We start from the raw sequence: 113058 nt of genomic DNA, 5'->3' as shown, positions 1-113058 counted from the left end.
ATCTCACGGGCCGAGAGGCTGCTGGTGGGTTCGTCGAAGGCAATCACATGGGCGTTGCGCGACATGGCCTTGGCGATTTCCACCAGTTGCCGCTGGCCGAGGGACAGGCTGCCCAGGCGCATGTTCGGATCGATTTCATCCGCCAGGCCCTTGAGCAGTTCCCGCGCCTTGCGCACCATCGCGCCGCGATTGACCACGCCGAAGCGCGACGGCATATGGCCCAGCAGCAGGTTCTCGGCGACGGTCATTTCCGGCACCAGTTGCAGCTCCTGGTGAATCACCGCGATGCCGCTGGCGATGCTGTCGGCCGCCGACTTGAAACTGACGCTGCGTTCGCCCAACTGCAGACTGCCGCTGTTGGGCGGATAAAAACCGCCGAGGATTTTCAGCAAGGTCGACTTGCCCGCGCCGTTCTCGCCCATCAGCGCATGCACCGAATGGGGCCGCGCTTCAAAGCTGATCTGCGCCAGGGCTTTCACCCCGGGAAACTCCTTGCCGATGCCGTTGAAACGCAGGCTCTCTGCGGCGGCGCTGTTCATTTCCACAGACCGATCTTGCTCAACTCTTCCTTGAAGTTGGCGCGGGTGATCAGGGTCACGTTATCCAGCGCGGTGAACTTGGCTGGCTCCGTGCCTTTGGTGACCCACTCGAACATCGAGGTAGCGGTTTTATAACCGGAGGCATCCGGGCTGAGCAGCATCGAGCCGTAGAAACCGGTGTCGGATTTTTTCAGCTCTTCGATAGCGTCGGTGCCGTTGATGCCCACGCCGATCACATTCGACGCCTTGAAGCCGGCACTTTCGGTGGCGCGCACGCCGCCCAGTACGGTGCTGTCGTTCATGCCGCCGATCAGCAGGTTTTTCGCGCCGCTGGGCAGTTTCACCAGGGCCGAGTTGGTGGAGTCCATGGCGCCCGGCACGTCGAGGGTTTTCTGCGCGGTGAACAGGATATGGTCGACCGGCAGGCCGGCGGCCTTGAGGCCCTCTACCGAACCGTCGGTGCGTTTCTTGCCGGTTTCCAGCTCGTCGAAGGTGTTGATGACGGCGTAGGTGTCCTTCCAGTCCCACTTGCGATTTTTAGCCTCGGTGGCCATGGCTTCGCCTTGTTTCTGGCCGATCTTGTAGGCGTCCAGGCCGACATAAGGCACGTCTTCCATGGGCTTGCCCTTGGCGTCGACGAAGCGGTCGTCCACCGCCAGCACTTTCAGATTATTGAGCTTGGCCTTGGCCATGATTGCAGGGCCGAGGGACACGTCCGGCGGGCAGATCACGAAGCCCTTGGCGCCGTTGGCGGCCAGGGTGTCGATGGCAGAAAGGGTTTTCTCACCGTCAGGCACGGCGATCTTGATCACGGTGAAACCATGATCCTTGCCGGCTTTTTCGGCGAACGCCCATTCGGTCTGGAACCAGGGCTCTTCAGCTTGCTTGACCAGGAAGCCGATCTTTACTTCTTCAGCGAATGCGAGGGTGCTGAGACTGCTGAGAGCAACGGCGACCGCAAGGGTGCGCACTGTCTTCTTGAACATAAACCACCTCTTGTTGTTATTGGAGAGTTGTTCGGCTTAATCGTGGTACATCACCGACCGCCCGCCATCGATCATCAGGCAGGTGGCATTGATAAAGGGCGCCTCATCGGTCGCCAGAAACAGTGCGGTCATCGCCACTTCAATCGGCTGGCCGATGCGCTTGGGCGGGTGCAGGTCGAAGGCGCGCTGACGCTCGGCGTGGGGGTCGGCAAAGCCGTTCCAGTAATCGACGTTGAGTTGGGTTTCGATATAGCCCGGCGCAATGGCATTCACGCGGATGCCCTTGGGCGCGTATTCAATGCCCAGGGCACGGGTCAGCCCGAGTAGCCCGTGCTTGGCCACCGGATACGGAAAGCAACCGGGAATGATGTGGCTGGAGTGGGTAGAGGCGATGTTGATGATGTTGCCGATGCCCTGCTCGATCATGTGCGGCAACACAGTGCGGCAGCCGTACCAGGCGCCGTCGAGGTCGATGGCGAAGCAGCGGCGCCAGTCTTCGTCGGTCATTTCCAGTGGGTCACGGAATACGTTGACGCCGGCGCAGTTGACCAGCACGTCCACGCGACCAAAGCGTTCGATGGCCACGTCCACCAGGGCGCGCCATTGGTCCTTGGAGGTGATATCGACGGGTTGCGCGTAGATCTCGGCGCCGCGTTCGCGCCAGTGGGCGGCGACTTGCTCGACCTTCTCGCCCTGGATATCACCGATTACCAGCCGCGCCTGCTGGGCCTGGAAGCAAGCCACGATGGCCTCGCCAATGCCCTGGGCAGCGCCGGTGATGACCACGACTTTGTGCTTCAGTCGCTCGCCGTAAGTCGGCTCGGGCACCGGAGGTAACGACAACGGTTGTGCCTGCATCGCTTCACCTGTTTTGTTTTTGGTAGTGAGTGCTGATGCGCAAGACTATAAACCCAGAAACCGGAACATCTCAATATATAAATTATCATCCCATATAGTGAGCAAAACCATAAAAAAACCGGCTGTGATCGCCGGTCCTTTATGCGCGTTTAACCCTGGGCAAAATCCCTCAGGGCGTCGCCTTCCATGCGGTAGCGCACCCATTCTTCCTGGGGCTGGGCGCCGATGGATTTATAGAACGCGATGGCCGGTTCGTTCCAGTCCAGCACGCTCCACTCGAAACGCCCGCAACCGTTGTCACAGGCGATTTTCGCCAGGTGGCGCAGCAGTTTCTTGCCCGCCCCGCCGCCGCGCTGCTCCGGGTTGATGTACAGGTCTTCAAGGTACAGGCAGTTGCTGCCGAGCCAGGTGGAATAGCTGAAGAAGAACACCGCAAAACCGATCGGCAACCCGTCCCGCAGGCAGATCAGGCCGTGGGCCGTGGCGCCTTCGCTGAACAGGCTGCGCTCGATGTCCACCACGCTGGCGATCACCTCGTGGCGAGCTTTTTCGTAGTCGGCAAGCTCGGTGATAAAGGCCAGGATTTGCGCAGCATCGCTGGGCACGGCGGGGCGAATCTCGATGGTCATGGACTGGCCTTGTCAGGAAAAGAAAGCACACATACTAAGGCGGTTTAATGACCGATTGCAGTGCAATTTCATTCGCGGCTAACCTGCAGGCTATCGACCGTTGAGAATCCCCATGCCCTTCACGCCACTGACCGACCTTGCCGCGACTTTATTGCCCTGTGCCCTTGAGCCTTCGGAAGATGGCGCCCACGACCTGTCCCACTTGCAACGCGTGTGGCACAACGTGCGGTCGATCCAGGCCGAGGAAGGCGGCGAACTTGAAGTGCTGCTGGCGGCGGTGCTGCTGCATGACTGCGTGGCGGTGGAGAAGAATTCGCCGTTGCGGTCCAAGGCATCGAAACTGGCGGCGGACAAGGCCGGGGAGATTTTGCAGGGATTGAAGTGGCGGCCCGAGACGATTGCAGCGGTGACCCACGCCATCGAGACTCACAGCTTTTCGGCGGGCCTGACGCCGCTGACGCTTGAGGCGAAGATTGTGCAGGACGCTGACCGTTTGGATTCCCTCGGCATGATCGGCGTGGCCCGCACGTTTTATATCGCCGGGCGCATGGGCAGCGGGCTGTATGACCCGGCAGACCCAACGGCACGGCACCGCGAGTACGACGACAAGCGCTTTTGCCTCGACCATTTCCAGACCAAGCTTCTGCACCTGGCGGACGGGTTTCAGACCCCAACCGGGCAACGCCTGGCGCGGGCTCGGCATGAGCGTCTGAAGGGATTCATGGACCTGTTTATCGAAGAAATCGGCACACCCTAAAAGCGCCGTTACTCCGCTGCGGGCTAACGCAAAAACCGCTAACCACAGAACAAACCCGCAAGCGGTGCATGGTAAAAAGTTGGGCATAAATCCAACAAACTCCAGGCACCTTCATGCACTCCTCACCTGCGGTCGGCGGAAAACTGTTCGGCCTTTTCTGCCTCGCCAGCTACTTGCTTTCCCTGTCCTACGGCTCGACGTTTTTGTTGTCGCTGCTGATCCATTCCCGCGGCGGCAACGAACACGACGCCGGCAGCGTGATCTCCATGGCGATGCTCAGCACCTTTGTGGCGGTGTTGGTTTCCGGGCATCTGGCTGACCTGTTGGGGGCGGCCAGGTCGATCGCCCTGCTCGGTGTGCTGCTGGTGGTGGCGTGCCTGGGCTTTGCGCTGGCGCCGGGGTTTGGCGAAGGGCTGATGTTCTTTGGCTTGTCGCTGGGGTTGGGCTGGGGCGTGTTCTACACACTCGGGCCGATCATCGTGGCGATGCTGGTGGAGCCGGCGCAGCGTGCCAAATATTTCGCCCTGCTCTCGGGCAGCATGATGACCGGGATCGGCTCCGGGCCGCTGCTGGGTCGGGCGGCCAGTGCCCTGGATTTTTCCCTGACGGCAGCGTTCCACATCGCAGCACTGGCGAGCCTGATCGGTGTGGTGATTTTCTGGCGGCTGGGTGCCGCACTCAGTCAGCACACCGCGCCGGTGTCGAAGATTTCCTGGTCGGCCACGCGCAAGGTGCTGTCGTCGAGGGCGGTGTTCGCGATCATCATGGTGGGCCTCGGCGGGTGCGTGTTTGGCGGGCTGTCGAGTTTCCAGACGAGCTACGCGGCGGTGCACGGGCTGGACTATTCGCTGTTCTTTCTGGGCTTTATGAGCGCGGCGATTACCAGCCGCCTGTTGATCGCCAGCTTCGTGGTCAAGCGTGACCCGTATTGGGCGGCCTGTGTGTTGTCCGGGTTGATGCTGGTGTCGATTTTCCTGTTCGGGTTCAAGGTCAGTAGCAGCTTCAGCTACCTGCTGGCGGCGGTCACCCTGGGCGTGGGTTATGGCCTCACATATTCGGTGATCAATGGCCTGGCCGCCAACGAAGCACCGGCGGGCACCACGTCCCAGGCGTTGCTGCTGTTCAGCCTGGCGTACTTTATCGGGGTGTTCGGCTTCCCGCTGCTGGCGGGCAAGGTCATCGTCGAGTACGGCATGCCGACCCTGTTGATGAGCGTGCTGGCCGTGGCGTTGCTCAACTGGCTGATCACGGTGGCGCGATTGATCTGGCGGCGAATCGCGTCACACAAAATCTTACAAGCGACGTAACACCGTTCGTCGGTATCGAGGCACGAATCGCAAACAGGGGCGGACCAATATCAGGTAAGGACATTAATCATATGGAGACACCATCATGACGACTTCCAAATTTGCCGCCCTCGCCCTCACCGGTTTGCTGTCTGCCGTTTCGCTGAGCAGCTTTGCCGCCACCACAGGCTCCAGCACCGGCCCCACCGACCCTGTCGGCAGCCCGCCCAACCCGGCGACCCAGGAGTCGAAAGACTCGATGGGCACCGGCATGGACACCAACGGCGGCGCCATCATCGACAACAGCAAAGACCCGCGCACCCAGGGCGACGATACCAACCGCAACAGCGGTGCGGTGCCAAACGGCAAAATGGGCCCGGGTGCCACTTCGCCCTCGATCAACAAGGGTGACGACTCCAACATCCCCGGCGCGCCAAAACAGCCAGCGCCTTAACGCGCGGCACAGACGAACACCCAACCATTTCCCAGTGAAGAGGTATGCATGAACGTCGATCACAACCTTGAAAAAGAAGTCCTGACCCGCCTGCTCCATGCCCACCCGAGTGGGCTGGGCAAGGAAGTGCTGGACAACTACCGGGGTGAAAAAGTGGTGGCCAGCGCCCTGGCCACCTTGCAGGACCGCGGCTGGATCAAGGAAGGCCATGTGACCTGCAACGAAGCCGGTGAACACGCGCTGAACCTGCCGATCAAGCTCACCGCGTCCGGCGTGGAAGCGGCTCGCAAGCTGGAAAGCGAAGCGGGCCAATAGCGGTGTCAGCGGTGAGCGGCGACCAATAGCATCATCGGCCGTTCCAGCTCTTCGGCCAGTGCCGGGCGGGCCTTCAGGTCCGCCTCGCTCGGGCCCCACTCGTTCACATGGCTCAAGGTAAAACCCGCCTCGATCAACAGCGTCAGCAACGTGCCCAACGTGCGGTGCTGCTTGATCACGCCCTCCGCCAACCAGTTGGTGACCCGCGGCCCTTCCAGTTGATAGCTGTCCACCGGCCAGCTTTTGCGCCCTTGCTCATCAATCAGCCAGCCCGGTTGCCGGGGCGCCATGAAGATCGGGTGCTCGATGGAAAACACTAACCGCCCGCCCGGCACCAACGCCTGATGGATGCGCGCGAACAGGCCTTTCAGATCGACGATGTAATGGAAAGCCAGCGAGCTGTAGGCCAGGTCGAAGGTAGCGGCAGGAAGGTCGAGGTGTTCAAGGTCGGCGATGGCGTAGGTGATGGCCGACGAGGACGTCATCTCCTCCGCCCGCGTCAGCATCTTGTGCGAGACATCCAGCCCCAGCACCTGCTCGGCGCCCTGCTCCTGCGCCCAGCGGCTGAACCAGCCGTAGCCGCAACCCAGGTCCACCACTTTCAACCCCGACATGAGCGGCAGCATCGCCTGCAACGCGGGCCACTCCGGGGCGCCGGCGAGACCTTCCACCGAGCGGCCCATTTTGCTGTAGCCCTCGAAGAAAACGTCGGTGTCGTAGATGTTCTGGGTCATGACGCTGCTCCGTGCTGAATGGCGACCATTCTGCCGAATCAGCCCGCGCTCAACAACGCATCCACTTCTGCCGTACCCGGTGAGGTCGCCGGGCCCCAGCGCGTGACGGCGAGTGCCGCCGCCGCATTCGCGCGACGCGCGGCCACCGCCGGCGCCAGGCCATTCGCCAAGCCTGCGACAAACACCCCGGCGTGGGCGTCGCCGGCGCCGTTGCTGTCCACCGCCTTGACCTTGAACCCCGGCACATGCTCGGCCTCGCCGTTACGGCTGACCCAGCAGCCATTCGGCCCGTCGCGTACCACCAGCAAGGTGTTGGCGGGCAGGTGCTCGTTGAGCTTGAGCAATGCGCCTGCAAGATCGCTGGCGCCGGTGAATGCCAGGGCTTCCGGGCCATTGCTGGTCCAGATGTCGATGCGCGGCAACAAAGCGACCATCAAAGCCGAGTCCGGCGCCTTGACCAGCGGGCCCGGGTCGAACACCACGGTGATCTGGCGCGGCAATGCCAACAACCAATCGAGCAACGCCTGGGCCTTGCCCTCCAGCAGCAGGCTGTAGCCGCTGACATACACATAGTCGTCGGCGTGGGGCACGGCATTCACCAGGTCTTGCGCCAGCAAGTCACCTTCGGCGCCGATATGGGAAATGAAGGTGCGCTCGGTGGTGGCTTCGGTCAGGGACACACACAGGCCGGTGTCCTTGTCGTCGCTGGCGGCCAGGGCCATTTCAATGCCCTCGGCCTGCATCGCCGCGCGCGCCAGGTCGCCGAAGCGACCGGTGCCATGGCGGCCCAGGTAGACCACCGGCAAGCCGTTGCGCCGGGCGGCGGCCATCACGTTGAAGCCGCCGCCGGCTTCGAAGCTGGCGGAGTTGGCCAATACATCGCCGCCAGTGGCGGGCAACGTGTCGAGGGACATGACCAGGTCAACGATGACCTGGCCGCTGTGCAGCAATCTAGACATTAGCGCTCTCTACCAAAGCCGGGCGACGATCAGCCGCGCCACCCAGTACCGCATAAATCCCGCCGGCCACCAGGAAGGTGACGATCCAGCCCAGGCCGTTGTGGCCCAGCCAGGAATCGGACAGCGGCCCGGCGAACCAGATGTTCTCGGCCGTGGTGCCGATGGTGGTGAAGCTGAAGCCCAGCACAATCGCAATCGCCCAGGCACCAAATGCGCGCCACTCAACCCCGCCGCGGTACCAGTAGGCACTGCTTGGCGTCACGTCGAGCAGGTCTTTGGGGCTGTAGTAGTGGCGATGAATCAGGTCGACCACAAAGATCCCGACCCAGGCGGTGATCGGTACGGCCAGCAACGAGATGAACGTGATGAACGGGCCGTAGAAGCTGTCGGCGATCAGCATGAAGTAGATCGAGCCGGCGAAGATCGCGACGATGTCGACGATCACCGCGTGCACACGCTTGACCTTCAAACCGAGGGTCAAGGTGGTGAGACCGGCCGAGTACACCGACAGGTTATTCGACAACAGCAGCCCGCCAAACGCGGTGATCAGGTACGGCACCGCCATCCAGGTCGGCAGCATGTCGCGGATCGCGATGATAGGGTCGGTGGCCGACGCCAGGTCGTTGTTGCCCACCGACAGCAGGCCGCCGAGGGTGATCAACAGCACCAGCGGAATCCCCGCACCAAAGGCGGCCGACGCGACCAGGCGCACGGCCTTGACGCTGCGATGCTGGTAGCGCGACATATCCGCGCCAGCGTTGGCCCAGCCGATACCGGTACCGGCCGCCATGGTGCCGATGCCGATGATCATCGCGCTCATCGGTGCAGGCGTGGCGTTGAACACCGCACTCCAGTCGATGGTGGCGCAAAGGAAACCGCCCACCAGGATATTCAGTGCGCCGAACACGTAGGTGGCCCACTTCTGGATCACCAGCAAGGTGGCATGGCCCAGGCCGGAGACGGCCAGGGTCAGCAGCACGAAGAGGCCGATGAACAGCAGGGTCAGTACCGGTGCACTTTTGGCCGCAACCGGCGAGTTGAACAGGATCGAGCACAACGACAGCAACACGAATGCGGCGGTGGTGGTGTTGACGGTTTCCCAGCCCAGGCGCGACATCAGCGACACCAGCGTAGGGCCGATATTACCGCGCACGCCGAAGATCGCCCGGGACAGGGTCAGGCTCGGCGCACGGCCACGACGGCCGGCGATGGAGATGATGCCCACCACCGCAAACGAGCCGGCGGCGCCGAGGATCGCGACGATGATCGCCTGCCAGATCGCCAGGCCGCGAAACGCCACGAGGGTCGCGCCCAGGGGCAAACCGAGAATGCTGATGTTGGCCGCAAACCAGACCCAGAACAGTTGCAGCGGATGGCCGTTGCACTCGCCTTCCGGGACCGGCTCGATGCCGCGTGTTTCCAATTGCCCGGCGCTTTGGCCGGAAGAGGACGTACTCATGGTGGGGTGCTCCTGATGCCTGTTTTTTTGTGGTTGTGGCAGGTTGGCAAGTTGAATCTGTGTTCCGGTCTTCCTGACTCGACTGGATCAATGTGGGAGCTGGCTTGCCTGCGATAGCGTGGTGTCAGTCGATGATTCATCAACTGATCGACCGCTATCGCAGGCAAGCCAGCTCCCACATTTTTCGATCTGCGGTGCTCAGCGCAGCTCGAGCAGGCCTTGGACCAAGGGTTGCAGGTCCAGGCCATTCACCTGTTTGACCTGCTCGATCATCGCCTCAGGCCAGCACTGCATACCCAGGCACGCGCCGAGCATCGCGCCGAGAATCGCGGCGATGGTGTCGGTGTCGCCACCCAGGCTGGCGGCCATGCACAGGGCCTCGAAGGCGTTCACTTCACCCACCGCGACTTGCTGCGCGAGGGCAAACGACACCACCACCGATTCCTGGGACGCGACGGAGGTGCCGATCAATTCGTAGAGCAAATCGGTAAACAGGGCCGTGTCGCCGCTGTCGACGCTCAAGGTGCGGGCCCAACTGATGCGGGTGGCGATGCGCCCGCCGGCAATCCAGTGGCCGTGGTTTTCCGCTTGCTGGGCGATCTGCGTGCCAATGTTCAGCGCTTCGCCCAGATCGACACCGTTGATCCCGGCAGACACCACCGCCGCCACCGCCGCGGCGCTGGAAATGCCCAGGTTGGTGTTGTGGGTGACCTGGCACGCCTGGATCACCGCCTGGATAAACTGCGCCGGGTCGTTGACATCGGCCGCGATGCCCACCGGTGTGATGCGCATCGCGGCGCCGTTGGTGGTGCCGTAGCGCCCGGACTCTTCCGGCGTGTGGCCAGCCAGGATCATGTCGATCGCGCGTTTAGTCGAGGGGCCCAGCAAATCCTGGGAACCCTTGGCGCGCATCACCGCTTCCCAGTCGATCAGGCGCTGAGCGAGTTCGGTGGGTTCAATCTTGCCCTGCCCGTCGACCAGCAACTGGCCGACGAGAATTGCCTGTTCGGTGTCATCGGTGATCGAGCCCTTGGGCATGTTCGGCGCGATCGGCTGATCGGCGTCGGCATCTTCCAGGGCGGTGATCGCGCCGAAACGCGCCTTGACCTGCTCGCGGCTCAGGGACTGGGTGGGCATGCCCAATGCATCGCCCAGGGCCAGGCCGTAGAAGGCGCCGAGGGCACGGGTAGTGGCGGTCATGTCGGTGTTCCAAATTGAAGGTGCAGGCGAAAATGCAGAGGGTCGAGCAGGCTTTCGACAGATTCCATGAACCGGTCCTGCCGGTCGTAGGTGGTGCGCAGGGCCTTGAGAAACACCGTGCCCACCGGGCGGCCCAGCAATTGGGCGTCTTCTTCGTTCAGAGGCTCGGCACCGATCCATTGGCTGCCGGTGGCGCCGACGAAGCCGTAAGCCGCCAGGGTGATGGTCAGGGAGTTATCGATCAGGCCGACGTGCGGCAGGCTTTCCAGGCCACCGGAGGCCGGCATCAGCGAGCGCTCCAGGGACACGAACGTGCCGTCGGCGGCGCGACGGCGGCGGTCGAGGGCGATGAATTGGTCAGTGCCGTGACTGCTGAGCAGGTCCGGCCGGGTGACCGCTTCCAGGCGCAGGATTTCGGAGGTCACCACCGCACCAGTGTCAGCCAGGGCTTGGGCCCAGCCGCTGCGCTGGTCCAGCACCATGCCGTCGAAAGTGACGATGGAGCCGACGCCGCTTTGGGTGGCGATGTAGCTGCGGCGCTTGAGCTCGGCCAGTGCTTCACGCAGGGTGCCGCGGCTGACCGAAAACTCTTCGGCCAACTGGTGCTCACCCGGCAGCAGGACACCGTCGGCCATCACTCCACCCTCAATCCGGCGGATCAGCTCGTCGACGACGCGTTTTTTCTTATCAAATCGGACATGTCTAATCATGTACAAATTGATAACCGAAAGCGCCCGGCTACAGCAAGCGAATTATTTCAGGAGAAGGGAAAATTCAGCCTCAAGGTTCCAGGCCGATGGGGAAAAATACCCCGCCGCTCCAGACGCCAAGCCAGTTCTTACCGTTGATCGGACGGGTCACCGCCAGCTCCACCAACTGATAGAACGCGTTGCGGTGAACCAGGGCTTCGAGGTTGGTGCGCACCCGCACATACGGCGAGGGTTCCTGGGTGTCCGGGTCGATCACCACCCGCAGCGGATGCTCGATACCGGCTTCGACCTGTTCATCCACGTTGGTGGTAAAGCGCAGGACCTGGCTTTCGCCCTGCCCTTCGACTTCCAGGGTGACGGCGACAAAGGGCGCATCATCGACCTTGATCCCGACCTTTTCCACCGGCGTGATCAGGAAATAATCATCGCCATCGCGGCGGATGATATTGGAGAACAGCTTGACCATCGGCTTGCGGCCAATCGGTGTGCCCATGTAGAACCAGGTGCCGTCGCGGGCGATGCGCATATCGATATCGCCGCAAAACGTCGGGTTCCACAGATGCACCGGCGCGGGCCCCTTGCCCTTGGGCAATTGCGCCAACAACTCATTGGCCTTGGCCGAATCGGTCATGGGGTACTCCTTGTGTCTTACTGATCGCTCATGCCCAACAGGCTGCGCGCGTAGTGCGCCAGGGGCTTGCCGATCAGATCTTCAGGCTTGTTGTCGTGGAACGTCAGTAAACCGCCACGACTGCGAATCCGCACAGTATCAATCAAATACTGGGTGCTGGTCTCGATCAACATGACCTGGATGGTCCCGGTGTCGATACCCAGGCGATCCACCGCCTCCTGGTCAGACCATTCATCAGCGTTGCCGATACGGTCATCCGCCTGGGCGAAACGGCAGTACAGCAGGTAATGCGCGCCGGCCGCGCGGGCTTCCGACATCGCCTGTTCCAGGCCTTCGGGCTTGCGGGCGCGGCGGACCATCGGGAAATATTCGACAAATCCGTTGAACGCTTCCTCGGCCACCACGTTAGGCCGCGGATACGCGCTGCCCGGAGGAGTGAATGCGCCTTGGGCGATGAAGACGAAGGAGTCCGGCTGTATGCGGACCGAATTGACGCGGCGGGTATCGCTGTGGTCCAGCAGGCCGGCATCGCTCATCTGATAGCGCGTGCCTTCGGCCATATCACTGACGGTCATGCAGCCACCCAGCGCGAGTGACGCCAGCACCAAAACCAGACTACGCATCCTAATTCTCCAGAAGCCGGTGACGGAAAACCGGCGAATGGGCACGAGATGCAGATTTTGCGCCAGCTTGCGGGACTAGCCGCCGATGATCTTCATGATGGTGGCGCCGCCGGAGAATGCCACTTCCTGCTTGTCGCCCAGGGCTTTGACCAGCAAGCGCTGCAAGGCCGGCAGGGCCTGGTGGCGGGGTTTGTCCAGCAGGTCGCCGACATAGTGACGGTTGCTCGACGACAGGCAGCCATGCAACCAGCCGGTGGACGACAGGCGCAAGCGCGAGCAGGTCCGGCAGAACGGCACGCTTTCATTGGCAATGACGCCAAAGAAACCCTTGCCAGGCACTTCGTAGCGAACCGCAGTGGCGTCCACCGGGGCATTGGCTTGCAGGTATTCATGATGCTCGCCGATCAGGCTGAGCAATTGCTGGAGGCTGACGAACTGCTGCAGGAACGCGTTGGAATCGGTGGCCAGGTGGCCCATGCGCATCAATTCGATAAAGCGCAGCTCGTAACCACGCTCCAGGCAATAGTCGAGCAGCGGCATCACCTGGTCGAGGTTCTGGCCGCGCAACGGCACCATATTGACCTTGATCTTGATGCCGGCGGCGCTGGCCTGGTCCATGCCATCAAGCACGGTGGCCAGGTCGCCACCCCGGGCGATGCTGCGGAAGGCGTCGGCGTCCAGGGTGTCGAGGGACACGTTGATCCGGCGAATCCCGGCGTCCACCAGCAGCGGCAATTTGCGCGCCAGCAGTTGGCCGTTGGTGGTCAGGCTGATGTCACTCAGGCCCATCTGCCCCACCGCGCCCATGAAGGCTTCCAGCTTGGGGCTGACCAGTGGCTCGCCACCAGTAATGCGCAGGCGCTCGATGCCCGCGGCCTCGATCAGGTACTCGACGCCACGCGCCATCGCCTCAGCCGAGAGTTCATCCTGCGCAGCCACCAACCGCTTGCCGTTGGGCACGCAGTAGGTACAGGCGTAATTGCAGGCTGAGGTCAGGCTGATCCGCAAATTGCGGAATCGCCTGCCTTGACGATCAACGATCATGAACCACTCCGGCAGAGGATAATTTGGGGGCGCGCTAAAACCTGACTGAAAAATCAAGTTTTAGCAAGAGTCCTTGCCTGAGTATATTCCTGGGTTACTGCGCAAGGCAGTAAATCATTGGGCAGCTGGGGTTTCGGCGTTCGGCAGATCGGTGCTGTGCTTGCGCTTGTTGCCCATGCGCACGCCGATGTCCATCAGGAACTGGAAGAAACCTTCCTGGTCTTCCAGCACATTGCTCCAGAACGGCGAGTGATACAGCGCCACGGCGCCGTGCACCAACGCCCAGGCGGCGCAGTAGTGGAAATACGGCGGCACGTCTTCGAGCTTGCCTTCGCTGATGCGGCCCTTGATCAGCAGGGTCAGGCGTTCGAAGTTCGAGGCACGGATCTTGTGCAACTCCTCGACCATTTCCGGCACCTGATGGCCCTTGACCACTTTTTCTTCCAGGCGATCAAACAGGCGGTAGCGCTGCGGGTCACGCATGCGGAACTCGAAGTAGGCGCGGGACAGCGCCTCCTTGTCCTTGTCGACATCGGCCGAATGCAGCAGCTCGTTCAGGTCGCGCTCGTAGTCGAGCATCAGGCGCAGGTAGATCTCGGCCTTGGACTTGAAGTGCTTGTAGATGGTGCCTTTGCCGATACCCACGGCATCCGCAATCATCTCGACGGTGACGCTGTCTTCACCCTGATCGAGGAACAGCTTGAGTGCGGTGTCGAGAATTTCCTGCTCGCGGCGGCGAAACTCACGGACCTTGCGGGGTTCTTTGTGCATAAGAAAAAGGTCTGCAGAGGTGGATATTGGGAGGGTGGTGTGCCCCAAGCCGTGCTTGTGGGAACGTTTTACCCGGTGCGCGGGATTATCCCGACTGAACGGTCGTTGGGCAACGCCTATATGAACAACCTTTGCACTTAACTTACAGCGCGCCAACGAATAAGCCGATTTGAGTCAGAAATAAAACAGCCCGCTGCCGCCTGTGCATCGCAATCAATGAGAACTCAACCGAAGCGGGCGTATTCCAAATCTGTTTAAAAAACGATCAGATGTGGCTGGACTGAATCGGATACTGATCAATACTTGAAATGTCGGCGTGGCATCTCCCCCAAGTGACGCGTCGACCTGGGTACCGACGGACTGCGTACCCTTGTTTTACTCCTAATGGTCTTAGCCCGGATTCACCCCCCAGAACCCGGGTTTTTTTTGCCTGCGATTTAGTGGCCGACGTGGGCCAGCGGGAACAGGCGCTTGAAGTTTTCGGTGGTCTGTTCGGCAAAACGCTCGTAAGACTCGCCCCGCAGCATCGCCAGGTAATCCGCCACATCCCGCACGTATTCCGGCAGGTTGGGCTTGCCGCGATGGGGAATCGGCGCCAGGTACGGCGAATCGGTTTCCACCAGCAGGCGGTCTGCCGGCACTTGGCGCGCCACATCGCGCAGGGCGTCGGCATTGCGGAAGGTGACGATGCCCGACAGCGAAATGTAGAAACCCAGGTCGAGCGCGGCCTTGGCCATGTCCCAGTCTTCGGTGAAGCAGTGCAGCACACCGCCCTGGGGCAGCGCGGCTTCGCGCAGCAGGGTCAGGGTGTCGGCACGGGCACCACGGGTGTGGACGATCACCGGCTTGCCGGTTTGCCGGGCCGCTTGCAGGTGCAGGCGGAACGACGCCTGCTGCAACTCGGCGGCTTCCGGTTCGTAGTGGTAATCCAGGCCGGTCTCGCCGATGGCCACCACGCGCGGGTGATTGAGCTCGCCAAGCAGCCAGTCGAGGGCCGGGGCTTCGCCGGGCTTCAGGTCCAGCGGATGAATGCCCACCGAGCAGTCGACGTCGGCATAACGATCGGCCAGGGCTTTGACGTCGGCGGCGTTTTCGGCGCTGACGCCGATGCACAGGAAATGCCCTACGCCGCGCTGGCGCGCTGCTTCGAGGGCGGCATCAAGGGAGCCACCGTGCTGGGCCAGGTCGAGGCGATCAAGGTGGCAATGGGAATCTACGAGCATAGAGGTCTACAACTTGAGTCACGGGAAGTGTCTGGCCAACGATACACCCGTCGGCCACTGAAATTAACGCCGGCCGAGCAAGCCGACCCACTGCACCAGCAAGGCCTCAAGCAACAGCACACGGTTGAGGTTGGCCTTGCCCAGTACTTTCTGGCGTTGGCCGAGGATCCAGTCCTGAATGTTCAGGACCTTGTCCTGGGCACTCTTCTGCGCCAGGTATTGCACCACCTTGCGCATGTCCGGAAGGCCCAGGCCGCTTTCGTCCTGGGTCAGCTGGTAGCGCAGGACCAAGCTCGACCAGTCGCAGAACCAGTCGAACAGCAGCAGCAAGGGAATGTCTTTCCAGGCGGTCTCGGCCAGTTGCGTGGCCGACACTTCCTGCTTGAGCAGTTTCTTCACGCCGTCCACCACCAGCGCACGCTGTTCCCGCACGCCCTGGGCATGGAGCTTGACGGCGGCCAGGGGCGAACCGGCGGCCAGGGTCAACAGCTCGACGCGCTCGGCCTCGCCGCACTCCGGCAACGCCTGAGCCAGCCACTGCAGGCTCATGGCTTCGCTGGGCAACGGGCAAGCCTGTTGCACGCAGCGGCTGCGGATAGTCGGCAGCAGGCGGCTGGACTGGTGGCTGACCAACAGCAGCACGGTATCGCCGGACGGTTCTTCGAGGCTCTTGAGCAAGGCGTTGGCGGCGTTGATGTTCATCGACTCCACCGGCTCGATGAGTACCACCTTGCGCCCACCCATCTGCGCGGTCTGCACCACGAAGCTGACCAGATCACGCACCTGGTCGACCTTGATCGCCTTGTCGGCCTCTTCGGGTTCCAGCAGGTAGTTGTCCGGGTGGCTGCCGGCCTTCAGCAGCATGCAGGATTTACATTCGCCGCAGGCCTCCAGGCCGTTGGGCCGCTGGCACAACAAGCTGGCCATCAACCGCTCCGCCAGGGCGCGCTTGCCGATGCCCGCCGAGCCGTGAAGCAAGTAGGCATGGGCGTGCTGGGCACGGCCCGCCAGTTGCTGCCAGAGACTGTCCTGCCACGGGTAGGCTTCAGCCACGGACACGCTCCACGAGTTTCGGCAACAGGGCGTCAATCGCCTGTTGTACGTGAGTCAGGGGCTGCGCGGCGTCCAGCAGGTAATAACGGGCGGGGTCGGCTTCGGCACGCTTGAGAAACGCACCGCGCACGGCCTCAAAAAACACTCGGGTTTCAAGCTCGAAACGATCCAGGCGACCACGGGCCGTGGCGCGGGCCATGCCGACTTCCACCGGCAGATCGAACACCAGGGTCAGGTCGGGCCGCAGATCGCCCTGGACGAAGGTTTCGAGGGTCGCAATGCGCTCCAGGGATAAGCCACGACCGCCGCCCTGATAGGCGTAGGTGGAATCGGTAAACCGGTCACAGATCACCACGGCGCCACGGGCCAGGGCCGGGCGAATGACTTCGGCCAGGTGCTGGGCGCGGGCGGCAAACACCAGCAGCAGCTCGGTGTCGGGATTCATCTGTTCGTCGCCCGGGGTCAGCAGCACTTCACGGATACGCTCGGCCAGGGGCGTGCCGCCGGGCTCACGGGTCAGCAGCACCTCGATACCTTCGGCGCGCAGGCGCTCGGCCAGGTATTCACGGTTGGTGCTTTTGCCGGCGCCTTCCGGGCCTTCCAGGGTAATAAACAAGCCAGTCACAGGCAGTCCTTAGTCAGAGTCATTGCGGGCTTTGCGGTGCTGCGTCGTCAGTGGCTGGAGTTGGCTCGGCGGGCGTATCCACCGGCGCGTCCCCAGGTTTTGCCGCCGGCGCGGGCGCCGGGCTGGAACGGTAGTCAGCGCGGCGCTTCATCTGGAACTCACGCACCGCAGCGTTATGCGCATCCAGGTTGTCCGAGAAAATATGGCTGCCGTCGCCACGGGCGACAAAATACAGGCTGCTGCCCGCCACCGGGTTCAGCGCGGCATGGATCGCCTCACGCCCGACCATGGCAATCGGCGTCGGCGGCAGGCCGGCGATCACGTAGGTGTTGTAGGGCGTGGCTTCCTTGAGATGGGCACGGGTCAGCTTGCCGGTGTAGCGCTCGCCGAGGCCGTAGATCACGGTCGGGTCGGTTTGCAGCAGCATGCCGATCTGCATGCGCCGTACAAAAACCCCGGCTATCTGGCCGCGCTCTTCGGGCACGCCGGTTTCTTTCTCCACCAGCGAGGCCATGATCAGCGCTTGATAGGGCTCGGTGTACGGCGCGTCGGCCGCACGCTTGCTCCACTCCTGGGCGAGGACATCGTCCAGACGGTTGTAGGATTTTTTCAGTAACTCGACGTCGCTCATGCCGCGCACGAAGCGGTAGGTGTCCGGGAAGAAGCGGCCTTCGGGAAACACACCGGGGTGGCCAAGTTTTTCCATGACTTCGCTGTCAGTCAGGCCCGACAGGGTTTGCTCGATCTTCTCGTGCTTGGCCAGGGCGGCGCGCACCTGACGGAAGTTCCAGCCCTCCACCAGCGTGATGCTGTACTGCACCACTTCGCCACGCTGCCACAGGCCGATCAAGCCTTCGGCGGTGAGGCCCGGAGTCATGCGATATTCGCCGCTGTGCAGCGGCTGGCCGTCGAGATTGAAGCGCCAGTAGAGACGCAACCAGAACGCATCCTTGAGCACGCCGTCATTTTCCAGGCGATTGAAGGTGCCGGTGGGCGTCGCGCCGGCCGGTACGTCCAGCAATTGCTCCTGGGTCAGATTCAAGGGCTGCTCAAGGGCCGAGTTGAGCTTCCAGGCCGAAGCGCCCAGCAGCAAACCCGCCAGGACCAGACCGATCTCCAGCAGCAATACAAATTTACGTCTCAAATCAAATATCCAATAGTGCGCGAACAATGCCCTGCAGTTTACGGGTGAGCGGCCCAACCGGCCAGCTCATCGCAGCACATCCGCGCACCGGCCAAATGCCATATACGCTGTTGCACACAAAGACTTCGTCGGCCTGTTGCAGCTGTTCAACGCTGATGTCGGCCACGCTCGTAGGGATGCCCAGCACCTGCGCCTGGGCCAACACCTCGGCCCGCATGACGCCGGCGACACCGCAGCGATTCAGATCAGCGGTCAGCAACACGCCGTCACGCACCAGAAACAGGTTGCTGAAGACGCCTTCGACGACTCGACCGGACATATCCAGCATCAAACCTTCGGCGTGATCGGCGTCCTGCCACTCGTTGCGGGCGAACACCTGTTCCAGGCGATTGAGGTGCTTGAGGCCGGCGAGCAAGGGCTGCTCGGACAAACGGGTGGTACACGCAAACAGGCGAATGCCTGAAGCTGCATGTTCCGGGGGATAAGTGGCAGGCGGGCTGCCTTGCAGAATGCGCCGCGCGGGAGCGCCAGCGCTGATGCCATAACCGCGCTGGCTGTCGCCACGGGTCAGGATCAACTTGAGTACACCGTCACCGAGGGCGGCGGCATAGGCCAGCAATTCGCTGCGAATCAACGGCTGATCCGCAACAATCGCCAACCGCCTGCAACCCTCGTCAAGGCGCTGCAGGTGGCGGTCGAGCAGCACGGGCTGCCCGGCCTTGACGGCAATGGTCTCGAACAGCCCATCACCGTATGCCAGGCCACGGTCTTTCAGGGGCACTGCGCCCGCCGGCTGACCGTCGACCCAGCTTTCCATCACTCGGCGAACCGGCGGAACACCAGGGAACCGTTGGTGCCACCAAAACCGAACGAGTTGGACAACACCACGTCGATCGGCATCTTCTGCGCTTCGTGAGGCACGAAGTTCAGGTCGCAGCCTGCATCCGGCTCATCGAGGTTGATGGTCGGCGGAGCGACCTGATCCTTGATGGCCAGCACACTGAAGATCGCCTCGACCGCGCCCGCCGCACCCAACAGGTGGCCGGTCATGGACTTGGTGGAGCTGACCGCCAGCTTGTAGGCGTGCTCTCCGAACACCGACTTGATGGCCTCGGCTTCCGCCAGGTCACCCGTCGGCGTAGAAGTGCCGTGGGCGTTGATGTACTGCACCTGGTCGATGTTGACCTTGGCATCACGCAACGCGTTGGTGATGCAGCGTGCAGCACCTGCACCGTCAGACGGTGGCGAGGTCATGTGGTACGCATCACCGCTCATGCCGAAGCCAATCAGCTCGGCGTAGATGGTAGCGCCACGGGCCTTCGCGTGTTCCAGCTCTTCGAGGACCAGCGCACCGGCGCCGTCAGCCAGCACAAAGCCATCACGGCCCTTGTCCCACGGACGACTGGCACGGGTCGGCTCGTCATTGCGAGTCGACAGCGCACGGGACGCGCCGAAGCCGCCCATGCCCAAACCACAGGCGGCCATCTCGGCGCCGCCGGCGATCATCACGTCGGCTTCGTCATAGGCGATATTGCGCGCCGCCATGCCGATGCAGTGAGTGCCCGTGGTGCACGCCGTGGAAATGGCGTAGTTAGGCCCCTGGGCACCCAAGTGGATGGACAGGAAACCGGAAATCATATTGATGATCGAGCCAGGCACGAAGAACGGTGAAATTCGACGAGGGCCGGAATCATGCAACGTGCGGCTGGTTTCTTCGATATTGGTCAGACCGCCAATACCCGAACCCATGGCCACGCCGATGCGCTCACGGTTGGCGTCGGTAACTTCCAGGCCGGCATTACGCACCGCCTGAAAACCGGCTGCCAGGCCGTATTGAATGAACAGGTCGAGTTTGCGGGACTCTTTGACCGAGAGATATTCCTCGACATTGAAGTCCTTTACCGAGCCGCCAAAACGGGTGGAATAGGCAGAAAGGTCCGTGTGTTCGATCAGACCAATACCACTGCGGCCAGCCAGAATGCCCTGCCAACTGCTCGGCACATCCGTACCCAGTGGCGACAACATACCCATACCGGTGACTACGACGCGTCTACGCGACACAGCACTCTCCTTTTTCTAATGACGACACTTTGCATCAGGCTTAAAGGAAAAAACCGCACGCCATAGGGCAGTGCGGTTTTTCCATCACAGCAAGCGACGATTACAAACTATTACGCCTGGTGGCTAGTAACGTAGTCGATAGCAGCTTGAACGGTAGTGATTTTTTCAGCTTCTTCGTCCGGGATTTCGGTCTCGAATTCCTCTTCCAGAGCCATCACCAGCTCAACGGTGTCAAGGGAGTCGGCACCCAGGTCTTCAACGAAGGAAGCAGTGTTGGTCACTTCTTCTTCTTTAACGCCCAGTTGCTCAGCAACGATTTTCTTGACGCGCTCTTCGATGGTGCTCATACCTTGTTTTCACTCCTAATGGACAAATTCAGGCAGCTGGCCAGTGGGTAAGTGTATAGAAAGGCTTTTCAGCTTTTCAACTGAAAGCTTCACCCTCGTACCCTATCGGCCATCTGCCTATAAATAGATTGCAGCTTTATAACGGATTTTAGACAGCTCGTATGACATTTTTTTGAAGCGATCCGTCACAATTTAACTCATGTACATCCCGCCGTTCACCGGGATTGTAGCCCCAGTCACGTATGCCGCACCGTCGGATGCCAGGAAAGCGACCACATTCGCGATCTCTTGAGCCTGGCCCAGACGGCCCAGCGGAATCTGCGTCAGCAACGCTTCACGCTGCGCTTCAGGCAGTTCGCGGGTCATATCGGTGTCGATGAACCCTGGGGCCACCGAGTTGACCGTAATCGACCGCGAGCCCACTTCACGCGCCAGTGCACGGCTGAAACCTTCCAGACCGGCCTTGGCGGCTGCGTAGTTTACTTGGCCTGCGTTGCCCATGGCACCCACTACGGAGCCAATATTGATAATTCGACCCCAACGGGCCTTGGTCATGCCGCGCAAAACACCCTTGGACAGGCGAAACAGACTGTTCAGGTTGGTATCAACGACGTCATGCCACTCGTCGTCTTTCATGCGCATCATCAGGTTATCGCGGGTAATGCCGGCGTTGTTCACCAGAATAGCCGGTGCACCGAATTGCGCCGTGATTTCAGCCAATACAGCCGCCACGGACTCATCGCTGGTCACGTTAAGCTCAAGACCGGTGCCCTGAACGCCGTTTTCCTTCAAGGTCGCGGCAATACGCTCAGCGCCGGCGGCGGAGGTGGCGGTACCGATGACGACAGCGCCCAGACGGCCCAGCTCCAGGGCGATCGCCTGGCCAATGCCACGGCTTGCGCCGGTAACCAGTGCAACTTTACCTTGCAGACTCATGCAGGCTTCTCCTAGGTTCGGAAATTATCAGGCCAGGGCTGCGCGAGCGGCAGCGAAGGCATCCGGGGTATTGAGGTTGGAAGTCGACACGCCTTCGGCGCAACGCTTGTTCAGGCCGGCCAGGACTTTGCCCGGGCCGCACTCTACCAATTGGGTGGCGCCGTTGGCAGCCAGGGTCTGCACCGACTCAACCCAGCGGACCGGCTTGTACAGTTGCTCCAGCAGGTCGCGCTTGAGGGTTTCCAGGTCGGGAGCCACTGCGGCACTCACGTTCTGCACCAACGGAATCTGTGGCGCCTGCCAGTTGATGGCGGCGACGGACTCGGCGAAACGCTCGGCAGCCGGGCGCATCAGCTCGCAGTGGGACGGCACGCTGACCGGCAGCGGCAATGCACGCTTGGCACCACGGGCCTTGCAGCCTTCGATGGCGCGCTCTACGGCGGCCTTGGCACCGGCGATCACCACCTGGCCAGGGGAGTTGAAGTTGACGGCGCTGACCACTTCGCCCTGGGCCGCTTCGGCACAGGCGGCGATCACGTCAGCATCTTCCAGGCCGAGAATGGCAGCCATGCCGCCCTGCCCGGCTGGAACCGCTTCCTGCATCAACTGGCCACGACGCTCCACCAGCTTGACCGCTTCACCGAGGGTCAGGCTGCCAGCGGCCACCAGGGCGCTGTATTCGCCCAGGCTATGACCGGCGACGTAGGCCGGACGCGCACCGACTTCAGCCAGCCACAGGCGCCACAGGGCGATGGAGGCGGTCAGGATGGCCGGCTGGGTTTTGTCGGTTTGGTTGAGCAGCTCTTCCGGCCCTTGCTGGGTCAGTGCCCACAGGTCGTAACCCAAGGCATCGGAAGCTTCCTTGAAAGTTTCCAGGACCAGCGGATGTTCCGCGCCCAGCTCGGCCAACATGCCGAGGGACTGCGAACCCTGCCCTGGAAAGACGAATGCGAGGGATGTAGACATGTAACAAGCCCCTAATGATCTGGTCGTCGGAAATTGGCGCCCCACATGTGGGAGCGCGAGAAACTGACAGATTGGATGGTCAATTGAACTGGCCGGTCACATTTAAGCATTTCCGGCCCGATTCGCCTAAGGCAACAGATCCTCAAGGCGGCCATGCAAGCGTTGCGGCAGGTTTTCCTGGATCTCGATCAAGGCCCGCTGGATGGCACTTTGAAAACCCTGCACCCCCGCCGAACCGTGGCTTTTGACCACGATGCCCTGCAAGCCCAGGAAACTTGCGCCATTATGCCGCGCCGGTGCCAGGTCAGCCTGCAACCGCCGCATCAAGGGCAGCGCCAGGGCGCCCACCAGGCGTGAAGCAAGGTTGCGTTTGAACAACGCCTCGATGCGCCCGGCGATCATCGTCGCCAGCCCCTCGCTGGACTTGAGCAGGATATTGCCGACAAAACCGTCGCACACCACCACATCCGCTTCGCCGCGATACAAACCGTCACCCTCGACAAAGCCGATGTAGTTCAAGCCTCGCGCGCCTTGCAGCAGCGTCGCCGCCAGCTTGACCTGCTGATTGCCCTTGATGTCTTCAGTGCCGATATTCAGCAACGCCACTCGAGGCCGGGCCACGCCCAGCGCTTCGGCCGCCACCGAGCCCATCAGCGCAAAGTGCAACAGATGCTCGGCACTGCAATCGACGTTCGCCCCCAGGTCCAGCAACTGGCAATAACCTTGCTGGGTCGGGATCGCCGCAACCATCGCCGGCCGGTCAATGCCCGGCAGGGTCTTCAGCACGTGCCGGGACAACGCCATCAACGCCCCGGTATTGCCGGCGCTGACACAGGCCTGGGCCTTGCCGTCGCGCACCAGCTCCAGGGCCACCCGCATCGAAGAATCAGGCTTGCCACGCAAGGCCTGCGCAGGCTTTTCATCCATGGTGATGGTTTCGCTGGCCGGTGTAATAGTCAGGCGCGCGCGATCCACCGCCGGATGGCTGGCAATCAGTTCTTCAAGTAAGGAGGGTTGACCGACGAGGGTCAGGTGCAGCGAGGGCGTGGCAGACAGGCAAGCAATGCAGGCCTGAACAATGCTGCGGGGACCGAAGTCCCCGCCCATTGCGTCAATCGCGATGACTTGAGCAGACAAGTGATTACTCGTCAGCGCCCTTGTCGATCACTTTACGGCCACGGTATACGCCTTCTGGCGATACGTGGTGACGCAGGTGAACTTCACCGGTGGTTTTTTCTACAGACAGAGTGCTTGCCGTCAGGGCGTCGTGCGAACGACGCATGTCACGGGCAGAGCGGGATTTTTTGTTCTGCTGAACAGCCATAATTGATTAACTCCTAAACGTTTGGGTCACGCTTTAACTGCGCCAATACACTGAACGGGTTGGACCGCGTTACCTCGTCCTCGCTCGGTTCGGGCTCATCGAGACCCGCCGGCTGCTGGCATTCTTCCGGATGATGAGCAGGCACAATGGGCAAGGCGAGCAAAAGCTCCTCCTCGATCAGTGACTGCAGATCCAAAGGATCTTCGCCCAGTTCCAGCACGTCATAACCTTTCGGCAACGACTGGGTATTCGCACCCTCTTTCACCACAGCATAACTGCATTCGCTGTGGATCGGCAGGGTGACCAGCTCAAGACAACGCTGGCAAACCATTTTGACTTCGGTGTCGATAAAGCTGTGGATTACCACAGACTTACGTTCATCTCGTTCAAAAATAAATTTAGCCTGCACCGTACCGACAGTGTCGGAAAGCGGGTCGCAGAGTCTCTCCAAATCGGCCAGGAGCAGCTCACCTTGAAGGGTGGTGCCACGATCAGCCAATTTGCGCGGGTCAACGTGAGGTGGAATCGGGTCATTCAACATAGGCGCAGCATTATAGGGATGCACCCGGCCATGTCAAAGGAAATTCAGCCCTGTCCGTCGCTGGGCCTCCCCGCTAGAATCCGCGACTGCCTTGAGGAGACGCCCATGCTGCCTTTATTACTCGCTTCCAGCTCGGTTTATCGCCGGGAATTGTTGAACCGCCTGCACCTGCCGTTCATCTGCAGCTCGCCGGATATCGACGAAAGCCACCGCCCGGACGAGTCCGCCGTGGAACTGGTCAAGCGCCTCGCCGAAGAAAAGGCCCGCGCCCTGGCCAGCAGCCATCCGGGGCACCTGATTATCGGCTCGGACCAGGTCGCCGCGCTCGACGGCCAGATCATCGGCAAGCCCCACACCTTCGAGAAGGCCCGCGAACAACTGCTGGCGGCAAGTGGCAAGCGCGTCAGCTTCCTCACAGGCCTGGCCCTGCTGAACAGTGCCACCGGGCACTGTCAGGTCGACTGCATCCCCTTCACCGTGCACATGCGCACACTGGACGCGGCACGCATCGAGCGCTACCTGCGGATCGAACAGCCCTACGACTGCGCTGGCAGCTTCAAGGCCGAGGGTTTGGGGGTGAGCCTGTTTCAAAGCACCGAAGGGCCGGACGCGACCAGCCTGGTGGGCCTGCCACTGATTCGACTGGTGGACATGCTGCTGGCCGAAGGCGTGCAGATTCCCTGAGAGCCCCCCCAAAAAAAACAAATGTGGGAGCTGTCTTGCCTGCGATGCAGACACCTCGGTACATCAGTCGCACCGATGTGATGCTATCGCAGGCAAGCCAGCCCCCACATTTTGAGTCATGCCGCTTTTGAGGCTTCAGCGCAGGGTCGGGCCCTGGAAGCCCATGTACAGCGCCAGCTTCTCAGCCACGCTGGCACCCAGCTTCTTGGAGAAACGGTCAAACGGCGATTCCTGAACGGTGAAGTCCACCAGCTCTTTCTCGCCAATCACGTCCCGCGCCACCGAACTGGCACTGCCCAGGCCGTCGATCAGACCCAACGGCAGCGCCTGCTCACCAGACCAGACCAGGCCGGAGAACAGCTCCGGATGCTCTTTATCCTTGAGCCGGTCACCACGCCCCTGCTTCACGCTGGCAATGAACTGCCGATGAGTGGTGTCCAGCACACCCTGCCAGAATTGGGTTTCATCCGCCTTTTGTGGCTGGAACGGATCCAGGAACGACTTGTGCTCGCCGGACGTGTACGTACGCCGCTCAACCCCCAGCTTCTCCATGGTGCCGACAAACCCATAACCCGCCGCCGTCACACCAATGGACCCCACCAGGCTGGCCTTGTCGGCGTAGATCTGGTCGGCGGCGCTGGCGATGTAATAGGCGCCCGAGGCGCCCAGGTCGGAGATCACCGCATAGAGCTTGATGTCCGGGTGCAGCGCGCGCAGGCGACGAATCTCGTCATACACATAACCCGACTGCACCGGACTGCCGCCCGGGCTGTTGATGCGCAGGATCACGGCCTTGACCTTGGAATCCTCGAAGGCGGCCCGCAGGCTGCTGACAATATTGTCGGCACTCGCAGACTCCTTGTCGGCAATCACTCCGCGCACTTCGATCAATGCCGTGTAGTTACCGCTACGGGTCGCGCTCTTTTCCATGTCCATCAACGGACTGAACAGCGCCAGCATGCCCAGCAGGTAAATAAAGGTCAGCAGCTTGAAAAAGATCCCCCAACGCCGGGAGCGACGCTGCTCCTGGACACTGGCCAGCAGGGTTTTTTCCAGCAACTTCCAGCTTTTGTCATCGCCATTGTTGTCGGAACCGGCCTTCTCAGGCGCTTTCCACTCATCGGTCATGCCATCTACCCCAGCAGAGACTTAATGGGCCCGGCTGAGCCAGGCCTGCAATTCAGAAAAACGGTCAATCGTCAGTCTCGGCTCGTACGCCTGCAGCGCCTCGGCAGACTGGGCGCCGTAGCTGACCGCCACGGAGTCCATGCCAGCATTGCGCGCCATCATCAGGTCGAACGACGCATCACCCACCATCAACGCCTGCCGAGGCGACACACCGCACTGAGCGAGGATCTGTTCGAGCATCAGAGGATGGGGTTTGCTGGCGGTTTCATCCGCTGCACGGGTTGCGTCGAAATATTCTTCCCAGCCATGGGCCTTGAGCACCCGGTCCAGGCCGCGACGGGCCTTGCCGGTCGCCACCGCGAGGTGATAACCCTCGGCGCGAAATGCCTCCATGGCCTGGGCCACGCCCTCAAACAGCGGCGAAGGCTGGGCGTCGAGCGCCATATAGTGATCGGCGTAGTGCTGACGAAACGCTATCAGCTCCTCGTCGCCAATCTCCGGATACAGGGTGCGGATCGCTTCCGGCAAGCCCAGGCCGATAATGCCCTTGACCGCCAGGTCGTCGCACATCGCGTAACCGGAACGGGTCGACGCAGCGTGCATCGACTCGACAATCCGACCAATGGAATCACACAGCGTGCCATCCCAATCAAAGATCAGCAGCTTGTAGTCAGGGTGCGACACTCAGGCGCTCCACGGTCTTGGCCCACATCTCATCGACAGGCGCTTGCAGCTTCAATTCGCCGCCATCGGGCAGCGGCACGGTGAGCATGTAGGCGTGCAGGAACAGGCGCTTGCCACCCAGGTCGCGAATTTCCTTGGAGAAATCCTCGTCACCGTATTTGGTATCGCCGGCGATGCAGTGGCCTGCATGCAAGGTGTGCACACGAATCTGGTGGGTACGGCCGGTGACCGGCTTGGCCTCGACCATGGTCGCGAAGTCACCGAAACGGCGCAGCACCTTGAACAGGGTCAGCGCCTCCTTGCCCTCCTCGTCTACCTCGACCATGCGTTCGCCGGAACGCAGGTTGCTCTTCTGCAGCGGCGCACGCACGCTCTTGATCGAGGTTGCCCAGTTGCCGCGCACCAGCGCCATGTAGCGCTTGTCCACGCCATCACCGCGCAGGGCGGCATGCAGGTGGCGCAACATGCTGCGCTTCTTGGCAATCATCAGCAGGCCGGAAGTGTCGCGATCCAGACGGTGGACCAGCTCCAGTTCCTTGGCATCCGGGCGCAACTGACGAAAGGCTTCGATCACCCCGTAGTTCAGGCCACTGCCGCCGTGAACGGCGATGCCACAAGGCTTGTTGATCACGATCAGCGCCTTGTCTTCGAAGACAATCGACGCTTCAAGGCGCTGCAACAGGCCCTGGGCCAGAGGGACGGGCTCGTCCCGCTCAGGCACCCGCACTGGCGGCACACGAACGATGTCGCCCGCCTGCAGCTTGTACTCGGGCTTGATCCGGCCCTTGTTCACGCGCACTTCGCCTTTACGCAAAATGCGGTAAATCAAGGTCTTGGGCACGCCTTTGAGCCTGGCCAGAAGAAAGTTGTCGATGCGTTGGCCGGCATATTCCGGCGAGACCTCAAGCAGCTGGACGCTGGGGGTCTGGGGGGCGGTAGTCGTCATGGCGGCGATGATAACAATTTTTTATGGAATTGAAGCACTTAATCATTGCTGCTATAGTCGCGAACGCCGCCAAAAGCGGCCTGGACAGAGGACTAGCGGCAAACTGCCGGCCCTGACCATCGCAATTCATCAGGACGCGAGGCCGTCCTACGGGGCTTTCGCCACCCTGGAAGGCTCGAGATTGTAACAAGCGCAGGTGACATGAGGCCTGAAGCGAGTGCAAAAAGCAGAGTGATTACTCGCCTTTTGCGCCGATATTTACGGCCAGTTCACAAAGTGCAGTCAGTCTTGAGCCAGACCACGGCGAATGCTTCGGAAACAACGCCTGTTACGAGCTGAGTGAGAGCACAGTCGCCCACACCCGGTCTTGTTTAGCCATGAGCGTGTTCTCCCCATTGGAGAACACGGTAAATGCCAACCCGCTGCGGATTCTGCGCGCGGCAGCACCCGAATTATCAGGGATACGTGTAGGGTGGAGATGCACAACCGTCGGACCGTGTAGCACTAGGCTTATATTTAGACGCTTCATCTCGTCCACAGTCGCCGGTTGATTCCTCCTCCTGACTGAGTGCTTAAGTCACCACAGCAAGCAGGAAGCGTACGTCGCGATATCGCCCATTTTGGCGGGTATTGCTGGACACTGGAGTGGCCAACCACTCTTGACGCACCTGACACCGACCGTGAGAAGTCGTGTGTGCCGAACGCCGTTTCCGGCAGCCCGGAAACCGACGGTACAACATGAAAAGAATGCTGATTAACGCAACTCAACCCGAAGAGTTGCGTGTTGCACTGGTAGACGGCCAACGCCTCTACGACCTGGACATCGAGTCCGGTGCACGCGAGCAAAAGAAGGCCAACATCTATAAAGGCCGGATTACTCGCATCGAACCAAGCCTTGAGGCTGCCTTTGTCGATTTCGGCTCCGAGCGCCATGGCTTCCTGCCCCTCAAAGAAATCTCCCGCGAATACTTCAAGAAAGCCCCTGAAGGCCGCGTGAACATCAAGGACGTCCTGAGCGAAGGCCAGGAAGTCATCGTTCAGGTGGAAAAAGAAGAACGTGGCAACAAGGGCGCCGCCCTGACCACCTTCATCAGCCTGGCTGGCCGCTACCTGGTCCTGATGCCGAACAACCCGCGTGCCGGCGGTATCTCCCGTCGCATCGAAGGCGAAGAGCGCAACGAACTGCGTGAAGCGCTGAACGGCTTGATCGCTCCGGCCGACATGGGTCTGATCGTGCGCACTGCCGGCCTGGGCCGCAGCAGCGAAGAAATGCAGTGGGACCTCGACTACCTGCTGCAACTGTGGACAGCCATCAAAGAAGCGTCCCTGGATCGTTCCGCGCCGTTCCTGATCTACCAGGAAAGCAACGTGATCATCCGCGCCATCCGCGATTACCTGCGCCAGGACATCGGCGAAGTACTGATCGACAGCGTTGAAGCCCAGGACGAAGCCCTGACCTTCATCCGCCAGGTGATGCCGCAGTACGCCAGCAAGATCAAGCTGTACGAAGACAGCGTTCCGCTGTTCAACCGTTTCCAGATCGAAAGCCAGATCGAGACCGCTTTCCAGCGCGTGGTCGAACTGCCTTCCGGCGGCTCCATCGTGATCGACCCGACCGAAGCCCTGGTGTCCATCGACATCAACTCGGCGCGCGCCACGAAGGGTAGCGACATCGAAGAAACTGCCCTGCAGACCAACCTGGAAGCAGCTGAAGAAATCGCCCGCCAGTTGCGCCTGCGTGACATCGGCGGCCTGATCGTGATCGACTTCATCGACATGACCCCGGCCAAGAACCAGCGCGCCGTGGAAGAGAAAGTCCGCGAATGCCTGGAAGCTGACCGTGCCCGCGTACAGGTCGGCCGTATCTCGCGCTTCGGCCTGCTGGAAATGTCCCGTCAGCGCCTGCGTCCATCCCTGGGCGAAAGCAGCGGCATCGTCTGCCCGCGTTGCAACGGCACCGGTATCATCCGTGACGTTGAATCGCTGTCGCTGGCGATCCTGCGCCTGATCGAAGAAGAAGCCCTGAAAGACCGCACTGCCGAAGTGCGCGCCCAGGTGCCGATCCCGGTCGCTGCGTTCCTGCTCAACGAAAAACGCAACTCGATCACCAAGATCGAACTGCGCACCCGTGCCCGCATCGTCATCCTGCCGAACGATCATCTCGAAACGCCGCACTTCGAAGTGCAGCGCCTGCGTGATGACAGCCCGGAAGCCCACGTCAATCAGTCCAGCTACGAAATCGCTGCGGCCGCTGCCGAAGTGGAAGAAGTCCAGCCAGCCGCTGCGACCCGCACCCTGGTTCGCCAGGAAGCCGCCGTCAAGACCGCGCCAGCCCGTGCCAACGCACCGGTTCCGGTTGAAGCTGCTGCTCCGGTTGCAGCGCCTGCTGCCCTGCCTGAGCCAAGCCTGTTCAAGGGCCTGGTGAAGTCACTGGTCAGCCTGTTCGCCACCAAGGAAGAGCCGGTTGCTCCGGTTGTGGTCGAGAAGCCTGTGACTGAACGCCCTGCACGCAACGAAGAGCGTCGCAACGGTCGTCAGCAGAGCCGCAATCGCAACGGTCGCCGTGACGAAGAGCGCAAGCCTCGTGAAGAACGTGCACCGCGCGAAGAACGCGCCCCACGTGAAGAGCGCCAGCCGCGCGAAGCCCGTGAAGAAACGCCAGTCGTAGCCCGTGAAGAGCGTGCTCCGCGCGAAGAACGTGCACCGCGCACTCCACGCGCCCCGCGTGAAGACCGCAAGCCACGTGGCGAGCGTGAAGAACGCGTGCGTGAATTGCGTGAGCCGCTGGACGCAGCTCCTGCTGTAGCCGCTGCTGCTGCCACCGTTGCCACTGCTGAAGAACGTCCAGCTCGTCAGCCTCGTGAAGAACGTGCGCCACGCCCTCCTCGTGAAGAGCGTCAACCACGTGCCGAGCAGGCTGCTGTTGCCGGTGAAGAAGAAGAGCTGCTGTCCAACGAAGATCAGCAACAGGAAGACGGCCAGGAGAACGCCGAAGGCGATCGTCCACGCCGCCGCTCCCGTGGTCAGCGTCGTCGCAGCAACCGTCGTGAGCGTCAACGTGACGCCAACGGCAATGAAATCGAAGGCTCGGAAGAGACCGGCGAAGCTACCCCAGCCGCTACCGGCGAACCGACTGGCGCCGAACTGGCTGCCGGCCTGGCCGTCACCGCTGCGGTTGCCAGCTCGGTCATCAGCGCGCCTGCTGAAGCCCAAGCCAACGAGCAAGCTGAAGCCGCTACCGCTGCCATCCAGGAAAACACAGTGGTAGAGACGCCAGTCGTCGAAGCCCCGGTGGTTGAAGCTACGACTCCGGTCGAAGCGCCAGTTGTTCCGGAAGTGGAAGTCGCGCCGGTTCGTCACGTTCGTGAAGTTCGCGAGCCTCAGCCTGTCGCTGAAGTGGTTGCCGAGCCTGAGGTTGTGGTTGAACCACAGCCAGTGGTTGAAGCGGTTGTTGAAGCACCGGTTGCCGAGCCAACCCCGGAAGTGCGTGAAGTTCGCGAAGAACAGACCGCCTTCCAGTGGACCGCCGAGCCAGCTCCAGTGGCTGAAGTAGTCGAAGCTCCAGCACCGGCTCCCGTCGTCGAAGAAGCTCCAGCGCCAGTCGCTGAAGTGGTTGTCGCCGCGGAACCTGTTGCCGTTGTTGCCGAGCCTGCGCCCGTGGTTGAAGCACCCGTGGTTGCCGAAGTCGCCGCTCCGGTGGTTGAAGCCGCTCCGGTCAGCGCCCTGACCGAAAACGGTCGTGCGCCGAACGACCCGCGTGAAGTGCGTCGTCGTCGCAAGGAAGCTGAAGCAGCTGCCGCTGCTGCCAAGGCTGCTGCCGAAGCAGCTCCAGCCGTCGCTGAAGTGGTCGAAGCAGCTCCTGCTCCGGTTACCGAAGCCGTGGTTGAGCACACTGCCCCTGTCGTCGACGAGAACGTGCGTTCCGTTGAAGAAGTGGTAGAGCACCAGCCTAAAGCCCTGGAAGAAGAGCACGAGCCTAAACCCCTCGTCTGATTCCATCGGCCACTAAAAAGCCCCGCCTGAGTGATCAGGCGGGGCTTTTTTATGTCTGCCTATCAGCTAGCGATAGCTCAGCAAAGGAGGCACGTCCACATCCCACAACACACCGGGATCATCTACCGCCACGTCCTTTAGCGACGCATGGGCAAACAGTGGCTTTGCTCCACGATCACCCGTCAGCGCCATTAACGCCGGGCCGAACGAACGGCCAAACCCTACGGGATGCCCGTACTGGCCTGCGTGCACCGGCACACTGATATCGTCTTCTTCAAGGCCTGCCATCACCTGCTCGATACTCGTGGACAGGATGAACGGCATATCTCCCAGCACCACCAGCCAACCGGCAGACGGCCCGCTGGCCGCCACCGCCGCGGCGATGCTGTCGCCCATGCCCGGCGAGCGCAAAAGCAGCACTTCGCAACCGTGCACTTTTGCCAGGCGGATGACCTCCGTGCGATCCGGCGACGTCACCAGCCAACGCCTGCTAACCGTCGGCGGCAAATTCACCAGCACCTGTTCGATCACCGGCCGCGTGATGCCATCCCGGCCCACGCAAGGCGCCAGCAACTTGTCCTGATCCGCGCCCGCCTCGGCCCGAAAACGACTGCCCTGCCCCGCCGCCAGGATGATCGCGGTGACGCCCGTCAACTGACTGCTGCCTGCAGCGGCCTTTTCTGCAACAGATCAATCCCGTTCTTGATGGCGACGATTTCTGCCATCAACGACAAGGCGATCTCCGCCGGTGTGTGGCTGCCGATATGCAGACCGATAGGGCCATGCAACCGCGCAATGGCCTCCGCACTCAACCCCAGCGCCGCGAGGTTCTCCCGGCGTTTCTGGCTGTTGACCCGCGAACCCAGGGCGCCAATATAGAACGCCTTGGAGTTGAGGGCCGTCAGCAGCGCCATGTCATCCAGGCGCGGGTCATGGGTGAGCGCGACGATGGCGGTGCGTTCATCGGTCTGGATATTCAGCACCGCTTCATCCGGCATGCCCGGCACAAAGCGCCCGTGCTGCTCTTCCCAGCCATAGACAAACTCCTGGCGCGGGTCGCAGATCAACACTTCGAAATCCAGCAACCGCGCCATTTCCGCCACATAACGTGACAGCTGGCCTGCACCGATCAGCAGCAGGCGCCAGCGCGGACCATAAATCGCTCGCAATCGGTCACCGTCGAAGGTGACCGTATCGGTCTTGCTCGCACCGCTCAGCACCACCTCACCGGTGGCCAAGTCCAACTCGCGGGCGACTATCTCGTGCGCCTCGCAACGCGCCAGCAGTTCAGCGACCCAACCCGGATCGCCCACCCGCTCCTCCGTCAGGCGCAAGGTGCCGCCACAGGGCAGGCCAAACCTTGCGGCCTCATCGCGGGTTACGCCATAGGTCACGAGCTGTACTGGCGGCCCGTCATCAGGCAACCGGCCATCCTGCAAACGGGCGATCAAGTCGTCCTCAATGCACCCGCCCGACACCGAGCCAATCACCACCCCATCGCCACGCAAAGCCAGCATGGCCCCCGGAGGGCGCGGCGCGCTGCCCCACGTCTGGACCACGCTGTACAGCACCACCCGCTGCCCGGCGCGGCGCCATTCCAGCACGCTGCGCAATACATTCAGATCGACACTGTCCATCAGGCGTTCGCCTCCTGCCAATCTTCCATGAGCTGATAAAAATATTGATAGTCAGCTAAGTTAACTCAGCGGAAATAAAAAAGCCCTGCAATGCAGGGCTTGGTGCGTCAAAAAACAAGCTTAGTTCAATAGCGATTGGGCTCCATTTCCAGCACAACCTGGAAACGCTTTTCGATGTCCTGCTGGATACGTAGCGCCAGGCCGGCAATGTCCTGGCCGGTGGCCGCGCCGTAGTTCACCAGCACCAGTGCCTGCAAGCGATGCACACCGGCGTCTCCCTCGCGAAAGCCCTTCCAGCCAGCCTTGTCGATCAGCCAGCCGGCGGCCAGTTTCATCTGCCCATCGGCCTGAGGGTAAGCCACCAGGTCCGGGTATTGACGCTGCAACTCGGCGGCCAGCGCCTGGGACACCAGCGGGTTCTTGAAGAAGCTGCCAGCATTGCCGAGTACCGCCGGGTCCGGCAGTTTCTCGCTTCGAATACTGCAAATGGCCCGGCTGACGTCGCTGGGGGTGGCCTGCGTAATGCCTTGCTCGGTCAGGCGCTGTTGCACCGGCCCGTACTCAAGCTTCAGGTGCACGGCGCGACTCAAGGCAAAGCGCACCCTAAGGATCAGCCAGCGGCCGGTTTCGTGCTTGAACAGGCTGTCGCGGTAGGCAAAGTTGCACTCGGCCAGGCTGAAATCCCGCAGCTCGCCGGTCTGGCGGTCGAGGGCGGTCAGGCCGGCAAACACGTCCTTGATCTCCACCCCGTAGGCGCCGATGTTCTGCATTGGTGCGGCACCGACCGTGCCCGGAATGAGGCTGAGGTTTTCCAGGCCGGAAAAACCCTGGGCCAACGTCCACAGTACAAAGGGATGCCAGGCCTCGCCGGCTTCGGCTTCGACCACGACGTGCACGCCGTCATCCTGCACTACCCGAATGCCGTGGCTGGCCATGCGCAGCACCAGCGCGTCGATGTCCTGGGTCAACAGCAAATTGCTGCCACCACCAATCACCAGCAATGGCAGCTGTTCCCCGGCGGCGTAGGCCAACGCCTCACGCACGTCCGCGTCGTTGTGGGCCTCGGCAAACAGCCGGGCACGCACGTCGATGCCAAAGCTGTTGAACGGCTTGAGGGAAACCTGTGCCTGCACCTGCAACGTCATAACCGGCCCTTCAATTCAATCACCAACAAGTCACAGGCGCGCTCGATCAGGTCGAGGACAGTTTCGAAGCCCTGGTCGCCTTCGTAGTAAGGGTCCGGCACCTCATCCACCACCGAGTCGTAACGGCGCAGGAACAGGTCCAGGTCCGCCTTGCCCTGGGCCGGCTGCATGGCCTTGAGGTTGCGCAGGTTGCTCTGGTCCATGGCCAGGATCAGGTCGTAGCGGGAAAAGTCCGCACGCGACACCTGCTGTGCACGCTGGGCCGACAAGTCGTAGCCACGCTGCAGCGCCGCTCGCTGGCTGCGCTTGTCCGGCGGGTTGCCGACGTGCCATTCACCGGTGCCGGCCGACGCCACTTCAACCTGATCAGCCAGGCCGGCTTCACGCAGTTTGTGACGCAACACGCCTTCTGCCGTGGGCGAACGGCAGATATTGCCCAGGCAGACGAACAGAACCTGCATCAGGCCCCCAGCAGGCGACGGACGCGCTCGAGGTCTTCAGGGGTGTCGACACCGGCCGGGGGTGCTTCCAGGGCATCGCCCACGTGAATGCGCACGCCGTGCCACAGGGCCCGCAGTTGTTCCAGGGATTCGGTGTTTTCCAGCCAGCACGGCCCCCAGCTGACGAAGTCATGCAGGAAACCGGCGCGGTAGGCGTAAATGCCGATGTGGCGGCGGTAAGGCACGCCAGCCGGCAGCACGTCCGGCTCTTTGGCGAATGCATCCCGCGCCCACGGCAAGGTGGAGCGGCTGAAGGTCAGCGCCAGGCCATTGATGTCGCTGACCACTTTCACCACGTTGGGGTTGAACAGGGTCTCGATGTCTTCAATCGGCTCGGCCAGGGTCGCCATGCGGGCTTCGCCATGGGCTGCCAGGTTGGCTGCGACCTGATCGATCACGCAGGGCGGAATCAACGGCTCGTCGCCTTGCACGTTGACCACGATAGCGTCGGCCGCCAGCCCCAGCTTGGTGGCCACTTCGGCCAGGCGGTCGGTGCCGGAATTGTGGTCTTCACGGGTCAGCACCGCTTCGGCGCCAAAGCGTTTGCAGGCCTCGATGATGCGCGGATCATCGGTGGCCACCACCACCCGCTCGGCGCTGCTTTTGCAGGCCTGTTCCCACACCAGCTGGATCATCGGCTTGTCGCCGATCAGCTGCAGCGGTTTGCCGGGCAGGCGAGTGGAGGCGTAGCGGGACGGGATGACAACGGTGAAGGCGGTGGTCATTTATCCAGGCGCTCGTCGGTGGTCAGGGTGCGGGCTTCGCTTTCGAGCATTACCGGAATGCCATCACGGATCGGGTAAGCCAGGCCGGCGCCCTTGCTGATCAGCTCGGTTTTGTCGGCGCTGAGCTTGAGCGGGCCTTTGCAGATCGGGCAAGCAAGGATATCGAGCAGTTTGGTGTCCATGAGTGTGTCCTGGAGAGCAGCGTTTTAAGGCAAAAGGCGGGCGGGCAGCAAGCGCATCAACTGCGTGTCGAACCAGGCGACAAACGCCGGTGACGGTGCCGCGTCCACCGCAAGGTACCACCAGTCGGGCCTGGCAAAGGCGCGGCACTTCACCGCGTCCTTTTCAGTCATGACCAACGGCAGTGCCGGTGTGAAATTCAAGACCTCGGCGCTGTAGGGCGCGTGGTCGGCAAAAGCATGGGGTATTGGGCGCCAGTGTAGCGTTTCAAGGGTGTTGAAGAAACGTTGCGGGTTACCGATGCCGGCCACCGCATGCACCTGCTGCCCCACCGGGAAGTGATCCACGGGTTTGCGCTCGCCGGTGTGCAGGTTGACCAGCGTGGTGGGCAGCAGACGGAAGGCAAAGCCATCCTCGCGGTCAGCGCCTGCGCCGTTGTAAAGCAGCGCATCGACGCTCTGCAAACGCTCGGCCGGCTCGCGCAACGGGCCTGCCGGCAGGCAACGACGATTGCCGAGCCCACGGGCGGCGTCAATCAACACCAGCTCCAGGTCACGGGCCAGGCGGTAATGTTGCAGGCCGTCGTCGGAAAGAATCAGGTCCAGGGTTTCGCTGGCCAGCAGCGCTTTTACGGCGCGACTGCGGTCGGGGTCGATCATCAGCGGTACGCCGCTGCGTTGTACGATCAACAGCGGTTCATCCCCCGCCACCGCAGCGGTATCACTGGCTTCAACGCGCCATGGAAATTGTGGCGGTTTTGCGCCATAACCCCGGCTGACCACGCCGACGCGCAAGCCGCTGCGCTGGCAATGGTCGATCAGCCAAAGAATCAGGGGGGTCTTGCCGGTGCCACCGACGGTGATATTGCCGACGACCACAACCGGCACCGGCGACTGATAGATCTCGCCCTCGCCCGCCAGGAACCGCGCGCGTTTGCGCTGCACCACACGGCGATAGAGGGATTCCAGCGGCTGCAGCAACGCCAGCGCCGGATGGCCTTCGTACCAGGCCTTGAGCAAACGATCGGTGATGGCCATCAGGGTTGGCTCGCCGCCTCGACGGTGGTCATGCGCAAATGGCTGAAGCCGAGCTTGCCGGCAGCGTCCATCGCAGTGATCACGGCCTGGTGCTTGGTGTTGCCATCGGCACTGATGGAAAGTGGCAGGTTGGTATCGCCACCCGACTCTTTCTGCAGTGCCTCCATCAGGCTGGCCAGGTCGTTTTTCTCCAGCAACTGGTTATTCACCGAGAACACGCCGTCGGCACTGATGGCGATGTCCAGTTGCTTGGCCTGTTGGTCTTCCGCCGGCGAGCCGCTGACGGCTTCCGGCAGGTCGACCCGCAGCTGGGTTTCCCGGGTAAAGGTGGTGGTGACGACAAAAAACAGCAGCAGGATAAACACGACGTCGATCAATGACGCCAGGTTGATATCAACGTTTTCCCGTTGCTTGCGGCGAAATTTCACGCGTTGCCCTCAACCAGGTCCACATCACGGTCGCCCTGCACCACCTCCACCAGCTTGATGGCCTCCTGTTCCATGCCCACCACCAGCTCGTCGATGCGCCGTTGCAGGAACCGGTGGAAGAACACCGAAGGAATACCGACCATCAGGCCCGCCGCCGTGGTGATCAGGGCCTTGGAAATACCACCGGCCAGCACTGCGGCGTTGGTGGTCATGCCCGAGCCCATGAAGGAGCTGAAAATATCGATCATGCCCAGCACCGTGCCGAGCAGGCCGAGCAACGGCGCCATGGCGGCGATGGTGCCCAGGGCATTGATATAGCGCTCCAGCTCATGGATGACCCGGGCGGCGGCCTCTTCAATGCATTCCTTCATGATCTCGCGACCATGCTTGGAGTTGGCAAGGCCGGCGGCGAGGATTTCACCCAGGGGCGAGTTGGCCCGCAGCTCCTTGAGTTTTGCCTTGTCGAGCTGCTTGTTCTTGATCCAGCCCCAGACCTGGCCCAGCAGGTGGTCAGGTGTTACACGGCTGGCACGCAGGGTCCACAGGCGTTCGGCGATGATGCCGAGTGCGGCGATGGAACTCAAAATGATCGGCAACATCATCCAGCCGCCGGATTTGACCAATTCCCACACAGTGAATGTCCCCTTGAAAAAGTGCGCCACTTTACCATAAGGGTCCGGTGGAAGGGCTGGCCTGCCCCAGCGCATCCTGTCGCAGGGGCCGGTCTTTGGTAACGCTGTTTTGCGGCGGGTGCTCACGCCAGAAACGCCGCTGGCTGCGCGCGGCCACGGGCGGCTGGAAGGAGCCCAGTTGCAGGCGAAGCGCGCCTTGTTCGGCACTGTCGTAAATCGCAGCGCCCACCGCCTGGTAACGCTCCAGCACTTGAGGATGGGGGTGGCCAAAGGCATTGCTGCGGCCCCGGGAAATCAAAACGGCCTTGGGCGCAAGCCGCTGTAGAAATGGCCCCGACGACGAACTGCGGCTGCCATGGTGGGGCGCCTGCAACCAATCGACAGGGGCGCCCAAAGGCGTGGCCAGTAACGCCAGCTCGGCTTCACGGTCAATATCCCCGGTCAGCAACAACCGCTCGCCATTGGCCTGCACCCGCAACACACAGGACATCTGGTTACCGTCCGTCGCATCAGGCCATTGCCACAATTCGAACGTCACGCCATCCCATTCCCATTGCTCGCCGCTGACACACGCTTGAGTACCGAGCGCCGCCGGTAGCCGCTCGGTCTCACCGCCCACCACACGCTTGATCGGCAGCCCCTGGGCGACAGCCAACGCACCACCGGCATGATCGGCGTCGGCGTGACTGAGCAGCATCAGGTCCAGCCCGGTGACACCCAACTTGCGCAACGCGGGCAGCACGACACGAGCGCCGAGATCGAACTCGCCGGACCGTGGCCCGGCGTCATACAGCAGCACGTGGTTGCGGGTCCGCAGGATGATCGACAACCCTTGGCCGACATCCAGTTGCACCACCTCGACCCGCCCGTGAGGTACCGACTCCCGAGGTGGAAACACCGCCAGCAGCAACATCGGCCAGCCCAACAGTCGAAACGGGACGCCCTTGGGCAGCAATAACAGCAATGCCCCCAACACGCTGACCAGCCATAACCCCACGGGCACTTGGGCCGGGAGCCAGGCCGGCACGTACTGCGCCAGCAGCGCCAGGGCGTTGAACAGCCAATCCAGCGTGCCGCCCGCCAGCCACAACAAACCCTCACCTATATAAGGCAACGGCAATAACGCCGTCCCCAGCAGCGCCAGGGGCAATACCACCAGGCTGATCCACGGCACCGCCACCAGATTGGCCAGCGGCCCGCTCAGGCTGATGGGCAGGCCGAGCACCAGCAGCAGCGGAAGCAGACCGATGGCAATCAACCATTGGGCACGGGTCCAGGCCTGCCAGGCACTCCAGGGGCCGAGTCGACCGCTGAACGCCAGGATCAGCACCGCGACGGCCGCAAAAGACAGCCAGAACCCCGGTTTCAGGCTCGCCAGCGGTTCGAGGACCAGCACTGCGTTCAGCGCCAAGAGCAGCGGCCACCAGATCCCCAGGTGGCGAAACCTCAGCCGCCACAGCAGGACCAATCCCACCATCACGCAAGCCCTTTGCACCGGCACCTCGAAGCCCGCCAGCAAGCCGTAGCCCAGCGCAGCAGCGAACGCCAGCCCGCAGGCCCAGGGCAGCCACGGCAACGGTTTCGGCCAACACCCGTAGCGCGCCAGACCGGCGACCAGGCCATAGATCAACCCCGCCAGCAGGCCGATATGCTGGCCGGAAATCACCAATAGATGAACGGTGCCGGTGTCTTGCAGAACCCGCCAATCCTCGGCGGCCAAGCCTGAACCATCCCCAAGCACCAACGCTGCCAGGCCCGCCTCTCGCCCCTGGGCATCCACCGCCAGCAGCCGCTTGCGAATCCCGTCGCGCCAGGCATGTCGCGCAGGCGCCAGCCGCTGGCCGTCCTTGACCGAGCCGGTGGCGCCGATCCGCTGGGCCAGCAGCCAGGCTTCATAGTCAAAGCCCTCGGTATTGAGCAAGCCGGAAGGACGTTTGAGGGTGACGGCCAGTCGCCAGCGCTCGCCACTCTGAACCGGCGGCCCGCCGCGCCACGACACCCGAATACGCTTGGGCAGCAGGTCCTTGCGTGACCGGCTGTCGGTCAGTTCGAAGCGCACACCGTCAGCCGTCTGCTGCGGCAGCCCGGTCACACGCCCTTCCAGCCAACGGGTCTGGCCATCCAGACGCGGCGCCAGCCGGTCATCCAGTGCCCACTGCGCACTGAGGCACGCCCAGCCCAACCCGAGCAGGAAAAACGCCAGCGGATAGGTGCGAAAAGGCAACAGCATCAGGGCCAGCACCGGTATCAACAGCAACCAGCCGCTGGACGGCAACGCGGGTAAAAAGCGCAAGGCGAGCAGCCCCAACGCCAGTGCGAACATCCCTGTTCTCATGGATCTTTCCTTGAAAGCGACCCAATGAGTCTTAGCAGGGCTACCGATGCGGCCTATTATTATTTGTCACAAAGTCTGAATTTCCCGTTCGTAGAATGCGGGCATACTTGCCCCTCGAACTGACCTGGACCCCTTATGCCACGGCGCTTATTCAAACGGTACATGCCCGATCCGACCAGCATTCGGGAACACAAGTCCTTACGCTTTCTCGGCAAATTGCTGCATGACCCGAACCTCTGGCACCTCAATCGGCATTCGGTCGCGCGGGCCATGGCGGTGGGCCTGTTCGCGGCATTTATCCCTATTCCCTTGCAGATGCTGCTGGCCGCGGTCCTCGCCATCGGCGTGCGCGGCAACATGCCGATTGCCGTCAGCCTGGTCTGGCTGACCAACCCGCTGACCATGCCACCGGTGTTCTTCTGCACCTACATGACCGGCGCCTGGCTGATGAACGTGCCACCCCGCAGCCTGCCCGATGAGTTGACCTGGGAATGGATCAGCGGGCAGTTGTCGACGCTCTGGCAACCCTTCCTGCTGGGCTCGGTGGTATTGGGGCTGGTGATGGCGGCGCTGGGTTATTGCCTGACCATGGGCTACTGGCGCTGGTGGGTGGCCCGCCAGTGGAAACGACGCAAACAGCGCAGGCTGTAGGCGTCAGCGGGCGAGCAAGCGCATATGCACGCGCAATCCCTGCCCGGTGTTTTCCGCCCACAGGCTGCCGTCCTGACGCTGCACGGCGTTGCGCGCAATGCTCAAGCCCAGGCCAAAGCCGCCGTCGCCGGGACGTGAACCGTCCAGCCGGATGAACGGCGCAAAGATCCGCTCCAGCTCCAACTCATCAATCCCGCCGCCCTGGTCCTCCAGCCACAAGTGCCACTCATCGCCCTCGCGCTCGCCGCCCAACTGCACTGTGCCGTTTTGCGGGGAATGGCGGATCGCATTGCGCAGGATATTTTCCAGGGCCTGGGCCAGCAGGTTCAGATGGCCACGTACCCAGCAGTCAGCACCAAGCTCGCACTGCAAGCGTGACGGCGACCAGCCACTTTCAAAACAGGCGTTTTCCCGAAGCATGTCCCACAGCGCTTGCACCTGGATGTCTTCCTTGGGCAGCGGCGCGCGTTCAGTGTCGAGCCACGCCAGTTGAAGGGTGTCTTCCACCAGCCGCTGCATGCCGTCGATTTCCCTTCCCAGGCGCTCGCGCAGTTGGGTCAGGTCCTGCTCGCTGTCGCTGGCCACGCGCAAGCGACTCAACGGCGTGCGCAACTCGTGGGACAGATCCCGCAGCAGTTGCTGCTGGAGCGCCACGGTGCCTTGTAGGCGTTCAGACATCTGGTCAAACGCGCGACCCAACTCCCCCAGTTCATCCTGGCGGCTGGTGGTGTCGCGGGAAAGCCGGGTACTCAGCTGATCAGCGCGCCAGGCATTGGCCTGCTCGCGCAGGTGGTTGAGGGGCATGATCAACAACCGGTAAAGGCCGATGCACAGCAACAGGGTGAACAGCCCGGGAATCACGCCATTGGTCACGATTCGCCAGAACAACTGGTGTTGGCCGGGCATAAAACGCCTTGGCAACTCGATCACCAGAGACCCTGCACCCGGGTCGAGCGGGAACGGGATTTTCAACCATGGCAGGCCCTTGGCGTGCCGGCTGACGGGCCAGTCCAGGCCACGCAGGAAGGTCAGGCGCTGGCTTTCCTTGTCGGTCAGCGGGTAGCTGCTCAGGGATTGCAGATCGTTGCCAATGACCCCCACCCACGTACGCTCGCGCTGGCCCATGGTGTGCAGCCACTCGTCTACACCGGCGTTGCCGCCCTGGTTCCAGGCCAGTTCCGCGCCGGCCGCATAACCGCTCAGGGTGGCGCGGGCCTCGCTGGACAGAAAGGCATTCTGCTCTTCCATGTACCGGCCCCAGGACCAACTGAGCCAGATCATCAGCAAGCAGAAGGCAATCAGCAGGCAGGCCAGTTTCCAGAATAACGAGTGCTTGCCCGGCAGCCGTTTGAGCATGGCCTTAAAGCCCGTCATCGTGACCGCTCAACACATAGCCCTTGCCCCACACCGTGCGTACTTCCCGCTCGCTGTAGCCGATGGCCTTGAGCTTGCGACGTATCTGGCTGATGTGCATGTCCAGGCTGCGGTCATGGGGCGCATAGCCACGCTGAAATACGTGCTGGTAAAGGAAGGCCTTGCTGAGAACTTCCTCACTGTTGCGGTGCAGGGTTTCCAGCAGGCGATATTCGCTGCGGGTCAGCCCGGCCCATTGGTCCCGGTGAAAGACGTCAAACAGCTCATCATCGAAACGCAGGCTGCGGGCATCGCCGCGCACCGCCGCCAGCGCTGGCAGTGGCCGCCGGTCCAGGGCGACCCGGCGCAGGATCGCCTCGATGCGCACCCGCAACTCGGCCATGCTGAACGGCTTGGGCAGGTAATCATCCGCCCCCAGGCGAAAGCCGCTGATGCGGTCGGCTTCGGCGCCCAGGGCCGACATCAGGATCACCGGGATCGAATGGCTCCGGCGCAAATGCGTGAGCACCGACAGGCCGTCCATGCCCGGCAACAGGATGTCCATCAACACCACGTCGAAGCTCTGATCACGGGCCATTTGCAGGCCCTGCTGGCCATTCTGGCACCAGGTCACCCGGAAGCCACAGCGGCCCAGTTGTTCATGGACATAGGCGCCAAGCACAGGATCATCTTCAATCGCCAGGATACTGGGTAAGCCAACTGCTGCGGGATTCATTAGCGTCTGCAAGTCATTCTCAATGACTGATTATTCAAGATTGGCCCCCCATGAGCAACCGCCGCCGGGCGCCCGATGGTCCAAGGTTTGCTTCAGGTCATTAATTTGCAAGATTCCACGCCGCGCAAATGGCTACACTGCGCAGGTGGCGCGGGCCGGATGCCTGCGCGGAATTTCGACAACAGTGTGGTAGCAGGAGAGTGGCGTGCTTAGAAGAATGGGGATAAAAGGCCGCGTACTGTTGCTGACCTTATTGCCTACCAGCCTGATGGCGTTACTGCTGGGCGGGTATTTCACCTGGATGCAACTGTCGGAGCTGCAGTCGCAGTTGCTGCAACGTGGCGAGATGATCGCCGAGCAACTGGCGCCGCTGGTGGCCCCGGCCCTGAGTACCAAAAACACCGACCTGCTGGAACGCATCGCCACCCAGTCCCTGGAGCAAACCGACGTGCGCGCCGTGTCGTTCCTCGGGCCCGACCGCACGCCACTGGCCCATGCCGGCCCGACCATGCTCAATCAGCCGCCCATCGGCAACAGTTCGCACCTGTTGCAGCGCACTGGCAATGACGCGACGCGTTACCTGCTGCCGGTGTTCGGTCGCCATCGCAACCTCGCCGGTGACCTGATCCCCGACGAGTCCGACCGCCTGCTGGGCTGGGTCGAGCTGGAGCTTTCCCACAACGGCATGTTGCTGCGCGGCTACCGCAGCCTGTTCGCCAGCCTGCTGCTGATCGCCATCGGGCTGATTTGCACTGCGGCGCTGGCGTTGCGTATCAGCCGTACGATCAACGCACCGATCGGCCTGATCAAGCAGGCCGTGGCACAGCTCAAGGACGGCAACCTGGAAACCCGCTTGCCGCCCCTGGGCAGCCAGGAACTGGACCACCTGGCCTCGGGCATCAACCGCATGGCCGAGACCCTGCAAAACGCCCAGGAAGAATTGCAACACAGCATCGACCAGGCCACCGAAGACGTTCGGCAAAACCTGGAAACCATTGAAATCCAGAACATCGAGCTGGACCTGGCCCGCAAGGAAGCGCTTGAGGCCAGCCGCATCAAGTCGGAGTTCCTGGCCAACATGAGCCATGAGATCCGCACACCGCTGAACGGCATCCTCGGTTTTACCCACCTGCTGCAGAAAAGCGAGCTGTCGCCCCGTCAGCTGGATTACCTGGGCACCATCGAAAAATCCGCCGACAACCTGCTGGGCATCATCAACGAAATCCTCGATTTCTCGAAAATCGAGGCCGGCAAGCTGGTGCTCGACAGCATCCCGTTCAACCTGCGGGACCTGCTGCAAGACACCCTGACCATCCTCGCCCCGGCCGCCCATGCCAAACAGCTGGAGCTGGTGAGCCTGGTCTACCGTGACACGCCGTTGTCGCTGGTGGGCGACCCGCTGCGGCTCAAGCAGATCCTCACGAACCTGGTGAGCAACGCGATCAAGTTCACCCGCGAAGGCACTATCGTTGCCCGCGCCATGCTGGAAGACGAACAGGAAGACAGCGTGCAACTGCGCATCAGCGTGCAGGACACCGGCATCGGCCTGTCGAACCAGGACGTGCGGGCGCTGTTCCAGGCATTCAGCCAGGCGGACAATTCGCTGTCACGGCAACCTGGCGGCACCGGCCTGGGGCTGGTGATTTCCAAGCGCCTGATCGAGCAGATGGGCGGCGAGATTGGCGTCGACAGCACGCCGGGGGAAGGCTCGGAATTCTGGATCAGCCTGAACCTGCCAAAGACCCGTGACGACATCGAAGACCTGCCCTCCGCGCCGCTGCTGGGCCGCCGTGTGGCCGTGCTGGAAAACCACGAACTCGCGCGCCAGGCCCTGCAACACCAGCTGGAAGATTGCGGCCTGGAAGTCACGCCGTTCAACAGCCTGGAGAGCCTGACCAACGGCATCACCAGCGCCCACCAGACCGAACAGGCCATCGACCTCGCGGTTCTGGGCATCACCGCCAACGACATTCCGCCGGAGCGTTTGAACCAACATCTGTGGGACCTCGAACACCTGGGCTGCAAGGTGCTGGTGCTGTGCCCCACCACCGAACAGCTGCTGTTCAACCAGTCGGTGCCCAACCCCAACAGCCAGTTGCAGGCCAAACCTGCCTGCACGCGCAAACTGCGCCGTGCCCTGGCCGACCTGATCAGCCCGCGCCCGTTGCGCAGCGAACCCGGCGAGCCGTTGTCCAGTCGCGCGCCGCGGGTGCTGTGTGTCGACGACAACCCGGCCAACCTGCTGCTGGTGCAAACCCTGCTGGAAGACATGGGCGCCAAGGTCCAGGCGGTGGAAAGCGGCTACTCGGCCATCGAAGCGGTGAAACAGGAAGCCTTCGATCTGGTGTTAATGGACGTGCAAATGCCCGGCATGGACGGTCGCCAGAGCACCGAGGCGATTCGCACCTGGGAAAGTGAACGCCACGGCACACCGCTGCCCATCGTCGCGCTGACCGCCCATGCCATGGCCAACGAAAAACGCGCCCTGCTGCAAAGCGGCATGGATGACTACCTGACCAAACCCATCAGCGAACGGCAACTGGCCCAGGTGGTGTTGAAATGGACCGGGCTGGCCCTGCGCAATCAAGGCCCGGAACGCGGCGCCGAGAGTTTCGGGCAGGCCACGCAATTGCCGGTACTGGACCACGAAGAAGGTTTGCGCCTGGCGGCCGGCAAGGCGGATCTGGCGGCGGACATGCTGGCGATGCTGCTGGCATCGCTGGAGGCCGACCGGGAAGCCATTCGTATCGCCCGCGACGCCAACGACCGCAACGCCCTGATCGAGCGGGTTCACCGCCTGCACGGCGCCACCCGGTATTGCGGCGTGCCACAACTGCGCGCGGCCTGCCAACGGGCCGAGACCCTGCTCAAACAGGACGACGCCAAGGCCATGCCGGCCCTGGATGAACTGGACACGGCGATTGCCCGGCTGGCCAGCGAGGCGCGGGTCAGCGCGTAAACCTCACACAGCAAAGAGGCTTTCCTGTGGCGAGGGGGCTTGTCCCCCGTTGGGCTGCGTAGCGGCCCCCAAAAAGCGGGAGCGCTACGCACTCCAACGGGGGACAAGCCCCCTCGCCACAAAATCAGCTTTCCATCATCAAGAAGGAATATTTGATGCGCATCATCCTCTTCAGCAGCCAGACCTACGACCGCGAGAGCTTTCTCGCCCAACCGTTGCCCGAAGGTCTGCAACTGCAATTCCAACCGGCCCGGCTGAACCTCGACACCGTGGCCCTGGCCGAACACCACGAAGTGGTCTGCGCCTTTATCAATGACGACCTCAGCGCCCCGGTGCTGGAGCAACTGGCCAACGGCGGCACGCGCCTGATCGCCCTGCGCTCGGCCGGCTACAACCATGTCGACCTGGCCGCCGCCAAACGCCTGGGCCTGACCATCGTGCGGGTGCCGGCCTACTCGCCCCATGCGGTGGCCGAACATGCGGTCGCGCTGATCCTGGCCCTCAACCGCCGCCTGCACCGAGCCTACAACCGCACCCGCGACGGCGACTTCAGCCTGCATGGCCTGACCGGTTTCGACTTGGTGGGCAAGACGGTCGGCGTGGTGGGTACCGGGCAGATCGGCGCCACGTTCGCCAAGATCATGGCCGGGTTCGGCTGCCAGTTGCTGGCGTACGACCCCTACCCCAACCCGCAGGTCGAGGCCCTCGGTGCGCGCTATGTGAGCCTGCCGCAGTTGCTCGGCGAGTCACAGATCATCAGCCTGCATTGCCCGCTGACGGCGGACAGCAAACATTTGATCAACGCCCAAAGCCTGGCCCATATGCAGCCCGGCGCAATGCTGATCAACACCGGGCGCGGCGGTTTGGTGGACACTCCGGCGCTGATCGACGCGCTCAAGGACGGACAACTCGGCTATTTGGGGCTGGATGTGTACGAAGAAGAGGCCCAGCTGTTTTTCGAAGACCGCTCGGACTTGCCCCTGCAAGACGACGTACTGGCACGCCTGCTGACCTTCCCCAACGTGATCATCACCGCGCACCAGGCCTTCCTGACCCGCGAGGCGCTGGGAGCGATTGCCGGCACCACCCTGGCCAACATCGCGGCGTGGGCTGATGGGCAGGCGCAAAACCTCGTCGAAGGATGATCAGCGGTCACATAGCCGCGCCATGATGGGTCGCGGCCCGTGATAGGATGCCGCGCCTATTTGGAGGATCCATGGCCGAACACGATTTCCGCTTCAGCTTGCTGAGCCCGCAACACACCCTGATCGAATGCCGCGCCCTGGTGCCGGGCCGTTATCAGGTCACCGGCAACGGTGGCTCGATCAAGCACGGCGACGTTCTGATCGTCACCCTGCGCGGCAGTAAAACCCTGTCGATGCGCCTCACCGTCGAAGGCGATGCGCGCTACTCCATACGCCCGGCGGGCCAGTGGGTCGCCATGGCCCAGGGGCCGAAATTCGGCGAGCTGGAGATTCACACCTGGAAGGTCAACTGCGACAGCTGCGACAACGTGCTGGAGTTTGAATTCGCGGTGGAAACCAAGCTGACCAAGGAGCCGCTGCAACCGGCCGCTACTGCACGGGTTACCGAGCTGGGCTGGGCCACGATGGGTGACAAGCACCGCTGCCCGAAATGCCAGCAGGCCGCGCAATGAAAGCCGTGCTGATGCTGGCCGTGCTGGGCGCAGGCCTTGCGGGCTGCGCCAGCGATGAGGTCAAGCTCAAGCAGGATCACAGCTACGTGGTGGAATGGATCGGTGAGCGGCCGCTGATGGATTACGCGCACCTGACCGTGACCCTCGGCGCCGATGGCCGGGCTTACGGCAACGGCGGCTGCAACCACTGGTTTGCACCCTACACCCTGGACGGCGACAAGCTGAGCTTCGGCAAGGTCGGCAGCACCCGCAAACTCTGCGCCGAGGCGTTGATGGAGCAGGAACACCGTTTCTTCCAGGCCCTGCAGGGCGTACAGCGCTGGGACATCTCGCCGATCGAACAGACCCGTTTCTGGCCGGCGGACGGCAAGCCGTTGCGGTTGTGGCTGGAAGAAGGCTGATTCCTCGCTTCTGTGGGAGCTGGCTTGCCCGCGATGGCGTCACCTCGGTCTGGCTGACAGACCGAGTTGCCTGCATCGCTGGCAAGCCAGCGCCTACATTTAACCGCGCAGCGCCTTGAGCTTGGCCAACACACCCTCGGCCGTCTGCTCACCCATCAGTTGTTCGCGCACCTTGCCCTTGTCATCAATGATGTAGGTCACCGGCAAGGCTTCGCTGCGAGGAATATCGAAGATTTCGTCCGGGTTCTGCGCCAGTACGGTGAACTTGATGCCCAGTTTCTCGCTGGCGCTTTTGAGTTCTTCACCCTGGGCGTTGTCGAAGTTCACGCCGAACACCCCCACCGACTGGCCCTTGAGCTGTTCGGCCAAGGCGTTGAGTTCAGGGATTTCGGTACGGCACGGGCCACACCACTCCGCCCAGTAGTTAACCACCAGCCATTGCTTGTCCAGGCGCTCGGCGGCCACTTTCTGACCGTATTGGTCAACGCCATAATCATTGCCACAGCCGCTGAGCAGCAGTGTGCCGATGATTGCCAATGCGCCTAACAGTCGCCTCGTCATGGGGTAATCCTTCGTAAAAATGAACGTTGGCTGCGGCCTATCGCCTCTCATGGTTTAAGGACGTGGCGCAGCGCGGGTAGAATACCCGCCACCTTACGCAAGATGCGACCCGCACATGACCGATCTGACGCTTTATCACAACCCGCGCTGCTCGAAATCCCGCGGTGCGCTCGAACTGCTGGAAGCCCGTGGCCTCACACCCAACGTGGTGCGCTACCTGGAAACCCCGCTCGACGCCGCGCAATTGCAGGCCTTGCTCGGCAAATTGAAGATCAGCGCGCGACAACTGCTGCGTACCGGCGAAGACGAATACAAAACCCTCAACCTGGCCGACGCCAGCCTCAGCGAGGCGCAGTTGATTGCCGCCATCGCCGCTCATCCGAAACTGATGGAGCGCCCGATCCTCGAAACCGCCGACAAGGCCGTGATCGGCCGCCCGCCGGAGAATGTCCTGGAGCTGGTTTCGTGAGTGCGCCGTATGTGCTGGTGTTGTATTACAGCCGCAACGGCTCGGTCAGCGAAATGGCCCGGCAGATTGCCCGGGGCGTCGAGCAAGCCGGGCTTGAGGCGCGGCTGCGTACCGTGCCGGCCATCTCCAGCGAGTGCGAAGCCGTGGCGCCGAGCATTCCAGCCGACGGTCCGCTGTACTGCAGCCTCGATGACCTGCAGAACTGTTCCGGCCTGGCGCTGGGCAGCCCGACCCGTTTCGGCAACATGGCCGCGCCGCTCAAGTACTTTCTCGACGGCACCAGCAACCTGTGGCTGACCGGCGCCCTGGTCGGCAAGCCGGCGGGGGTGTTCACTTCTACCGCCAGCCTGCACGGCGGCCAGGAAACCACGCTGATGTCGATGCTGCTGCCGCTGCTGCACCACGGCATGCTGATCACCGGCTTGCCCTACAGCGAACAGGCGTTGCTGGACACCAAAGGCGGCGGCACGCCCTACGGCGCCAGCCACCACTCCGGTGCCGACGGCAAGCGTGCGCTGGATCAGCACGAGATCGCCCTGTGCCGCGCCCTCGGCCTGCGCCTGGCGAAGACCGCCGCGCTACTGGAGAACGGCCGTGGCCAGGAAGCCTAAGGTACTCCCGCCCCAGGCCTGGCTGGAGCCACGGGTCCAGGCGATGCGGGCGCTGAGCCTGCTGGCGTTTCTGGGTCTGGTGGGGTTGCTGTGCGCCTACTACCTGGTGTTCGCCGACCTGCATGGCGCGCGGCCGTGGGTGATTCTGCTGATCGAACTGGTGCCGCTGCTGTTACTGGCACCGGGGATGATTCTGGGCAGCGCGCGCGGGCATTCGTGGATGTGCTTTGTGGTGAATCTTTACTTCATCAAGGGCGCGCTGGCGGCGTATGACCCGAACCGGCAATGGTTTGGCGTGCTGGAAATGCTGGCGAGCCTGGCGGTGTTCTGCACAGCGTTGATGTATGTGCGGTACCGTCATCAGTTGAATCGGCGGTTGGCGGGGGAAGGTTTGCCTGCCTGAATGCATTTATTCAGGCAAAGCCGCAATCAATGTGGCTGGGGAGCTTGTTGTGGCTGGGGAGCTTGCTCCCTCACCACAAAAGCCCCCTCACCACAGGGTTATTTGTCGGTCTCAGTGGTTAACGGTGTAGGCCAACATCATCGACAACTGGCACATCGGCCGCCCGCTTTCGGCATGCCACTGGTTGAACGCGCCCTGTACCGTGGCCAGGTCCCGCAGGCTGGTCGGTACTTTGTCGACAATCTTCTGCGCGTTCAGCGCCGCCACCACGTCATAGCTCGGCACGAACGTGTCCTTGCCCACCATCCGCAAAAAGCGCGGCGCCGACAGCCCCCCCAACTGGTGGCCGTGCTTGCTCAGGTACTTCCACAGGCCGACGATATCGGTCACCGGCCAGTCAGCGATCAACGCCCCGAAACTGCCTTTTTCCTTCTCGACATCCAGAATCATCTGCGCATTGCGCGGCACGCTCTTGAGCTTGCCCAGGTGGCGGATGATGCGCGTGTCCTGCATCAGCCGCTCCAGGTGTTCAGCCCCCATCAGCACGACTTTTTCCGGGTCGAACCCAAAGAACACCTGCTCGAATGCCGGCCACTTGGCGTCGACCACGCTGTGCTTCAAGCCGGCGCGAAACACCCGCAGCGACAGGGTCGACAGGTAGCGGTCATCGCTGATCTTGCGCAGTTTCGCCGGGGTCAGGGGCACGGGCAGATGGGCTTCCAGCTCGGCCGCCGAACCGAAACGGTTCAGACAATATTCGTGCAGCCACTTGTAATCGCGCATGCCCTCTCCTAAGGATTGAAATGAAAACGGCGCCCAGGAGCGCCGTCTGTCAGAGCGGTGAAATGGCTCAGAGGTTCACTACGTTGACGAAGCGCGAAGCCGCACTTTCGTCGATACGCAGGCTGGTGAAGTCGAACAGGTTACGGTCGGCCAACTGCGAGGGCTGCACGTTCTGCAAGCTGCGGAAGATGCTGTCGACGCGGCCGGGAGTCTTGCGGTCCCAGTCCTGGAGCATGTCCTTGACCACCTGGCGTTGCAGGTTTTCCTGGGAGCCACAGAGGTTGCACGGGATGATCGGGAATTGCTTGAGGTCGGAGTACGCCTGGATGTCTTTCTCATGGCAGTACGCCAGCGGGCGAATCACCACGTTGCGCCCGTCGTCGGCCCGCAGCTTGGGCGGCATGGCCTTGAGGCTGCCGTTGAAGAACATGTTCAGGAAGAACGTTTCGACGATGTCATCGCGGTGATGACCCAGGGCCATCTTGGTCGCGCCGATCTCGTCGGCAAAGGTATAGAGCGTGCCCCGGCGCAGGCGCGAGCACAGCGAGCAGGTGGTCTTGCCTTCCGGGACCAGTTCCTTGACCACCGAGTAGGTGTCTTTCTCGACGATGTGGTACTCGATCCCCAATTCCTTGAGGTAGGCCGGCAGCACATGCTCGGGAAACCCCGGCTGCTTCTGGTCCATGTTCACGGCGACGATCTCGAACTTGATCGGCGCAACCTTTTGCAGGTGCATCAGCACGTCGAGCATGGTGTAGCTGTCCTTGCCGCCGGACAGGCAGACCATGACCTTGTCGCCCTCTTCGATCATGTTGAAATCGGCGACTGCCTCACCGGCCTGGCGACGCAGGCGTTTTTGCAGTTTGTTCTGGTTGACCGTAAGAGTGCCCATGGCGCTTGGATCCGCGAAAGGTGTGTGACGAAAAGCCGGGTATTTTACCGGGATGGGCGAGCGAGTTCCAATTAACAGACCCCGCCGCGATTAAGCCCAATGTTTACAGCGCAATTTGCTCTAAAGCCCTACAGTTTTTCAGGTCATCACTTCCTATACTGCGACATAAGGTCGCACATATATCCAGACCTTTCAGGCCAATTGGCCCGTGGGCGCTCCACTGGGGGGCGATGGTAATAACGACAGGAGTGACTGGCATGATCCATCACGTCGTGGGACTTTTCACCCACCCCGATCAGGAATGGCGGGAAATCCGTGGCGATAAAGAAGAAAGCATCGGCCACATGTACCTCACCCACACGCTGATCCTCGCGGCGATCCCCGCTGTATCAGCCTTTATCGGTACCACTCAGGTAGGTTGGGTGATCGGCAGCCGCGCCCCGGTGATGCTGACAGTGGAAAGCGCGTTGTGGATGACCCTCATGTCTTACGCCGCGATGCTCGGTGGCGTGGCGGTGATGGGCGCGTTCATTCACTGGATGGCCCGCACCTATGACGCCAACCCCAGCATGGCGCGCTGCGTGGCGTTTGCCACCTACACCGCGACACCGCTGTTTATCGGCGGGCTGGCCGCGTTGTACCCGCATATGTGGCTGGGGATGGTCGTCGGCACGGCCGCCATTTGCTACACGGTTTACCTGCTGTACGTAGGGCTGCCGACCTTCATGAATATCCATCCGGACGAAGGTTTTCTGTTTTCCAGCTCGGTGCTGGCGGTAGGCCTGGTGGTGCTGGTGGCGATCATGGCCTTTACCGTGATCGTCTGGGGGCTGGGCGTAGGCCCGATCTACACCAACTGACGCGGTTCAACCCGCAGGAAAAGCCACCGCAAGGTGGCTTTGTGCGTTATGCATGACCATTCGGCGCCTGACAGATTCGGATACACCCTGGTTTGCGGCATACTGGACGTCTCTGGAGATATGTACAGCATGCCCGAGCAACTCAATACCCGCGTCGAAGATTGTTTCCTGCAAGCCGAATCCTTTTTCAAACGAAGCTTCAAACGCCCCCAGGTCAGCCTCAAGCTGCGGGGCCAGAAGGCCGGTGTCGCGCATTTGCACGAGAACCTGCTGCGCTTCAACCCGCAGTTGTACCGTGAAAACAGCCAACACTTCCTTAAACAGACGGTCGCCCATGAAGTGGCACACCTGATTGCCCACCAATTGTTCGGCGAGCACATCCAGCCCCATGGCGAGGAATGGCAGTTGATCATGCGTGGGGTTTACGAACTGCCGCCGGATCGCTGCCACACCTATGAAATCCAGCGGCGGCGGGTGACGCGGTATATCTACCGCTGCCCGTGTGCCGACAGCGACTTCCCGTTTTCGCCCCAGCGTCATGGGCTGGTGAGCCAGGGGCGGCGGTATTTGTGCCGCCGGTGCCGGCAGACTTTGGTGTTTACCGGGGAAACCAGGGTGGAATAAGGGCCTCATCGCAGGCAAGCCAGCTCCCACATTGGAATGCATTTCAACTGTGGGAGCTGGCTTGCCTGCGATAGCGTCAGCCCAAGCGCTACTGAATCACCTTGGCACGCCGCAGATCGTCTATCTGCTGAGCACCGAAGCCCAACTCTGCCAACACCTCATCGCTGTGAGCGCCCAATGCCGCACCGATATGCCTGGCCGCCGGCAAGCCTTCGGAAAACTTCAGCGGACAGGCTATCTGCGCCTGTGCGGATCCATCGCCCCGCGGCACCTGGCTGATCAGCTCCCGGGCTTTCAACTGTGGGTGCTCGACAGCCTCGCTCAGGCCCAATACCGGTTCGACACACGCATCAATTCCGGCAAACAACGCACACAGCTCATCAAAGCTGCGTTTCTCGAACTCGACCTGCAGCGCCAGCTTGAGGGTTTTCTGCTGCTCGGGTTTGGGCGACAAGCCCTGCGCGGCCAACTCCGGCCGCCCGAGCGCCGTACACAACTGCTGCATAAAGGCCGGCTCCAGGCTGCCCACCGACAACCAGCGCCCTTCCCTCGAACGGTAATAGTCATAGAAGCTGCCGCCATTGAGCACCTGGTTCTCCCACGCCGGCTCCACGCCACACGCCAGGTAACCCGCGCCGGCCATGGCATTCAGGCTGAACGCGCAGTCGGTCATGCTCACATCCAGGTATTGCCCCACCCCGCTCTGCTGCCGGGCGATCACCGCCGCCAGCAAGCCGACCACCGCGTGCAACGAGCCGCCGCCCACATCCGCCAATTGCACGCCCAGGGGCAACGGGCCGCTGTCCTGACGCCCGGTGTAGCTGGCGATACCGGCCAGCGCCAGGTAGTTGATGTCATGGCCGGCGCGATCCTTGTAGGGGCCGGTCTGGCCGTAGCCAGTGATGGAGACGTAGATCAGCTTCGGGTTGATCGCCTTCAAGGCCTCGTAGCCCAGGCCCAGGCGCTCCATCACCCCGGGACGAAATTGCTCCAGCACGATGTCGTAGTCCGCCACCAACTGCCGCACGATCGCCACGGCCTCGGCCTGCTTGAGGTCCAGGGCCAGGCTGCGTTTGTTGCGATTGAGGTAGGCATGGCTGGCCGATACACCCTGGTCATGGGGCGGCAACACCCGCAGCAGGTCCATGCGCGTGGGTGACTCGATGCGCAGCACCTCGGCGCCCATGTCGGCCAGCAGCAACGAGGCAAACGGCCCCGGCAGCAAGGTGGAGAAATCCAGTACTTTGAGGGACGCCAAGGGGCCTGACATGAAGACTCCGATTCCGGTTCGATGAGTCACAGAGTAGGCAATCCCGGCAGAAAGCGGCAATCACCTTAACCAACACCAACAGTGACCGTTGTGCTCGAACAGGCATAAAAAAACCCATCCGAAGATGGGTTTTTTACACGCGGTGCAGCCTTACTTGACGGCGGTTGGGGTCGGGCCTTCGGCCACGCCCAGGTCGTCTTCTTCACGGGTCTCGGAGATACCGCGACCACCGGAAGCCAGTTCGACTTGCAGTTTGTCTTCGTCCAGTTCCTTGACCCACTTGGCCACAACCAGGGTCGCAACGGCGTTGCCTACCAGGTTGGTCAGTGCGCGGGCTTCGGACATGAAGCGGTCGATACCCAGGATCAGCGCCAGGCCGGCAACCGGCAGGTGGCCAACAGCCGACAGGGTAGCGGCCAGTACGATGAAGCCCGAACCGGTTACGCCAGCCGCGCCTTTGGAGGACAGCAGCAGTACCAGCAACAGGGTGATCTGGTGGGTGATGTCCATGTGGGTGTCAGTCGCCTGGGCGATGAACACGGCAGCCATGGTCAGGTAGATCGAAGTACCGTCCAGGTTGAAGGAGTAGCCAGTCGGGATAACCAGACCCACTACCGACTTCTTGGCGCCCAGGCGTTCCATTTTGATCAGCATGCGTGGCAGTGCGGACTCGGACGAGGAAGTACCCAGTACGATCAGCAGTTCTTCACGGATGTAGCGGATCAGTTTCAGGACGCTGAAGCCGTGAGCGCGGCAGATGCCACCCAGCACGATCAACACGAACAGGATGCAGGTGATGTAGAAGCAGATCATCAACTGGCCCAACTGCACCAGCGAACCTACACCGTAGGCACCGATGGTGAACGCCATGGCGCCCAGGGCACCGAGTGGCGCGAGCTTCATGATCATGTTGATGATGTTGAACATCACGTGGGCGAAACGATCGATGAAGTCCAGCACCGGCTTGCCGTAGGCACCCAGGCGATGCAGGGCGAAACCGAAGATCACCGAGAACATCAGCACTTGCAGGATGTCACCGGTGGCGAACGCGCCAACGATGGTGTTCGGGATCACGTTCAGCAGGAAGCCAACGATGCTCTGGTCTGCACCGGCAGTCACGTAGGCCGCGACTTTCGAAGCGTCCAGGGTAGCCACGTCGATGTGCATGCCGGCGCCCGGTTGCACAACGTTGACCACGACCAGGCCGATCAGCAGGGCGATGGTGGAAACGATTTCGAAGTACAGCAGCGCGTAGCCGCCGGTTTTGCCGACCGATTTCATGCTTTGCATGCCAGCGATGCCGCTGACAACGGTGCAGAAGATGATCGGGGCGATGACCATTTTGATCAGCTTGATAAAGCCGTCACCCAGTGGCTTGAGGGCCACGCCGGTCTGCGGGTAGAAGTGACCGAGCAAAATACCGATAACGATTGCAACGATCACCTGGAAATACAGGGATTTGTACAGTGGCTGACGAGTCGTCATTGCAAAGTTCCTCAATCGTCTCGTGTGGCAAATATCCGCCATTGCCCACGACACTTGAATTGCGAACCCTCCTGCACTGGAGGGATTTGTTGTTTGAGAGCCCGCTCAAGGCCGGTCTCCCTGCGCTCTGTATCGCAAGCGTCGTGCCACATTTGCTGAAAACCGCTGAAGGCCTTTAGACATCAGCGCTCGGGGGATTTTCAGCTTCAGACAGCGCCTACAGACAGTGGCGGGTTTCCGCCTACCCGCCCGATCTCGTCCTACAATTTGGCGGATATCCGCCTTGTTGCCCCCGCACAGGATGGCTAACATCCGCCACTCAATGGACGAGGCCCCTCATGCGTGAACGTACCATCGCCAGTCACTACGCCCGGGCCGCCCTCGGCGGTGCGCGCCGGGCCGGTTTCGATTACTCGGGCCTGCTGCAGCAAGTGGGCATTACCCCGGAATTGCTGAGCGAGCCCCGCGCCCGCATCGCCCCGGAACAATTCACCCGGCTGCTGCAGATGCTGTGGTTGGCGCTGGATGACGAATACCTGGATTTCGCCGAAGGCCCGAGCAAGCGCGGCACTTTCGCCATGATGTGCCACGCGCTGATTCATTGCCGCACCCTGGAGAAGGCTCTGGAACGCGGTCTATTATTTTATAGCCTATTCCCGCAGGGTCCGCGCTGGCGCCTGACGCGCGAGGGGGAAATGGCCCGCTTGAGCCTGGATGATTCGCAACTCTGGGACCCGGATCACTTCCTCAGCGAATGCCTGCTGGTGATCTGGCATCGCCTCGGCAGTTGGCTGATCGGCCAGCGTATCCGCCTGGACCAGGCCACCTTCAGCTACCCGATGCCGCCCCACGCCACTGAGTACGACTTGCTGTTCCCCTGCCCGCAGGTGTTTTCCGCGCCCACCAGCAGCCTGGTGTTTCCGAGCCGCTATCTGAGCCTGCCGCTGTTGCAGGACGAGCGCACCCTCAAGCATTTCCTCGAACGTTCACCGGCCGACCTGTTGTCACGCCCGGATGAAGGCGACAGTTTGAGCAGCCAGTTGCGGCGCTTGTTAAGCCGCGACCGCACGCCCTGGCCCGACCTGGAAGCCGTCGCCCAGCACCTGCATATCAGCCCACAGACCCTGCGTCGGCATTTGCGGGAAGAAGGCACCAGCTTTCAGGCACTCAAGGATGAACTGCGCCGGGACATTGCGATTTATCATTTGGGACGGGCGGATTTGTCGCTGCAGGAAATCGCCGAGCAGTTGGGGTTTTCCGAACCGTCGGCGTTTCATCGGGCGTTCAAGAAGTGGACCGGGTTGACGCCGGGGGCCTATAGAGCACAAGAGAGTTAGATAAGCGTTGCCAGTACCCGCCTCATCGCGGGCAAGCCCGGCTCCCGCAGTTTGATTTGTGGACACAGTCACAATGTGGGAGCTGGCTTGCCTGCGATGAGGCCGGTGCAGCCATAAAGATCACACGGCCGGAAAGTGAATCTTGAACGCGGCCCCCCCTAGCGGTGAATCCCCCAGGGTCAACCGTGCGCTGTAGCTTTCAATGATGTCCTTGACCACCGCCAGGCCAATGCCCTGCCCCGGATGCTGGCGGTCGAGCCGCTCGCCTCGTTGCAGGATGCGCGCACGCTGGTCCGGCGGCACGCCGGGGCCGTCATCTTCGATGCACAACTCGGTGCCTTCCAGGCTTTCCTGCAAGCTGATGCGCACTTCGCTCAGGCACAGGCGGTAGGCGTTTTCCAGCAGGTTGCCGAGCAGTTCCAGCAAGGCGCCCTTCTCGATCGGCACGTCACAGTCGTCCGGCAAATCGAAAGCCACCTTCACACCCTTGTCGCGATAGACCTTGTCCAGGGTGTCGCACAGGCTTTGCAGCACCGGCTCCAGCCGCACCTGGTGACGCACCAGGCCACTTTTACGCAGGCTGGCGCGTTGCAGTTGGTAGCTGATCTGCTGGCTCATGCGCTCGATCTGCGATTGCAGCACCCAGGCCTGGTCCCGGTCTTCGGGGCGCTGGGCCATGTCTTCGCTCACGCCCTGCAACACCGCCAACGGGGTTTTCAGGCTGTGGGCCAGGTCGTCCAGAGAATCGCGGTAACGGGTGCGTTGCTCGCGCTCGCTGTGGAGCAAGCGGTTGAGGGAGCCGGTCAGGCGCAGCAGTTCGCGGGGGTGTTGCTCGCTGAGGCTTTCCCGGGTGCCGCCTTCGATCTCATCCAGCTCCTGGCTCAGCCGGCGCAGCGCTTGCAGGCCCCAGGTCAGGCCCAGCCACAACAGGGTGAGCAGCACCAGCAACGCGGCGCCGAAACCCAGGTAGAGGTTTTCCCGCAGGCCTTCGAGGGTCAGTTGGTATTCGCGCACCGGTTGCAGGGCGACAATACTGAATGCCGCGCTCTTGCCGCCCAGCAGCTTGACCTCGACGTCATAGACAAAAAATTCCTGGCCGTTGGCCTCGCGAATCCGTGCGAACTCGTTGCCGCGCCCGTCATAGCGCGGCTTGTAGTTGATGTTCTCTTCCTGGGTGGCACGCGAACGCCAGACCAGGTGGCCTTCGCGGTCATAGATGTAGCCCAGCAGGCGGCTGTCGGTGAGGTTGAAGCGCTCATCCGGCAACTGCGCGGGCATCAGCAGGCGATTGTTTTCAACCCGGGCAGCCGAAATCAGCGTCGTGACATCCGACGCCAGGCGCTGCTCGATGGAGTCCTGCAGGGCCAGGCTGAAGGCGCCCTGCATGGCCGGCAACAAGGCCAGCATAAACAGCACGGCCAGGGTGGTGGCCGCGAGCATCAACCGCACACGTAACGAGCGAATCAACGGCAGCGCTCATTAAACAGGTAGCCCAGGCCGCGCACGGTGTCGATCGGCTTGAACCCTGCCGGGCCTTCCAGCTTGCGACGCAGGCGGCCCACCAGCACTTCGATGACGTTCGGATCACGCTCGTCGTCATCGGGGTAGAGCTGTTCCATCAAGCGGTCCTTGGCGACCACCTGCTGATGGTGACGCATCAGGTATTCGAGGATGCGGTATTCGTAGGCGGTCAGCGCCAGCGGCTGTTCGTCGAGGGACGCCTGCTTGCGATTGAGGTCCAGCAGCAACGGCCCGGCGACGATGGTCGATTGGGTAAACCCGCTGGAGCGGCGCAGCAGTGCGTTCATTCGCGCTTCCAGTTCTTCGAACTGGAACGGCTTGACCACGTAGTCGTCGGCACCGGCGGCCAGGCCTTCGACTTTGTCCTGCCAGTTGCCGCGGGCGGTCAGGATCAGGATCGGAAACGTTTTGGCCTGGGCGCGCAGTTGGCGGATCAGGTCCAGGCCGCCCATGCCAGGCAGGCCCAGGTCGATGATCGCCAGGTCGTGGTTGAATTGCCCGGTCTGGTACAGCGCCTCCTCGGCATTGGCGACGGCCTCGACCACGTGACCGCTGTCGGTAAGGCGGGTCAACAGGTGATGACGCAGCAACGCCTCATCTTCGACAACCAGCAATTTCATAAAGCTCTCCAAGGCAAATCAACTTTCCAACTGGGGTATATCATAGCGGCCCTGCAGGTCTTGCTGGCGCAGTTTACTGCCGTTGAAGTGACCTGACAGGTTTTCATTGCCTACGCGATAGTCCGACTGCGCAGGGTGCTGGCCCAGGGACTGGCCCCAGGGGGCGGCGTGTTCGCCGGCATCTTCGAAGCTCACCCGCTGAAGCAGGCTGTAGGGCTTTTTGCTCTTCTCTTTGGAGAAACCCGCGAAACTCGCGTCAGAGGCCTGCACGCCAGCAGTGGCACTGAGCATGGTTAACGCCAACATCAGCTTCTTGATCGCAGTCATGGTGCTACCTCATACGCTTTGGCTTTGGGTACGGGGCCAGACTACGCAGACGCCCCTGAACTCCCCCTGAACACTCTCTGAACCTGGGCTGAACCGAGGCCGGCTACTGTGTAAAGAGTTATTTACGTATCCCCGGCCGCAGGCTATCCAGCGGCCTTCCAACTCGGCAAAATACCCGGCATGAATTCCCTACCTGCTTGCTGCACCCCACTTGATGCCCATTGGCCGTTGCCCGTCGCCTTGCCCGGCACGGTCTTGCTGAGCACCCGTTTTGACCCGGCCCTGCTGGCCATCGGCGACTTCCAGCGCAGCGCCGTGCCGCCGCCCGCGAGCATCCAGCGTTCGGTGGCCAAGCGGCAGGCGGAGTTTCTTGCCGGTCGGCTATGCGCGCGCGCCGCGCTGCAGCAACTGGATGGGCTCGATTGCGTGCCGGCGATTGGCGAGGACCGTGCGCCGGTCTGGCCCGCGCACATCAGCGGCTCGATCACCCACAGCACCGGCCATGCGGCGGCCATCGTCGCCCATAAGGCTCAGTGGCGTGGGCTGGGGATGGACCTGGAAAACCTGCTGACTCTGGAGCGGGCGGAACGCCTGGCCGGGGAAATCCTGACGCCGGATGAACTGCAGCGTATGGCGGCCGGGCCGCGGGAGCAGATTGCGCAGGTGGTGACGTTGACGTTTTCGGCCAAGGAGAGCCTGTTCAAGGCGCTTTACCCGATCGTGCAAAAGCGCTTCTATTTTGAGCATGCCGAGTTGCTGGAATGGTCGGATTCCGGCCATGCGCGACTGCGGTTGCTGACGGACTTGTCCGCCGAGTGGTGCCATGGCAAGGAGCTGGAGGCGCAGTTTGCGGTGGATGGCGGGCAGTTGTTGAGCCTGGTGGCCATCAGCGCCTGAAGCACCGTCATCGCAGGCAAGCCAGCTCCCACCTTTGATCGGGTTCACACTGCAAAATGTGGGAGCTGGCTTGCCTGCGATGGCCGTTTCAGGTTTTCTCTTGGTCTCTTGGCCAACTCAGGCTGAAACACGCGCCCCCCAGGTTATTGCTCTTGCTGATCAATGCCCGGCCGCCGTGCCAATAGATGATCCGCCGCACAATCGACAATCCCAACCCGTGCCCGCCCGACGCACGGGTGCGGCTGTCGTCCAGCCGCAGGAACGGTGTGAAGATCCGCTCCCAGGCACTTTCCGGCACGCCCGGCCCGTCATCTTCCACGTCGATGCGGCAGCGCACCTGGCCCACTTGGTAACTGATCAGCACGTGCCCCTGGGCATGGCGCATGGCGTTGCTCACCAGGTTTTGCAGGGCACGGTGCAGGTAGCGCGGCTCGGCTTCCACCCACGCATCGTCCCAGTGGGCCGACGACAGGCAGATGCCCCGCGCCACATTGATTTCCGGGCGCAGCGGCGACAGCTCCTCAATCACCTGATCAAGCAACGCACTGAGGTCGACCCGCTGGAAGTCCAGCGCCGGCGAACCCTGCTCCAGCCGCGCGTAGGTGAGCATTTCGTCCACCAGGCCATCAAGGTCCTGGATATCGCTGTCCATGCCTTCCATGTACTTGCGCCGCGCTTCAGGCGTGGCCGCGTCACCGATCATCTCCAGGCCGAACCGCAGGCGCGCCACCGGCGTGCGCAGTTCATGGGACACCGCACGCACCAGTTCGCGCTGGATCGCCAGCAGGCGTTGCAGGTGTTCGGCCATGCCATTAAACGCTGCGGCCAGGCGGCCGACCGAATCGGCGCCCCGGGCCGGCACCCGCACTTCCAGGCTGCCTTTGGCGATGCGCGTGGCGGCGGCTTCCAGGCCACTGAGGCGCCGCTCCAGTTGGCGCACCAATAAATAGACGATCAAGCCGATCAAGGTCAGGCTGATCAGCGCGATCAGGATCAGCCATTGCGCCGGGTATGGGTTCATCTGGTACAGCGGGCCGATTTCCAGGACCCACGGCGTGCCGACCATGCCGGCAAACACCCGGATCGAGTCGCCCCCCTTGCCCAGGGCCATCACGGTATCGCCTTCGGACACCCGGCGGCGCTGGTCATCATCCATATCCGCCTGATCGAGCGTCACCAGGTGCATCTCGAAACCAAAGCCCTTGGCCTCTTTCAGGTCGGCGAGTTTCTGCGGCTGCTCGGCCACCGGGAAACGCACCAGCTCATCGGCCAGCAGGTAAATAGTCGCGCGGGCCAGCTGTTCGCTGATTTGCTGCACTTCACCGGTGAGCAACAGTTGTTCCTGGTCGCTGACCAACCGCAGCACCCTCGCTGCGTGAGGCCCGGTTTGCTCCACCAGCACCTGGCCGCGTTGCAGGCGGGTGCGCTGGCTCAGGTCCAGGTGCGCTTCGGCCACGGTCTGCAACTCCAGCGGGATGCCCAGCAAGCGCTCCCACACCGCCAGGGCGCGGCGGCGCTCGATGGCGCTCATGGGTTGCAGGTTGTCGCCCATCAGCGCGAAGGTGCCGTGGGCCAGGCGCTCGCGGTACTGGCCGCTGCGCACTTCATTGAGCAGGTGCAAGGCCAGTACGCCGAGCAACGCCACCAGAATCAGCGCCGCGCACATGCCGCCGTAGATGCGCAGGAAGATCGAGTTCACGGCGTAAGGTCAGCAGCAGCTTCGGGGACGAACAGGTAGCCCTTACTGCGAATGGTCTTGATCAGCCGCGGGTGAATCGGGTCGTCGCCGATTTTCGGGCGGATCCGCGAGATGCGCACGTCGATGGAGCGGTCCTGGCCGTCATAACCAATGCCGCGCAAGGCGGTGAAGATTTCTTCCCGGGACAGGATCCGCCCGGCATTCGCCACCAGCAGCCACAGCAGGTCGAATTCGGCACTGGTCAGCTCGATGCCCCCTTCGTGCAGCCAGGCTTCACGCAGGGCGTTGTCCACCACCAGCGGGCCGAATTGCAGACGCCGCTGTTTTTCGGGCGTGGCCGGCTCGACGCTTTCGCTGCGCCGCAGCAGGGCCTGGATCCGCGCCAGCAACAGGCGTGGGCGTACGGGCTTGCACACATAGTCGTCGGCGCCCATGTCCAGGCCCAGGACCTGGTCCATGTCATCGGTACGCGCCGTCAACATCAGGATTACCCCGTCGTAGCGCTCGCGCACCTTGCGGCAGATGCTCAGGCCGTCTTCGCCGGGCAACATCAGGTCGAGGATCACCAGGTCTGGTTGCTCGGCGATGATCCGCGCCGCCGCGAGGGCGCCGTTGCCTTCCACCGACACCCGCAGGCCGTTGCTCTCCAGGTAGTCACGGGTCAACTCGGCCAGTCGTTCGTCGTCCTCGACAATCAATACCTGCCAGGCTTCTTGCTCCATGCGTTACCTCGGTTCTCATTATTGTAGGAGCGGGCTCGCTCCTACAGTTGTCATGTGGAGTGAACAAGATATCGCGTGAATTAAAGGACGATTGTAGCCATGAGCCAGCCCTCTAGCACAAGCGCGCAAATGCGTTCGGACATCGTGTTTTTTTGTGATAGGGTTCGCGCCCGCAAAAATTCAACCGGGTGTTTTCACCTCGGAATATCCGGTGACAAACGGCGCAATCCAGCAGTACTGCGGCCTACACGGCTGTTCCACGTTTCATACACATTTTACCCACAGCGTTATCCACAGGTAGTCCGTTGCTAAGCCCCCCAAAACGCATTATCTTGTAGGTCGTCGCAAAAAAAACCCTACATGTAGGGTTTTCAGCGAAAAGACCAAACACAAATCAGACAAGAAACTCAAGCTCTTTCTTGCTCCTGTTTGGTTGAACTTAAGCCTTTTTCAGAAGACCAAACCGCGCACGCGGATGGCAGCCGTTTTCTGCCCCGATCAGGCGAAAACGGTACGGGTGTTGCAGTACGAAACTGTCACCCACCAGGAATACGGTAAAGAGCCCCAAGGCTTGTAACCGAAGACTTCGGCATGGAAGCGGCGCGAACAGCTCCCTTCCTCCTGTCCCGAAGTTGTTATGCCAGGCCCAGGCCTGTTGTAAGTGCTTCAGGACGGAACGGTGGGCACCGTGATGGTGCCCAAATAAATATAGAATGTGGAGACAACCCCCCATGCAAACCGACACAACTCGCGAGAACCCGCAAGGCTCCGTGCCGCAGGCCGCTGATTCGAACCTGGATCTGTCCGCCACCGCGCCCGGCCAATTGCGTGTGATCAAGCGTAACGGCACTGTCGTTCCTTACACCGATGACAAAATCACCGTCGCCATCACCAAAGCGTTTCTTGCAGTTGAAGGCGGCACCGCTGCTGCCTCGTCGCGCATCCACGACACCGTTGCCCGCCTGACCGAACAGGTCACCGCAACGTTCAAGCGTCGCATGCCATCGGGCGGCACCATCCACATCGAAGAAATCCAGGACCAGGTCGAACTGGCCCTGATGCGTGCCGGCGAGCAGAAAGTTGCCCGCGACTACGTGATCTACCGTGACTCGCGCGCCAAGGAACGTGCCGTACGCTCCCCGGCCGAAGAAGCCGCCGTACAAGCTCACCCGTCGATCCGCATCACCCTGGCCGACGGTACGTTTGCACCGCTGGACCTGGGCCGCCTGAACACCATCATCACCGAGGCCTGCGAAGGCCTGGAAGAAGTCGATGGTGACCTGATCCAGCGTGAAACCCTGAAGAACCTGTACGACGGCGTGGCCCTGACCGACGTCAACACCGCCCTGGTGATGACCGCCCGTACCCTGGTTGAACGTGAGCCGAACTACTCGTTCGTGACCGCGCGCCTGCTGATGGACACCCTGCGTGCCGAAGGCCTGGGCTTCCTGAAAGTCGCCGACAGCGCCACCCACCACGAGATGGCCGACCTGTACGCCAAGGCCCTGCCGGCCTACATCGCCAAGGGTATCGAATTCGAATTGCTGAACCCGGTCCTGGCCACCTTCGACCTGGAAAAACTCGGCAAGGCAATCAACCACGAGCGCGACCAGCAGTTCACCTACCTGGGCCTGCAAACCCTGTACGACCGTTACTTCATCCATAAGGACGGTATCCGCTTCGAACTGCCGCAAGTGTTCTTCATGCGCGTGGCCATGGGCCTGGCGATTGAAGAGAAGCAGAAAGAAGACCGTGCCATCGAGTTCTACAACCTGTTGTCGTCCTTCGACTACATGTCGTCGACCCCGACCCTGTTCAACGCCGGTACCCTGCGTCCACAGCTGTCGAGCTGCTACCTGACCACCGTGCCGGATGACCTGTCGGGCATCTACCACGCGATCCACGACAACGCCATGCTGTCCAAATTCGCCGGCGGCCTGGGTAACGACTGGACGCCGGTGCGTGCACTGGGTTCGTACATCAAGGGCACCAACGGCAAGTCCCAGGGCGTTGTACCGTTCCTGAAAGTGGTGAACGACACCGCCGTCGCCGTGAACCAGGGTGGCAAGCGCAAAGGCGCTGTGTGTGCCTACCTGGAAACCTGGCACATGGACATTGAAGAGTTCATCGAGCTGCGCAAGAACACCGGTGATGACCGTCGTCGTACTCACGACATGAACACCGCCAACTGGATCCCTGACCTGTTCATGAAGCGTGTCTTCGATGACGGCAAGTGGACCCTGTTCTCGCCATCCGAAGTACCGGACCTGCACGACCTGACCGGCAAGGCCTTCGAAGAGCGCTACGAGTACTACGAAGCCCTCACCGAATACCCGGGCAAGGTCAAGCTGTTCAAGACCATCCAGGCCAAAGACCTGTGGCGTAAAATGCTCTCCATGCTGTTTGAAACCGGCCACCCATGGCTGACCTTCAAAGACCCGTGCAACCTGCGCAGCCCGCAGCAGCACGTGGGCGTGGTCCACAGCTCGAACCTGTGCACCGAGATCACCTTGAACACCAACAAGGACGAAATCGCCGTTTGCAACCTGGGCTCGATCAACCTGCCGAACCATATCGTCAACGGCAAGCTGGATACCGCCAAGCTGGAACGCACCGTGAACACCGCCGTTCGCATGCTCGATAACGTGATCGACATCAACTACTACTCGGTACCGCAGGCGCAGAACTCCAACTTCAAGCACCGTCCGGTTGGCCTCGGCATCATGGGCTTCCAGGACGCGCTGTACCTGCAGCACATTCCTTACGGTTCGGACGCTGCGGTCGAGTTCGCCGACAAGTCCATGGAAGCGGTCAGCTACTACGCGATCCAGGCTTCCTGCGACCTGGCCGACGAGCGCGGTGCCTACGAGACGTTCCAGGGTTCGCTGTGGTCCAAAGGCATCCTGCCGCTGGATTCGCAACAGATCCTGATCGAGCAACGTGGCCAGAAGTACATCGACGTTGACCTGAACGAATCCCTGGACTGGGCGCCGGTACGTGCCCGTGTGCAGAAAGGTATTCGTAACTCCAACATCATGGCCATCGCACCGACCGCCACCATCGCCAACATCACTGGCGTATCGCAGTCGATCGAACCGACTTACCAGAACCTGTATGTGAAATCGAACCTGTCGGGCGAATTCACCGTGATCAACCCGTACCTGGTTCGCGACCTCAAGGCCCGCGGCCTGTGGGACTCGGTCATGATCAACGACCTGAAGTACTACGACGGTTCGGTGCAGCAGATCGAACGCATCCCGCAAGAACTCAAAGAGCTCTACGCGACGGCCTTCGAAGTGGACACCAAGTGGATCGTTGACGCCGCCAGCCGTCGTCAGAAGTGGATCGACCAGGCTCAGTCGCTGAACCTGTACATCGCCGGCGCATCGGGCAAGAAGCTGGACGTGACCTACCGCATGGCGTGGTACCGTGGCCTGAAAACCACTTACTACCTCCGTGCCCTGGCCGCTACCAGTACCGAGAAGTCGACCATCAACACCGGCAAGCTGAACGCTGTTTCCAGCGGCGGCAACCACGGTGATGATTCGGTTCTCGCCGCTCCTGCCGGCCCGGCGCCAGTGCCTAAAGCCTGCGCGATCGACGAGCCGGATTGCGAAGCTTGCCAGTAAGCTGAGCCGGTCCCGGGTTTAACCACCCAGGCTTGAATAACCCCCGATAGGCCTATGGCGTATCGGGGGTTTTCTTTTGCCCGCTAAAAAAGCGCGCGGGCCTTAGAACAATACGGTTGCCATACCGGACTGAGGCACGCCGCCTCGCTGCCCCCATAACTCAATCCGGCCGTTTATCACGGCCATCGAGTGCCCGCCGTACTCCACCGTCCCCACCTTGCTGTTTCTCAGATCCTCATCGGTCGCTGGCCTGTAACGTCCTTTCAGACCCAGGCGGTCCAGCCCCTCCCGCGCATACTCTCCATCGTTGAGGCTATTCATCGCCGCCTGGAAACTGCGTCTTGCCGTACCGTCGTTGTTTTCCATCTGCGCCCGCTTGGCGCTCGCCGCATACATGAAGTTGGCATCAGTCATCATGGCCGGGTCATCGCCCTTGAACCGAGCATGGGTGGCAGCCTGCTGTAATTCGTTCTGCGACAGGTGGAGTTTGAATCCATCACGCATGGTCACGTCGAAACCGTCACCGCTCTCCTTCACCTCCTTGAAGACGTCGGTGGGCTTCTGGCCAAACTGCATCATGGCGGCCTTTATCGCCGAGACAGTGATGCAGTTGCCGTCGGGGCCCTGGCTGAAACCACTCCAGATATTGTCCGGTTTTTTCCCCGGGTTGCTGTTGTCGGGTTTGTAGTTGAAATGTTTTGCGCCTTCGGTGAGCGGTTTGTTGCTCATGGACTCGGAGGGACCAAACCCGCCACCACCAAGGCCGCCACCGCCGCCACCGCCGCCACCGGGCGAAGGAGTGGGCGCCGGTGAAGGGGAAGGCGCATCCGGAAACAAGTCCGGAAACAGTGCCTTCAAAAGCGCCAACCACTGTTCGGATAACTCTTTCTTCAGTTGCTCGAGAATCTCCTTGAACGCTTCATCACCCAGCTCTTTTCGTTTTTCATGAAGTTTGTCGCGCAGGTCCTGGGCGGTCTGGCTCTTGGAGGTTTTTTCGGCGTCATCCAACTGCCTGAGCAGGCTTGTGACGGTTTCCTTTTCAGACGCCAGGTTATCCTTGATGCCATCCGAACCGCCGGCGCCCCTCTGGTACTGCCCTGCCCCCCAAACGTCATATGGCACACCCCCCGAACCATCGCGTGACACCGAAAAACCCCACATACCTTCCCCTCCACCAATAATCACAAGGCACAACGGCTCTTGGCTTGATAGGTGGTCAAACAGGCATCGCACGTTCCGGCAGACGACCAAAAAAAAAAGCCCCTCGATCGAGGGGCTTTCCGGTGAAGCGGCTTAAAGCGACAGCATCAGGTCATCTGAATGATGGTCTGCATGATGGTGCTTTGGGTGGAGATGGTCTTGGCGTTCGCCTGATAGTTGCTCTGGGCCTTGATCAGGTCCACCAGCTCGTTGGTCAGGTTGACGTTGGAGTTCTCCAGGGAGTTGGCCACGATCGAACCCAGGGTGCCGGATTGCGGGGTATCAAACCCTGGCTGGCCGGACGCAAAGGTCTCTTTCCACGTGGTGCCGCCGTTTGGCTGCAAGCCCTGCTCGTTGTTGAAACTCGCCAGGGAGATCTGGCCAATGGCCTTGCTCTGCTGGTTGCTGAAAGTGGCGAAGAGTACACCGGTGCCGTCGATTTTCAGCCCGGTGATCTGGCCGGTGGCGTAGCCATCGGTGGTCGGCGGGTTGCGATAGGTAGCCGAGTTGTACTGGGTGATATTCGCCATGTTGACGGCAACCCCGGCTGTATTGGCAGCCGCCCCGTTAGACGTCCAGACACCGTTGACCAGGCCGCCCGGCTTCCAGTCGGAAATGGTCAGCGTGGTATTGGAAGCGGTGGCTGGCGGGGTGACGATGCCCGTGAGCTTGCCCGAGCTGTCAAACGACAGCGTCGAGGCGACTGGCGCCTTGACGTCGGTGCCGGTGCCGCTGATCGGCGAGCCGTCAGGGTTACGTCCGTCGATCAGCGTGTAGGACTTCCAGGTGTTGGAGTCTGTCTTCACCAGGTACTGCACCATCGGATGCGCGTTGCCCTGCGTATCGTAAAGGGTGGTGGAGTACTGGGTAGTGAAGCTGTCCGACTTCGTCGGATCAAATGGGTGTGCCGTCTGGTCGATCGGCAGCTCGGACGAGTTCAGGTTACTGGTGGAATCCACCTTGCTCGACGCCTTCGGCGGCAGGTTCGACAGGTTCAGTTGCAGGTCGGTCAAACCACCCTTCTGAATGTTGCCATCGGCGTCGGCCGCATAGCCTTGCAGGCGCGAAGTACCGGTGTTGTTGGTGATGTAGCCGTCCTTGTCGGCACGGAAGGCACCGCTACGGGTGTACTCCAGCGAGCCGTCGCTGCCCTTCTGCACGAAGAAGCCGCCACCCTGGATCGCCATGTCCAGAATGCCGCCGCTGTTGTTGACGTCACCCTGGGTGAACTGCTGGGACACTGCCGCCAGGTTCACGCCATTACCGATGCTGTTCTGGCCGGTGCCCAACTTGGAAGCCGCGTAGATATCCGCAAATTCCGCACGGGACGACTTGAAACCGGTGGTCGCGACGTTGGCGATGTTGTTACCGGTCACGTCCAGTTGTTTGTTGGCCGCATAGAGGCCGCTAAGGCCGATGTTAAAAGACATTGTTCTCTCCTTTTGCCGTATTTAGCCGGCTCTATGTACCGATAGTCTGAATTTGCGACAGCTTGATACTGCCCATGCCGCCCGCCAGGTTAAGCAGCATTTCGCCGCCGTTCGTACCCAGGGTCACGCTGGTCACCGTTGCCGGCAGCGAGGTGGCCAGGGCAACCGAGTCACCCTTGTCATTCTTGGTGGTGGCATTAAAGGTGTAGGTGCCTGGAGGCGCCGTCTCGCCCGCATCGTTCTTGCCATCCCAGACAAAGCTGGAATTGCCGGCGCTCTGGGCGCCCATGTCGATGGTGCGTACGACGTTGCCGTCCTTGTCGGTGATCTTGACGGAGACGTTACCCGTCGCTGCCGTCACCGCCACGGAACCGGTCATGCTCTTGCTGGTATCAACCATGGCCTTGTCGGTCTGGGTGATCACCGAGCGCCCCACCAGCGACGAAGCCTGCAGCGCCTGCGAGGAACTGAAGTTGCTGGAAATCGCGTTCACCGAGTCATTCAGGGTGTTGATGCCTTCCAGGCTACTGAACTGCGCCAGCTGTGCCACGAACGCGCCGTTGTCCTGGGGCGACAGCGGGTTCTGGTTTTTCAGTTGGGTTACCAGCAGTTGCAGGAACGCGTCCTTGCCCAACGACTGGTTGCCGGTCGCCGAACTGACGGCGCTGCCGACGCTGCTGTTATCTGTCGCAGTCTTGACCTTGGAATTGAAAAGGTCCTGGACCGCAGTGTTGGTCGAACTGGTATCAACAATGGCCATTATTTGGCGCCCCTTATCACTGACCCAGGGTCAGGACCTTCTGCATCATGGTTTTGGCGGTGTTCATCATTTCCGCGTTGGTCTGGAACGAGCGGCTGGCGGAAATCATGTCGGCCATTTCCTCGACCACGTTGACGTTGGGGTAGTACACGTACCCTTTTTCGTTCGCGGCGGGGTGGTTCGGCTCGTAGCGGGCTTCGAGGTTGCTCTGGTCTTCGACCACACCGAGCACCTGCACGCCCTGGCCTGCGGCATCCTGGTTCTGGAACAGCGAGTCGCCGCTACCGCTCTGGCCACCCTGGCCGCCCTGGAACATGGTGGCGAACACCGGGTGCCGGGCGCGGTAGGTCTGGTCAATGCTCGACGACACGGTCTCGGCGTTGGCGATGTTACTGGCGACGGTGTTGAGGCGCGTGGTCTGCGCGCTCATGCCACTACCGGCAATATTGAAAACACTGGCGAGGGACATGGCTTACTCTCCACGCAGGGCTGACATCAGCCCTTTGAATTTGCTGTTGAGCAGGGTGAAGCTGGCCTGGAAGTTCACCGAGTTCTCGGCATAGGCCGATTGCTCCAGCTGGGCGTCCACGGTGTTCTGGTCGATCGACGGTTGCATCGGCGTGCGATACAACAGCGACTCGTCACCATTGCCCAGGCCTTGCGCTTCGATATGACGGCTGTTGGTCATGTTCAGGGCGAAGGTGCCGTTCTTGGTCTTGTCTTGCTGTGCGGCGAGCACGGCAGAGAAGTCCAGGTCCCGAGCCTTGTAGTTCGGGGTGTCGGCGTTGGCAATGTTGTTGGCCAGGACTTCGGCACGCTGGGCGCGGAAGCCCAGGGCTTGTTCGTGGATACCGAGCGCTTTATCGAAGCTGATGCTCATGGCGGAAACCTTTAGGGGCGGACCTGCTTTTCGTAACTAGGATTTAGCAAGGGCCATGCCAAGTTGCCGGAGCGCCGTAAATCAAGGGTTTGCGACAGGATTGCCGGCGGCAATGCCAGAAAAGCGGCAAAGGGTTTCCGCGAAACGCCAGTAAAGCGGCAATGCCTGCTTGCCGCTCTGCGGCCATAAAAAAAGGGAGGCCTCTGCAGGCCTCCCTTTTTTGTTCAAGCGCTCATCACTTGGCCTGGTAAATGATCCCCGGACTGCACTGCACCATCTGGTAATGATCCGGCAAACCGTTCAGTGCCTCGGAAGCGCCGAGGAACAGGTAACCGCCACGCTTGAGGGTGCCGTGGATGCGCAACAGAATGTCTTTCTTCACCTCGGCCGAGAAGTAGATCAACACGTTGCGGCAAAACACCATGTCGAACTTGCCCAGGCTGGCATAACTGTCCAGCAGGTTGAACGAGCGAAACTCCACCCGGCTCTTGATCGGCGCCTTGACCGCCCAGCGCCCCGCGCCTTTAGGGTCGAAGAAACGTTGCAACCGCTCCGGGGACAACCCGCGGCCCAGTGCCAGGCTGTCGTATTCGCCGGTCTTGCAATTGGTGAGCATGGTGCCGGACAAGTCTGTGGCAACGATTTGCGCCCCTGCCTTCAGTTGGCCCATGTTGGTCCGCTCGAACTCGTCGATGGACATCGAAATCGAATACGGCTCCTGCCCCGACGAACAGGCCGCCGACCAGATGCGCAGGCGCTGGCCGGGGGCAGCCTTGATGGCCTCGGGCAGTACCTTGTTCTTGAGCACCTCGAACGGATAGGTGTCGCGAAACCACAAGGTTTCGTTGGTGGTCATGGCATCGACCACCATCTCCTTGAGCCCGCTGCGCGGCTGGCCCTGGATCCGCTGCACCAACTCCCCGAGGGACTTGATGCCTTGCTGCTCCATCAGTTTGTTGAGACGGCTGGATACCAGGTACTGCTTGTTTTCACCGAGCAATATGCCACAGGCTTTTTCCAGGAAGACCCGGAACTGTTCGAAATCCAAATTACCCGTAGACAATGATACCGCCTCTTAAATCGTGTGACCGCCAGGGAAAAAGCCCCTAGCCGTGATCTGCTGCCTTGATCCGGTCAACTACCCGGGATGCCAGGTCATCAGGGCGGAATTTGGCCAGGAAGTCATCGGCACCGACCTTCTTGACCATTGCCTGATTGAATACACCGGACAACGAAGTATGCAGGATGATATGTAATTTTTGCATGCGTGGGTCGTTGCGTATCTCGGCCGTGAGGGTGTAGCCGTCCATTTCCGGCATCTCGATGTCGGAGATCATCATCAGGAATTCTTCTTCCGGTTTCTTGCCCTCATCCACCAGCTTGCGCAGGTAATCCAGGGCCTGGCGACCGTCATTAAGCGCCACCACTTCAACGCCAACCGTCTGCAGGCAGCGGGACACCTGCCTGCGTGCCACCGAGGAGTCGTCCACCGTCAGCACCCGCAGCGAGATCGCCTTGTGCGCGGTCTCGGCGTCTACTACGCCGACCGAAATCGCCTCGGAGGTCGGGGCCACTTCAGCGAGGATTTTCTCCACGTCGATGATTTCCACCAACTGGTTGTCGACCCGCGTCACGGCCGTGAGGTAGTGATCGCGGCCGGTGCCCTTGGGCGGCGGATGGATCTCTTCCCAGTTCATGTTGACGATGCGTTCCACCGAACGCACCAGGAAACCCTGGGTCTTGGTGTTGTACTCGGTGATGATCACGAACGGACTTTCGCGGTCCTGCAAACCCGCCGAACCGGTGGCCATGGCCAGGTCAAGAATCGGGATGGTCGCGCCACGGATGTTCGCCACACCGCACACCACCGGGCTGGACTTGGGCATTATTGTCAGCTTGGGACACTGCAGCACCTCCCGCACCTTGAAGACGTTAATCCCGTAAAGCTGCTTGCCGTCCAGACGAAACAGCAGCAACTCCAGGCGATTCTGCCCCACCAGCTGTGTGCGCTGGTTTACTGAATCCATTACACCGGCCATGCCCAGACTCCTACGCTAAAACTTAGGGGTACGACGCGTACCCAACACTAAACGGCACGAGCTTTGCTTTTTTATTGGCCATGGACATCAAAACGACAGTTTCCCGACGCCCCCGATCCCCACAGTACCGCAGATTGATCTGCGTCTCGATGGCGTTGCTTGCCCTGGCTGCGGGCCCGCCGGCCCGTGCCAGTAACGTCACCTTGCCTGATCTGCTTATCGGCGTCACTCAGGGCTTTCTTGAGTTCACTGTAGAAGATTATCTGGCGACCACACAGACGCCGGGGCGCTATGAAATCCAGGTCAACCAGCTGGATCCGCGCCTGCGCATGCCGATGTGCGACAAGGAATTGACAGCCTCCCTCGAAAGCCCGGCCCAACCCATCGGGCGCGTGACCGTGAAGGTTCGCTGCGAAGGCGCCTCGCCCTGGACGGTGTTCGTGCCAGCCCAGGTCAAGCTGTTTCGTGACGTGGTGGTGGTGACCCGGCCGTTGAAACGCACCGGAATCATTGGTTACGAAGACGTTGCCATGCGTGAACGGGACATCAGCCTGATCACTCAGAGCTACCTCACGTCCGTTGACCAAGCGATCGGGCAGAAACTTACCCGACCAATGGTCACCGACCAAGTGATTACCCTGGTCAACCTTGAACAGGCCGAAGTGGTGCGCAAGGGCGACCAGGTGGTGATTTCCGCCAGCAGCGGCGGACTGAATGTAAAAATGCCCGGGGAAGCCCTGTCCAACGGCGGCATGAGTGAACAGATTCGCGTCAAGAACCTCAATTCCAACCGCGTGATCAAGGCCCGGGTGACGGCACCCGGGCAGGTTGAGGTGGCTTTATAGATCACTGGCATAGGACGCCAGCTTTTCCTACACTGTGCGCAAAGCAGCATCGCGTATAGGTTTATTGTCAATCGAGCCTAAAGTTTGTCCGGGTATGGCCGAAAACATGGCAAGCGTCCAAATACCCAGAGGTTTTTTTAACATGGTCATCGATTTCAGTCGTTTGAATAACGCCCTGCCAACGCCTGGCTCTTCGCGCACCAACGGTGCCAAAGACAGCGTTGAAGCCAAGTCCCAGCCTCTGCCTGCCAAGACAGAACAGGCCGGTGCCAGCCAAAGCGGGGAATCGGTACACCTGAGCAATGAGGCTCAACAGTTGCAGAAGGTCACTGACTCGCTGAGCGATCAGCCGGTTGTCAATAAAGCCCGCGTGGCCGAATTGAAGCAGGCGATTGCGGATGGCAGCTATAAGGTCGACAGCAACCGTGTAGCCAGCAAGCTGCTTAACTTCGAAGCCGAGCGCTAGGCAAAGGCCTGCGCCAGGCTTTTGGACGCTTAAACCCCAAGGCCAGCCATGCACGACGAAAACTTGCTACAACTGATCATTGAAGATTTGATTCCCGCACAGCAGTTGCTGGAGTTACTTCGGGAAGAATCCCTGGCCCTGTTCGGCCGCGACATGCGCATGCTGGAAGAAATTCTGGCGCGCAAGCAATCGCTGATCGTCCTGCTGGAACAACACGGCAAGAAACGCAGCCAGATTCTCGTCAGCCTGGGCCTGCCTGCCGACCACAAAGGCCTGGAGCAACTCGCCAGCCACTCCACGGTCGGCGACCAGTTGCTGGCCCAGAGCAAAGAACTCAACCAGTTGCTGACCCTGTGCCAGGAAACCAACATCGTCAACGGCCAGGCGATCCAGCGTCAACAAGCCACGACCGCCAATCAGTTGCGTATCCTCCACGGCGGCGAGCCTCCAGCCCTCTACAACGCTCAAGGCTCCACCTCACGCCTGGCCAAGCCAAGCACCCGCAGCCAAGCCTGAAACCAGTTTAAGCGCGCCCTATCCAAGGCGCGCCACATGCTGGCAAAATGAAAGCACTTGCGTGTAGTCGTATTTTGTCTGGAGATGGAAGAACCGTGTTCAACGCCCTTAACGCGGAAGATGCTCCGCAGCCACCCAAGGTACTCACCACGCCGCTGGAAATCGCGGGCACCTTGCGGATGCTGCAAGAGAGCCACGACCCGCTGATCATCACCTTCCACGAACGCAACCAGCGCTTTCAAAGCTACCTGGTCGAAGTCGACCGGGACAGCAAGTCGCTGGCCCTGGACGAAATGATCCCGCGTGACGGCGAACGCTACCTTGAGAATGGCGAAGCTTTCCGTATCGAAGGTTTTCACGATGGCGTGCGAGTGGCCTGGGAAAGCAATGGCACCCTGACCCTCGATGAAGCCCACGGCCACCGCGTTTATCGCGGCAGCATGCCCGACGAAGTGATTTACCATCAGCGCCGCAATGCGTTCCGCGCGGCCCTGAAGCTGGCGCAACTGGTGAACGTCGAGCTGGGCGGTGAAAAACTCAAGGCCCCCATCGGCGGCAAGCTGCTGGATATTTCCGCCACCGGCTGCAAATTGCGTTTCGAAGGGGACATCTCCGAGCGCCTGCAACTGGGCCAGGTCTACGACCGCTTCATCGCCGCCCTGCCCTTTGGCAGCATGACCACCTCGGTGGAACTGCGCTATCTGCACTTCGAAGAAAGGATCAACACCACCTTCGCCGGCGTGCGCTTTCACAACATGAGCGGGCTGGTGCAGCGCCAGGTCGAACGGTTTGTCTACCAACTGCAGCGCGAAGCGCGTCGTTTCGACAAGGACGACGATCTTTAAGCAGTAAAAGGTCGCGACAGAAAAACGGGCAGCCCCTTAAAGGAACTGCCCGTTTTTGCTTTCAGGGGCGCGCCCTGCTCAGGTCGTGAGGGTGATCATCCGGGTCCGGATGCTCCGGGGGTTCGGTGACAAGTTCCGGCTCATCCACCACCGGCTCGGGATCCACCTCGGGCTCCGGGTCCGGAACGGCGGTCTGCATCTGCTCCTGCACCACCTGCTCATCCACACGCGGGTCCAGGCACGCCACCAGTGGCGAACTGGACATGCTGTCGGGCATTGCCACGTGATGCAGCGGTGCGTCGTCCACCTGATGCAGGTTGGTGACCGCCTTCGGCCGGATGCGCCAGACCAGGATCAACGCACACAGGCTGAAAAACGCGTACAGCATGTGGCTGCCGAACAGCTTCATCACCACACCTGCCAACAGCGGACCGACACTCGCGCCGACCCCGTAGGTCACCAGCAACATTGCCGTGAGCGACACCCGGCGATCGCCCTCGACGTGGTCATTGGAGAACGCCACGGCCAACGGATACAGGCAGAATTGCACCAGGGAGCAGAGAAAGCCCGCAACAAACAGCACTTCCAGCGGCACCTGGCTCATGATCGCCAGCGGCAGCGCGGCCACCGCCAGGCACAAGGCGAAGCAGCGGATCAACAGCGCGCGGTCATAGCGGTCAGACAACCAGCCCAGCGGCCATTGCACCAGCAGCCCGGCGAAGATGCAGCTACCCATGAACAGACCGACCTGCTCAGTGGTCAGCCCTTGCTGCGAGGCATAGAGCGGCGCCAAACCATAGAACGAACCCACGATCAGCCCAGCACCCAACACGGTACTGAGGGACTGTGGCACCCGCTTGATAAAGAAACGCGGTTCCATCGGCGCCGGGTGCAGGGGCGCCGGGTGAATGCGGCGAGTCATCGCCACCGGTACCAGGCACAGCGCAAAACACAGCGCGACCAGCATCAGCAACTCAAGCCCCAATTGCGGGTGCATCACAAGAATCAGTTGGCCCAGCACCAGGCCCAGGTACGACGCGATCATGTAGCCACTGAACACCACGCCCCGCTGCTTGGCGTCTGCCTGCTCGTTGAGCCAGCTCTCGATGACCATGTACTGGCACATCATGCCGAGGCCGACAATCATCCGCAGCACGATCCAGGCCGGCAGCCAATTGATCAGCCCGTGCCCGAGTACCGCCGCGCCGACAATCCCGGCACAGGTGGCGTACGCCCGGATATGCCCGACCCGGGCAATTAGGCGGTGACCGATCTTGCCCCCCAATACCAGGCCAAAATAGTTGGCCGCCATCAACGCACCGACCCACAGGCTGTCGACGTGGTCTGCCGCCAGGCGCAAGGCCAGGTAAGTACTGAGCAGGCCGGAGCCGATCAGCATCATCAAGGAGGCAAAATAAAGGGCTCGAAAAGATTTCCAGATCTGGCGCATCGGCGTTCCGAGCGGCTCCTTGCAGTGGGGGTTCAGGGCTACCGGAATGATAGTCCCGCGTCGTCGGGTCCGGACAGCCAAAACACGCGGTTGCCGGGGAATATTTTGCTCATGCCAATTGGCTACGTGTCAGACGCTCGACAATGACCCGCGAGGTACACGATGCAGACGAATACTTGCGTCGCCCTGCTCTTGCCTCCCGTGTGAACGTCAAACGCCGGCAAGGTTCGGTTGGTGTTTGAAAAGACTGGCGCACCTGGACGCCCAGCCACAAAAAAGCCCCGCCAGACAAATCTGATCGGGGCTCTCTGACGTTTCAGCCACTTGGGCAGCAACGATTATATGGTGTCCCAGGGCCGGTTCGAACGGCCAACCTTCCCCTTAGGAGGGGGATGCTCTATCCAATTGAGCTACTGGGACTAATGACAGCCAACCGGCAATGGGCACGGCGACGGACGGCGTGCATGTTAACGGCGCAGGTGAATTTTGTCATGTCGTCCGTGGGCTTTTTGAGTGCAGGTCCATGCCTGGGGCTGCAACTTGTATTGCACTCAATGATTACGGGCAATCGCAACCATCGTGCAAAATGCACTCCCCCAAAATGCCATCATTGCAAATTGCAACATCACACCTACCTGGACAGTAATTAACTATTTGATTTTAAAGGATTTATTATCAAATAAAGACTGGCACGGCACCTGCAATCCTTTATCCTACAAATACAGTCCGGCCCAGCCATCTGCGGAGAACATGCCCATGAACAGCGCACTTCTACTAGCCCTCAATACCGTTGCATTGGCTGCGCTGGTGATGTTCCATTTTCAATCCAACACCTCCGACGACGCGGCGCAAGTCAGCCAGGCGATCCCCCATCACCTGCAGCAACGCCCGCAACTGGCGGTCATGAAGCCGAACATGCAATCACCGCTGCAACTGACCCAGGGCACTCAAGCTGCCCCTTCGACTGAACACTGGGTTTTCTGAACCGCTTACCGGAGTATTCCATGACCAAGCCCGCCTGGCTGTTTCTGACACTGGCCCTGGCCTGCGCCGGCCTCGGCCTGAACGTAGTGTCGCAAGACCTGCAGACCGTCTCTTTCGTCGCCGCCGGTGTGTTTGGCAGCCTGTGGGTACTGGCAATCGTCATTGGTCGCCGCATCAAATTCGACCCCGTACTGCGCTGAATCTCCCCGCTCGTCGCCCTTCCGAAACTAGCTGCCACCTACCGGATCATTCGTCCGGGCAGCTGACCATATGTCGCTCCGCCCTCGTAAATTGGCAATTTGCCACTAATCTTAAAGTTAAGGGCAAAAGGCCATATTGCTATAGGATGTGCGCCCGAAAAGCCTTTTGCGCCTAGGGCCCGCGGCCTTGCCCCCTGTTTGGGTGCAACTGTGGAAAAGTTTTCCAACCAGTCCGCAAATTTTGAAATGAGTACTGGCATAAAGCCGGTAGCCGGTTCAATATTTGTCACAGAATTGACGCCAAGGAACTGGCAAATCTGAGGCATGATGCGGCCTCTTTGCAATTCAGGTTGAACATTTGGCAGCAAGCCTTGTCCTAACATTCATCTTGCGGCCAATTCCAAAAACCGCTCCCCTGAACTAACCGGTTAAATATATGCGCCCATTGAAACAGGCAATTTATTCCAGCCGTACGGCTGACAAGTTCGTCGTACGTCTGCCAGACGGAATGCGGGAACGCATTGCCGAGGTGGCTCGCAATCATCACCGCAGCATGAACTCCGAAATCATCGCACGCCTGGAACAAAGCCTGATTCAGGAAGGTGCGCTGGGCGACGAGCTGAGCATGCGCCTGGACAGCCCCGAGCTGTCACTGCACGAACGCGAACTGCTGCAGCGTTTTCGTCAGCTCTCCCACCGCCAGCAAAATGCTCTCGTCTCGCTTATTGCACATGACGTTGAGGCAGCCGCAGAAGCCAACTGATTGGCAACCGAAAGCTGAAAGCCAGCCATGCGCTGGCTTTTTTTTGCCTGTGATTTGGTAAAGAAAGGATCAAGGGGCACAAGCCCCTTGATCGGGAGAAGGGATCAAAGCAGGAAGATGGTGGCCAAGCCCAGGAAGATGAAGAAGCCGCCACTGTCAGTCATGGCTGTGATCATCACACTGGCGCCCATGGCCGGGTCCCGCCCAAGGCGCACCAGGGTCATTGGAATCAGCACCCCCATCAGGGCCGCCAGCAGCAGGTTAAGCGTCATGGCCGCGGTCATGACCACCCCGAGCGACCAGCTGCCATACAGCAGGTACGCCACGATACCGATGACACCACCCCACACCAGGCCATTGATCAGCGCGACCGCAAGCTCCTTGCGCATCAACCGCTTACCGTGCCCGGTGCCCACCTGATCCAGCGCCATGGCACGTACGATCATGGTGATGGTCTGGTTACCCGAGTTACCGCCAATACCCGCCACAATCGGCATCAGTGCAGCCAAGGCCACCAGCTTCTCGATGGAGCCCTCGAACAGGCCGATGACCCGTGAAGCAATAAACGCGGTAATCAAATTGACCGCCAGCCAGGCCCAGCGGTTACGCAGGGATTTCCAGACTGACGCAAAAATGTCTTCTTCTTCCCGCAGACCCGCCATGTTGAGGACTTCGCTTTCGCTCTCCTCACGAATCAGGTCGACCATTTCATCGATGGTCAGACGGCCGATCAGCTTGCCGTTCTTGTCGACCACCGGGGCCGAGATCAAGTCATAACGCTCGAACGCCTGAGCGGCATCGTAAGCGTCTTCGTCGGGATGGAAACTCACCGGGTCACTGGCCATGACGTCCGCGACTTTCTTCTCCGGGTCATTGACCAGCAGGCGCTTGATCGGCAGCACGCCCTTGAGAATGCCTTCGTAATCGACCACGAACAGTTTGTCGGTATGGCCTGGCAGCTCCTTGAGGCGGCGCAGGTAACGCAAAACCACTTCCAGGCTGACGTCTTCGCGGATGGTGACCATCTCGAAGTCCATCAGCGCGCCGACTTGCTCCTCGTCGTAGGACAACGCGGAGCGCACACGCTCACGCTGTTGGCCGTCGAGGGTTTCCATCAGCTCATGGACGACGTCACGCGGCAGCTCGGAAGCCAGGTCAGCGAGTTCGTCGGCATCCATGTCCTTGGCAGCAGCCAAGAGCTCATGATCGTCCATGTCGGCGATCAGGGTTTCACGGACCGAGTCGGATACTTCGAGGAGAATGTCGCCGTCGCGATCAGCCTTGACCAACTGCCAGAGGGTCAGACGATCATCAAGCGGCAAGGCTTCGAGGATGTAGGCGACGTCGGCGGAGTGCAGGTCATCGAGCTTGCGTTGCAGCTCGACGAGATTTTGCCGGTGAACCAGGTTCTCGACCCGGTCATGATTCGGGCCTTCCTGGCGATGCGTCAGGTCTTCGACCACGCGCTGGCGCTGCAGCAGCTCAACGACTTGAGCCAGGCGATCCTGCAGGCTTTCTTGTGTTTTCTTTACTTCAACTTCGGTCATAGGCGAACTCCACTCCCAGCAGCAGGGCACGCCGGAAGGATCAATCAGTCAATTCATGATTGGTAAAACGGGGTACTGAGTAACTACTGGGTAAGTCCATGGAGGTGTTCCACAAGCCCCGGCGGGGCTGACGGGCGCAATGATACACCGGGCGACCGCTTTTAACGTCAAAAAACTGGAAAGAACAAGCGCTTGCGACACAAAGCTGAGCATTGGCCGCAGATATGAACTGCGACGACGCAGCCCCAAAGGAAAACACATGGGCAGGAGAAAAAGTCGCGACGGGAAATAAAAACCCCAGACGGCAAAAAGCCCGCACTAGGCGGGCTTTTTGTTGTTTGGTGCACTCGACAGGATTCGAACCTGTGACCGCTCGGTTCGTAGCCGAGTACTCTATCCAGCTGAGCTACGAGTGCAGATTGTGTTTTTAGACCAGATCACAACTGGTTGAAGCCAAGCTACCTGCATTGCTGCAACTAACTCTTAAATGGTGCACTCGACAGGATTCGAACCTGTGACCGCTCGGTTCGTAGCCGAGTACTCTATCCAGCTGAGCTACGAGTGCATTTGTTGCCGCGCATTATAGGCCGTTCAATCTCTATGTAAAGCTATTTTTTCGTTTAGTTTCAACAACTTAGCGAAAAAACCAGATTGCAACGTACTAAGCAAATAATGGCGGAGAACGGGGGATTCGAACCCCCGACACCCTTTTGAGGTGTACTCCCTTAGCAGGGGAGCGCCTTCGGCCACTCGGCCAGCTCTCCGCAACACGGGGCGTATATTAACCAGCTTCATCCCCGTTTGCAAACATAAAAAACGATAAAAATTAATGGCTTGGTTCTTCGTCCTTCTCTTTCTTGATCCGCAGGTAGATTTCCTCGCGGTGGACAGCCACCTCTTTCGGAGCGTTAACCCCGATACGCACTTGATTGCCTTTGACGCCGAGCACGGTCACGGTGATTTCGCCATCACCAATAATCAGGCTTTCTGCGCATCGACGAGTCAGAATCAGCATACCTTTCTCCTCACGCATTTCATTTCGGGAACAACAGTCTGCAAAAAAAAGGCATTCGACCTACAACCAAATGGCCGTAGCCCTACCCGCCTAAGTATTGTCGAGCACAGGTAAAAGAACAGGTCTTCACCACGCACCCGGCAAAAAAATGAAAGGCGCGGATAACCGCGCCTTCCTGGCAACGCGTCACTCGCCCTGTCGGGCCGGAGCGTCCAGCTCAAACGCGGTATGCAATGCGCGTACAGCCAGTTCCAGGTACTTCTCTTCGATCACCACCGACACCTTGATTTCCGACGTGGAGATCATCTGGATGTTGATGCTTTCCTTGGCCAGGGCTTCGAACATGCGGCTGGCAACACCCGCATGGGAACGCATGCCCACGCCCACGATCGACACCTTGGCGATCTTGGTATCGCCAACCACTTCACGGGCGCCAATCTCGCTCGCGGTGTTCAACAACACCTTCTGCGCCGCATCGTACTCGTTGCGGTGCACGGTGAAGGTGAAATCGGTGGTGTTATCGTGCGCAACGTTCTGCACGATCATGTCGACTTCAATGTTTTCGCCGCTGATTGGCCCGAGAATCTTGAAGGCCACGCCCGGGGTGTCTGGCACGCCACGGATGGTCAGCTTGGCTTCATCGCGGTTAAAAGCGATGCCGGAAATGATCGGCTGTTCCATGGATTCCTCTTCATCAATAGTAATGAGGGTGCCCGGACCCTCCTTGAAGCTGTGCAGTACGCGCAGCGGAACGTTGTACTTGCCGGCAAACTCAACAGCACGGATCTGCAACACCTTGGAACCGAGACTGGCCATTTCCAGCATCTCTTCAAAGGTGATCTTGTCCAGGCGCTGGGCCACGGACACAACCCGTGGGTCGGTGGTGTAGACGCCATCCACATCGGTGTAGATCTGGCATTCGTCAGCCTTCAGGGCTGCCGCCAGCGCCACGCCGGTGGTGTCGGAACCACCACGACCAAGGGTGGTGATGTTGCCGTGCTCGTCGACGCCCTGGAAACCGGCGACAACCACCACACGACCGGCCTTCAGGTCAGCGCGAATCTTCTGGTCATCAATCTGCAGGATGCGCGCCTTGGTGTGGGCGCTATCCGTCAGAATGCGGACCTGGTTGCCAGTGTAGGACACCGCCGGCACACCACGCTTGTTCAGCGCCATAGCCAGCAACGCGATGGTCACCTGCTCACCGGTGGAAATGATCACATCCAGCTCACGGGGAACCGGTTGTTGATCGCCACTGATTTGCTTGGCCAGATCGATCAGGCGATTGGTCTCGCCGCTCATGGCCGACAGCACCACCACCAGGTCATCGCCGGCATCGCGGAATTTCTTAACCTTGTCGGCGACCTGCTCGATTCTTTCGACAGAGCCGACCGAGGTGCCTCCAAATTTCTGTACGATCAAAGCCATTTCTAAGCCGCCTCAGCCCGTAAAGGGGCGCCTATTATTCAATCAACCAGCACTGACCGAGCCCGTGACTAGACCACGGGCTCATTAACAGCGTCTTAAATACCTGCCTCGACAAACGGCACGGTCAGGGCCAGGGCCGCGTCCAGGGCACCGGCGTCTACACCACCGCCTTGCGCCATGTCCGGACGACCACCGCCCTTCCCGCCCACTGCCGCGGCAGCTTGCTTCATCAAATCACCGGCCTTGAGTTGGCCAGTCAGGTCCTTGGTTACACCGGCAACCAGAACGACCTTATCCTCATGGACACTGCCGAGCAGGATCACTGCGCGGCCGAGCTTGTTCTTCAACTGATCGACCAAGGCCAACAGCGCCTTGCCATCCTGACCGTCCAGGCGCACGGCCAGGACCTTCACGCCTTTGACGTCCAGGGCGGAAGCCGACAGGTCATCGCCCGCCGCGCTGGCCGCCTTGGCCTGCAACTGCTCCAGCTGTTTTTCCAGCTGACGGTTGCGCTCCAGTACACCGGAGAGCTTGTCGATCAGGTTGTCGCGGCTGCCCTTGACCAGGCTGGCCGCTTCCTTGAGTTGTTCTTCAGCCGCATTGAGGTAGGCCAGGGCCGCAGCACCAGTGACCGCTTCAATACGACGCACACCGGAAGCCACACCGCCTTCGCTGATGATTTTCAGCAGGCCGATGTCGCCGGTACGGCTGGCGTGGATACCGCCACACAGCTCCACCGAGAAGCTGCCGCCCATGCTCAGCACGCGCACTTCGTCGCCGTACTTCTCGCCGAACAGCGCCATGGCGCCCTTCTTCCTGGCGGTCTCGATGTCGGTTTCTTCGGTTTCAACCGGAGTGTTCTTGCGAATCTCGGCGTTGACGATGTCTTCCAGGGCCTTCAACTGCTCAGGCTTGATCGCCTCGAAATGACTGAAGTCAAAGCGCAGGCGCTGGCTGTCCACCAACGAACCTTTCTGCTGCACATGCTCACCCAATACCTGACGCAACGCGGCGTGCAGCAAGTGAGTGGCCGAATGATTCAAAGCAGTTGCATGCCGTACGTCGGCATCTACCTGAGTGTCCACCGGCGCACCGACAGTCAGGTTACCCAGCACCAGCACGCCGTGGTGCAGGAACGCACCGCCGGTCTTGGTGGTGTCGCGCACGTCAAAACGACCGGACGTCGAGCTCAGGAAACCACAGTCGCCGACCTGGCCACCGGACTCGGCGTAGAACGGGGTCTGGTCGAGGACCACAACCGCCTCGTCACCTTCGTTCAGCACGTCGACCGACTTGCCGTCCTTATAGATAGCCACGATCTTGGCCGAGCCAACGGTGGCCTCATAACCAATGAACGAAGTGGCCACATCAACCTTTACCAGGGTGTTGTAGTCCAGGCCAAAGGAGCTGGCGGAACGGGCGCGGACGCGCTGGGCTTCCATCTCACGCTCAAAGCCTGCTTCGTCGATGGTCAGCTCGCGTTCACGGGCGATGTCGGCGGTCAGGTCCATCGGGAAACCGTAGGTGTCGTACAGCTTGAACACCACGTCGCCCGGCACCACGGTGCCTTTAAGCTCAGCCAGGTCCTGTTCGAGGATCTTCAGGCCGTGCTCCAGGGTCTTGGAGAACTGCTCTTCTTCAGCCTTGAGCACGCGCTCGATGTTGGCTTGCTGCTGCTTGAGTTCCGGGAAGGCATCGCCCATCTCGGCCACCAGCGCGGCAACGATCTTGTAGAAGAAGCTGCCGGTAGCGCCCAGCTTGTTACCGTGACGGCAGGCGCGACGGATGATGCGGCGCAGCACATAGCCACGGCCTTCGTTCGACGGCAGCACACCGTCAGCGATCAGGAAACCGCAGGAACGGATGTGGTCCGACACGACCTTGAGCGACGACTGATTGTCGTTGGCGCAGCCAATGGCCGCAGCCGAAGCGCTCAGCAGGTTGGTGAACAGGTCGATCTCGTAGTTGGAGTGAACGTGCTGCATCACCGCACTGATCCGCTCCAGGCCCATGCCGGTGTCGACCGACGGGGCTGGCAGCGGATGCAACACGCCATCGGCGGTGCGGTTGAACTGCATGAACACGTTGTTCCAGATTTCGATGTAGCGATCGCCGTCTTCTTCTGGCGAGCCCGGTGGGCCACCCCAGATGTCGGCGCCGTGATCGTAGAAGATCTCGGTGCAGGGGCCGCACGGGCCGGTATCGCCCATGGTCCAGAAGTTGTCGGAGGCGTAAGGCGCGCCTTTGTTGTCGCCGATGCGAATCATGCGCTCAACCGGCACACCGATTTGCTGGGTCCAGATGTCGTAGGCTTCGTCATCAGTGGCGTAGACGGTCACCCAGAGCTTTTCCTTCGGCAGCTTCAGCACGCCGGTCAGGAAGGTCCAGGCGAAGGTGATCGCATCTTTCTTGAAATAGTCGCCGAAGCTGAAGTTACCCAGCATCTCGAAGAAGGTGTGGTGGCGGGCGGTGTAGCCCACGTTTTCCAGGTCGCTGTTCTTGCCGCCGGCGCGTACGCACTTCTGGCTGCTGGTGGCGCGGGTGTAGGCGCGCTTTTCCTGGCCCAGGAAGCAGTCCTTGAACTGGTTCATCCCCGCGTTAGTGAACAGCAGGGTTGGGTCATTGCCTGGGATCAAGGAGCTGGAGGCGACACGGGTGTGACCTTGCTCTTCGAAGAAGCGAAGGAAGGCTTCACGGATTTCTGCGCTTTTCATTAGGTTCTTCCACGGAGGCTGCGGCCAAAGGCCAGTGCTAAACGTCATCAGACGGAGCGACGGCAAAGGGCCGCATTATATCGGCCCTTTGCCCGTGGTACAGCGTGTTTATGTGATAGAAACAGTCAATTAGACGGTCTGCACTGTCATTTTCGGGAAAACTCGACGAATGTCGCGAGCACTTGCTCCATCTGTGCCCGATTGACGTCCAGGTGAGTGACCATGCGCAGGCGCGGCGCGGCACTCAACTTGATCCCGCGCTCGGCGGCAAACGCCTTCAAGGCCGGGGCCCGATCGCCGATATCAACGTAGACCATGTTGGTCTGCACCGGCTCCACCGTGTAACCCGCCTTGCGCAGTTCATCTCCCAGCCATTGGGCATTGGCATGGTCGTCGGCCAGGCGCTGCACCTGGTGGTCCAGGGCATACAGCCCCGCCGCCGCCAGCGAACCGGCCTGGCGCATGCCGCCACCGACCATCTTGCGCAAACGACGGGCCTTGGCGATCAACGCCGTGGAGCCGCACAACACCGAGCCGATCGGCGCACCCAGGCCCTTGGACAGGCACACCGACACCGAATCGAAGTGCCGGGCAATCTCCCGGGCATCCACACCCAGCTTGACCGCAGCGTTATAAAGCCGCGCGCCGTCGAGGTGCAAGGCCAGGCCGTGTTCCCGGGTGAATGCCCGCGCAGCCGCCAGGTATTCAAGAGGCAGGACTTTGCCCTGCATGGTGTTTTCCAGCGCCAGCAAACGGGTGCGGGCGAAGTGGAAGTCGTCTGGCTTGATTGCGGCCAGCACCTGCTCAAGGCTCAGGGAACCGTCAGCCTGCACTTCCAGGGGTTGCGGCTGGATCGAACCCAGCACTGCCGCGCCGCCGCCTTCGTATTTGTAGGTGTGGGCCTGCTGACCGACGATGTATTCCTCGCCCCGCTCGCAGTGCGCCATCAACGCCAGCAAGTTGCTCATGGTGCCGGTGGGCACGAACAACGCGGCGGCAAAACCCAGGCGCTTGGCCAGTTCGGCTTCCAGGCGGTTGACGCTCGGGTCTTCGCCGTAGACGTCGTCGCCACTGGCCGCAGTCGCCATCGCGTCGAGCATGCCTGGGGTCGGTTGGGTCACTGTGTCGCTGCGCAGGTCAATCACGGTCATCAAACTAGCCTCTAGCGGATTTGGGGCGTTTCTTGTGTTAACGATTACTGCGGGCAAACCCGCGGAATATCAAGCCCCGTGCTTGCACAATCGAATACCAACCAAACAAACCGATATAGGTTATCGATAAACCAACCGTGCAGTTTCTGAAAAACCATGATAAAAACTCTCCGCCGCCAGGGTTCTGGCGGCAACGTTCTCAGGGCGGGGTGTAATTCCCCACCGGCGGTAATTGCACGCAACGTGCATAGCCCGCGAGCGCTTGGCGCCTCGAACTGCCTCGGCAGGACGGCGACAAGGTCAGCAGACCCGGTGTGATCCCGGGGCCGACGGTCATAGTCCGGATGAAGAGAGAACGGGATTGGCACCTAAGGGCCGAACGCTGGATTTCATGCTCGCATGACCCGGCTGTCCGTACCCTTAAATCCCATTCGATTCATATCGCCCTGTTTTTTTCTTAAACAGGAGTCAGAACATGCAACCCACCGCAATCGACAGCAAAAGCAAAAACCATCACGGCGAGCGCGTCGCGTTTATCCAGGCCTGCTGGCACAAGGATATTGTCGATCAGAGCCGTAAAGGCTTCCTCGCCGAAATGATCGCCCAGGGCTACCAGGAATCGGACATCGATTTCTTTGAAGTCGGCGGCGCCTTTGAAATGCCCCTGCACGCCAAGCTGCTGGCCAAGTCCGGCCGTTATGCCGGTATCGTCGCGGCCGCCCTGGTAGTGGACGGCGGGATCTACCGTCACGAGTTCGTTGCCCAGTCAGTGGTCAGCGGCCTGATGCAGGTTCAACTGGAAACCGAAGTGCCGGTGTTCTCGGTATCCCTGACCCCGCACCACTTCCACGCGGGCAGCGAGCACCACACCTTCTTTTATGAGCACTTCGTGCACAAGGGCCAGGAAGCGGCACGCACCTGCGCCGACACCCTGCACAAGGTTCGCGCGCTGCGTCGCAATGAGCCACGGGCTCTAGCGGTTTAAGCAACACCACAAAGCCCAGTCTCAGAGCCGGGCTTGTGTGGGAGCTGGCTTGCCTGCGATAGCATCGCCTCGGTGTATCTGGCAGACCGAGTTGATCCTATCGCAGGCAAGCCAGCTCCCACATTTGACCGAGTCGGCCTCGGGATTCAGGCCAGGCCGGCATCCGTAGTCGGCACAATCAATATCCCGGCTCGCAAGCCATTCTTGACCTTCGGGTTCGGGAAGATGATGCGTGCGCCCTCCTCCTCGATGACCCAGCGGGTCTTGGCAATGTCCTCGGCCAGCAGGTAACCCTTCTCCAACTCCGAAAAGTTTTCCACGTCGGCCGGCAAATGCAGGACGAAGGTATCGCTGTGCTTGATCACTTCCCGGGAGACGCTGAACAGCTTCAGGCCGTCCAGGCTCTCGGTGGCTGGCTCGTTGCCTTCGATGATTTGCTTGAGGCGCGCCTCCAGGCGGGACACGTCCACGCCCTGGTTCTGCCCGAACGGCCGGGCCTTGCCCAGCTCCAGGGTAAAGGACTCGGCCTCCAACTGTTCGTAGGTAAACGCCGTGAAGGTGATCGAGGTCTTGTTCTGCAACAACACCGCTTCCATGCCAGCAGCTCGTAGGCGCGCCAGTTCGCGGCGTGAATGCTGGCGACCGTCCTTCCACGGGTACAGCGCGAACTGCTCGATCTTCGAGCCACGAATGGCGGTGTGCAGGTCGTAATGCAAACGGCTACGCCCCGGAACGCTGAAGAACGTGCGGGCCAACTGCTCAAGCTCGGCAGCGCGCATGGCTTCAGGGCCGATGTTTTGCTCGTGACGGCCGTTGAACAGCCGGTTGACGTCCAGTTCGAGATAACGCTCGCCGCGGCGCATGGCCTCGGGGTTACCGAACAGGAACAGAATACGGGTGCGGGGCTTGATCTCCCCGCGGGCAATGCCATGCAGCAAGCGGTCGGCCAATTCGATCGGCGCGGTTTCGTTGCCATGGATGCCGGACGACAACAGCAGGTCGCCGCCGTTGTCCCGCGCCTCAGGAGGCCGCACTTCCAGCGCGCCCTCGCTGAGCCAGCGCAGTTGCACGCCGTCGACAGTCAGTTGAATTTTTTGCGCCGGTTCGCGACCGGCGAGGGTCAGTTCAAGCAGTTTGCCGAGGGCGAGCATAAGCAGCTTCCTTAGTGGTTGCAGCCAGGACCGTGGACGTGATCGTCGTCATCACCTTCAACGTCGGCCGGTTCCATTTCCAGTTGCAGGCTCATCAGGTTGGTGGCCAATGGGCGCATCAGCAGGTTGGCGTATTCGGCGTCGCCTTCTTCCACGTCCACGCCGATCAGCAGTTGGCCGCGGCCGTCGTGCTGGATCCAGATCTCCTTGCCCTGCCAGACCACGGCGACGCGGGTGCAGGAAGTTTCCAGCTGGGTGCCGTCGGTGTCTTCAAGGATCAGTTTCAGGGTGTCGGTGGTCATAAATAGTTCTCAGCCGTGCGGCGTTAATTGATCTGGAAAGGATAAACCGAGCCCAGTTTAAGGATTTGCGTCAGTTCATCCAGTGCCGTCCGGCACTCAAGCAGCAATTGCGGGTCAGCCAGGTCGGTTTCCCGCAGGCTGTCGCGGTAGTGCTTGTCGACCCATTGGGTGAGCGTGTCGTACAACGGCGCCGTCATGATAACCCCTGGGTTGACCGCCGCCAGTTCGGTTTCATTCAAGGCCACGCGCAAGCGCAGGCACGCGGGGCCACCGCCGTTCTGCATGCTTTGCTTGAGGTCGAAGACTTTGACTTCGCGGATCAGCCCGCCGGAAGACGTCAGGCCTTGCAGGTACTGCCAGACGCGCTCGTTGGCACGGCATTCTTCCGGCACGATCAGCAGCATCGAGCCGTCGGCACGGGTCAGCAACTGGCTATTGAACAGGTAGGAACGCACCGCGTCTTCCACACCGACCTGGGCCCGAGGCACGCAGATCGACTGGAAATTGCCGCCGAGCTTGCCGAGCTTGCCCTGCAATTCGCCGAGCATCTGTTCGGTATTGAGGAACGCATCTTCGTGATAGAACAGCACTTCGCCGTTGCCCACCGCGATCACATCGTTGTGAAACACGCCGGCATCAATCACCGCCGGGTTCTGCTGGGCGTAGACCACGCCGTCATCCCGCAGGCCGTGCAAGCGGGCGACCGCCTGGGAAGCTTCGAGTGTCTGGCGCGCCGGGTACTTTTGCGGCGCCGGGTAGCGGGTGTCGAACGCGCTGCGCCCGAACACGAAAAACTCTACGCCCGCCTCGCCATAGTCACGGCAGAAACGGGTGTGGTTGGCCGCGCCTTCGTCGCCGAACTGTGCCACTGCCGGCAAGGCCGCGTGGTGGGCGAAGTGTTTTTGATCAGCAAACATCGCCCCCAGCACGCGGCTGGTGGTCGGGTGTTCGATGCTGCGGTGGTATTTGCAGTTGAGGTTGGCGGCAGTGAAATGCACGCGGCCATCGGCTGTGTCGGCGCTTGGGCTGACAGTCGCGGCATTGGCCACCCACATGCTCGACGCCGAGCAGCTGGCGACCAGCAACGGCATGGCCTGCCTGGCCGCTTGCTGGATGACTTGCGCGTCGGTGCCGGCAAAGCCGAGGCTGCGCAGGGCGGCCACATCAGGACGCTCCTGGGGCGCCAGCACACCTTGCACGAAGCCCATTTCCATCAGGGCTTTCATCTTCGCCAGGCCCTGCAACGCCGCTTCCTTCGGGTTGGAAGACTGCTGGCTGTTGCTCTGGGACGCGACGTTGCCGTAGGACAAACCGCCGTAGTTATGGGTCGGCCCCACGAGACCGTCAAAATTGACTTCACAGGATTTCATCGGCGAGGCTCCACGAACATCTGTATTTTTATAGGCATCAAGTGCAGATCTGTATCTGTTAACCCGATCAAGTGTAGGAGCTGGCTTGCCTGCGATGCAGACGACTCGGCCTTTCAACTGGACCGAGGGGATGTCATCGCAGGAAAGCCAGCTCCCACATTAGATCAGTGTCACTTTCACTTAAGCGTTACGCCTGGGGTCAGCGACGCAGGCAGCACCAGGCTCGGGGTCTCAAGCGAGGCCACCGGGTACGCGCAATAATCCGCCGCGTAATAGGCACTGGCGCGATGGTTGCCCGACGCCCCTACGCCGCCGAACGGCGCGCTGCTCGCGGCACCTGTCAGCTGTTTGTTCCAGTTGACGATCCCGGCACGGCTCTCCAGCCAGAACTGCTGGTAACGCGCTTCGGAATCCGACAGCAAACCCGCCGCCAAGCCGTATTGGGTGTTGTTGGCCTCGGCAATGGCCGCGGCGAAATCAGCGTAGCGGATCACTTGCAGCAGTGGGCCGAACAGCTCTTCGTCAGCACGATCAGCGACCTCGGTCACATCAATAATGCCCGGGGTCAGCAGCGCGGCCTGGGCCTGTGGCTGAGTCATCTCCAGCAACGCGATCGCGCCATTGGCCAGCAGCAATTCCTGGGCATCCATCAACGCCTTGGCGGCGCCGAGGGAAATCACCGAGCCCATGAACGGCGCCGGTTGTTGGTCGAACGCGCCCACTTCAATGGTCGAGCTCACCGCCACCAGGCGTGCGAGCAACGCATCGCCCCAAGCGCCTTCCGGCACCAGCAAGCGACGGGCACAGGTGCAACGCTGGCCGGCGGAGATAAACGCCGACTGGATAATGGTGTACACCGCGGCATCCACATCGGCCACTTCGTCCACCACCAGCGGGTTGTTGCCGCCCATTTCCAGCGCGAGGATCTTGTCCGGGCGCCCGGCGAATTGCTGGTGCAGATGGTTGCCGGTGCGGCTGGAGCCGGTGAAGAACAAACCGTCGATGCCCGGATTAGCCGCCAGGGCGATCCCGGTTTCCCTTGCGCCTTGCAGCAGGTTCAGCACACCCGCCGGCAGGCCGGCGTCGATCCAGCATTGCACGGTCAGTTCGGCGACTTTCGGGGTCAGCTCACTCGGTTTGAACAGCACGGTGTTACCCGCCAGCAAGGCCGGCACGATATGCCCGTTAGGCAAGTGACCCGGGAAGTTGTAAGGGCCGAACACCGCCACCACACCGTGGGGTTTGTGACGCAAAACGGCCGTGGCGTCGCCCAATGGGCCGCTCTTCTCGCCGGTACGTTCACGGTAGCTTTGCACCGAGATCGCAACCTTGTTGACCATGCTGGTGACTTCGGTGGCCGACTCCCACAAAGGCTTGCCGGTTTCCTCACCGATGCAGCGGGCGAGTTCGTCGGCACGGCTTTTCAGGTTGGCGGCGAAGGCTTCCAGCACGCTCAGGCGCTCCTCCAGGGAACGCTTGGCCCAAGCCGGGAACGCCTGGCGCGCGGCCTGAACGGCGGACTCGACCTGCTCGGCAGTCGCGCTGTTCCCCGACCACACCACCTGCTGGGTCACCGGGTTAAGCGATTCAACCACGTCACCCTGGCCAGCCAGCCAGCTACCTGCGATATACAACGAATTCATTATTTCGACTCCCGGGCAGCGGACAACGGTACGGCACGCACTTGATCACCGGCGATCAGTTGCAGGCGCTTGGCGGTCTGCTGATCGACCACCAGGGTGCCGGCAGCCAACCGCGCCGGTGCTGCGGTGATGCGGCAATCTTCACGTTTACGGTTATGGATCAGGAACGGCGTGGCGTCGTCGCCCGGCGTGCCAATCGCCAGCACCAGCGCTTCGCTGTCGCGTACCGCGCGGATCTTGGTGGTTTCACACTCCACCGCCGGGCCTGCGTCGAAGATGTCGACGTAACCCTGGTAGCTGAAGCCTTCGCTCTTGAGCATGCTCAAGGCCGGCTCGGTGTCGGTATGGACCTTGCCGATCACGTTGCGCGCGTCTTCGGACAGGAAGCAGGTGTACAGCGGAAACTTCGGCATCAGCTCGGCGATGAACGCCTTGTTGCCCACACCGGTAAGGTAGTCGGCCTGGCTGAATTCCATCTTGAAGAAGTGCCGGCCCAGGCTTTCCCAGAACGGCGAACGCCCGGCCTCGTCAGACATGCCACGCATTTCGGCGATGATCTTGTTACCGAACAGCTGCGGGAATTCCGCGATAAACAGCATGCGCGCCTTGGCCAGCATGCGGCCGTTAAGGCCGTTGCGGTAATCGGCGTGCAGGAACAGCGAGCACAGCTCGGAGTTGCCGGTCAGGTCGTTGGCCAGAAACAGCGTCGGGATTTCCCGGTAGATGTTCAGCTCCTGGGAAGCACTGACCGTCAGGCCCACCCGGAAGTTGTACCAGGGCTCGCGCAGGCCAACGGCACCGGCGATGGCGGAAATCCCCACCACGCGGCCTTCGTCGTTTTCCAGCACGAACAGGTAGTCTGCATCACCGCGCCCGGCTTCGCCGCGAAAGGTCTTTTCAGCCCAGCCGACCCGGTGGGTCAGGCGCTCTTCGTTGGCCGGCAAGGTGGTGAGGCCGGTGCCGGTGCTGCGCGCCAGATCAATCAGGGCCGGTAAATCGCTGCTGCGTACGGGACGAACGATCATGCTATCTCCTCAAACGGGCCGCTGTTGTCAGCCACCCGCGAAACTCTGTTTATACCGCTACCAGGCGCACGCTCGCGCCTTCGCCAACGCCCAGGGCCTCGGCGGTTTCCAGGTCCAGGGTCACTGGCTTGCCGGGCGCGTAGTCCAGCTCCAGCATCACTGCGCGGTAATCCTGCAACTGGCCGTTGCTGACCAGGTACTGGCGGCCGACACCCTTGGCCATCTCGCCGATCTTCACCGGCACCACACGGCTCTGGGCGATCGAGCGAATGCCCGACACCCGTGCGTGCAGCGTGGGGCCGCCGTCGAAGATGTCGATGTAATGGTCGGTCTCGAAGCCTTCGCGCATCAGGATGTCGAAGGTGATCTGCGCCCGCGGGTGCACCTGGCCCATGGCTTCCTGGGCGGCGTCCGGCAACAGCGGCACGTAGATCGGGTAATGCGGCATCAGTTCGGCAAGGAAGGTCCGGCTCTTCAACCCGCACAGGCGTTCGGCGGCAGCGTAGTTGAGGTCGAAGAAGTTGCGACCAATCGCATCCCAGAACGGCGAATCACCGTTCTCGTCGCTGTAGCCCACGATCTCGGTGACCACCGAATCGGCAAAACGCTCCGGGTGGCCGGCCACGAACAGCAGGCGACCACGGGAGTTGAGTTCCGACCACGGCGAACCCACCAGCTCCGGCACCACATAGAAACTGGTCAACAAGCTGTTGCCGGTCAGGTCGTGGCACTGCGAAAGCACGTGGATCTTGTTGTGGATCTTCAGCTCGCGGGAGGCGTGCACGAAGGTTTCGTTACGGAAGCTGTAGAACGGTTCCGAGTAGCCAGCCGAAGCGACGATGGCCGAGCAGCCCACCAGCTTGCCGGCGGCGGTGTCTTCGAGGACGAAGAAATAGCTTTCTTCACCGTTGAAGCTGACCTCGGCGGCGAAGGACGCTTCGCTTGCGGCGATCTTGTCGCTCAGGCGTTCGACATCATCCGGCAAGGAGGTGACACCAATCGGGCTGTCCGCAGCCAGACGCTGTACCTCGCCCAGATCAGCCATTTGCGCGGGGCGCATCACCAGCATGGTGTCACTCCTTAACTCGAAAAACTCACAGAGGGAAAAATGCCGGACAGGGGGAACTGCCTACACAGGACTTATTGTGTAAGCAGATCCATGTGGGAGCCGGGCTTGCCCGCGATGACGGTGTGTCAGTCAGCACAGATGTTGCCTGTGGCACCGCCATCGCAGGCAAGCCAGCTCCCACACTTGATCCGGTCCGGCCTTAAAATTTTTGTTCGACGCCAGGATCGCCAGGCGCCGAACGGTCCATCAGGCTTGCCTCAGCTTTTTCACAGCACGCTCGAAGCGGTCCAGGCCTTCCTGGATGTCGGCATCTTCCACCACCAGGCTCGGGGCGAAACGCACCACGTCCGGGCCGGCTTGCAGGATCATCAAGCCTTCACGCTCGGCGGCGTTGAAGATGTCCTTTGCCTTGCCCTTCCAGGCATCGCTCAGCACGCAGCCGAGCAGCAGGCCCAGGCCCCGCACTTCGGTGAAGATGCCGTATTGCTGGCCGATCTTCTCCAGGCGGGAAACGAACAGGTCATGCTTGGCATTAACACCGGCCAGCACTTGCGGGGTGTTGATCACGTCGATCACCGCTTCCGCCACCGCGCACGCCAGCGGGTTACCGCCGTAGGTGGTGCCGTGGGTGCCGACCACCAGGTGCTTGGCCAAGTCCTCGCGGGTCAGCATGGCTGCGATCGGGAAACCACCGCCCAGGCTCTTGGCGCTGGTGAGGATGTCGGGCACGACGCCGTAATGCTGGTAGGCGAACAGCTCGCCGCTGCGGCCCATGCCGGTTTGCACTTCGTCGAAAACCAGCAGCGCGTTGTTCGCGTCGCACAGGTCGCGGGCACCTTGCAGGTATGAAAGCTCAGCCGGCAATACGCCGCCCTCACCCTGGATCGGCTCCAGCACCACGGCGCAGGTCTTGTCCGAAACGGCGGCTTTCAGTGCCTCCAGATCGTTGTAAGGCACGTGGGTGATGCCGACGATTTTCGGACCGAAGCCGTCGGAATACTTCGACTGGCCACCCACGTTCACGGTGAACAGGGTGCGGCCGTGGAAGCTGTTCAGCGCGGCGATGATTTCGTATTTCTCGGTGCCGAAGCGGTCGAACGCGACACGACGGGCCAGCTTGAAAGCGGCCTCGTTGGCTTCAGCGCCGGAGTTGCAGAAGAACACACGCTCGGCAAACGTGGCGTCGATCAGCTTGTGGGCCAGGCGCAGGGCCGGCTCGTTAGTGAAGACGTTGGACACGTGCCACAGCTTGTTGGCCTGTTCGGTCAGTGCACCGACCAGCGCCGGGTGGGCGTGGCCCAATACGTTGACCGCGATGCCGCCGGCAAAGTCGATCAGCTCTCGGCCCGCCTGGTCCCAAACGCGGGAACCTTCGCCACGCACGGGGATGAAAGCGGCAGGTGCGTAGTTGGGAACCATGACCTGGTCGAAATCGGCACGTTGCACCGGGGCTTGCTCAACGGACATCGGAGTCTCCTGAAGAGGAACGCCTGCCTGAAACTGGCGGGCGATGCAGGGATTGTAAGGACAGTTTTCAGCGCGGCCTTGCCGCCAAGCGACAACTTCTTATAGCGCCAACCCGTGATTTTCGCGGGTTTACGCCAATGCGACAAATAGCATCGCAATGGCGCAGTTTAAACCGCCCGGCGTGGTTATGGGCGCCGTTGGCCGTAATTGATTTGAACCGGCGGCCGCGAGCGCCAATGCGCAACTATGTAGCTCCCAGGCAGGCGACTGCTTTGTGAAAGTGTTGATCTCATCCGCGTAAAAGGAAAGGCGCCATGCCTGGCATCGACGATCAACGTTTCTCACCTGATGTTGCAGAACAGCCCGACAGCCATTATCAACTGCTGGCCCAGGCCACTCCCGAATGGCTGGTGCTCGCCTCCGTGAACCGCCGCGCACGACTCAAGAACGCCACGCCTCATGTCAAGCCCTGGTACAAAACCGCCACCGGCGAGCAGCACCGCCAGTTACGCCTGCACACCGCCAGCCACTGGACCGCGCAAAACCAGGTCGAGCAACGCCTGGCATCGCTTCAAGACGTCAACGCGTTCGCCGCCCCCTTGCTGGCCGCAGCCCTGAAAAGCCGGTTCGGGCTCACGCTGGACGTCAGGGCCACATTTTTGCGCTTGTACATCCCCGCCACCATTCCCTGGTTTACGGTTAAAACCGGCGCCGCGCGCACCTGGACCGTTTCGCTGCTGGACGCCGCGCTGCACAACTTCGAGGCCAGCGAGACCCGGCCCGACGCCTTCGAGGCCGCCAGCACGTTCATTACCCAGCCCGATGCACGTGGCCACTTCCAGGTGTTGCCCGAGATCAACCGCAGCCTGTCTATCCCCGCGTTTACCCAACTGTGCAGAACCCTGGATATCGGTGCGCAGTACAAAATCTACCTGGAAGAGAACCTGGGCATCACCAATGGCCTGGTCGCGACGGTTCTGCAACGCGAAGTCAGGGCGAGTGAGCGTGCCGCGCTGGAGGCCGCGTTAAAGCTGGCCCATATGAAGGGCGACCTGGACGGTTCTATTTATGAGGCGTTGCAGGGCGTGCTTGATGGCCGGCCCGGCATGCAGATGGCGGGCAAGCCTGTGCATTGTCATGACCTGAGCATGATGTCTGCGCGACTGACCGCGATTGTGCTCTTCGCTCCCGACCTGGAGCGCCATCTCGCCACGGTGCCGGTGGTGGCCTACGTCCCGGACGACCCGGAACACCCCATCAAGCAATACGCCTCGACGGGCGCTCTGTGTGCCGAACTCACCCGGCAACTGCGCAACAGGGACTATCAACATTTCTTCAGCCGGTTCGTCGCCCACGAAGACCGTGGGTTCTTTTTCGCCAACCTCAACGAGCGCCTGAGCAAGATCACCTGGCACCCTCACAACCCTGCCGATCCGCAACCCACCTGGCGCGAAACCCCGCAGGCCCGGCCCAACCTGCAACTGAGTGCGCCGGGGTTTTCCGATGATTTATTGACGCATGTGTATCAGCAAAAGCTCAACAAGATCCTCAATGACGCCCAAGTCATCGCCGTTTCCACCGCCCGGGTCGACCAGAAAGCGCGCTGGGAGCTGTGGGATTCGTTCCAGAAAATCGCCACAACGCTGCTTGATATCGCCGCGCTGGTGGTTGCTCCGCTGGTGCCAGTACTGGGAGAACTGATGATGGCCTACATGGCCTATCAACTGCTGGATGAAACCTTCGAAGGCATCGTCGACTGGGCGCAAGGCCAAACCACTGAAGCCTTTGAGCACCTGATGGGCATGGTCGAGGCGTTGGTGCAACTGGGCACCTTCGGTGCGGGCGCAGCGATTGTCGCCGGTGAGTTTAGAGCGCTGTTACCGCAACGTACGGTCGCCTTCATCGACAGTTTCAAACCGGTTCAGGCTCCCAACGGCAAACCTCTGTACTGGAAGCCTGACCTGAAACCCTATGAGCGCAAAGTCACGCTTCCCGAACACTCAACCCCCAACGAACAAGGTATCCATCAACACCTGGACCAGGCCGTGATCCGCCTGGACGAGACCCCCTACGTGCTGAATAAATCACCCGGCGATGACGACTTCTCGCTGTTGCATCCGGGCCGCCCCGACGCCTATCAACCCAAAGCCTGGCACAACCAAACCGGCGCCTGGCAAACCGAGCTTGATCACCCCTTGTACTGGGACACAGACACACTGCTGCGTCGGCTGGGGCACACGGCAAGCACCTTCAGCCGCGAGGAACTGGAGCAGATACGACGTGTGAGCAACACCCCTGAAAACGTGCTGCGCCAGGTGCATGTTCAGCGCGAGCCCACCCCCGTGCTGCTGGAGGACACACTCAAGCGCTTCAAGATCGAGCAAGACATTTCGGCCTTCATCGAACAAATGAACAGCGACGATCCGGCGGTGTATAGCAACGCGTCCCCCCTGACTCAACTGCAATTACTCTGCGACAGCGGCATCTGGCCCGAAACCAGAACGCTGCAAGTGGTCGATGCCAGAGGCCAGATACTGTGGCAGTACGCGCCCCGCCAGAACGTCCCACGGGTGCGGATCAGCCAGGCGCAACTCACCAGCGGCGACTTGCCGAGAACCTTGCTTTTGTCATTGGATGAGCCTGAGATCAAGACACTGTTGGGCGAGGCGTTTGGTCAACCGCCCCGAGCGCTTGAGGTGCGCGCCCGCCTACTCAGGAAAAAAATTGCACAGACCGCCGAAGCACAAAAAACCAACCTGTTCGAGTCGCGCTACAGGGCCGCGAACCCACCCGAGCACGGCGCCGCTCAGCGACTGATGGACAGTAAACCCGGGCTCCCGGCCTCGGTAGCCAATGTGCTGCTGGAGCAGGCCAGCGACCTGGAGCGGGCAGAACTTCGCAGCGCAAAAATCCCCAAGCGCCTGGACCAACTGGCCAGCTGGGCACGCCAGGAAACCCGCTTGAACCGCGCCTATGAAGGCCTGTACCTCAACGCCCCGACAAACCTGGACACCCACACCCTGGCCCTGCATTCCCTGCCGGAGTTGCCGGGATGGTCGGGCAATGTTCGCCTGGAAGTGCGTGAACACACCTTCAGCGGCGCCCTGCGCGACAGTATTGGCAACGCCACCGCAAAGGAACGCAAAGTACTGGTGCATGAGGAGGGTCAATATCAGGCCTACGACAACGAAGGCCTGCACCTGCAGGGCGATTCCGACTTTTACACGGCGGTGCTGCAAGCCCTGCCCGACAACGAGCGCAATGCACTCAATCTTCACATCCGGCAAGGTCCACAACTACGCCAAGCCCTCGCCAGGGCGGCCTTGCCCCGTGACCGGCTGCGGCCCATTCTCGAGCGCCACCCCGTCAGACCACCCGCCGCCGGTCAAATCCCAAGGCTGCCAGGCGGCCTTAAGGGTTATCCGGAACCCCACCCGCCGATGCCCGCAGTGGGTGCTCCACTGTCTTTGCTCCAGCGCGCACAAGCGCTCTATCCCGCCGACACGCCAGAGCAAAACACACTATTGCTGCAGCGCCTGAATCGTCTCCCGGGCGGTGCATTGCCACAGTTGGAGCAACTGCACGTGGAATACGCACGACTGTCCCGGGATATGGCGGATTGGCGTAGAGACATCCCCCGCACCGATCCACAAACACACGCCCCGCTTTCCGCTGACACCTACGCCTATGAACAGCAAAAACGTGGCGTACTGGCCGAGCAGATCCAACGCTGCTGGCGCCGGGAAACCGAGCCTGCCATGAATGAAGATGGCGAAATTGTCGGCTATAGCCTGGTGTACGAAGAACCCATCATGGGGCAACTGCCCACACTGACAGCCAACTTCGAGCATGTCTCGACACTCGGCTTGATGGGTGATGAAGGCACCTCGGGCGTCCTGGGGTTTATCCAGCACTTTCGCAATCTGCGAACCCTGGAATTGCGCGGCATGCCGCTGGGGGTTTTTCCCGATGAATTGGCGATGATGCCGCACCTGACCGAACTGGTGCTCGACAACTGCAACGTTCAACTGACCGGGCAGAGCCTGGCAGCGCTGTCGTCGATGACGCGCCTGGAATCCCTGGACCTGTTCAACAATCCGCTGGGCAGAGTACCGAGTGTCGAAGCGATGCCCAGCCTCAAGTACCTGGACCTGTCCTCCACCGGGATTGACCAAATCCCGGCCGGCTTACTCACACGCCCCAGGCTTGAAAGTGCAATTCTCAACAACAACCGCATCGCCGAATTGCCCGATGCGATATTCGAACTGTCGGGCGCGATCAGTGAAGGGTTAGACCTGGAGAACAACCCCTTCCCCGAGCCCCTCATCGCGCGTATCAAACAGCATTTCCAGCACACCGGGGAACGCTGGGAAACGACTGCGCCATGGCCAGACATCAACAGCCTCAAAGCACTCTATCCGACCTTCAGCACCCACGAATGCAACCTGTTCATCTTCAACATGCCCGGCAGTCTCGAAGCCGGTCGACTGGAACTGAGCCGCCTGGGCGCCGAGTACGAAAAACTGACAGCAGACCTGCAAGAGTGGCAAATCAGCGTTCCCACGCACCACCCCATCCTGGGCACGGAACTCCCGCAGCAGGTTCGCGCGCAGGAGCAAGTCAAACGCCAGGCGTTCAAGGAATTGCTGGAAGCCTGCTGGCGCCGGGAACTTTCAACGGATGACGCCGACGACGGCCCCACCCTCACCCACGAGCTGAGTTACACCACCACGCTGCTGGGGGATTTCCCCACCGTGACCGCCAATTTTGATCATGTGACACTGCTGTCGCTATACGGCGAAGACGCCACCAGCGGCATCGGCCACTTTCTTGAAAGCTTCCCCAGGCTCAGAAGCCTTTCCATCCAGGGCTACCGGCTGCAACGCATCCCCGAGCAAGTCTTCCGGCTGGCACGCTTGCGTGAACTGATCCTGCCACACGGCGATATCCACCTCACTGTTGAGTCGAACAACGCGCTGGCAGACCTGCACCAGCTGACCTATCTGGACTTGAGCGACAATGTGTTGAGCCTCACGCCGCGGCTGGGCAACCTGCAGCAACTGGCGATCCTGGACTTGCAATCCACCGGTATCCAGCAGGTACCACAAGGGCTGTTTTCATTGAGGAACATCGTCGCCGCCGACCTCAGGGACAATGCGATCCGGCATATCGACAGCGGCATCCTGGAAATGCCCGTGCCCAACTTCAACGCAATACTATGGGACGGGAATCCACTGTCGAGGCCAAGCCTGGCCAACCTTCGACGTTATGCACAACGCCACCGCATGGACCTGCCGACCGAGCAATAAAGCCTAACCGCGCTCGGACGGCACCGACGACAACTCGAACGGGCTGCTGCTGCGGCGCTGGTTACGGTCTTCACGGGGGGTGGCGCCAAAGAAGTTGCGGTAGGCGCTGGAGAAGTGCGGCCCCGAGGAGAAGCCGCACGACAGGCCGATCTGGATGATCGACTTGCTGGTTTGCATGAGCATCTGGCGGGCCTTGTTCAGGCGCAATTCCAGGTAGTACTGGCTGGGAACACGATTGAGGTATTGCTTGAAGATGCGCTCGAGCTGTCGTCGGGACACGCACACATGCTGGGCGATTTCGTCGGTGGTCAGCGGTTCTTCGATGTTGGCCTCCATCAGCAGTACGGCCTGGGTCAGCTTTGGATGACTGGAGCCCAGGCGGTTTTGCAGCGGGATACGCTGGCGCTCGCCGCCTTCGCGGATGCGCTCCACCACCAGTTCTTCCGAGACGGCGCCCGCCAGTTCGGCACCGTGATCACGGGCCAGCACCGCCAGCAGCAGGTCGAGTACCGACATGCCACCGCAGGCGGTCAGGCGGTCACGGTCCCAGTCGAACAGATGGCTGGTGGCGATGACCTTGGGGAAACGCTCGGCGAAATCGTCCTGCCAGCGCCAGTGCACGGCGGCGCGATAACCGTCGAGCAAACCCAGTTGTGCCAACGGGTAAACACCGGCCGACAAACCGCCAATCACGCAGCCGGCGCGCACCAGTTGTTTGAGTGCGGTGCTGAGTTGGGACGCAATGACGGTCGGCGGCTCATCCGCCAGCAGGAACAGCTTTTGAAAGCCTTCCAGCTTGCCGGCCCACGGCTCACCCGGCAGTTGCCAGGCGCCGTCGACTGGCGGTTCGGCCTGCAAAAACGAGAGTTCGTACACCACGTCCGGATGCACCCGCTGAGCAACGCGCAAGGCCTCCTCAGCCAGCGCAAGCGTCAGTGCTTTAGTGCTGGGCCAAATCAGGAAACCAATTCGATGGGCAGTCATGGAGTGCTATCCGAAGCGAAAAACAGTAATGAAGACAAAGGCCAATGCTAGCCCGTAAACCAACACAAATCTCAAAACATATAGAGATCTAATGTGGGAGCTGGCTTGCCTGCGATGGCGGCATGTCTGTGCCAGAGAGGCAAACTGACCCACCGCTATCGCAGGCAAGCCAGCTCCCACAGGGGATCGGGGCCAGCCTTAAAGCTGTGAAGCTTGCACTAATTCAGTGCATAAAAGCAGTTCTGTTTACTTCAAGCTGCCGGAAAGAAACTGCTGCAAACGCTCAGACTGTGGGTTAACCAGCACTTCGCGCGGGTTGCCACGTTCTTCGACGATGCCTTTGTGCAGGAACACCAGTTGGTTGGAGACTTCACGGGCGAAGCCCATTTCGTGGGTCACCACCACCATGGTCCGGCCTTCCTGGGCCAGGTCCTGCATCACTTTGAGCACTTCGCCCACCAGTTCCGGGTCGAGGGCCGAGGTGGGCTCGTCAAACAGCATCACCTCAGGTTCCATCGCCAACGCACGGGCAATCGCCACACGCTGCTGCTCGCCACCGGACATGTGGCCGGGGAACGCATCCTTACGATGGCCCACCCCCACTTTAGCCAGGTAGTGCTCGGCCTTTTCCCGGGCATCTTTTTTCGACATGCCGAGGACGTGCACCGGCGCTTCCATGACGTTTTCCAGCGCCGTCATGTGGGACCACAGGTTGAAGTGCTGGAACACCATCGACAGCCGCGAACGCATGCGTTGCAGCTGTTTGGGGTCCGCGGCTTTCATGGCGCCGTCTTTGTTGGCCACCAGTTTCAGCTCTTCGTTATTGAGCAGAATCTTGCCGGCGTGGGGTTGCTCCAGCAGGTTGATGCAGCGCAAAAAGGTACTTTTGCCCGAACCACTGGACCCGATGATGCTGATCACATCACCGGCCGCGGCGGCCAGGGACACACCTTTGAGCACTTCATGACTGCCATAGCGTTTATGCAGGTCTTGGACTTCAAGTTTGTACATGCGGTCGGTTCTCACAAAAACAGTTGGTCAGTCGTTGAGCAAGCGCCCGTGCCGCAGCGCTTCGCGCCCCGCCACCTTGGCCAGCCAGAAACCCGCTTGGGCATAACGCAGCCGTTCAACGGCAAACAACACCCCAGGCGTGCCCGCGCAAACAATGCTCACGCGGTCGGACAAGGGATCGATCACTTCAAATATCGGGTCGCCGGCTTCCACGACATCCCCGGCTTTACGCAGGTAACTGATCACGCCGGCGTGGGGCGCGAACAACAACTCGGTGCCTTCAAAGGGCAGGCCTTCGCAGGGTTCGTGTTGCGGCGCGGGCCATTCACCACGGATCAGGCCTTGCTCGGCGAGGAACGCCAGAATGCCTTCGGCGTGGAAAATCGCTTCGTCACGGCCGGTGTCGGCCTGGCCGCCCAGCTCCAGGGTCGTCGCCAGGCACGCCAGTGGAATCTGCGCCTCGGGAAACGCCCGGGATAAGCGCAACCACGGCAGCGAACAGGCTTCGTCAAACGAACTGCCGCCGGAATCTTCCGCCAGCAGGCCGACCTTCACATTCAAATGCGCAGACAGCGATCGCCACTGCGGCCAGTGCTGCGGCAGCGCGTACATGTGCAGCGCGGCCTCGGCATCGCAATGCAAGTCGAGGACGACGTCGGCGGTGCACGCATGGCTCAGTAAAACCCGCTGCATGCCTTGCAACTGGCTACTGGGCGCCGGCAGGGCGTTGAGCGCATCGGTCATGGCCTGGCGGATCATCCGGACGTTGGCGTGCGGGTCATCGCCCAAGCGGTCCTGGAGCAACGCGGCAACCGGCTCGCTCAACTCAACGAAATCCCGGTTGAAATTCTTGCCGCTGCCGATCTCGAAACGGCCCTGGTGGCTGCCTTGCAGCAACTGCCCAAGGCCCATCGGATTGGCCACCGGCACCAGCTCGATCACGCCGTTAAGAGCGCCTTGCTGTTCCAGTTCGGCCAGGCGCTTCTTCAGCTCCCAGGCGGCACGCATGCCGGGCAATTCATCGGCGTGCAGGCTGGCCTGGATATAGGCCTTGCGCTCGCCGCTGCCGAAACGGAACACCGTCAGCTGGCGTTCGCAGCCCAGGTGACCCCAGGGCAACAGGTGATCGATACGTTCCATATCAATGCTTCCGTGGAGCCAGGTAGCTCAGCCAGCGGCCTTCGGCCAACTTGAACAGGCGCACCAGGATGAAGGTCAGGCACAGGTAGAACGCGCCGGCGGTGATATAGGCTTCGAACGGCAAGTAGTACTGGGCGTTCACCGTGCGCGCGGCACCGGTGATGTCGATCAGGGTGACGATGGAGGCCAGGCTGGTGGTCTGGAGCATCATGATCACCTCGTTGCTGTATTGCGGCAGCGCCCGGCGCAGGGCCGATGGCAGCAGGATCCGGCGATACAGCTTGTAGCGCGACATGCCCATCGCCTTGGCCGCTTCGATCTCGCCATGGGGCGTGGCCTTGAGGCTGCCGGCGATGATTTCGGCGGTGTAGGCGCTGGTGTTTACGGCGAACGCCAGGCACGCGCAGAAGGTCGCGCTGGACAGCAGCGGCCACAGGAAGCTTTCACGCACCGCTTCAAACTGGGCCAGGCCGTAGTAGATCAAGAACAGCTGCACCAGCATCGGCGTGCCACGAATCACGTAGGTGTACAGCCAGGCCACGCCGTTGACGATTGGTTGCTTGGACACGCGCATCAGGCCTAGGGGCAAGGCCGCGAGCAAGCCGAAGAACAGCGAAATGGCCAGCAGTTTCAGGGTGGTCAGCAAGCCGCCGAGGTACAGCGGCATGGCCTCCCAGATGACGTTGTAGTCGAAGATCATAGATCAGCCGCCTTTACGCCTACCGAGTAGCGCTTCTCAAGATGACGCAGGGCCAGCAACGACACGCTGGTGATCACCAGGTACATCGCCGCCACTGCGAGGAAGAAGGTAAAAGGTTCGCGGGTGGCGTCTGCCGCCTGCTTGGCCTTGAACATCATGTCTTGCAGGCCCACCACCGAAATCAGTGCGGTGGCCTTGGTCAGTACCAGCCAGTTGTTGGTAAACCCGGGGATCGCCAGCCGAATCATCTGCGGCACCATCACCCGGAAAAACACCTGGAAGGGGCTCATGCCATAAGCAAGGCCGGCTTCGGCCTGGCCCTTGGGAATGGCCATGAAGGCGCCACGGAAGGTTTCCGAGAGATAGGCGCCAAAGATGAAACCCAGGGTGCCGATGCCGGCGGCCAAGGGGTTCAAGTCAATGTAGTCGTTGTAGCCGAGCAGCGGCGCAACGCGGTTAAGCAGGTCCTGACCGCCGTAGAAAATCAGCAGGATCAGCACCAGGTCGGGGATCCCGCGGATCACCGTGGAGTACAGGTCGCCCAGCCAGGCCAACCAGCGCACCGGCGACAGGCGTAACGCGACCCCGATCAGACCCAGAACAATGGCCAGGGCCATGGACGACAAGGCGAGCTGAAGCGTCAACCATGCGCCATCGAGGATGACAGCCCCGTAGCCTTTCAACATGATTCAGGTCCTCGAAAAGGGGGATGAAAAAATGGCGCAAACTTCAGAGACCCTGTTGCTTGCGCCATTCTGGACAGACAGCTGCGACGGTTTACTTGGCTTCTGGGCCGTAAATGTCGAAGTTGAAGTACTTGTCCTGGATTGCCTTGTATTTGCCGTTGGCACGGATCGCGGCGATAGCAGCGTTGATGCGGTCCAGGTTTTCCTTGTCGCCTTTACGCACGGCGATGCCGATGCCGTCGCCGAAGTATTTGGCGTCGGTGAAGGCCGGGCCGATGAACGCGTAGCCTTTACCGGCTGGCGTGTCGAGGAAACCTTCCTGCAACAGGGTGGCGTCGGCCACGGTGCCGTCGAGACGACCGGCTTCTACGTCCAGGTAGATTTCGTTCTGCGAGCTGTAAGGCACCACGGTGGCGCCTTTCGGAGCCAGGACTTCCTTGGCGAAACGGTCGTGGATCGAACCGCGCTGTACGCCGATCTTCTTGCCTTTCAGTTCATCCAGGCTGTCGCTGACAACGGTACCTTCCTTCAACACCAGGCGCGCCGGGGTCAGGTAGTAACGGTTGGTGAAGTCCACGGACTTCTTGCGATCTTCAGTGATGGACATCGAGGACAGGATAGCGTCGATCTTGCGCACTTTCAGCGCCGGGATCAGGCCGTCGAATTCCTGCTCGACCCAGGTGCACTTGACCTTCATCTCTTCGCACAGGGCGTTGCCGATGTCGTAGTCAAAACCGACGATGCTGCCGTCCGGTGCCTTGGAGGCAAACGGAGGGTAAGCCGCTTCAATACCAATCTTCAGGGGCTTGCCTTCGGCGAAAGCCTGCATGGACAGCACGGACAGCGCCAGGGCGCCCAACAGCACGAGTTTCTTCATCTTGGGACTCCATCGGTATAGGGCAAAACAGCAGTATGAGCCAGAGCCCACGATGCGACTGAGTGAAACCGAATAGCGTTGCTGCGTCCTGCGCCAGTTCAACATCGGCGACGACGAGCGAGTGATCGGCATTCTAACGACAGGCCGGAAGCCGATATTTCCTCAATGCGACAACAATTTACAGAAGCACCGAGAAAGCGGTTCCAGCACATTGACAGCCTCTGGATTTTATGCAGAGGCAAAAGATATTAAACCTGTTAACGCTGCAAATTGCGGGCCTATTATTCGCAAACCCTTCTAGCACGGCAAGTGTAGCGTTTGATCTAATTTTTCAGGGCGTCTAAAACGCGGGTTTTCGGGACACGGGCGTAGCACTTTGCCTCATGTTTGGGCGCGGGGTTACACATTTACGGGGTTCGGTAACATTCAGAAACTTCCTACAATGAAAACCGATATTTATTGGTATGGGAGTTGAAACGCGATCCACTGTGGGAGCTGGCTTGCCTGCGATGGCGGTGGGCCAGCCAACACAGTGGGGTCTGATACGCCGCCATCGCAGGCAAGCCAGCCCCCACATTAATGCGGTCTTGGCAGTGGCATTTGCCGCTCCTCACAAAAAAGCCCCACCCGGCCTACGCCGAATGGGGCTTTGCCCTACAACCCCGCCTTACGCGACGTTCATGGTCTTGTGCGTCTCGATCAAATGCGCCACCACACTCGGGTCCGCCAGGGTGGAGATATCCCCCAACCCGTCGTATTCAGCGGTCGCAATCTTGCGCAGGATCCGGCGCATGATTTTCCCCGAACGGGTCTTCGGCAAGCCCGGCGCCCACTGGATCACATCCGGTGAAGCAATCGGCCCGATCTCTTTACGCACCCAGTTTTTCAGCTCCAGACGCAGCGCTTCATTCGGCTCTTCGCCGTTTTTCAGCGTCACATACACATAGATGCCCTGGCCTTTGATGTCGTGCGGCACACCCACCACCGCCGCTTCCGCGACTTTCGGGTGGGCAACCATCGCGCTTTCAATCTCGGCGGTCCCCATGCGGTGGCCGGACACGTTCAGCACGTCGTCCACACGCCCGGTAATCCAGTAGTAGCCATCCTCGTCACGGCGTGCACCGTCACCGGTGAAGTACATGCCACGGAAGGTCTTGAAGTAGGTGTCCACAAACCGGTCATGGTCGCCGTACAGGGTACGCGCCTGGCCCGGCCACGAATCCAGAATCACCAGGTTGCCCTCGGCGACGCCTTCGATCAGGTTGCCCAGGTTGTCCACCAGTGCCGGCACCACGCCAAAGAACGGCCGTGCCGCCGAACCCGGCTTGAGCGCATGGGCGCCCGGCAACGGGCTCATCATGTTGCCGCCGGTTTCGGTCTGCCACCAGGTGTCCACGATCGGGCAACGGGATTGGCCGACGTTCTTGTAGTACCAGTCCCACGCTTCCGGGTTAATCGGCTCACCCACCGAACCCAACAGGCGCAAGCTGCTGCCGTCGGCGCCTTCCACGGCGGCCTTGCCGGAGGCCATCATGGCGCGGATCGCGGTCGGTGCGGTGTAGAGGATGTTGACCTGGTGCTTGTCGACGATCTTCGCCACCCGGGTGATGTCCGGGTAGTTCGGCACGCCTTCGAACATCAGCGTGGTCGCGCCGTTGGCCAGTGGGCCATAGACAATATAGGTGTGGCCGGTGACCCAGCCGACGTCGGCGGTGCACCAGTAGATTTCGCCCGGGCGGTAGTCGAACACGCGCTCGTGGGTCAGGGCTGCATACAACAGGTAGCCGCCGGTGGTGTGCTGCACGCCCTTCGGCTTGCCGGTGGAACCCGAGGTGTAAAGGATGAACAGTGCTTCTTCGGCGCCCATCTCTTTCGGCGCGCACACGGTGCCCGCCACTTTCATCAGGTCTTCGTACCAGATGTCGCGATGCTGGTTCCACTTGATGTTGCCGCCGGTGCGCTTGCACACAATGACTTTCTGGATGCTGCTGGTTTCCGGGTTGGTCAGGGCGTCGTCGACGTTGGCCTTCAGGGAAATTTTCTTGCCGGCACGGATGCCTTCGTCGGCGGTGATCACCACCTTGGATTTGCAGTCGATGATCCGACCGGCCAGGGCTTCTGGCGAGAACCCGCCAAACACCACCGAGTGAATCGCACCGATCCGGGCACAGGCCAGCATGGCGACCGCAGCTTCGGGAATCATCGGCATATAGATAGTCACCACGTCGCCGCGGTGCACATCCTGGCCGCGCAGGGCGTTGGCGAACTTGCAGACTTCTTCATGCAGCTCGCGGTAGGTGATGGTGCGGCTTTCGGCAGGGTCGTCGCCCTCCCAGATGATTGCCGCCTGGTCGCCACGCTCGGCGAGATGACGGTCCAGGCAGTTGTAGGAAACGTTGAGGGTGCCGTCGGCAAACCACTTGATGTCGACATGGTGATCGTCGAAGGAGGTCTGCTTCACCGTGGTGAAAGGCTTGATCCAGTCAAGGCGCTTGGCTTGCTCGCGCCAGAAACCGTCGGGGTTGACCACCGACTGCTGGTACATGGCCTTGTAGGTCGCCTCATCGGTCAGCGTGTTGGCTGCTACTTCGGGGCGAACGGGGTACAGAGAAGCCGCACTCATCTTTCTTACCTCGGTGACATAGTTGTTGTTGTATGGCCCTGTTGTAGCCGGGCCGGGCCTATAGAACCATTCGACGATGGTAGTAACAAGCCCCTACAAATTGCCCACCTATACCCCGGCGGCGCTCTGGCCCGCGGCCTGTGGCGCTTTGCAGGTTTCTGAAAAAACCTTCATCTCGGGATTGTTACAAAAACCACCAATAGTGTTTATCAAAAGCACGGGTATATGAATTAAACCCGTGCGCCTAAAATCAACCACGCCATCAAGGCACTGTGATTAACAACGTAACAGCCCCCACGAAGGCAACGTTAATCCGAACTTCCCAATCAAGTTACACACGTGGCCTCACAAGGGCCCCGTGACCCCTTTCGACCGCCAAAAGGTAAATAGTAAAATGAAAGCGTTATTAGTTATGGCCCTTAGCAGCTTGTGCGCCACCGCCGCCCTGGCCGACGAAGCCCCGACTGACGTAGCCAGCCAGAGCACTCCGATTGTTGAGGATTACACTTACAGCACCCACTTGGACGTCGCTAAAGTTTTGTCGATGAGCAATGTTCCGGATGTATGCGAAGTTGTACCGGTAAAAATGGAATATGAAGATTCACAAGGTCAGCGTCATATTCTTCAATATCAGGTCATGGGTAACGGTTGCTCTAACGGCTGATAACTTCGTTAGTTGCCATTGACTCAGATCTTATTCGCCGCAAGAAATCGTTCTTGCGGCAAAGAGCCGGCTTCTCCCCCCCACCGCTTAAATCGAATGCTACGATTGTGGCGCCGCCACCTCACCTGCACGGCAGGATGCATTCATGCGAGCCAGTTTCGAAAAAATCCCAACCGAGGCGAACACCTCCTGGACCCTGCTGAACAGGCGTCTACCGGAGGCGATTCCGTTTGAATGGCATCACCATCCCGAATACGAACTGACCCTCACCCTCAACAGCCGCGGGCACCGCTATATCAGCAACGATGTGGCGCTGTACGATGATGGCGACCTGGTGCTGGTGGGCCCGAACGTGCCCCACAGCTGGTCTTCCGCCGAGCTGATCGACCCCGCCACACCGCACATTGCCCTGGTTATCTGGTTTTCCGAGGCCTGGGCGGATTCGCTGGTGCAGCTGTTTCCGGAGATGGCATCGACGCGCGCACTGTTGGCTGCAGCGCGGCAGGCACTGAGCTTCAGTGACGCCACGTCCCGGGCACTGCGGCCGGTGATCGAAGCCATGGTCGAGCAAGACGCCTCCCAGCGGCTGATCTCGTTGCTCACCGTGCTCAACACATTGTCCCGGGACATCGCCGCGCAGCGCATTGCGACAGAACACGCAGCCCCTCACATCGTTGAAGACGCCCGCATCCGCCGCGTCCTGGACCACTTGCACGGCCACTATGCGCAACCTGTGGGCATTCCCGAATTGGCGCAAATGGCCTGCGTCAGCGTCTCCGCCTTCCACCGAATGTTCCGCAAACACACACGCTGCACGGCACTGGACTACATCGTTCGGCTGCGTATCGGACACGCCTGCGCGCTGTTGATGCAGGGCAACCTGGCGGTCAGCGCGATTTCCGAACAGGTGGGCTATGCCTCCCAGGCGTTGTTCAATCGGCAGTTCAAGGCGCACAGGGGCATGACGCCTTCACACTTTCGGGCTCAGCACGGCCATCACTTTCAATAAGCCGATTCTTCTACACGCCTTACAACAAACGCCAGAATCGTACTGCTCAACGCTCCAAATCAGGCTGCCGCCCGAGCAGGCCGGAGTGATTCCATACCTGTATGCACAACAACAATACAGGTCACCCCATGAGCAACTACCACGCCTTCGAATGTGCCGAGCTACCGGACGACTACAAGCGCAGCATCGTCGCGATGAAAAAGGCATTGCGCGCGCAAATCGGCGATGTGCCCGCGCTGTTGGCCGAAGTCAGCGAGTTCATTAGAGCTGAAATCGCCTCGATCAAGGCTACTACCGCCTGGCCCGAACTCGACTTTGAGACCATCGCCAACGGCCGGGTCACCGAAGAACAACGAGCCCTCATCAAACGCCGGGGCTGCCTGGTGATCCGCAACCACTTCCCCCGCCTGCAAGTGTTCGGGTGGGACAAAAGCCTGCTGGACTACCTCGACCACAACCATTTCGACGAGGTGTACCGCGGCCCGGCCGACAACTTCTTCGGCAACCTCGAAGCCTCACGCCCGGAAATATTCCCCATTTATTGGTCCGACGCCCAGATGCAGGTGCGCCAACACGAACGCATGGGCGCCGCACAGTCATTCCTCAACCGCCTGTGGACCATCAACTCCCAGGGCCGGCAATGGTTCGACCCGGACGTCAACGCGCTGTACCCCGACCGCGTGCGCCGCCGCCCACCCGGCACCACCTCCAAAGGGCTTGGCCCACACACCGATTCGGGCGCGCTGGAACGCTGGCTGCACCCCGCCTACCTCAAGGTGTTCGACAAGATCTACCGCAACGACTTCAAGTCCTACGACCCCTGGGACGCCGCGCATCGCACCGAAGTCGATGAATACGCCTACAAGGACACGGTGAAATGCTCGGCCTTCCGCACCTTCCAGGGCTGGACCGCGCTGTGCGACATGCAGGCCGACCAGGGCGTGCTGCATACCTTGCCGATCCCCAAGGCCATGGCCTACCTGCTGCTGCGGCCGTTGCTGGACGACGTCCCCGAAGATGAGCTGTGCGGTGTTGCACCGGGCAAAGTGCTGCCGATTTCAGAGAAATGGCACCCGCTGCTGGTCCAGGGCATGACCCCGATCCCTGATGTGCAGGCTGGCGATTCAGTGTGGTGGCACTGCGACGTGATCCACAGCGTCGCCCCAGTCGAAAACCAACAAGGCTGGGGCAACGTGATGTACGTGCCCGCCGCGCCCATGTGCCCGAAAAACCAGCGGTACGCCAAGGATGTGCTCCGGGCGTTCGAGCAAGGGGTTTCGCCGGATGACTTTGCCCGGGAGGACTACGAGAAAGACTGGAAAGACCGCTTTATGACACCACAACTGAATGCCCTCGGCCGTAAAGGGCTGGGGCTGGAATAAACACCACTCCGGCGCATCGAAACAAACGCCTACCGCCCGTCAAAAAAATCCAAGCCAGGCAAAGCCTTGTAAACCCGGACCTTGGCTGCAAACACCACCATTTTGGCCGCTCGCCGAGACCATCCGCCGCAACACAAAGCCGAATTTTTCCCTATAATGCGCGGGTAAATCGGGCCTGCAATATCCCTTTACACTGGGATGAAGAACCAGACCTGAGGCCCCGCTGGAGCTCGCAAGCATCGCTCCGCCCCTCAAGCCTCAAGCAGAACACCCGTAACCCTGATTCCGTTTAATGCGTGCGCTAGCTGCAACAAACGATTCCTTAAGATCCACCGCGGCCTTTGGGCCGTGTGAACACCCCACCATCCGGTTTCACACGGGCACCTTAGAGCCCTCACGCAGGAGACGACACGTCATGCTGAGCTGGGACGAGTTCGACAAAGAAGAAGACGGCGAAGTAGTTGCCAAAGGCGCCAACGCCGGCCACGCCACCGAAGCCAACATGGACCGCCTCGACGGTGCCGGTGCTGCCGCCGCCATCGAAGCCCGCGCCGTCACCGCCGCTGACTCCGCCGCCATCGTGCGCGCCAAGGCCGCCCTCGACAAACTCGACGTCGCCGAAGGCCTCGCCGAACTCGAAGGCTCTGCCGCCCGCGTCGCCGTAGACGAAAAGCGCATGATCAACTGCCGCGCCGACCTCAACCAACTCGTGCCTTTCAAGTACGACTGGGC

108 protein-coding genes, 4 tRNA genes, 1 pseudogene and 1 riboswitch (1 of these 114 only partly in view) are annotated in these 113058 nt (G+C 61.1%); of the genes and pseudogenes, 32 read left to right on the top strand and 81 right to left on the bottom strand.

Annotation, left to right across the window (positions count from 1 at the left end):
- The 4 genes from araG to MUM_RS0100770 form a co-directional block, all read right to left on the bottom strand.
- Positions 1 to 539 carry the start of an L-arabinose ABC transporter ATP-binding protein AraG gene (gene araG, locus MUM_RS0100785; RefSeq protein ID WP_010165925.1) on the bottom strand. 970 nt of this gene lie to the left of the window's left edge, so only the first 539 of its 1509 coding nucleotides appear in the window; its start codon is at positions 537 to 539; its stop codon lies beyond the left edge, outside the window.
- Complete coding sequence (locus MUM_RS0100780) at positions 536 to 1525, bottom strand: substrate-binding domain-containing protein (protein ID WP_010165924.1); 990 nt, start codon at positions 1523 to 1525, stop codon at positions 536 to 538. Before MUM_RS0100780 ends, araG begins: the two co-directional genes overlap by 4 nt.
- Before the next feature lie 36 nt (positions 1526 to 1561).
- Positions 1562 to 2383 carry an SDR family oxidoreductase gene (locus tag MUM_RS0100775; RefSeq protein ID WP_010165923.1) on the bottom strand — a complete coding sequence of 274 codons (822 nt, stop codon included), beginning with the start codon at positions 2381 to 2383 and terminating at the stop codon, positions 1562 to 1564.
- Between the two features lie 149 nt (positions 2384 to 2532).
- Positions 2533 to 3012 carry a GNAT family N-acetyltransferase gene (locus MUM_RS0100770; RefSeq protein WP_010165922.1) on the bottom strand — a complete coding sequence of 160 codons (480 nt, stop codon included), beginning with the start codon at positions 3010 to 3012 and terminating at the stop codon, positions 2533 to 2535.
- 112 nt (positions 3013 to 3124) lie between these two features.
- On the opposite strand from MUM_RS0100770, the gene MUM_RS0100765 reads away from it, so the two are divergent.
- The 4 genes from MUM_RS0100765 to MUM_RS0100750 all read left to right on the top strand — a co-directional run bounded on the left by MUM_RS0100765 (position 3125) and on the right by MUM_RS0100750 (position 5824).
- Positions 3125 to 3769: an HD domain-containing protein gene (locus MUM_RS0100765; RefSeq protein ID WP_010165921.1), complete on the top strand. Its 645-nt coding sequence runs from the start codon at positions 3125 to 3127 to the stop codon at positions 3767 to 3769.
- A gap of 113 nt (positions 3770 to 3882) precedes the next feature.
- Complete coding sequence (locus tag MUM_RS0100760) at positions 3883 to 5076, top strand: MFS transporter (RefSeq protein ID WP_010165920.1); 1194 nt, start codon at positions 3883 to 3885, stop codon at positions 5074 to 5076.
- A gap of 85 nt (positions 5077 to 5161) precedes the next feature.
- On the top strand, positions 5162 to 5509 hold the full coding sequence (locus MUM_RS0100755) for a hypothetical protein (protein ID WP_010165919.1): 348 nt from the start codon (positions 5162 to 5164) through the stop codon (positions 5507 to 5509).
- A gap of 48 nt (positions 5510 to 5557) precedes the next feature.
- Complete coding sequence (locus MUM_RS0100750; protein WP_010165918.1) at positions 5558 to 5824, top strand: hypothetical protein; 267 nt, start codon at positions 5558 to 5560, stop codon at positions 5822 to 5824.
- A 5-nt stretch (positions 5825 to 5829) separates the two neighbouring features.
- On the opposite strand, the gene MUM_RS0100745 is transcribed toward MUM_RS0100750, so the two are convergent.
- The 21 genes from MUM_RS0100745 to MUM_RS0100645 all read right to left on the bottom strand — a co-directional run bounded on the left by MUM_RS0100745 (position 5830) and on the right by MUM_RS0100645 (position 24175).
- Positions 5830 to 6558 (bottom strand): class I SAM-dependent methyltransferase, encoded by a 729-nt coding sequence (locus MUM_RS0100745; RefSeq protein ID WP_010165916.1) that lies wholly within the window; start codon positions 6556 to 6558, stop codon positions 5830 to 5832.
- A gap of 38 nt (positions 6559 to 6596) precedes the next feature.
- The gene (locus MUM_RS0100740) at positions 6597 to 7517 is read right to left on the bottom strand and encodes a PfkB family carbohydrate kinase (protein WP_029615720.1); all 921 of its coding nucleotides are present in this window, start codon (positions 7515 to 7517) and stop codon (positions 6597 to 6599) included.
- Positions 7510 to 8976, bottom strand: coding sequence for a purine-cytosine permease family protein (locus MUM_RS0100735; RefSeq protein WP_010165912.1), 1467 nt, complete (start codon positions 8974 to 8976; stop codon positions 7510 to 7512). The genes MUM_RS0100740 and MUM_RS0100735 overlap by 8 nt, the downstream gene beginning before the upstream one ends.
- Before the next feature lie 198 nt (positions 8977 to 9174).
- Positions 9175 to 10176 carry an ADP-ribosylglycohydrolase family protein gene (locus MUM_RS0100730; protein WP_010165910.1) on the bottom strand — a complete coding sequence of 334 codons (1002 nt, stop codon included), beginning with the start codon at positions 10174 to 10176 and terminating at the stop codon, positions 9175 to 9177.
- On the bottom strand, positions 10173 to 10886 hold the full coding sequence (locus MUM_RS0100725; RefSeq protein ID WP_029615719.1) for a GntR family transcriptional regulator: 714 nt from the start codon (positions 10884 to 10886) through the stop codon (positions 10173 to 10175). Before MUM_RS0100725 ends, MUM_RS0100730 begins: the two co-directional genes overlap by 4 nt.
- A gap of 70 nt (positions 10887 to 10956) precedes the next feature.
- Complete coding sequence (locus tag MUM_RS0100720; RefSeq protein ID WP_010165906.1) at positions 10957 to 11517, bottom strand: DUF1285 domain-containing protein; 561 nt, start codon at positions 11515 to 11517, stop codon at positions 10957 to 10959.
- Positions 11518 to 11534: 17 nt separating this feature from the next.
- Positions 11535 to 12140, bottom strand: a complete 606-nt coding sequence (locus MUM_RS0100715; RefSeq protein ID WP_010165905.1) for a DUF4823 domain-containing protein — start codon at positions 12138 to 12140, stop codon at positions 11535 to 11537.
- Between the two features lie 75 nt (positions 12141 to 12215).
- The gene (locus tag MUM_RS0100710) at positions 12216 to 13184 is read right to left on the bottom strand and encodes a GTP 3',8-cyclase MoaA (RefSeq protein WP_010165903.1); all 969 of its coding nucleotides are present in this window, start codon (positions 13182 to 13184) and stop codon (positions 12216 to 12218) included.
- A 114-nt stretch (positions 13185 to 13298) separates the two neighbouring features.
- Complete coding sequence (locus MUM_RS0100705; protein WP_010165901.1) at positions 13299 to 13955, bottom strand: TetR/AcrR family transcriptional regulator; 657 nt, start codon at positions 13953 to 13955, stop codon at positions 13299 to 13301.
- 437 nt (positions 13956 to 14392) lie between these two features.
- Positions 14393 to 15178 carry a TatD family hydrolase gene (locus MUM_RS0100700; RefSeq protein WP_010165899.1) on the bottom strand — a complete coding sequence of 262 codons (786 nt, stop codon included), beginning with the start codon at positions 15176 to 15178 and terminating at the stop codon, positions 14393 to 14395.
- A gap of 63 nt (positions 15179 to 15241) precedes the next feature.
- A complete protein-coding gene (locus MUM_RS0100695) occupies positions 15242 to 16231 on the bottom strand; it encodes a DNA polymerase III subunit delta' (protein ID WP_010165897.1) in 990 nt (329 codons plus the stop codon).
- On the bottom strand, positions 16224 to 16856 hold the full coding sequence (tmk, locus tag MUM_RS0100690; RefSeq protein ID WP_010165894.1) for a dTMP kinase: 633 nt from the start codon (positions 16854 to 16856) through the stop codon (positions 16224 to 16226). The genes MUM_RS0100695 and tmk overlap by 8 nt, the downstream gene beginning before the upstream one ends.
- A 19-nt stretch (positions 16857 to 16875) precedes the next feature.
- Positions 16876 to 18000 (bottom strand): endolytic transglycosylase MltG, encoded by a 1125-nt coding sequence (gene mltG, locus MUM_RS0100685; protein ID WP_029615718.1) that lies wholly within the window; start codon positions 17998 to 18000, stop codon positions 16876 to 16878.
- A gap of 1 nt (position 18001) precedes the next feature.
- Positions 18002 to 18817 carry an aminodeoxychorismate lyase gene (gene pabC / locus MUM_RS0100680; RefSeq protein ID WP_010165891.1) on the bottom strand — a complete coding sequence of 272 codons (816 nt, stop codon included), beginning with the start codon at positions 18815 to 18817 and terminating at the stop codon, positions 18002 to 18004.
- The gene (gene fabF, locus MUM_RS0100675) at positions 18817 to 20061 is read right to left on the bottom strand and encodes a beta-ketoacyl-ACP synthase II (protein WP_010165889.1); all 1245 of its coding nucleotides are present in this window, start codon (positions 20059 to 20061) and stop codon (positions 18817 to 18819) included. Before fabF ends, pabC begins: the two co-directional genes overlap by 1 nt.
- Before the next feature lie 110 nt (positions 20062 to 20171).
- Entirely contained in the window at positions 20172 to 20408 is a 237-nt protein-coding gene (gene acpP / locus MUM_RS0100670; RefSeq protein WP_010165887.1) for an acyl carrier protein, read from the bottom strand.
- A 192-nt stretch (positions 20409 to 20600) separates the two neighbouring features.
- Positions 20601 to 21344 (bottom strand): 3-oxoacyl-ACP reductase FabG, encoded by a 744-nt coding sequence (gene fabG / locus MUM_RS0100665; RefSeq protein WP_004371297.1) that lies wholly within the window; start codon positions 21342 to 21344, stop codon positions 20601 to 20603.
- A 27-nt stretch (positions 21345 to 21371) separates the two neighbouring features.
- On the bottom strand, positions 21372 to 22310 hold the full coding sequence (gene fabD / locus MUM_RS0100660; RefSeq protein WP_029615717.1) for an ACP S-malonyltransferase: 939 nt from the start codon (positions 22308 to 22310) through the stop codon (positions 21372 to 21374).
- A gap of 126 nt (positions 22311 to 22436) precedes the next feature.
- A complete protein-coding gene (plsX, locus tag MUM_RS0100655; RefSeq protein WP_081480041.1) occupies positions 22437 to 23447 on the bottom strand; it encodes a phosphate acyltransferase PlsX in 1011 nt (336 codons plus the stop codon).
- A gap of 4 nt (positions 23448 to 23451) precedes the next feature.
- Positions 23452 to 23634 (bottom strand): 50S ribosomal protein L32, encoded by a 183-nt coding sequence (rpmF, locus tag MUM_RS0100650; protein ID WP_004371305.1) that lies wholly within the window; start codon positions 23632 to 23634, stop codon positions 23452 to 23454.
- A gap of 13 nt (positions 23635 to 23647) precedes the next feature.
- Positions 23648 to 24175 carry a YceD family protein gene (locus MUM_RS0100645; RefSeq protein ID WP_010165880.1) on the bottom strand — a complete coding sequence of 176 codons (528 nt, stop codon included), beginning with the start codon at positions 24173 to 24175 and terminating at the stop codon, positions 23648 to 23650.
- Between the two features lie 105 nt (positions 24176 to 24280).
- On the opposite strand from MUM_RS0100645, the gene MUM_RS0100640 reads away from it, so the two are divergent.
- On the top strand, positions 24281 to 24859 hold the full coding sequence (locus MUM_RS0100640; protein ID WP_010165878.1) for a Maf family protein: 579 nt from the start codon (positions 24281 to 24283) through the stop codon (positions 24857 to 24859).
- 135 nt (positions 24860 to 24994) lie between these two features.
- Here the strand turns inward: MUM_RS0100640 and MUM_RS0100635 are convergent, their stop codons facing one another.
- The 3 genes from MUM_RS0100635 to rluC are packed head-to-tail and all read right to left on the bottom strand — an operon-like array spanning position 24995 to position 27617.
- Positions 24995 to 25987, bottom strand: coding sequence for a S49 family peptidase (locus MUM_RS0100635; protein WP_010165876.1), 993 nt, complete (start codon positions 25985 to 25987; stop codon positions 24995 to 24997).
- 21 nt (positions 25988 to 26008) lie between these two features.
- Positions 26009 to 26671 (bottom strand): HAD-IA family hydrolase, encoded by a 663-nt coding sequence (locus MUM_RS0100630; protein ID WP_010165873.1) that lies wholly within the window; start codon positions 26669 to 26671, stop codon positions 26009 to 26011.
- Positions 26658 to 27617, bottom strand: a complete 960-nt coding sequence (rluC, locus tag MUM_RS0100625) for a 23S rRNA pseudouridine(955/2504/2580) synthase RluC (RefSeq protein WP_004371325.1) — start codon at positions 27615 to 27617, stop codon at positions 26658 to 26660. Before rluC ends, MUM_RS0100630 begins: the two co-directional genes overlap by 14 nt.
- Positions 27618 to 28355: 738 nt before the next feature.
- Here rluC and rne point away from each other — a divergent pair.
- Entirely contained in the window at positions 28356 to 31610 is a 3255-nt protein-coding gene (gene rne, locus MUM_RS0100620) for a ribonuclease E (RefSeq protein WP_177324983.1), read from the top strand.
- Positions 31611 to 31676: 66 nt separating this feature from the next.
- Here the strand turns inward: rne and MUM_RS0100615 are convergent, their stop codons facing one another.
- From MUM_RS0100615 to MUM_RS0100570, 10 genes are all read right to left on the bottom strand, one after another.
- Positions 31677 to 32264: a nucleotidyltransferase family protein gene (locus MUM_RS0100615; RefSeq protein ID WP_010165868.1), complete on the bottom strand. Its 588-nt coding sequence runs from the start codon at positions 32262 to 32264 to the stop codon at positions 31677 to 31679.
- The gene (locus tag MUM_RS0100610) at positions 32261 to 33247 is read right to left on the bottom strand and encodes an XdhC family protein (protein WP_010165866.1); all 987 of its coding nucleotides are present in this window, start codon (positions 33245 to 33247) and stop codon (positions 32261 to 32263) included. The genes MUM_RS0100615 and MUM_RS0100610 overlap by 4 nt, the downstream gene beginning before the upstream one ends.
- A gap of 125 nt (positions 33248 to 33372) precedes the next feature.
- Positions 33373 to 34392, bottom strand: coding sequence for a UDP-N-acetylmuramate dehydrogenase (murB, locus tag MUM_RS0100605; RefSeq protein ID WP_010165865.1), 1020 nt, complete (start codon positions 34390 to 34392; stop codon positions 33373 to 33375).
- Positions 34389 to 34853 carry a low molecular weight protein-tyrosine-phosphatase gene (locus MUM_RS0100600; RefSeq protein ID WP_010165863.1) on the bottom strand — a complete coding sequence of 155 codons (465 nt, stop codon included), beginning with the start codon at positions 34851 to 34853 and terminating at the stop codon, positions 34389 to 34391. Before MUM_RS0100600 ends, murB begins: the two co-directional genes overlap by 4 nt.
- Complete coding sequence (kdsB, locus tag MUM_RS0100595) at positions 34853 to 35617, bottom strand: 3-deoxy-manno-octulosonate cytidylyltransferase (RefSeq protein ID WP_010165861.1); 765 nt, start codon at positions 35615 to 35617, stop codon at positions 34853 to 34855. Before kdsB ends, MUM_RS0100600 begins: the two co-directional genes overlap by 1 nt.
- Positions 35614 to 35799, bottom strand: a complete 186-nt coding sequence (locus MUM_RS0100590; RefSeq protein WP_003174668.1) for a Trm112 family protein — start codon at positions 35797 to 35799, stop codon at positions 35614 to 35616. The genes kdsB and MUM_RS0100590 overlap by 4 nt, the downstream gene beginning before the upstream one ends.
- 24 nt (positions 35800 to 35823) lie before the next feature.
- Positions 35824 to 36834, bottom strand: a complete 1011-nt coding sequence (lpxK, locus tag MUM_RS0100585; RefSeq protein WP_010165827.1) for a tetraacyldisaccharide 4'-kinase — start codon at positions 36832 to 36834, stop codon at positions 35824 to 35826.
- Positions 36834 to 37262, bottom strand: coding sequence for an ExbD/TolR family protein (locus MUM_RS0100580; RefSeq protein ID WP_004371361.1), 429 nt, complete (start codon positions 37260 to 37262; stop codon positions 36834 to 36836). The genes lpxK and MUM_RS0100580 overlap by 1 nt, the downstream gene beginning before the upstream one ends.
- Positions 37259 to 37894 carry a MotA/TolQ/ExbB proton channel family protein gene (locus MUM_RS0100575; RefSeq protein ID WP_010165826.1) on the bottom strand — a complete coding sequence of 212 codons (636 nt, stop codon included), beginning with the start codon at positions 37892 to 37894 and terminating at the stop codon, positions 37259 to 37261. The genes MUM_RS0100580 and MUM_RS0100575 overlap by 4 nt, the downstream gene beginning before the upstream one ends.
- 31 nt (positions 37895 to 37925) lie before the next feature.
- Entirely contained in the window at positions 37926 to 40217 is a 2292-nt protein-coding gene (locus tag MUM_RS0100570; protein WP_010165825.1) for a DNA internalization-related competence protein ComEC/Rec2, read from the bottom strand.
- Between the two features lie 147 nt (positions 40218 to 40364).
- On the opposite strand from MUM_RS0100570, the gene MUM_RS0100565 reads away from it, so the two are divergent.
- A complete protein-coding gene (locus MUM_RS0100565) occupies positions 40365 to 40880 on the top strand; it encodes a DUF2062 domain-containing protein (protein ID WP_029615716.1) in 516 nt (171 codons plus the stop codon).
- 3 nt (positions 40881 to 40883) lie between these two features.
- On the opposite strand, the gene MUM_RS0100560 is transcribed toward MUM_RS0100565, so the two are convergent.
- Both MUM_RS0100560 and MUM_RS0100555 read right to left on the bottom strand, forming a co-directional pair.
- Complete coding sequence (locus MUM_RS0100560) at positions 40884 to 42254, bottom strand: sensor histidine kinase (RefSeq protein ID WP_010165823.1); 1371 nt, start codon at positions 42252 to 42254, stop codon at positions 40884 to 40886.
- The gene (locus MUM_RS0100555) at positions 42241 to 42969 is read right to left on the bottom strand and encodes a response regulator transcription factor (protein ID WP_010165822.1); all 729 of its coding nucleotides are present in this window, start codon (positions 42967 to 42969) and stop codon (positions 42241 to 42243) included. Before MUM_RS0100555 ends, MUM_RS0100560 begins: the two co-directional genes overlap by 14 nt.
- Positions 42970 to 43174: 205 nt before the next feature.
- On the opposite strand from MUM_RS0100555, the gene MUM_RS0100550 reads away from it, so the two are divergent.
- The 4 genes from MUM_RS0100550 to MUM_RS0100535 all read left to right on the top strand — a co-directional run bounded on the left by MUM_RS0100550 (position 43175) and on the right by MUM_RS0100535 (position 47986).
- Positions 43175 to 45928, top strand: coding sequence for a response regulator (locus MUM_RS0100550; RefSeq protein WP_010165821.1), 2754 nt, complete (start codon positions 43175 to 43177; stop codon positions 45926 to 45928).
- Between the two features lie 155 nt (positions 45929 to 46083).
- On the top strand, positions 46084 to 47073 hold the full coding sequence (locus MUM_RS0100545; protein WP_010165819.1) for a 2-hydroxyacid dehydrogenase: 990 nt from the start codon (positions 46084 to 46086) through the stop codon (positions 47071 to 47073).
- Positions 47074 to 47144: 71 nt separating this feature from the next.
- Entirely contained in the window at positions 47145 to 47585 is a 441-nt protein-coding gene (locus tag MUM_RS0100540; RefSeq protein WP_010165817.1) for a hypothetical protein, read from the top strand.
- Positions 47582 to 47986, top strand: coding sequence for an META domain-containing protein (locus MUM_RS0100535; RefSeq protein WP_010165815.1), 405 nt, complete (start codon positions 47582 to 47584; stop codon positions 47984 to 47986). The genes MUM_RS0100540 and MUM_RS0100535 overlap by 4 nt, the downstream gene beginning before the upstream one ends.
- A 99-nt stretch (positions 47987 to 48085) precedes the next feature.
- Here MUM_RS0100535 and MUM_RS0100530 read toward each other — a convergent pair whose 3' ends face one another.
- On the bottom strand, positions 48086 to 48547 hold the full coding sequence (locus tag MUM_RS0100530; RefSeq protein ID WP_010165813.1) for a TlpA disulfide reductase family protein: 462 nt from the start codon (positions 48545 to 48547) through the stop codon (positions 48086 to 48088).
- A gap of 115 nt (positions 48548 to 48662) precedes the next feature.
- Here MUM_RS0100530 and arsC point away from each other — a divergent pair, with 115 nt between their 5' ends.
- Genes arsC through MUM_RS0100515 form a run of 3 tightly spaced genes read left to right on the top strand, consistent with a single transcriptional unit; the run spans position 48663 to position 50030 of the window.
- On the top strand, positions 48663 to 49016 hold the full coding sequence (gene arsC / locus MUM_RS0100525; RefSeq protein ID WP_010165812.1) for an arsenate reductase (glutaredoxin): 354 nt from the start codon (positions 48663 to 48665) through the stop codon (positions 49014 to 49016).
- On the top strand, positions 49013 to 49627 hold the full coding sequence (gene wrbA / locus MUM_RS0100520) for an NAD(P)H:quinone oxidoreductase (RefSeq protein ID WP_010165810.1): 615 nt from the start codon (positions 49013 to 49015) through the stop codon (positions 49625 to 49627). The genes arsC and wrbA overlap by 4 nt, the downstream gene beginning before the upstream one ends.
- Positions 49611 to 50030, top strand: coding sequence for a DUF2069 domain-containing protein (locus tag MUM_RS0100515; protein WP_029615715.1), 420 nt, complete (start codon positions 49611 to 49613; stop codon positions 50028 to 50030). The genes wrbA and MUM_RS0100515 overlap by 17 nt, the downstream gene beginning before the upstream one ends.
- A gap of 111 nt (positions 50031 to 50141) precedes the next feature.
- Here MUM_RS0100515 and MUM_RS0100510 read toward each other — a convergent pair whose 3' ends face one another.
- Both MUM_RS0100510 and ttcA read right to left on the bottom strand, forming a co-directional pair.
- Entirely contained in the window at positions 50142 to 50813 is a 672-nt protein-coding gene (locus MUM_RS0100510; protein ID WP_010165806.1) for a DNA-3-methyladenine glycosylase I, read from the bottom strand.
- A gap of 67 nt (positions 50814 to 50880) precedes the next feature.
- Positions 50881 to 51705 (bottom strand): tRNA 2-thiocytidine(32) synthetase TtcA, encoded by an 825-nt coding sequence (gene ttcA, locus MUM_RS0100505; RefSeq protein ID WP_010165804.1) that lies wholly within the window; start codon positions 51703 to 51705, stop codon positions 50881 to 50883.
- Between the two features lie 257 nt (positions 51706 to 51962).
- On the opposite strand from ttcA, the gene MUM_RS0100500 reads away from it, so the two are divergent.
- Both MUM_RS0100500 and MUM_RS0100495 read left to right on the top strand, forming a co-directional pair.
- The gene (locus MUM_RS0100500; RefSeq protein WP_004371402.1) at positions 51963 to 52565 is read left to right on the top strand and encodes a Yip1 family protein; all 603 of its coding nucleotides are present in this window, start codon (positions 51963 to 51965) and stop codon (positions 52563 to 52565) included.
- Between the two features lie 129 nt (positions 52566 to 52694).
- A complete protein-coding gene (locus MUM_RS0100495) occupies positions 52695 to 53189 on the top strand; it encodes a SprT family zinc-dependent metalloprotease (RefSeq protein ID WP_010165798.1) in 495 nt (164 codons plus the stop codon).
- An 88-nt stretch (positions 53190 to 53277) separates the two neighbouring features.
- Here MUM_RS0100495 and MUM_RS0100490 read toward each other — a convergent pair whose 3' ends face one another.
- Both MUM_RS0100490 and MUM_RS0100485 read right to left on the bottom strand, forming a co-directional pair.
- Complete coding sequence (locus MUM_RS0100490) at positions 53278 to 54459, bottom strand: CaiB/BaiF CoA transferase family protein (protein WP_010165796.1); 1182 nt, start codon at positions 54457 to 54459, stop codon at positions 53278 to 53280.
- Between the two features lie 150 nt (positions 54460 to 54609).
- A complete protein-coding gene (locus tag MUM_RS0100485; RefSeq protein WP_010165794.1) occupies positions 54610 to 55944 on the bottom strand; it encodes a dicarboxylate/amino acid:cation symporter in 1335 nt (444 codons plus the stop codon).
- Between the two features lie 338 nt (positions 55945 to 56282).
- On the opposite strand from MUM_RS0100485, the gene MUM_RS0100480 reads away from it, so the two are divergent.
- Positions 56283 to 57281: an AraC family transcriptional regulator gene (locus MUM_RS0100480; protein WP_010165791.1), complete on the top strand. Its 999-nt coding sequence runs from the start codon at positions 56283 to 56285 to the stop codon at positions 57279 to 57281.
- A gap of 120 nt (positions 57282 to 57401) precedes the next feature.
- Here MUM_RS0100480 and MUM_RS0100475 read toward each other — a convergent pair whose 3' ends face one another.
- The 3 genes from MUM_RS0100475 to MUM_RS0100465 are packed head-to-tail and all read right to left on the bottom strand — an operon-like array spanning position 57402 to position 59749.
- A complete protein-coding gene (locus tag MUM_RS0100475) occupies positions 57402 to 58748 on the bottom strand; it encodes an ATP-binding protein (RefSeq protein ID WP_010165788.1) in 1347 nt (448 codons plus the stop codon).
- Positions 58745 to 59422: a response regulator transcription factor gene (locus MUM_RS0100470; RefSeq protein WP_003214228.1), complete on the bottom strand. Its 678-nt coding sequence runs from the start codon at positions 59420 to 59422 to the stop codon at positions 58745 to 58747. The genes MUM_RS0100475 and MUM_RS0100470 overlap by 4 nt, the downstream gene beginning before the upstream one ends.
- 18 nt (positions 59423 to 59440) lie before the next feature.
- On the bottom strand, positions 59441 to 59749 hold the full coding sequence (locus tag MUM_RS0100465) for a hypothetical protein (protein WP_010165784.1): 309 nt from the start codon (positions 59747 to 59749) through the stop codon (positions 59441 to 59443).
- 180 nt (positions 59750 to 59929) lie between these two features.
- Between MUM_RS0100465 and MUM_RS0100460 the strand changes: the two genes are divergently transcribed.
- Complete coding sequence (locus tag MUM_RS0100460) at positions 59930 to 60646, top strand: 4'-phosphopantetheinyl transferase family protein (RefSeq protein WP_029615714.1); 717 nt, start codon at positions 59930 to 59932, stop codon at positions 60644 to 60646.
- 88 nt (positions 60647 to 60734) lie between these two features.
- Here MUM_RS0100460 and MUM_RS0100455 read toward each other — a convergent pair whose 3' ends face one another.
- Both MUM_RS0100455 and MUM_RS0100450 read right to left on the bottom strand, forming a co-directional pair.
- A complete protein-coding gene (locus MUM_RS0100455; protein WP_010165780.1) occupies positions 60735 to 62345 on the bottom strand; it encodes an ATP-binding protein in 1611 nt (536 codons plus the stop codon).
- Entirely contained in the window at positions 62342 to 63067 is a 726-nt protein-coding gene (locus tag MUM_RS0100450) for a response regulator (RefSeq protein ID WP_010165778.1), read from the bottom strand. The genes MUM_RS0100455 and MUM_RS0100450 overlap by 4 nt, the downstream gene beginning before the upstream one ends.
- 731 nt (positions 63068 to 63798) lie before the next feature.
- Between MUM_RS0100450 and MUM_RS0100445 the strand changes: the two genes are divergently transcribed.
- On the top strand, positions 63799 to 66696 hold the full coding sequence (locus tag MUM_RS0100445) for a ribonucleoside-diphosphate reductase subunit alpha (RefSeq protein ID WP_010165776.1): 2898 nt from the start codon (positions 63799 to 63801) through the stop codon (positions 66694 to 66696).
- 102 nt (positions 66697 to 66798) lie between these two features.
- Here the strand turns inward: MUM_RS0100445 and MUM_RS0100440 are convergent, their stop codons facing one another.
- From MUM_RS0100440 to MUM_RS0100410, 7 genes are all read right to left on the bottom strand, one after another.
- On the bottom strand, positions 66799 to 67857 hold the full coding sequence (locus tag MUM_RS0100440; protein WP_010165774.1) for a hypothetical protein: 1059 nt from the start codon (positions 67855 to 67857) through the stop codon (positions 66799 to 66801).
- Between the two features lie 146 nt (positions 67858 to 68003).
- On the bottom strand, positions 68004 to 69326 hold the full coding sequence (flgE, locus tag MUM_RS0100435; RefSeq protein WP_010165772.1) for a flagellar hook protein FlgE: 1323 nt from the start codon (positions 69324 to 69326) through the stop codon (positions 68004 to 68006).
- Positions 69327 to 69357: 31 nt separating this feature from the next.
- The gene (flgD, locus tag MUM_RS0100430; RefSeq protein WP_010165771.1) at positions 69358 to 70086 is read right to left on the bottom strand and encodes a flagellar hook assembly protein FlgD; all 729 of its coding nucleotides are present in this window, start codon (positions 70084 to 70086) and stop codon (positions 69358 to 69360) included.
- Positions 70087 to 70102: 16 nt separating this feature from the next.
- Positions 70103 to 70555: a flagellar basal body rod protein FlgC gene (gene flgC / locus MUM_RS0100425; RefSeq protein ID WP_003214244.1), complete on the bottom strand. Its 453-nt coding sequence runs from the start codon at positions 70553 to 70555 to the stop codon at positions 70103 to 70105.
- A gap of 3 nt (positions 70556 to 70558) precedes the next feature.
- The gene (gene flgB, locus MUM_RS0100420; protein WP_003214246.1) at positions 70559 to 70966 is read right to left on the bottom strand and encodes a flagellar basal body rod protein FlgB; all 408 of its coding nucleotides are present in this window, start codon (positions 70964 to 70966) and stop codon (positions 70559 to 70561) included.
- Positions 70967 to 71201: 235 nt separating this feature from the next.
- A complete protein-coding gene (gene cheR / locus MUM_RS0100415) occupies positions 71202 to 72029 on the bottom strand; it encodes a protein-glutamate O-methyltransferase CheR (RefSeq protein ID WP_010165768.1) in 828 nt (275 codons plus the stop codon).
- A 43-nt stretch (positions 72030 to 72072) separates the two neighbouring features.
- Positions 72073 to 73005 carry a chemotaxis protein CheV gene (locus tag MUM_RS0100410; protein WP_010165766.1) on the bottom strand — a complete coding sequence of 311 codons (933 nt, stop codon included), beginning with the start codon at positions 73003 to 73005 and terminating at the stop codon, positions 72073 to 72075.
- Positions 73006 to 73085: 80 nt separating this feature from the next.
- Here MUM_RS0100410 and flgA point away from each other — a divergent pair, with 80 nt between their 5' ends.
- The 4 genes from flgA (at position 73086) to MUM_RS0100390 (ending at position 75677) form a co-directional block, all read left to right on the top strand.
- Complete coding sequence (gene flgA, locus MUM_RS0100405; protein WP_032881719.1) at positions 73086 to 73850, top strand: flagellar basal body P-ring formation chaperone FlgA; 765 nt, start codon at positions 73086 to 73088, stop codon at positions 73848 to 73850.
- Positions 73851 to 73992: 142 nt separating this feature from the next.
- On the top strand, positions 73993 to 74316 hold the full coding sequence (gene flgM / locus MUM_RS0100400) for a flagellar biosynthesis anti-sigma factor FlgM (protein WP_003214254.1): 324 nt from the start codon (positions 73993 to 73995) through the stop codon (positions 74314 to 74316).
- A gap of 48 nt (positions 74317 to 74364) precedes the next feature.
- The gene (locus MUM_RS0100395; protein ID WP_010165761.1) at positions 74365 to 74832 is read left to right on the top strand and encodes a flagella synthesis protein FlgN; all 468 of its coding nucleotides are present in this window, start codon (positions 74365 to 74367) and stop codon (positions 74830 to 74832) included.
- Positions 74833 to 74927: 95 nt separating this feature from the next.
- Positions 74928 to 75677 carry a flagellar brake protein gene (locus MUM_RS0100390; protein ID WP_010165759.1) on the top strand — a complete coding sequence of 250 codons (750 nt, stop codon included), beginning with the start codon at positions 74928 to 74930 and terminating at the stop codon, positions 75675 to 75677.
- A gap of 61 nt (positions 75678 to 75738) precedes the next feature.
- Here MUM_RS0100390 and MUM_RS0100385 read toward each other — a convergent pair whose 3' ends face one another.
- Together MUM_RS0100385 and MUM_RS0100380 are read right to left on the bottom strand one after the other, a co-directional pair.
- Entirely contained in the window at positions 75739 to 77127 is a 1389-nt protein-coding gene (locus MUM_RS0100385; RefSeq protein WP_010165757.1) for an MFS transporter, read from the bottom strand.
- Between the two features lie 343 nt (positions 77128 to 77470).
- A tRNA-Arg gene (locus MUM_RS0100380) sits at positions 77471 to 77547 on the bottom strand.
- A 336-nt stretch (positions 77548 to 77883) separates the two neighbouring features.
- Here MUM_RS0100380 and MUM_RS0100375 point away from each other — a divergent pair.
- From MUM_RS0100375 to MUM_RS0100365, 3 genes are all read left to right on the top strand, one after another.
- Positions 77884 to 78111 (top strand): hypothetical protein, encoded by a 228-nt coding sequence (locus MUM_RS0100375; protein ID WP_010165755.1) that lies wholly within the window; start codon positions 77884 to 77886, stop codon positions 78109 to 78111.
- 20 nt (positions 78112 to 78131) lie between these two features.
- Entirely contained in the window at positions 78132 to 78311 is a 180-nt protein-coding gene (locus tag MUM_RS0100370; protein WP_010165753.1) for a PA3371 family protein, read from the top strand.
- A gap of 436 nt (positions 78312 to 78747) precedes the next feature.
- Positions 78748 to 79074 (top strand): Arc family DNA-binding protein, encoded by a 327-nt coding sequence (locus MUM_RS0100365; RefSeq protein ID WP_003175643.1) that lies wholly within the window; start codon positions 78748 to 78750, stop codon positions 79072 to 79074.
- Positions 79075 to 79178: 104 nt separating this feature from the next.
- Here MUM_RS0100365 and mgtE read toward each other — a convergent pair whose 3' ends face one another.
- The 8 genes from mgtE to ltaE form a co-directional block, all read right to left on the bottom strand.
- Positions 79179 to 80621 carry a magnesium transporter gene (mgtE, locus tag MUM_RS0100360; protein WP_010165747.1) on the bottom strand — a complete coding sequence of 481 codons (1443 nt, stop codon included), beginning with the start codon at positions 80619 to 80621 and terminating at the stop codon, positions 79179 to 79181.
- 339 nt (positions 80622 to 80960) lie between these two features.
- Positions 80961 to 81037 (bottom strand) — tRNA-Arg (locus MUM_RS0100355).
- Positions 81038 to 81109: 72 nt separating this feature from the next.
- A tRNA-Arg gene (locus MUM_RS0100350) sits at positions 81110 to 81186 on the bottom strand.
- 108 nt (positions 81187 to 81294) lie between these two features.
- Positions 81295 to 81385 (bottom strand) — tRNA-Ser (locus MUM_RS0100345).
- Positions 81386 to 81447: 62 nt separating this feature from the next.
- Positions 81448 to 81636 carry a carbon storage regulator CsrA gene (gene csrA / locus MUM_RS0100340; protein ID WP_002554426.1) on the bottom strand — a complete coding sequence of 63 codons (189 nt, stop codon included), beginning with the start codon at positions 81634 to 81636 and terminating at the stop codon, positions 81448 to 81450.
- A gap of 186 nt (positions 81637 to 81822) precedes the next feature.
- Positions 81823 to 83064: an aspartate kinase gene (locus tag MUM_RS0100335; protein ID WP_010165647.1), complete on the bottom strand. Its 1242-nt coding sequence runs from the start codon at positions 83062 to 83064 to the stop codon at positions 81823 to 81825.
- Between the two features lie 95 nt (positions 83065 to 83159).
- Positions 83160 to 85778, bottom strand: coding sequence for an alanine--tRNA ligase (gene alaS / locus MUM_RS0100330; protein WP_010165645.1), 2619 nt, complete (start codon positions 85776 to 85778; stop codon positions 83160 to 83162).
- 146 nt (positions 85779 to 85924) lie between these two features.
- A complete protein-coding gene (gene ltaE / locus MUM_RS0100325) occupies positions 85925 to 86929 on the bottom strand; it encodes a low-specificity L-threonine aldolase (RefSeq protein ID WP_010165643.1) in 1005 nt (334 codons plus the stop codon).
- A gap of 191 nt (positions 86930 to 87120) precedes the next feature.
- Positions 87121 to 87290: riboswitch (FMN riboswitch) on the top strand.
- Positions 87291 to 87404: 114 nt separating this feature from the next.
- Between ltaE and MUM_RS0100320 the strand changes: the two genes are divergently transcribed.
- Complete coding sequence (locus tag MUM_RS0100320) at positions 87405 to 87914, top strand: 6,7-dimethyl-8-ribityllumazine synthase (RefSeq protein WP_003214313.1); 510 nt, start codon at positions 87405 to 87407, stop codon at positions 87912 to 87914.
- Between the two features lie 146 nt (positions 87915 to 88060).
- On the opposite strand, the gene astE is transcribed toward MUM_RS0100320, so the two are convergent.
- The 7 genes from astE to MUM_RS0100285 form a co-directional block, all read right to left on the bottom strand.
- Positions 88061 to 89065 carry a succinylglutamate desuccinylase gene (gene astE, locus MUM_RS0100315; protein ID WP_010165640.1) on the bottom strand — a complete coding sequence of 335 codons (1005 nt, stop codon included), beginning with the start codon at positions 89063 to 89065 and terminating at the stop codon, positions 88061 to 88063.
- 11 nt (positions 89066 to 89076) lie between these two features.
- Positions 89077 to 89367: a hypothetical protein gene (locus tag MUM_RS0100310; protein WP_003214319.1), complete on the bottom strand. Its 291-nt coding sequence runs from the start codon at positions 89365 to 89367 to the stop codon at positions 89077 to 89079.
- Positions 89368 to 89390: 23 nt separating this feature from the next.
- A complete protein-coding gene (astB, locus tag MUM_RS0100305) occupies positions 89391 to 90737 on the bottom strand; it encodes an N-succinylarginine dihydrolase (RefSeq protein WP_010165635.1) in 1347 nt (448 codons plus the stop codon).
- Between the two features lie 176 nt (positions 90738 to 90913).
- Entirely contained in the window at positions 90914 to 92383 is a 1470-nt protein-coding gene (gene astD, locus MUM_RS0100300; protein WP_177324984.1) for a succinylglutamate-semialdehyde dehydrogenase, read from the bottom strand.
- Complete coding sequence (astA, locus tag MUM_RS0100295) at positions 92380 to 93405, bottom strand: arginine N-succinyltransferase (RefSeq protein WP_003214325.1); 1026 nt, start codon at positions 93403 to 93405, stop codon at positions 92380 to 92382. The genes astD and astA overlap by 4 nt, the downstream gene beginning before the upstream one ends.
- Positions 93406 to 93454: 49 nt before the next feature.
- Positions 93455 to 94474 carry an arginine/ornithine succinyltransferase subunit alpha gene (gene aruF, locus MUM_RS0100290; RefSeq protein ID WP_010165630.1) on the bottom strand — a complete coding sequence of 340 codons (1020 nt, stop codon included), beginning with the start codon at positions 94472 to 94474 and terminating at the stop codon, positions 93455 to 93457.
- Between the two features lie 246 nt (positions 94475 to 94720).
- Positions 94721 to 95941, bottom strand: coding sequence for an aspartate aminotransferase family protein (locus MUM_RS0100285; protein WP_010165628.1), 1221 nt, complete (start codon positions 95939 to 95941; stop codon positions 94721 to 94723).
- Between the two features lie 314 nt (positions 95942 to 96255).
- Between MUM_RS0100285 and MUM_RS01000000132365 the strand changes: the two genes are divergently transcribed.
- Positions 96256 to 101250, top strand: coding sequence for a dermonecrotic toxin domain-containing protein (locus MUM_RS01000000132365; protein ID WP_010165626.1), 4995 nt, complete (start codon positions 96256 to 96258; stop codon positions 101248 to 101250).
- A 3-nt stretch (positions 101251 to 101253) separates the two neighbouring features.
- Here MUM_RS01000000132365 and MUM_RS0100275 read toward each other — a convergent pair whose 3' ends face one another.
- The 7 genes from MUM_RS0100275 to acs form a co-directional block, all read right to left on the bottom strand.
- Positions 101254 to 102234, bottom strand: coding sequence for a GlxA family transcriptional regulator (locus MUM_RS0100275; RefSeq protein WP_010165624.1), 981 nt, complete (start codon positions 102232 to 102234; stop codon positions 101254 to 101256).
- A 246-nt stretch (positions 102235 to 102480) separates the two neighbouring features.
- On the bottom strand, positions 102481 to 103245 hold the full coding sequence (locus MUM_RS0100270) for an ABC transporter ATP-binding protein (protein WP_003214336.1): 765 nt from the start codon (positions 103243 to 103245) through the stop codon (positions 102481 to 102483).
- Between the two features lie 27 nt (positions 103246 to 103272).
- Positions 103273 to 104385: a succinylglutamate desuccinylase/aspartoacylase family protein gene (locus MUM_RS0100265; protein ID WP_010165620.1), complete on the bottom strand. Its 1113-nt coding sequence runs from the start codon at positions 104383 to 104385 to the stop codon at positions 103273 to 103275.
- A 1-nt stretch (position 104386) separates the two neighbouring features.
- Complete coding sequence (locus tag MUM_RS0100260) at positions 104387 to 105085, bottom strand: ABC transporter permease (RefSeq protein WP_010165618.1); 699 nt, start codon at positions 105083 to 105085, stop codon at positions 104387 to 104389.
- Positions 105082 to 105771 (bottom strand): ABC transporter permease, encoded by a 690-nt coding sequence (locus tag MUM_RS0100255; RefSeq protein ID WP_003214341.1) that lies wholly within the window; start codon positions 105769 to 105771, stop codon positions 105082 to 105084. The genes MUM_RS0100260 and MUM_RS0100255 overlap by 4 nt, the downstream gene beginning before the upstream one ends.
- A gap of 91 nt (positions 105772 to 105862) precedes the next feature.
- On the bottom strand, positions 105863 to 106648 hold the full coding sequence (locus MUM_RS0100250; RefSeq protein ID WP_010165608.1) for an ABC transporter substrate-binding protein: 786 nt from the start codon (positions 106646 to 106648) through the stop codon (positions 105863 to 105865).
- A 667-nt stretch (positions 106649 to 107315) separates the two neighbouring features.
- Complete coding sequence (acs, locus tag MUM_RS0100245; RefSeq protein WP_010165606.1) at positions 107316 to 109271, bottom strand: acetate--CoA ligase; 1956 nt, start codon at positions 109269 to 109271, stop codon at positions 107316 to 107318.
- Between the two features lie 394 nt (positions 109272 to 109665).
- Between acs and MUM_RS0100240 the strand changes: the two genes are divergently transcribed.
- The 4 genes and pseudogenes from MUM_RS0100240 to MUM_RS01000000132360 form a co-directional block, all read left to right on the top strand.
- On the top strand, positions 109666 to 109935 hold the full coding sequence (locus tag MUM_RS0100240) for a DUF2790 domain-containing protein (RefSeq protein ID WP_010165605.1): 270 nt from the start codon (positions 109666 to 109668) through the stop codon (positions 109933 to 109935).
- Positions 109936 to 110080: 145 nt separating this feature from the next.
- On the top strand, positions 110081 to 110944 hold the full coding sequence (locus MUM_RS0100235; RefSeq protein ID WP_010165603.1) for a helix-turn-helix domain-containing protein: 864 nt from the start codon (positions 110081 to 110083) through the stop codon (positions 110942 to 110944).
- A 128-nt stretch (positions 110945 to 111072) separates the two neighbouring features.
- A complete protein-coding gene (locus MUM_RS0100230; protein WP_010165601.1) occupies positions 111073 to 112326 on the top strand; it encodes a DUF1479 domain-containing protein in 1254 nt (417 codons plus the stop codon).
- 415 nt (positions 112327 to 112741) lie between these two features.
- Positions 112742 to 113058 (top strand): annotated as a pseudogene (locus MUM_RS01000000132360) (ribonucleotide-diphosphate reductase subunit beta); the annotation flags it as partial.

Origin of the sequence: Pseudomonas sp. PAMC 25886, assembly GCF_000242655.1 — a bacterium.
Lineage (GTDB): Bacteria > Pseudomonadota > Gammaproteobacteria > Pseudomonadales > Pseudomonadaceae > Aquipseudomonas.
Note: the sequence above shows the minus strand (reverse complement) of the source record. Positions and strands in the feature narration are given on the sequence as shown.

What these genes read in the sequence shown, in the direction of transcription:
- MUM_RS0100545 (WP_010165819.1), top strand. Translation starts at nt 46,084, where the DNA reads ATGCGCATCATCCTCTTCAGCAGCCAGACCTACGACCGCGAGAGCTTT.
- MUM_RS0100320 (WP_003214313.1), top strand. Translation starts at nt 87,405, where the DNA reads ATGCAACCCACCGCAATCGACAGCAAAAGCAAAAACCATCACGGCGAG.
- aruF (WP_010165630.1), bottom strand. Translation starts at nt 94,474, where the DNA reads ATGCTGGTGATGCGCCCCGCGCAAATGGCTGATCTGGGCGAGGTACAG.
- astA (WP_003214325.1), bottom strand. Translation starts at nt 93,405, where the DNA reads ATGATCGTTCGTCCCGTACGCAGCAGCGATTTACCGGCCCTGATTGAT.
- arsC (WP_010165812.1), top strand. Translation starts at nt 48,663, where the DNA reads ATGACCGATCTGACGCTTTATCACAACCCGCGCTGCTCGAAATCCCGC.
- MUM_RS0100310 (WP_003214319.1), bottom strand. Translation starts at nt 89,367, where the DNA reads ATGACCACCGACACCCTGAAACTGATCCTTGAAGACACCGACGGCACC.
- kdsB (WP_010165861.1), bottom strand. Translation starts at nt 35,617, where the DNA reads ATGACCACCGCCTTCACCGTTGTCATCCCGTCCCGCTACGCCTCCACT.
- MUM_RS0100705 (WP_010165901.1), bottom strand. Translation starts at nt 13,955, where the DNA reads ATGCACAAAGAACCCCGCAAGGTCCGTGAGTTTCGCCGCCGCGAGCAG.
- MUM_RS0100260 (WP_010165618.1), bottom strand. Translation starts at nt 105,085, where the DNA reads ATGATCTTCGACTACAACGTCATCTGGGAGGCCATGCCGCTGTACCTC.
- MUM_RS0100395 (WP_010165761.1), top strand. Translation starts at nt 74,365, where the DNA reads ATGCACGACGAAAACTTGCTACAACTGATCATTGAAGATTTGATTCCC.
- rne (WP_177324983.1), top strand. Translation starts at nt 28,356, where the DNA reads ATGAAAAGAATGCTGATTAACGCAACTCAACCCGAAGAGTTGCGTGTT.
- MUM_RS0100490 (WP_010165796.1), bottom strand. Translation starts at nt 54,459, where the DNA reads ATGTCAGGCCCCTTGGCGTCCCTCAAAGTACTGGATTTCTCCACCTTG.
- MUM_RS0100250 (WP_010165608.1), bottom strand. Translation starts at nt 106,648, where the DNA reads ATGAAGAAACTCGTGCTGTTGGGCGCCCTGGCGCTGTCCGTGCTGTCC.
- MUM_RS0100270 (WP_003214336.1), bottom strand. Translation starts at nt 103,245, where the DNA reads ATGTACAAACTTGAAGTCCAAGACCTGCATAAACGCTATGGCAGTCAT.
- MUM_RS0100485 (WP_010165794.1), bottom strand. Translation starts at nt 55,944, where the DNA reads ATGACGACTCGTCAGCCACTGTACAAATCCCTGTATTTCCAGGTGATC.
- MUM_RS0100600 (WP_010165863.1), bottom strand. Translation starts at nt 34,853, where the DNA reads ATGCAGGTTCTGTTCGTCTGCCTGGGCAATATCTGCCGTTCGCCCACG.
- flgA (WP_032881719.1), top strand. Translation starts at nt 73,086, where the DNA reads ATGGACATCAAAACGACAGTTTCCCGACGCCCCCGATCCCCACAGTAC.
- MUM_RS0100610 (WP_010165866.1), bottom strand. Translation starts at nt 33,247, where the DNA reads ATGGACAGTGTCGATCTGAATGTATTGCGCAGCGTGCTGGAATGGCGC.
- MUM_RS0100495 (WP_010165798.1), top strand. Translation starts at nt 52,695, where the DNA reads ATGCCCGAGCAACTCAATACCCGCGTCGAAGATTGTTTCCTGCAAGCC.
- astE (WP_010165640.1), bottom strand. Translation starts at nt 89,065, where the DNA reads ATGCTCGCCCTCGGCAAACTGCTTGAACTGACCCTCGCCGGTCGCGAA.
- MUM_RS0100450 (WP_010165778.1), bottom strand. Translation starts at nt 63,067, where the DNA reads ATGGAGCAAGAAGCCTGGCAGGTATTGATTGTCGAGGACGACGAACGA.
- ttcA (WP_010165804.1), bottom strand. Translation starts at nt 51,705, where the DNA reads ATGGGCACTCTTACGGTCAACCAGAACAAACTGCAAAAACGCCTGCGT.
- MUM_RS0100735 (WP_010165912.1), bottom strand. Translation starts at nt 8,976, where the DNA reads ATGAGTACGTCCTCTTCCGGCCAAAGCGCCGGGCAATTGGAAACACGC.
- csrA (WP_002554426.1), bottom strand. Translation starts at nt 81,636, where the DNA reads ATGCTGATTCTGACTCGTCGATGCGCAGAAAGCCTGATTATTGGTGAT.
- MUM_RS0100370 (WP_010165753.1), top strand. Translation starts at nt 78,132, where the DNA reads ATGACCAAGCCCGCCTGGCTGTTTCTGACACTGGCCCTGGCCTGCGCC.
- MUM_RS0100535 (WP_010165815.1), top strand. Translation starts at nt 47,582, where the DNA reads ATGAAAGCCGTGCTGATGCTGGCCGTGCTGGGCGCAGGCCTTGCGGGC.
- MUM_RS0100745 (WP_010165916.1), bottom strand. Translation starts at nt 6,558, where the DNA reads ATGACCCAGAACATCTACGACACCGACGTTTTCTTCGAGGGCTACAGC.
- MUM_RS0100755 (WP_010165919.1), top strand. Translation starts at nt 5,162, where the DNA reads ATGACGACTTCCAAATTTGCCGCCCTCGCCCTCACCGGTTTGCTGTCT.
- MUM_RS0100635 (WP_010165876.1), bottom strand. Translation starts at nt 25,987, where the DNA reads ATGACCGATGAGTGGAAAGCGCCTGAGAAGGCCGGTTCCGACAACAAT.
- MUM_RS0100240 (WP_010165605.1), top strand. Translation starts at nt 109,666, where the DNA reads ATGAAAGCGTTATTAGTTATGGCCCTTAGCAGCTTGTGCGCCACCGCC.
- MUM_RS0100510 (WP_010165806.1), bottom strand. Translation starts at nt 50,813, where the DNA reads ATGCGCGATTACAAGTGGCTGCACGAATATTGTCTGAACCGTTTCGGT.
- rluC (WP_004371325.1), bottom strand. Translation starts at nt 27,617, where the DNA reads ATGACGACTACCGCCCCCCAGACCCCCAGCGTCCAGCTGCTTGAGGTC.
- MUM_RS0100555 (WP_010165822.1), bottom strand. Translation starts at nt 42,969, where the DNA reads ATGAATCCCGCAGCAGTTGGCTTACCCAGTATCCTGGCGATTGAAGAT.
- flgB (WP_003214246.1), bottom strand. Translation starts at nt 70,966, where the DNA reads ATGAGCATCAGCTTCGATAAAGCGCTCGGTATCCACGAACAAGCCCTG.
- MUM_RS0100365 (WP_003175643.1), top strand. Translation starts at nt 78,748, where the DNA reads ATGCGCCCATTGAAACAGGCAATTTATTCCAGCCGTACGGCTGACAAG.
- MUM_RS0100565 (WP_029615716.1), top strand. Translation starts at nt 40,365, where the DNA reads ATGCCACGGCGCTTATTCAAACGGTACATGCCCGATCCGACCAGCATT.
- lpxK (WP_010165827.1), bottom strand. Translation starts at nt 36,834, where the DNA reads ATGGCCATCACCGATCGTTTGCTCAAGGCCTGGTACGAAGGCCATCCG.
- MUM_RS0100710 (WP_010165903.1), bottom strand. Translation starts at nt 13,184, where the DNA reads ATGATCGTTGATCGTCAAGGCAGGCGATTCCGCAATTTGCGGATCAGC.
- mgtE (WP_010165747.1), bottom strand. Translation starts at nt 80,621, where the DNA reads ATGACCGAAGTTGAAGTAAAGAAAACACAAGAAAGCCTGCAGGATCGC.
- MUM_RS0100410 (WP_010165766.1), bottom strand. Translation starts at nt 73,005, where the DNA reads ATGGCCGGTGTAATGGATTCAGTAAACCAGCGCACACAGCTGGTGGGG.
- astB (WP_010165635.1), bottom strand. Translation starts at nt 90,737, where the DNA reads ATGAAATCCTGTGAAGTCAATTTTGACGGTCTCGTGGGGCCGACCCAT.
- MUM_RS0100265 (WP_010165620.1), bottom strand. Translation starts at nt 104,385, where the DNA reads ATGGAACGTATCGATCACCTGTTGCCCTGGGGTCACCTGGGCTGCGAA.
- MUM_RS0100560 (WP_010165823.1), bottom strand. Translation starts at nt 42,254, where the DNA reads ATGACGGGCTTTAAGGCCATGCTCAAACGGCTGCCGGGCAAGCACTCG.
- MUM_RS0100775 (WP_010165923.1), bottom strand. Translation starts at nt 2,383, where the DNA reads ATGCAGGCACAACCGTTGTCGTTACCTCCGGTGCCCGAGCCGACTTAC.
- fabG (WP_004371297.1), bottom strand. Translation starts at nt 21,344, where the DNA reads ATGAGTCTGCAAGGTAAAGTTGCACTGGTTACCGGCGCAAGCCGTGGC.
- MUM_RS0100465 (WP_010165784.1), bottom strand. Translation starts at nt 59,749, where the DNA reads ATGACTGCGATCAAGAAGCTGATGTTGGCGTTAACCATGCTCAGTGCC.
- MUM_RS0100385 (WP_010165757.1), bottom strand. Translation starts at nt 77,127, where the DNA reads ATGCGCCAGATCTGGAAATCTTTTCGAGCCCTTTATTTTGCCTCCTTG.
- MUM_RS0100230 (WP_010165601.1), top strand. Translation starts at nt 111,073, where the DNA reads ATGAGCAACTACCACGCCTTCGAATGTGCCGAGCTACCGGACGACTAC.
- MUM_RS0100480 (WP_010165791.1), top strand. Translation starts at nt 56,283, where the DNA reads ATGCGTGAACGTACCATCGCCAGTCACTACGCCCGGGCCGCCCTCGGC.
- flgC (WP_003214244.1), bottom strand. Translation starts at nt 70,555, where the DNA reads ATGTCCCTCGCCAGTGTTTTCAATATTGCCGGTAGTGGCATGAGCGCG.
- MUM_RS0100500 (WP_004371402.1), top strand. Translation starts at nt 51,963, where the DNA reads ATGATCCATCACGTCGTGGGACTTTTCACCCACCCCGATCAGGAATGG.
- MUM_RS0100590 (WP_003174668.1), bottom strand. Translation starts at nt 35,799, where the DNA reads ATGGACACCAAACTGCTCGATATCCTTGCTTGCCCGATCTGCAAAGGC.
- MUM_RS0100470 (WP_003214228.1), bottom strand. Translation starts at nt 59,422, where the DNA reads ATGAAATTGCTGGTTGTCGAAGATGAGGCGTTGCTGCGTCATCACCTG.
- MUM_RS0100740 (WP_029615720.1), bottom strand. Translation starts at nt 7,517, where the DNA reads ATGTCTAGATTGCTGCACAGCGGCCAGGTCATCGTTGACCTGGTCATG.
- MUM_RS0100375 (WP_010165755.1), top strand. Translation starts at nt 77,884, where the DNA reads ATGAACAGCGCACTTCTACTAGCCCTCAATACCGTTGCATTGGCTGCG.
- MUM_RS0100750 (WP_010165918.1), top strand. Translation starts at nt 5,558, where the DNA reads ATGAACGTCGATCACAACCTTGAAAAAGAAGTCCTGACCCGCCTGCTC.
- MUM_RS0100725 (WP_029615719.1), bottom strand. Translation starts at nt 10,886, where the DNA reads ATGATTAGACATGTCCGATTTGATAAGAAAAAACGCGTCGTCGACGAG.
- MUM_RS0100640 (WP_010165878.1), top strand. Translation starts at nt 24,281, where the DNA reads ATGCTGCCTTTATTACTCGCTTCCAGCTCGGTTTATCGCCGGGAATTG.
- MUM_RS0100730 (WP_010165910.1), bottom strand. Translation starts at nt 10,176, where the DNA reads ATGACCGCCACTACCCGTGCCCTCGGCGCCTTCTACGGCCTGGCCCTG.
- MUM_RS0100720 (WP_010165906.1), bottom strand. Translation starts at nt 11,517, where the DNA reads ATGACCGATTCGGCCAAGGCCAATGAGTTGTTGGCGCAATTGCCCAAG.
- MUM_RS0100445 (WP_010165776.1), top strand. Translation starts at nt 63,799, where the DNA reads ATGCAAACCGACACAACTCGCGAGAACCCGCAAGGCTCCGTGCCGCAG.
- MUM_RS0100460 (WP_029615714.1), top strand. Translation starts at nt 59,930, where the DNA reads ATGAATTCCCTACCTGCTTGCTGCACCCCACTTGATGCCCATTGGCCG.
- flgM (WP_003214254.1), top strand. Translation starts at nt 73,993, where the DNA reads ATGGTCATCGATTTCAGTCGTTTGAATAACGCCCTGCCAACGCCTGGC.
- acs (WP_010165606.1), bottom strand. Translation starts at nt 109,271, where the DNA reads ATGAGTGCGGCTTCTCTGTACCCCGTTCGCCCCGAAGTAGCAGCCAAC.
- fabD (WP_029615717.1), bottom strand. Translation starts at nt 22,310, where the DNA reads ATGTCTACATCCCTCGCATTCGTCTTTCCAGGGCAGGGTTCGCAGTCC.
- MUM_RS0100760 (WP_010165920.1), top strand. Translation starts at nt 3,883, where the DNA reads ATGCACTCCTCACCTGCGGTCGGCGGAAAACTGTTCGGCCTTTTCTGC.
- acpP (WP_010165887.1), bottom strand. Translation starts at nt 20,408, where the DNA reads ATGAGCACCATCGAAGAGCGCGTCAAGAAAATCGTTGCTGAGCAACTG.
- rpmF (WP_004371305.1), bottom strand. Translation starts at nt 23,634, where the DNA reads ATGGCTGTTCAGCAGAACAAAAAATCCCGCTCTGCCCGTGACATGCGT.
- murB (WP_010165865.1), bottom strand. Translation starts at nt 34,392, where the DNA reads ATGACGTTGCAGGTGCAGGCACAGGTTTCCCTCAAGCCGTTCAACAGC.
- MUM_RS0100235 (WP_010165603.1), top strand. Translation starts at nt 110,081, where the DNA reads ATGCGAGCCAGTTTCGAAAAAATCCCAACCGAGGCGAACACCTCCTGG.
- MUM_RS0100530 (WP_010165813.1), bottom strand. Translation starts at nt 48,547, where the DNA reads ATGACGAGGCGACTGTTAGGCGCATTGGCAATCATCGGCACACTGCTG.
- MUM_RS0100645 (WP_010165880.1), bottom strand. Translation starts at nt 24,175, where the DNA reads ATGTTGAATGACCCGATTCCACCTCACGTTGACCCGCGCAAATTGGCT.
- flgE (WP_010165772.1), bottom strand. Translation starts at nt 69,326, where the DNA reads ATGTCTTTTAACATCGGCCTTAGCGGCCTCTATGCGGCCAACAAACAA.
- MUM_RS0100335 (WP_010165647.1), bottom strand. Translation starts at nt 83,064, where the DNA reads ATGGCTTTGATCGTACAGAAATTTGGAGGCACCTCGGTCGGCTCTGTC.
- MUM_RS0100540 (WP_010165817.1), top strand. Translation starts at nt 47,145, where the DNA reads ATGGCCGAACACGATTTCCGCTTCAGCTTGCTGAGCCCGCAACACACC.
- MUM_RS0100780 (WP_010165924.1), bottom strand. Translation starts at nt 1,525, where the DNA reads ATGTTCAAGAAGACAGTGCGCACCCTTGCGGTCGCCGTTGCTCTCAGC.
- MUM_RS0100700 (WP_010165899.1), bottom strand. Translation starts at nt 15,178, where the DNA reads ATGCTCGTAGATTCCCATTGCCACCTTGATCGCCTCGACCTGGCCCAG.
- MUM_RS0100285 (WP_010165628.1), bottom strand. Translation starts at nt 95,941, where the DNA reads ATGTCCGTTGAGCAAGCCCCGGTGCAACGTGCCGATTTCGACCAGGTC.
- MUM_RS0100715 (WP_010165905.1), bottom strand. Translation starts at nt 12,140, where the DNA reads ATGCGTAGTCTGGTTTTGGTGCTGGCGTCACTCGCGCTGGGTGGCTGC.
- pabC (WP_010165891.1), bottom strand. Translation starts at nt 18,817, where the DNA reads ATGGAAAGCTGGGTCGACGGTCAGCCGGCGGGCGCAGTGCCCCTGAAA.
- MUM_RS0100275 (WP_010165624.1), bottom strand. Translation starts at nt 102,234, where the DNA reads ATGACTGCCCATCGAATTGGTTTCCTGATTTGGCCCAGCACTAAAGCA.
- flgD (WP_010165771.1), bottom strand. Translation starts at nt 70,086, where the DNA reads ATGGCCATTGTTGATACCAGTTCGACCAACACTGCGGTCCAGGACCTT.
- ltaE (WP_010165643.1), bottom strand. Translation starts at nt 86,929, where the DNA reads ATGACCGTGATTGACCTGCGCAGCGACACAGTGACCCAACCGACCCCA.
- MUM_RS0100440 (WP_010165774.1), bottom strand. Translation starts at nt 67,857, where the DNA reads ATGTGGGGTTTTTCGGTGTCACGCGATGGTTCGGGGGGTGTGCCATAT.
- MUM_RS0100570 (WP_010165825.1), bottom strand. Translation starts at nt 40,217, where the DNA reads ATGTTCGCACTGGCGTTGGGGCTGCTCGCCTTGCGCTTTTTACCCGCG.
- MUM_RS0100770 (WP_010165922.1), bottom strand. Translation starts at nt 3,012, where the DNA reads ATGACCATCGAGATTCGCCCCGCCGTGCCCAGCGATGCTGCGCAAATC.
- MUM_RS0100765 (WP_010165921.1), top strand. Translation starts at nt 3,125, where the DNA reads ATGCCCTTCACGCCACTGACCGACCTTGCCGCGACTTTATTGCCCTGT.
- alaS (WP_010165645.1), bottom strand. Translation starts at nt 85,778, where the DNA reads ATGAAAAGCGCAGAAATCCGTGAAGCCTTCCTTCGCTTCTTCGAAGAG.
- MUM_RS01000000132365 (WP_010165626.1), top strand. Translation starts at nt 96,256, where the DNA reads ATGCCTGGCATCGACGATCAACGTTTCTCACCTGATGTTGCAGAACAG.
- MUM_RS0100255 (WP_003214341.1), bottom strand. Translation starts at nt 105,771, where the DNA reads ATGTTGAAAGGCTACGGGGCTGTCATCCTCGATGGCGCATGGTTGACG.